The 112,731-nt window shown below is 64.6% G+C and carries 105 protein-coding genes and 1 tRNA gene (1 of these 106 running past the window's edge); 47 read left to right on the top strand and 59 right to left on the bottom strand.

What is annotated here, in order from left to right:
* Window positions 1–23: 23 nt before the first annotated feature.
* Window positions 24–443, bottom strand: a complete 420-nt coding sequence (locus I6F21_RS09870; RefSeq protein ID WP_225183100.1) for a PaaI family thioesterase — start codon at window positions 441–443, stop codon at window positions 24–26.
* Between the two features lie 421 nt (window positions 444–864).
* Here I6F21_RS09870 and I6F21_RS09865 point away from each other — a divergent pair, with 421 nt between their 5' ends.
* From I6F21_RS09865 to I6F21_RS09850, 4 genes are all read left to right on the top strand, one after another.
* Entirely contained in the window at window positions 865–1,881 is a 1,017-nt protein-coding gene (locus I6F21_RS09865; protein ID WP_225183099.1) for a TRAP transporter substrate-binding protein, read from the top strand.
* Between the two features lie 197 nt (window positions 1,882–2,078).
* Window positions 2,079–2,588: a TRAP transporter small permease gene (locus tag I6F21_RS09860; protein WP_225183098.1), complete on the top strand. Its 510-nt coding sequence runs from the start codon at window positions 2,079–2,081 to the stop codon at window positions 2,586–2,588.
* Between the two features lie 2 nt (window positions 2,589–2,590).
* Window positions 2,591–3,910, top strand: coding sequence for a TRAP transporter permease (locus I6F21_RS09855; protein ID WP_225183097.1), 1,320 nt, complete (start codon window positions 2,591–2,593; stop codon window positions 3,908–3,910).
* A 245-nt stretch (window positions 3,911–4,155) separates the two neighbouring features.
* Window positions 4,156–4,617 carry a DUF3237 domain-containing protein gene (locus I6F21_RS09850; protein ID WP_225183096.1) on the top strand — a complete coding sequence of 154 codons (462 nt, stop codon included), beginning with the start codon at window positions 4,156–4,158 and terminating at the stop codon, window positions 4,615–4,617.
* 83 nt (window positions 4,618–4,700) lie between these two features.
* On the opposite strand, the gene I6F21_RS09845 is transcribed toward I6F21_RS09850, so the two are convergent.
* The 3 genes from I6F21_RS09845 to I6F21_RS09835 all read right to left on the bottom strand — a co-directional run bounded on the left by I6F21_RS09845 (window position 4,701) and on the right by I6F21_RS09835 (window position 6,050).
* A complete protein-coding gene (locus I6F21_RS09845; protein ID WP_025033895.1) occupies window positions 4,701–4,907 on the bottom strand; it encodes a hypothetical protein in 207 nt (68 codons plus the stop codon).
* 119 nt (window positions 4,908–5,026) lie between these two features.
* Window positions 5,027–5,302, bottom strand: coding sequence for a YiaA/YiaB family inner membrane protein (locus tag I6F21_RS09840; protein ID WP_035997898.1), 276 nt, complete (start codon window positions 5,300–5,302; stop codon window positions 5,027–5,029).
* A 52-nt stretch (window positions 5,303–5,354) separates the two neighbouring features.
* Entirely contained in the window at window positions 5,355–6,050 is a 696-nt protein-coding gene (locus I6F21_RS09835) for a PspA/IM30 family protein (protein ID WP_035997892.1), read from the bottom strand.
* Window positions 6,051–6,154: 104 nt separating this feature from the next.
* On the opposite strand from I6F21_RS09835, the gene I6F21_RS09830 reads away from it, so the two are divergent.
* The 4 genes from I6F21_RS09830 to I6F21_RS09815 all read left to right on the top strand — a co-directional run bounded on the left by I6F21_RS09830 (window position 6,155) and on the right by I6F21_RS09815 (window position 11,452).
* On the top strand, window positions 6,155–6,784 hold the full coding sequence (locus I6F21_RS09830; RefSeq protein WP_109142402.1) for a TetR/AcrR family transcriptional regulator: 630 nt from the start codon (window positions 6,155–6,157) through the stop codon (window positions 6,782–6,784).
* A 69-nt stretch (window positions 6,785–6,853) separates the two neighbouring features.
* Window positions 6,854–8,308, top strand: a complete 1,455-nt coding sequence (hydA, locus tag I6F21_RS09825; RefSeq protein ID WP_035997890.1) for a dihydropyrimidinase — start codon at window positions 6,854–6,856, stop codon at window positions 8,306–8,308.
* Between the two features lie 120 nt (window positions 8,309–8,428).
* Window positions 8,429–9,700, top strand: coding sequence for a DUF892 family protein (locus I6F21_RS09820; protein WP_035997886.1), 1,272 nt, complete (start codon window positions 8,429–8,431; stop codon window positions 9,698–9,700).
* Between the two features lie 129 nt (window positions 9,701–9,829).
* Window positions 9,830–11,452: an ABC transporter substrate-binding protein gene (locus I6F21_RS09815; RefSeq protein ID WP_225183095.1), complete on the top strand. Its 1,623-nt coding sequence runs from the start codon at window positions 9,830–9,832 to the stop codon at window positions 11,450–11,452.
* Here the strand turns inward: I6F21_RS09815 and I6F21_RS09810 are convergent.
* Window positions 11,449–12,792, bottom strand: a complete 1,344-nt coding sequence (locus tag I6F21_RS09810) for a glycoside hydrolase family 3 N-terminal domain-containing protein (protein WP_035997880.1) — start codon at window positions 12,790–12,792, stop codon at window positions 11,449–11,451. The genes I6F21_RS09815 and I6F21_RS09810 overlap by 4 nt on opposite strands.
* Window positions 12,793–12,980: 188 nt before the next feature.
* Between I6F21_RS09810 and I6F21_RS09805 the strand changes: the two genes are divergently transcribed.
* Genes I6F21_RS09805 through I6F21_RS09795 form a run of 3 tightly spaced genes read left to right on the top strand, consistent with a single transcriptional unit; the run spans window position 12,981 to window position 16,787 of the window.
* Window positions 12,981–14,480 (top strand): DUF4173 domain-containing protein, encoded by a 1,500-nt coding sequence (locus I6F21_RS09805; RefSeq protein WP_225183094.1) that lies wholly within the window; start codon window positions 12,981–12,983, stop codon window positions 14,478–14,480.
* A 19-nt stretch (window positions 14,481–14,499) separates the two neighbouring features.
* Window positions 14,500–15,204 (top strand): response regulator transcription factor, encoded by a 705-nt coding sequence (locus I6F21_RS09800; RefSeq protein ID WP_225111644.1) that lies wholly within the window; start codon window positions 14,500–14,502, stop codon window positions 15,202–15,204.
* Window positions 15,201–16,787, top strand: a complete 1,587-nt coding sequence (locus tag I6F21_RS09795) for an ATP-binding protein (protein WP_225111643.1) — start codon at window positions 15,201–15,203, stop codon at window positions 16,785–16,787. The genes I6F21_RS09800 and I6F21_RS09795 overlap by 4 nt, the downstream gene beginning before the upstream one ends.
* On the opposite strand, the gene I6F21_RS09790 is transcribed toward I6F21_RS09795, so the two are convergent.
* Complete coding sequence (locus tag I6F21_RS09790) at window positions 16,784–16,924, bottom strand: hypothetical protein (RefSeq protein ID WP_167361649.1); 141 nt, start codon at window positions 16,922–16,924, stop codon at window positions 16,784–16,786. The genes I6F21_RS09795 and I6F21_RS09790 overlap by 4 nt on opposite strands.
* A gap of 79 nt (window positions 16,925–17,003) precedes the next feature.
* On the opposite strand from I6F21_RS09790, the gene I6F21_RS09785 reads away from it, so the two are divergent.
* The 3 genes from I6F21_RS09785 to I6F21_RS09775 all read left to right on the top strand — a co-directional run bounded on the left by I6F21_RS09785 (window position 17,004) and on the right by I6F21_RS09775 (window position 20,092).
* On the top strand, window positions 17,004–17,573 hold the full coding sequence (locus tag I6F21_RS09785; protein ID WP_225183093.1) for an alpha-ketoglutarate-dependent dioxygenase AlkB: 570 nt from the start codon (window positions 17,004–17,006) through the stop codon (window positions 17,571–17,573).
* Between the two features lie 228 nt (window positions 17,574–17,801).
* A complete protein-coding gene (locus tag I6F21_RS09780; RefSeq protein ID WP_225183092.1) occupies window positions 17,802–18,731 on the top strand; it encodes an alpha/beta hydrolase in 930 nt (309 codons plus the stop codon).
* A 134-nt stretch (window positions 18,732–18,865) separates the two neighbouring features.
* Window positions 18,866–20,092 (top strand): ABC transporter substrate-binding protein, encoded by a 1,227-nt coding sequence (locus I6F21_RS09775; RefSeq protein WP_225183091.1) that lies wholly within the window; start codon window positions 18,866–18,868, stop codon window positions 20,090–20,092.
* A 17-nt stretch (window positions 20,093–20,109) separates the two neighbouring features.
* Here I6F21_RS09775 and I6F21_RS09770 read toward each other — a convergent pair whose 3' ends face one another.
* Window positions 20,110–21,672: an adenylate/guanylate cyclase domain-containing protein gene (locus I6F21_RS09770; RefSeq protein ID WP_035997835.1), complete on the bottom strand. Its 1,563-nt coding sequence runs from the start codon at window positions 21,670–21,672 to the stop codon at window positions 20,110–20,112.
* Window positions 21,673–21,864: 192 nt separating this feature from the next.
* On the opposite strand from I6F21_RS09770, the gene I6F21_RS09765 reads away from it, so the two are divergent.
* From I6F21_RS09765 to I6F21_RS09755, 3 genes are all read left to right on the top strand, one after another.
* Window positions 21,865–22,956 (top strand): enolase C-terminal domain-like protein, encoded by a 1,092-nt coding sequence (locus I6F21_RS09765; RefSeq protein WP_036021436.1) that lies wholly within the window; start codon window positions 21,865–21,867, stop codon window positions 22,954–22,956.
* A gap of 80 nt (window positions 22,957–23,036) precedes the next feature.
* Window positions 23,037–23,513: an NUDIX hydrolase gene (locus tag I6F21_RS09760; protein WP_035997832.1), complete on the top strand. Its 477-nt coding sequence runs from the start codon at window positions 23,037–23,039 to the stop codon at window positions 23,511–23,513.
* A gap of 71 nt (window positions 23,514–23,584) precedes the next feature.
* A complete protein-coding gene (locus I6F21_RS09755; RefSeq protein ID WP_225126461.1) occupies window positions 23,585–24,577 on the top strand; it encodes a glyoxalase superfamily protein in 993 nt (330 codons plus the stop codon).
* An 11-nt stretch (window positions 24,578–24,588) separates the two neighbouring features.
* On the opposite strand, the gene I6F21_RS09750 is transcribed toward I6F21_RS09755, so the two are convergent.
* The 4 genes from I6F21_RS09750 to I6F21_RS09735 all read right to left on the bottom strand — a co-directional run bounded on the left by I6F21_RS09750 (window position 24,589) and on the right by I6F21_RS09735 (window position 26,036).
* Entirely contained in the window at window positions 24,589–24,831 is a 243-nt protein-coding gene (locus I6F21_RS09750; protein WP_035997826.1) for a hypothetical protein, read from the bottom strand.
* A gap of 8 nt (window positions 24,832–24,839) precedes the next feature.
* Window positions 24,840–25,313 (bottom strand): L-2-amino-thiazoline-4-carboxylic acid hydrolase, encoded by a 474-nt coding sequence (locus I6F21_RS09745; RefSeq protein ID WP_225126464.1) that lies wholly within the window; start codon window positions 25,311–25,313, stop codon window positions 24,840–24,842.
* A 214-nt stretch (window positions 25,314–25,527) separates the two neighbouring features.
* Window positions 25,528–25,602: transfer RNA gene (locus I6F21_RS09740), tRNA-Val, on the bottom strand.
* A gap of 74 nt (window positions 25,603–25,676) precedes the next feature.
* Complete coding sequence (locus tag I6F21_RS09735; protein ID WP_007597092.1) at window positions 25,677–26,036, bottom strand: response regulator; 360 nt, start codon at window positions 26,034–26,036, stop codon at window positions 25,677–25,679.
* 333 nt (window positions 26,037–26,369) lie between these two features.
* On the opposite strand from I6F21_RS09735, the gene I6F21_RS09730 reads away from it, so the two are divergent.
* A complete protein-coding gene (locus I6F21_RS09730) occupies window positions 26,370–27,260 on the top strand; it encodes an N-formylglutamate amidohydrolase (RefSeq protein WP_036021434.1) in 891 nt (296 codons plus the stop codon).
* A 523-nt stretch (window positions 27,261–27,783) separates the two neighbouring features.
* Window positions 27,784–28,566 (top strand): histidinol-phosphatase, encoded by a 783-nt coding sequence (gene hisN, locus I6F21_RS09725; protein ID WP_036021430.1) that lies wholly within the window; start codon window positions 27,784–27,786, stop codon window positions 28,564–28,566.
* 252 nt (window positions 28,567–28,818) lie between these two features.
* On the opposite strand, the gene I6F21_RS09720 is transcribed toward hisN, so the two are convergent.
* On the bottom strand, window positions 28,819–29,709 hold the full coding sequence (locus I6F21_RS09720) for a LysR substrate-binding domain-containing protein (protein WP_225126466.1): 891 nt from the start codon (window positions 29,707–29,709) through the stop codon (window positions 28,819–28,821).
* Between the two features lie 99 nt (window positions 29,710–29,808).
* Here I6F21_RS09720 and I6F21_RS09715 point away from each other — a divergent pair, with 99 nt between their 5' ends.
* The gene (locus I6F21_RS09715) at window positions 29,809–30,561 is read left to right on the top strand and encodes a sulfite exporter TauE/SafE family protein (protein ID WP_225134581.1); all 753 of its coding nucleotides are present in this window, start codon (window positions 29,809–29,811) and stop codon (window positions 30,559–30,561) included.
* 5 nt (window positions 30,562–30,566) lie between these two features.
* Here the strand turns inward: I6F21_RS09715 and I6F21_RS09710 are convergent, their stop codons facing one another.
* Window positions 30,567–30,977, bottom strand: coding sequence for a GFA family protein (locus I6F21_RS09710; RefSeq protein ID WP_036021404.1), 411 nt, complete (start codon window positions 30,975–30,977; stop codon window positions 30,567–30,569).
* 54 nt (window positions 30,978–31,031) lie between these two features.
* Entirely contained in the window at window positions 31,032–31,664 is a 633-nt protein-coding gene (locus tag I6F21_RS09705) for a LysE family translocator (RefSeq protein ID WP_225140993.1), read from the bottom strand.
* 221 nt (window positions 31,665–31,885) lie between these two features.
* Between I6F21_RS09705 and I6F21_RS09700 the strand changes: the two genes are divergently transcribed.
* Together I6F21_RS09700 and I6F21_RS09695 are read left to right on the top strand one after the other, a co-directional pair.
* Window positions 31,886–33,682 carry a tetratricopeptide repeat protein gene (locus I6F21_RS09700; protein ID WP_225183090.1) on the top strand — a complete coding sequence of 599 codons (1,797 nt, stop codon included), beginning with the start codon at window positions 31,886–31,888 and terminating at the stop codon, window positions 33,680–33,682.
* Between the two features lie 185 nt (window positions 33,683–33,867).
* Complete coding sequence (locus I6F21_RS09695) at window positions 33,868–36,633, top strand: di-heme-cytochrome C peroxidase (RefSeq protein WP_225183089.1); 2,766 nt, start codon at window positions 33,868–33,870, stop codon at window positions 36,631–36,633.
* Between the two features lie 160 nt (window positions 36,634–36,793).
* On the opposite strand, the gene I6F21_RS09690 is transcribed toward I6F21_RS09695, so the two are convergent.
* Entirely contained in the window at window positions 36,794–37,741 is a 948-nt protein-coding gene (locus I6F21_RS09690; RefSeq protein ID WP_057028207.1) for an alpha/beta hydrolase, read from the bottom strand.
* A gap of 216 nt (window positions 37,742–37,957) precedes the next feature.
* Between I6F21_RS09690 and I6F21_RS09685 the strand changes: the two genes are divergently transcribed.
* On the top strand, window positions 37,958–38,422 hold the full coding sequence (locus tag I6F21_RS09685; protein ID WP_035997846.1) for an Hsp20 family protein: 465 nt from the start codon (window positions 37,958–37,960) through the stop codon (window positions 38,420–38,422).
* A 157-nt stretch (window positions 38,423–38,579) separates the two neighbouring features.
* On the top strand, window positions 38,580–39,350 hold the full coding sequence (locus I6F21_RS09680) for an alpha/beta hydrolase (protein WP_036036655.1): 771 nt from the start codon (window positions 38,580–38,582) through the stop codon (window positions 39,348–39,350).
* Between the two features lie 266 nt (window positions 39,351–39,616).
* On the opposite strand, the gene I6F21_RS09675 is transcribed toward I6F21_RS09680, so the two are convergent.
* Both I6F21_RS09675 and I6F21_RS09670 read right to left on the bottom strand, forming a co-directional pair.
* A complete protein-coding gene (locus I6F21_RS09675; RefSeq protein ID WP_225183088.1) occupies window positions 39,617–40,012 on the bottom strand; it encodes a hypothetical protein in 396 nt (131 codons plus the stop codon).
* A 5-nt stretch (window positions 40,013–40,017) separates the two neighbouring features.
* Window positions 40,018–40,263, bottom strand: a complete 246-nt coding sequence (locus I6F21_RS09670; RefSeq protein ID WP_225183087.1) for a DUF2188 domain-containing protein — start codon at window positions 40,261–40,263, stop codon at window positions 40,018–40,020.
* A 181-nt stretch (window positions 40,264–40,444) separates the two neighbouring features.
* Here I6F21_RS09670 and I6F21_RS09665 point away from each other — a divergent pair, with 181 nt between their 5' ends.
* Both I6F21_RS09665 and I6F21_RS09660 read left to right on the top strand, forming a co-directional pair.
* A complete protein-coding gene (locus I6F21_RS09665) occupies window positions 40,445–41,638 on the top strand; it encodes an ATP-binding protein (RefSeq protein ID WP_225183086.1) in 1,194 nt (397 codons plus the stop codon).
* Window positions 41,631–44,141 carry a S8 family peptidase gene (locus I6F21_RS09660; RefSeq protein ID WP_225183085.1) on the top strand — a complete coding sequence of 837 codons (2,511 nt, stop codon included), beginning with the start codon at window positions 41,631–41,633 and terminating at the stop codon, window positions 44,139–44,141. The genes I6F21_RS09665 and I6F21_RS09660 overlap by 8 nt, the downstream gene beginning before the upstream one ends.
* A 119-nt stretch (window positions 44,142–44,260) precedes the next feature.
* Here the strand turns inward: I6F21_RS09660 and I6F21_RS09655 are convergent, their stop codons facing one another.
* Window positions 44,261–44,992 carry a hypothetical protein gene (locus I6F21_RS09655; protein WP_225183084.1) on the bottom strand — a complete coding sequence of 244 codons (732 nt, stop codon included), beginning with the start codon at window positions 44,990–44,992 and terminating at the stop codon, window positions 44,261–44,263.
* On the opposite strand from I6F21_RS09655, the gene I6F21_RS09650 reads away from it, so the two are divergent.
* The 3 genes from I6F21_RS09650 (at window position 44,991) to I6F21_RS09640 (ending at window position 51,827) form a co-directional block, all read left to right on the top strand.
* A complete protein-coding gene (locus I6F21_RS09650; protein WP_225183083.1) occupies window positions 44,991–45,167 on the top strand; it encodes a hypothetical protein in 177 nt (58 codons plus the stop codon). The two genes, I6F21_RS09655 and I6F21_RS09650, sit on opposite strands and share 2 nt — an antisense overlap.
* Window positions 45,168–45,483: 316 nt before the next feature.
* Window positions 45,484–50,229 (top strand): glutamate synthase large subunit, encoded by a 4,746-nt coding sequence (gltB, locus tag I6F21_RS09645; RefSeq protein WP_225183082.1) that lies wholly within the window; start codon window positions 45,484–45,486, stop codon window positions 50,227–50,229.
* Window positions 50,230–50,375: 146 nt separating this feature from the next.
* Window positions 50,376–51,827 carry a glutamate synthase subunit beta gene (locus I6F21_RS09640; RefSeq protein ID WP_225183081.1) on the top strand — a complete coding sequence of 484 codons (1,452 nt, stop codon included), beginning with the start codon at window positions 50,376–50,378 and terminating at the stop codon, window positions 51,825–51,827.
* Between the two features lie 183 nt (window positions 51,828–52,010).
* On the opposite strand, the gene I6F21_RS09635 is transcribed toward I6F21_RS09640, so the two are convergent.
* Window positions 52,011–53,753, bottom strand: coding sequence for an outer membrane beta-barrel protein (locus I6F21_RS09635; RefSeq protein WP_225183080.1), 1,743 nt, complete (start codon window positions 53,751–53,753; stop codon window positions 52,011–52,013).
* A 191-nt stretch (window positions 53,754–53,944) separates the two neighbouring features.
* On the opposite strand from I6F21_RS09635, the gene I6F21_RS09630 reads away from it, so the two are divergent.
* Complete coding sequence (locus I6F21_RS09630; RefSeq protein ID WP_225152941.1) at window positions 53,945–54,952, top strand: KpsF/GutQ family sugar-phosphate isomerase; 1,008 nt, start codon at window positions 53,945–53,947, stop codon at window positions 54,950–54,952.
* A 158-nt stretch (window positions 54,953–55,110) separates the two neighbouring features.
* On the opposite strand, the gene I6F21_RS09625 is transcribed toward I6F21_RS09630, so the two are convergent.
* Window positions 55,111–55,668: a carboxymuconolactone decarboxylase family protein gene (locus I6F21_RS09625; RefSeq protein ID WP_109142385.1), complete on the bottom strand. Its 558-nt coding sequence runs from the start codon at window positions 55,666–55,668 to the stop codon at window positions 55,111–55,113.
* 71 nt (window positions 55,669–55,739) lie between these two features.
* On the opposite strand from I6F21_RS09625, the gene I6F21_RS09620 reads away from it, so the two are divergent.
* A complete protein-coding gene (locus I6F21_RS09620) occupies window positions 55,740–56,066 on the top strand; it encodes a helix-turn-helix domain-containing protein (RefSeq protein ID WP_035997791.1) in 327 nt (108 codons plus the stop codon).
* 181 nt (window positions 56,067–56,247) lie between these two features.
* Here I6F21_RS09620 and I6F21_RS09615 read toward each other — a convergent pair whose 3' ends face one another.
* From I6F21_RS09615 to hemH, 4 genes are all read right to left on the bottom strand, one after another.
* Entirely contained in the window at window positions 56,248–56,691 is a 444-nt protein-coding gene (locus I6F21_RS09615; RefSeq protein WP_225111630.1) for an NfeD family protein, read from the bottom strand.
* A 25-nt stretch (window positions 56,692–56,716) separates the two neighbouring features.
* A complete protein-coding gene (locus I6F21_RS09610; protein ID WP_036021375.1) occupies window positions 56,717–57,706 on the bottom strand; it encodes an SPFH domain-containing protein in 990 nt (329 codons plus the stop codon).
* A gap of 341 nt (window positions 57,707–58,047) precedes the next feature.
* Window positions 58,048–59,025, bottom strand: coding sequence for an ABC transporter substrate-binding protein (locus I6F21_RS09605; protein WP_225183079.1), 978 nt, complete (start codon window positions 59,023–59,025; stop codon window positions 58,048–58,050).
* 10 nt (window positions 59,026–59,035) lie between these two features.
* On the bottom strand, window positions 59,036–60,073 hold the full coding sequence (hemH, locus tag I6F21_RS09600) for a ferrochelatase (protein WP_225126486.1): 1,038 nt from the start codon (window positions 60,071–60,073) through the stop codon (window positions 59,036–59,038).
* 84 nt (window positions 60,074–60,157) lie between these two features.
* Here hemH and I6F21_RS09595 point away from each other — a divergent pair, with 84 nt between their 5' ends.
* Complete coding sequence (locus I6F21_RS09595; RefSeq protein WP_225183078.1) at window positions 60,158–60,556, top strand: MAPEG family protein; 399 nt, start codon at window positions 60,158–60,160, stop codon at window positions 60,554–60,556.
* A gap of 6 nt (window positions 60,557–60,562) precedes the next feature.
* Here I6F21_RS09595 and I6F21_RS09590 read toward each other — a convergent pair whose 3' ends face one another.
* From I6F21_RS09590 to I6F21_RS09575, 4 genes are all read right to left on the bottom strand, one after another.
* Window positions 60,563–61,000, bottom strand: coding sequence for a thioesterase family protein (locus tag I6F21_RS09590; RefSeq protein WP_109142383.1), 438 nt, complete (start codon window positions 60,998–61,000; stop codon window positions 60,563–60,565).
* Between the two features lie 170 nt (window positions 61,001–61,170).
* On the bottom strand, window positions 61,171–62,286 hold the full coding sequence (locus I6F21_RS09585) for a nickel/cobalt transporter (protein ID WP_225183077.1): 1,116 nt from the start codon (window positions 62,284–62,286) through the stop codon (window positions 61,171–61,173).
* Complete coding sequence (locus tag I6F21_RS09580; protein WP_035997730.1) at window positions 62,283–62,921, bottom strand: DUF1007 family protein; 639 nt, start codon at window positions 62,919–62,921, stop codon at window positions 62,283–62,285. Before I6F21_RS09580 ends, I6F21_RS09585 begins: the two co-directional genes overlap by 4 nt.
* Window positions 62,921–65,002, bottom strand: a complete 2,082-nt coding sequence (locus I6F21_RS09575; protein WP_225183076.1) for a M3 family metallopeptidase — start codon at window positions 65,000–65,002, stop codon at window positions 62,921–62,923. The genes I6F21_RS09580 and I6F21_RS09575 overlap by 1 nt, the downstream gene beginning before the upstream one ends.
* A 136-nt stretch (window positions 65,003–65,138) precedes the next feature.
* Here I6F21_RS09575 and I6F21_RS09570 point away from each other — a divergent pair, with 136 nt between their 5' ends.
* The 5 genes from I6F21_RS09570 (at window position 65,139) to I6F21_RS09550 (ending at window position 69,970) form a co-directional block, all read left to right on the top strand.
* The gene (locus tag I6F21_RS09570) at window positions 65,139–65,393 is read left to right on the top strand and encodes a hypothetical protein (protein ID WP_035997726.1); all 255 of its coding nucleotides are present in this window, start codon (window positions 65,139–65,141) and stop codon (window positions 65,391–65,393) included.
* Window positions 65,394–66,066: 673 nt separating this feature from the next.
* Window positions 66,067–67,209, top strand: coding sequence for a type III PLP-dependent enzyme (locus I6F21_RS09565; protein WP_035997723.1), 1,143 nt, complete (start codon window positions 66,067–66,069; stop codon window positions 67,207–67,209).
* Window positions 67,210–67,343: 134 nt separating this feature from the next.
* On the top strand, window positions 67,344–67,931 hold the full coding sequence (locus tag I6F21_RS09560; RefSeq protein ID WP_035997718.1) for an N-acetyltransferase: 588 nt from the start codon (window positions 67,344–67,346) through the stop codon (window positions 67,929–67,931).
* A 147-nt stretch (window positions 67,932–68,078) separates the two neighbouring features.
* The gene (locus I6F21_RS09555) at window positions 68,079–68,468 is read left to right on the top strand and encodes a RidA family protein (RefSeq protein ID WP_035997765.1); all 390 of its coding nucleotides are present in this window, start codon (window positions 68,079–68,081) and stop codon (window positions 68,466–68,468) included.
* Between the two features lie 59 nt (window positions 68,469–68,527).
* A complete protein-coding gene (locus tag I6F21_RS09550) occupies window positions 68,528–69,970 on the top strand; it encodes a homospermidine synthase (protein ID WP_035997714.1) in 1,443 nt (480 codons plus the stop codon).
* Between the two features lie 151 nt (window positions 69,971–70,121).
* Here I6F21_RS09550 and I6F21_RS09545 read toward each other — a convergent pair whose 3' ends face one another.
* From I6F21_RS09545 to I6F21_RS09495, 11 genes are all read right to left on the bottom strand, one after another.
* Window positions 70,122–70,460, bottom strand: a complete 339-nt coding sequence (locus tag I6F21_RS09545) for a hypothetical protein (RefSeq protein ID WP_192893073.1) — start codon at window positions 70,458–70,460, stop codon at window positions 70,122–70,124.
* A 101-nt stretch (window positions 70,461–70,561) separates the two neighbouring features.
* A complete protein-coding gene (locus I6F21_RS09540; protein ID WP_036021362.1) occupies window positions 70,562–71,278 on the bottom strand; it encodes an MgtC/SapB family protein in 717 nt (238 codons plus the stop codon).
* A gap of 30 nt (window positions 71,279–71,308) precedes the next feature.
* Window positions 71,309–72,328, bottom strand: a complete 1,020-nt coding sequence (locus I6F21_RS09535) for a WD40 repeat domain-containing protein (protein WP_225126490.1) — start codon at window positions 72,326–72,328, stop codon at window positions 71,309–71,311.
* Window positions 72,328–73,395, bottom strand: a complete 1,068-nt coding sequence (locus I6F21_RS09530; protein WP_225183075.1) for a GTP-binding protein — start codon at window positions 73,393–73,395, stop codon at window positions 72,328–72,330. Before I6F21_RS09530 ends, I6F21_RS09535 begins: the two co-directional genes overlap by 1 nt.
* A gap of 56 nt (window positions 73,396–73,451) precedes the next feature.
* Window positions 73,452–74,315 carry a metal ABC transporter substrate-binding protein gene (locus tag I6F21_RS09525; RefSeq protein WP_035997758.1) on the bottom strand — a complete coding sequence of 288 codons (864 nt, stop codon included), beginning with the start codon at window positions 74,313–74,315 and terminating at the stop codon, window positions 73,452–73,454.
* Between the two features lie 2 nt (window positions 74,316–74,317).
* Window positions 74,318–75,187 (bottom strand): metal ABC transporter permease, encoded by an 870-nt coding sequence (locus I6F21_RS09520; protein WP_035997704.1) that lies wholly within the window; start codon window positions 75,185–75,187, stop codon window positions 74,318–74,320.
* 6 nt (window positions 75,188–75,193) lie between these two features.
* Entirely contained in the window at window positions 75,194–75,949 is a 756-nt protein-coding gene (locus I6F21_RS09515) for an ABC transporter ATP-binding protein (RefSeq protein WP_225183074.1), read from the bottom strand.
* Window positions 75,950–75,951: 2 nt separating this feature from the next.
* Window positions 75,952–76,194, bottom strand: a complete 243-nt coding sequence (locus tag I6F21_RS09510) for a hypothetical protein (protein ID WP_035997699.1) — start codon at window positions 76,192–76,194, stop codon at window positions 75,952–75,954.
* Between the two features lie 56 nt (window positions 76,195–76,250).
* A complete protein-coding gene (locus I6F21_RS09505; protein WP_035997695.1) occupies window positions 76,251–76,751 on the bottom strand; it encodes a hypothetical protein in 501 nt (166 codons plus the stop codon).
* Window positions 76,748–77,359 (bottom strand): permease, encoded by a 612-nt coding sequence (locus I6F21_RS09500; protein WP_225183073.1) that lies wholly within the window; start codon window positions 77,357–77,359, stop codon window positions 76,748–76,750. Before I6F21_RS09500 ends, I6F21_RS09505 begins: the two co-directional genes overlap by 4 nt.
* Before the next feature lie 257 nt (window positions 77,360–77,616).
* Window positions 77,617–78,213: a superoxide dismutase gene (locus I6F21_RS09495; protein ID WP_027573470.1), complete on the bottom strand. Its 597-nt coding sequence runs from the start codon at window positions 78,211–78,213 to the stop codon at window positions 77,617–77,619.
* Between the two features lie 237 nt (window positions 78,214–78,450).
* On the opposite strand from I6F21_RS09495, the gene I6F21_RS09490 reads away from it, so the two are divergent.
* From I6F21_RS09490 to I6F21_RS09480, 3 genes are all read left to right on the top strand, one after another.
* A complete protein-coding gene (locus I6F21_RS09490) occupies window positions 78,451–78,978 on the top strand; it encodes a GNAT family N-acetyltransferase (RefSeq protein ID WP_225183072.1) in 528 nt (175 codons plus the stop codon).
* An 82-nt stretch (window positions 78,979–79,060) separates the two neighbouring features.
* Entirely contained in the window at window positions 79,061–80,446 is a 1,386-nt protein-coding gene (locus I6F21_RS09485) for an MATE family efflux transporter (protein ID WP_035997689.1), read from the top strand.
* Between the two features lie 109 nt (window positions 80,447–80,555).
* Window positions 80,556–80,990, top strand: a complete 435-nt coding sequence (locus tag I6F21_RS09480) for a DUF2147 domain-containing protein (protein WP_035997687.1) — start codon at window positions 80,556–80,558, stop codon at window positions 80,988–80,990.
* Here the strand turns inward: I6F21_RS09480 and I6F21_RS09475 are convergent.
* Complete coding sequence (locus I6F21_RS09475; RefSeq protein WP_225183071.1) at window positions 80,987–82,138, bottom strand: DUF3095 domain-containing protein; 1,152 nt, start codon at window positions 82,136–82,138, stop codon at window positions 80,987–80,989. The two genes, I6F21_RS09480 and I6F21_RS09475, sit on opposite strands and share 4 nt — an antisense overlap.
* 216 nt (window positions 82,139–82,354) lie before the next feature.
* On the opposite strand from I6F21_RS09475, the gene I6F21_RS09470 reads away from it, so the two are divergent.
* Window positions 82,355–82,738 (top strand): hypothetical protein, encoded by a 384-nt coding sequence (locus tag I6F21_RS09470; RefSeq protein WP_225183137.1) that lies wholly within the window; start codon window positions 82,355–82,357, stop codon window positions 82,736–82,738.
* A 4-nt stretch (window positions 82,739–82,742) separates the two neighbouring features.
* Here I6F21_RS09470 and I6F21_RS09465 read toward each other — a convergent pair whose 3' ends face one another.
* From I6F21_RS09465 to I6F21_RS09420, 10 genes are all read right to left on the bottom strand, one after another.
* Window positions 82,743–82,952: a hypothetical protein gene (locus tag I6F21_RS09465; RefSeq protein ID WP_225183070.1), complete on the bottom strand. Its 210-nt coding sequence runs from the start codon at window positions 82,950–82,952 to the stop codon at window positions 82,743–82,745.
* Window positions 82,953–83,078: 126 nt separating this feature from the next.
* On the bottom strand, window positions 83,079–83,801 hold the full coding sequence (locus I6F21_RS09460; RefSeq protein WP_036036570.1) for an SDR family NAD(P)-dependent oxidoreductase: 723 nt from the start codon (window positions 83,799–83,801) through the stop codon (window positions 83,079–83,081).
* Window positions 83,794–85,176 carry a fatty acid--CoA ligase family protein gene (locus tag I6F21_RS09455; protein ID WP_036036568.1) on the bottom strand — a complete coding sequence of 461 codons (1,383 nt, stop codon included), beginning with the start codon at window positions 85,174–85,176 and terminating at the stop codon, window positions 83,794–83,796. The genes I6F21_RS09460 and I6F21_RS09455 overlap by 8 nt, the downstream gene beginning before the upstream one ends.
* The gene (locus tag I6F21_RS09450; protein WP_015688794.1) at window positions 85,163–85,408 is read right to left on the bottom strand and encodes an acyl carrier protein; all 246 of its coding nucleotides are present in this window, start codon (window positions 85,406–85,408) and stop codon (window positions 85,163–85,165) included. The genes I6F21_RS09455 and I6F21_RS09450 overlap by 14 nt, the downstream gene beginning before the upstream one ends.
* A gap of 143 nt (window positions 85,409–85,551) precedes the next feature.
* Entirely contained in the window at window positions 85,552–87,357 is a 1,806-nt protein-coding gene (locus tag I6F21_RS09445; protein WP_036021317.1) for a long-chain-acyl-CoA synthetase, read from the bottom strand.
* Window positions 87,358–87,568: 211 nt separating this feature from the next.
* Window positions 87,569–87,847, bottom strand: a complete 279-nt coding sequence (locus I6F21_RS09440) for a DUF3551 domain-containing protein (RefSeq protein ID WP_035997672.1) — start codon at window positions 87,845–87,847, stop codon at window positions 87,569–87,571.
* Window positions 87,848–88,015: 168 nt separating this feature from the next.
* Entirely contained in the window at window positions 88,016–89,893 is a 1,878-nt protein-coding gene (htpG, locus tag I6F21_RS09435) for a molecular chaperone HtpG (protein WP_225183069.1), read from the bottom strand.
* A 108-nt stretch (window positions 89,894–90,001) separates the two neighbouring features.
* Window positions 90,002–90,424 carry a hypothetical protein gene (locus tag I6F21_RS09430; protein ID WP_225183068.1) on the bottom strand — a complete coding sequence of 141 codons (423 nt, stop codon included), beginning with the start codon at window positions 90,422–90,424 and terminating at the stop codon, window positions 90,002–90,004.
* Window positions 90,425–90,672: 248 nt separating this feature from the next.
* Window positions 90,673–91,287 (bottom strand): nuclear transport factor 2 family protein, encoded by a 615-nt coding sequence (locus I6F21_RS09425; protein ID WP_225183067.1) that lies wholly within the window; start codon window positions 91,285–91,287, stop codon window positions 90,673–90,675.
* A gap of 156 nt (window positions 91,288–91,443) precedes the next feature.
* Entirely contained in the window at window positions 91,444–92,250 is an 807-nt protein-coding gene (locus I6F21_RS09420; RefSeq protein WP_035997648.1) for a response regulator, read from the bottom strand.
* A gap of 231 nt (window positions 92,251–92,481) precedes the next feature.
* On the opposite strand from I6F21_RS09420, the gene I6F21_RS09415 reads away from it, so the two are divergent.
* Both I6F21_RS09415 and I6F21_RS09410 read left to right on the top strand, forming a co-directional pair.
* Complete coding sequence (locus tag I6F21_RS09415; RefSeq protein ID WP_025032292.1) at window positions 92,482–92,715, top strand: NepR family anti-sigma factor; 234 nt, start codon at window positions 92,482–92,484, stop codon at window positions 92,713–92,715.
* Window positions 92,715–93,263, top strand: coding sequence for a sigma-70 family RNA polymerase sigma factor (locus I6F21_RS09410; protein ID WP_018316216.1), 549 nt, complete (start codon window positions 92,715–92,717; stop codon window positions 93,261–93,263). Before I6F21_RS09415 ends, I6F21_RS09410 begins: the two co-directional genes overlap by 1 nt.
* An 87-nt stretch (window positions 93,264–93,350) precedes the next feature.
* On the opposite strand, the gene I6F21_RS09405 is transcribed toward I6F21_RS09410, so the two are convergent.
* The 3 genes from I6F21_RS09405 to I6F21_RS09395 all read right to left on the bottom strand — a co-directional run bounded on the left by I6F21_RS09405 (window position 93,351) and on the right by I6F21_RS09395 (window position 101,713).
* Complete coding sequence (locus tag I6F21_RS09405; protein ID WP_035997645.1) at window positions 93,351–94,049, bottom strand: nitroreductase; 699 nt, start codon at window positions 94,047–94,049, stop codon at window positions 93,351–93,353.
* Window positions 94,050–94,185: 136 nt separating this feature from the next.
* Entirely contained in the window at window positions 94,186–96,417 is a 2,232-nt protein-coding gene (locus I6F21_RS09400; protein WP_225183066.1) for an adenylate/guanylate cyclase domain-containing protein, read from the bottom strand.
* Between the two features lie 79 nt (window positions 96,418–96,496).
* Window positions 96,497–101,713: a VCBS domain-containing protein gene (locus tag I6F21_RS09395; RefSeq protein ID WP_225183065.1), complete on the bottom strand. Its 5,217-nt coding sequence runs from the start codon at window positions 101,711–101,713 to the stop codon at window positions 96,497–96,499.
* A gap of 728 nt (window positions 101,714–102,441) precedes the next feature.
* Between I6F21_RS09395 and I6F21_RS09390 the strand changes: the two genes are divergently transcribed.
* Both I6F21_RS09390 and I6F21_RS09385 read left to right on the top strand, forming a co-directional pair.
* Window positions 102,442–103,173 carry a transglutaminase-like cysteine peptidase gene (locus I6F21_RS09390; RefSeq protein ID WP_225183064.1) on the top strand — a complete coding sequence of 244 codons (732 nt, stop codon included), beginning with the start codon at window positions 102,442–102,444 and terminating at the stop codon, window positions 103,171–103,173.
* Window positions 103,174–103,350: 177 nt separating this feature from the next.
* Window positions 103,351–104,466, top strand: a complete 1,116-nt coding sequence (locus tag I6F21_RS09385; RefSeq protein ID WP_035997615.1) for a lysozyme inhibitor LprI family protein — start codon at window positions 103,351–103,353, stop codon at window positions 104,464–104,466.
* A gap of 188 nt (window positions 104,467–104,654) precedes the next feature.
* Here I6F21_RS09385 and I6F21_RS09380 read toward each other — a convergent pair whose 3' ends face one another.
* From I6F21_RS09380 to I6F21_RS09355, 6 genes are all read right to left on the bottom strand, one after another.
* Window positions 104,655–105,854, bottom strand: a complete 1,200-nt coding sequence (locus I6F21_RS09380; RefSeq protein ID WP_035997612.1) for an ABC transporter substrate-binding protein — start codon at window positions 105,852–105,854, stop codon at window positions 104,655–104,657.
* A gap of 81 nt (window positions 105,855–105,935) precedes the next feature.
* Window positions 105,936–107,774 carry an AMP-dependent synthetase/ligase gene (locus tag I6F21_RS09375; RefSeq protein WP_225183063.1) on the bottom strand — a complete coding sequence of 613 codons (1,839 nt, stop codon included), beginning with the start codon at window positions 107,772–107,774 and terminating at the stop codon, window positions 105,936–105,938.
* A 95-nt stretch (window positions 107,775–107,869) separates the two neighbouring features.
* Window positions 107,870–108,658 (bottom strand): ABC transporter ATP-binding protein, encoded by a 789-nt coding sequence (locus I6F21_RS09370; RefSeq protein ID WP_057028237.1) that lies wholly within the window; start codon window positions 108,656–108,658, stop codon window positions 107,870–107,872.
* A gap of 3 nt (window positions 108,659–108,661) precedes the next feature.
* Window positions 108,662–109,420: an ABC transporter ATP-binding protein gene (locus I6F21_RS09365; RefSeq protein ID WP_035997604.1), complete on the bottom strand. Its 759-nt coding sequence runs from the start codon at window positions 109,418–109,420 to the stop codon at window positions 108,662–108,664.
* Window positions 109,417–110,568 (bottom strand): branched-chain amino acid ABC transporter permease, encoded by a 1,152-nt coding sequence (locus I6F21_RS09360; RefSeq protein WP_035997601.1) that lies wholly within the window; start codon window positions 110,566–110,568, stop codon window positions 109,417–109,419. The genes I6F21_RS09365 and I6F21_RS09360 overlap by 4 nt, the downstream gene beginning before the upstream one ends.
* A 5-nt stretch (window positions 110,569–110,573) precedes the next feature.
* The gene (locus tag I6F21_RS09355) at window positions 110,574–111,449 is read right to left on the bottom strand and encodes a branched-chain amino acid ABC transporter permease (protein WP_035997599.1); all 876 of its coding nucleotides are present in this window, start codon (window positions 111,447–111,449) and stop codon (window positions 110,574–110,576) included.
* A gap of 274 nt (window positions 111,450–111,723) precedes the next feature.
* Here I6F21_RS09355 and I6F21_RS09350 point away from each other — a divergent pair, with 274 nt between their 5' ends.
* Together I6F21_RS09350 and I6F21_RS09345 are read left to right on the top strand one after the other, a co-directional pair.
* Window positions 111,724–112,473 (top strand): ABC transporter ATP-binding protein, encoded by a 750-nt coding sequence (locus tag I6F21_RS09350; RefSeq protein WP_225183062.1) that lies wholly within the window; start codon window positions 111,724–111,726, stop codon window positions 112,471–112,473.
* Window positions 112,470–112,731 carry the beginning of a permease gene (locus I6F21_RS09345; RefSeq protein WP_225183061.1) on the top strand. The gene runs 1,268 nt beyond the window's last position, so only the first 262 of its 1,530 coding nucleotides appear in the window; it begins with the start codon at window positions 112,470–112,472; the stop codon falls past the right edge of the window. The genes I6F21_RS09350 and I6F21_RS09345 overlap by 4 nt, the downstream gene beginning before the upstream one ends.

Genomic DNA, 112,731 nt, shown 5'->3' with positions numbered 1-112,731 from the left:
CATCGCGGCCCACCTCACGAGCCTCACCCCTTCTTCGGCACCACCCGGAACGTGCCGCTGGCCCGCGCGATCACGGCGTCGTCCGCCTTCACCAGGCACTGCGCGAAGCAGATCGTGTTCCCGGTCTTGATCGCCTCGCCCTCGACCGCGAGCCATTGGCCGATCTCGGCGGCGCCGACATAGTCGACCGACAGAGAGATGGTGACGAACGACGTTGTCCAGCCCGTCGCCTGGGCGCAGCTGTAGCCCATGGCGGCGTCAGCGAGCGACGCGATCAGCCCGCCATGGATCAGTCCGCGGGCGTTGGTGTGCGGGGTCGCCAGGCGCAGTCCGACGGTGACGCCCGTGTCGGTCTTCTTCGAATAGAGCGGCTCCCAGGGATCGGTCAGCGGCGCTTTGCGGAAATGCGGCTCATAGCCGGCCGGGATGTCGGTGAGGGTCATGGCGGTCTCGCTTCATTGATTTGACGACATTGGAAGCGAATGACGCGACGAATGCATCACCTACAAAGCTTTAAACGGAATTTGTGCAGACGTTTGAAACGAGCCCCCGCCGTCGCCGCAACGGGCCGGCCCGACGATTGCGACCTTTGTCCGCAATACATGCTCCTTCCGACCCTGTTAGGCTTTGGTCGCAGCCTGCTTGTGGCCAAGGCTCGCAGGCGATAATTATACCATATAACGTTTGCGCAAAGGGAGAGCGGTGGTCGCCCGAGCAGCGACAAATCCATGCAACATGGCTGACGTAGATGGCGCGACACGGCGCGCCTCAGTTCCGGCTTGAACGCGCCGGCGAATTAGATAACATGTTAATTAACGAGACCGGGCCAACGAAGCCCGCCGTCGCAAAAGGGAGAGACGCGTGATGAGGAAAGCCTGTCTGGCCTTGCTGCTGGCAGCAAGCGTGAGCCCCGCGTTCGCGCAGGACAAGACATTTGAACTGAAGGTCTCGCACTGGGTGCCGGCCTCGCATCCGCTGCAGAAATCGCTGGAAGACTGGGTGGCCGCGGTGAACAAGGATTCCGGCGGCACCATTACCGGCAAGGTGTTTCCGGCCCAGCAGCTCGGCAAGGCCTTCGACCATTACGACATGGCGCGCGACGGCATCGCCGACGTCACCTATGTCAATCCCGGCTACCAGCCCGGCCGCTTCCCGATCATCGGCGCCGGAGAATTGCCGTTCCTGATCTCGGAAGCCAAGGGCGGCTCGATGGGGCTCGACGCCTGGTATCGCAAATATGCCGAGAAGGAGATGAAGGACGTCAAATACTGCCTCGCCTTCGTCCACTCGCCCTCCTCGTTCCATTCCCGCACCAAGAAGATCGTCAACCCTGAGGACGTCAAGGGCCTGAAGATCCGCCCCGCCCACGCCACCATGGCGAACTTCGTCACCTCGCTCGGGGGCACCAACGTGCAGTCCTCGGCGCCGGAGGTGCGCGACATCATCGAGCGCGGCGTTGCCGACGGCGTCACCTTCCCATGGGGCTCCCTGGTGCTGTTCGGCATCGACAAGGTGACCAAGTACGACATGGAGGCGCCGCTCTACACCACGACCTTCGTGTTCGTGATCAACAAGGACAAGTACAACGCGATGTCCGACAAGCAGAAGGCCGCGATCGACAAGAACTGCACGGTCGAGGCGGCGGGCGCGGTCGGCGAGCATTGGGGCAAGTTCGAGGACGCCGGCATCGCCAAGGTGAAGGCGGAATCCAGCCATGAGGTCTACAAGCTGACGCCCGAGCAGATCGCGGCCTGGAAGAAGGCCGCCGAGCCGCTGGTCAAGACCTGGGGCGACGGCGCCAAGAAGGCCGGTGCCGATCCCGATGCGGCGCTCGCCGAGCTCAAGGCCTCGCTGAAGAAGTACAACGCGCTGGCGGAGTGACGCCCAGCAGCGGCCGCGCGGTCACTGCACCTCTCCCGCTTGCGGGAGAGGTCGCGCTGAAGGCGCGGGTGAGGGCTCTCTCCTCTTGGGGGTTCTCGCCCAGCGGAAGCACCCTCTCCCCAACCCTCCCCCGCAAGCGGGGGAGGGAGCAGCCCCGTCGCGGGACACCACGGACTTGTCGGAAGGACCCTTTCCCCATGAAGCGCTCCTGGATGGATCGCGTGATCGACTCGATCGAATGGATCGCGGCCGGCTTCGTCGGCATCGTTGCGCTCGACATCTTCCTGTCGGTGCTCTTGCGCAACACGCTGAACTATTCGATTCCCGACAGCTTCGACATCGGCCGCATGCTGCTCGGCATCCTCATCTTCTGGGGCATCGCGGCAACCTCCTATCGCGGCACCCACATCACGGTCGACCTGGTCTGGGGCAATGTCGGGCCGCGCCATCAGCGCTGGATCGACGTGTTCGCGACCCTGGTGCTGCTGTTCGTCGTCACCGTCCAGACCTGGACGCTGTTCGACAAGGTCCGGCTGACCTACAACGACAACGTCCAGACCTACGACCTGCACATGCCGACCTGGCCATTCTTCCTCGTCGCGTGGATCGGCGACGTCTGCGCCGTGCTGTTGATCGCGATTCGCACGTACCGGCTAATCTTCCATCCCGAAGACATGCATGAACCCAAGATCAAGGTGACGGAGTGACCATGAGTACCGACGCCGTCGCCGTCATCGGCTTCGTCTCCCTGTTCGCCCTGATGCTGCTGCGCGTGCCGGTCGGCATGGCCATGGGCCTCGTCGGCGTGTGCGGCTTCAGCTATCTCGTGGGCTCGACACCGGCTCTGAAGATGGTCGGTCAGGTCACGATGCGGACCGTGACGGACTACACCTTCGGCGTCATCCCGATGTTCCTGCTGATGGGCTCCTTCGTCAGCAATTCCGGCATGAGCCGCGAGCTGTTCCGCGCCGCCAACGGTTTCGTCGGACATTTGCGCGGCGGACTCGGCATTGCCACCGTCGGCGCCTGCGGCGGCTTTGCTGCGATCTGCGGCTCCTCGGTCGCGACCGCCGCGACCTTCTCCGCCGTCGCCTATCCCGAGATGCGGCGCTTCGGCTATCCGCAATCCTTCGCCACCGGCGTGATTGCGGCCGGCGGCACGCTGGGGGCGATGCTGCCGCCCTCCACCGTCCTCGCGGTCTACGGCATCATCACAGAGCAGGACATCGGCAAGCTGTTCATCGCCGGCATCATCCCGGGCCTGCTCGCGATGACCATGTACATGATCACGATCTTCCTGATCGGCTATTTCCGCCCCGACTTCCTGCCCAAGGGCAAGGTGACGCCGTGGCGCGAGCGCTTTGCCGGGTTGAAGGAGATCTGGGCGCCGGTGCTGCTGTTCATCTTCGTCATCGGCGGCCTCTACGGCCTGCCCTTCCTGCCGCGCTTCACGCCGACCGAGGCCGGCGGCGTTGGCGCGACCGGCGCCTTCATCATCGGCGTGCTGACCGGCCGGCTCGACCGCGAGAAGGTGCTGGCCTCGCTGCTGCAGGCGACGCGCACCGCAGCTGCGGTGTTCACCGTGCTGATCGGCGCCTTGATCTTCGGCTATTTCCTCACGGTGACGCAGACGCCGCAGAAGGTGACGGAATTCCTCACCGGGCTCGGCCTCGGCCCCTACGGCGTGCTGGCGCTGATCATGGTGATGTATCTCGTGCTCGGCTGCCTGATGGACGCCATGGCGATGATCATCCTGACCGTGCCGATCATCTTCCCGGTGATCATGCATCTCGGCTTCGACCCGATCTGGTTCGGCATCATCATCGTGATGACCGTCGAGCTCGGCCTGATCCATCCGCCGGTCGGCATGAACGTCTTCGTCATCAAGAGCGTGGTGAAGGACGTCTCGTTCTCCACGATCTTCAGGGGCGTGATCCCGTTCGTGGCAACGGACCTGGTGCGGCTGGTGATCCTGATCGCCTTCCCGCTGCTGGCGACCTGGCTGCCCACCCGGATGATGGCGCATTAGCGGATCGAAGATCGTCACTTACCCTCCCCTGGAGGGGTCCGGGACGAGCGTAGCTCGCCCGTGGGTCGGCTCACATGGAGCGCAGCGAGATGTGAGACGGGGTGGGGTGACGGTCTCTCCACCTTCAACAGTGTTCGTGTGGAGAGATCACCCCACCCCGCTCGCGCTCCGCGCGATCGACCCTCCCCCTCCAGGGGAGGGTAAGACACGGTATCGTTCGTCATAGTCAATTAAGAGGTGAAGCGATGGCCACACCGACCCTCGAAACCAAATACGTCTTCACCATCACCGCGCGGATCGGCGACGTCGTGACCGCGGGCGAGACCGGGATCGGCGTCCGCCGCATCATTCCGATCATCGGCGGCGAGGTGACGGGCGCGGTCAGCGGAAAGGTGCTCCCCTTCGGCGCCGATTTCCAGACCATCCGGCCCAACGAGTTGATCGATCTCGAAGCGAAATACGCCTTCGAGACCGACGACGGTGCGACCGTCTACGTCGAGAACAAGGGTATGCGCTTCGGCCCGGTCGAGCTGTTGCACAAGCTCAAGCGCGGCGAGCCGGTCGATCCGAAGCTGATCTATTTCCGCACCGTGCCGAAGTTCGAGACCGGGCACGAGACATACCGCTGGCTGATGGAGCACATCTTCGTGGCGTCAGCGGCGCGCCATGCGGATCGCGTCGTGATCGACGTGCATCAGGTGATGTGAGGGAGAGGCCGTAGGGCCCTCACCCGGATCGCGGCAGACGATGCTGCGCATCGCCGAAGCGACCCGGGTAGAGGCGAAGACGCCTACAACGTCTCTTGCTTATGCCCGCAGTTCTTGCAGGCGAACTTGACGCGGGTCTGGCCCTTCTCCGCCTGCACCCGGTTCGGCGCTCCGCACTTGCCGCAGACAGCCTCGATGCGGGTCGTGCCCTGCTTGACCACGATGGTCTTCTTTTCCATCGATTCGCGGATCAGGCGCTCGGCCTCCTCGCGCAGGGATTGTTTCGACAAAGCTCGTCTCCGCCTCTGGAAAGCGCGAGAGCCATATCGCACCTGCACGCGAAGCACAATGCACCCTGCCTGCCGCGCGCGCCCCTGTCGCCCCAGAGCGCGCGCTGCGACCGTTCGCCTTACGCCGCCTTGGAGACCTCCATCAGCAGCCGCTCGGCCTTGGCATCCTCGATGCGGTTCACGAGGCGGCTGCTCTCATGATTGTCGCGCACGGTCTTGGTCAGGGTGACGCAGGTCTGGATCATCATCACGATGCCCATGGTGAGATAACCCTTCATCCAGAGGTCGATCGGCAGGAAGAAGATGCCGATGGCGACGAGGAAGGCGGAAGCTGCGAAGGACGCGTAGGTGAAGCTCACCCAGGCGCCGCTGTGGGGCTGGCCATTCTGGTTCATGATGGTCTCCTGTCGATTGGAATGATGATGGTGTTCGGGTTGGAACTTGAGATCAGGCCGCCGGCATGCGCCTGGACTTCAAGCGCGCCAGCACGTCGTCTGCGGTCGTCTTGAGCCGCGGGCCGAAGCCCTGCTCGGCGAGTCGTTCGGCGGTGGCGAGCGGGCCGGTGGCCGCGTCGAGCTCGACCAGGGCATCGTCGGCCGCTTGAGCCTCCATCTGCCGCTCGCGCAGACGCCTCAGCGTCCCCTCCGCCTCCGGCAATGTCGATTCATAGGGGCGCGCGGCCTCGATGCCGCTGCGGCGAAGCGAGCGCACCGCTTCCGAGGCGCGGGCGATCCGGCGACCGCGATCGAGCTCGGTGATGCGGGCCTGCGCGTTGGCGACGTGGCGCTTCAGCCTGATGATCTCGGTCGCGAACAGCGCGCGCGCCGTCATGGCCGCATCGCGATCGGCCTCCAGCGCCGCAATGGCTTCGGCGGCCTCCTTGGCGAGATCCTCGCGGCCGCCATCCAGCGCCGCAACGGCACGGGTCTCGAGATCGGCGATACGCGCATTCGTGGCCTCGAGCTTGCGGCCTTCCTGCTGGTCCTGCGCGATTGCCAGCGCCAGCGTGCGCTTGCTGCGCTCGACGGCTGCGGCTGCATCGCGCATCTGCTGATCCAGGATCAGAAGGGCGGTGCGATCTTCCAGTTCCTCGCCCGCAGCGGCGACGCTGCCGCGGAAGAGGGTCACGACGGTCTTGAACATTGGTTGCTCCCTGTCTATGAGCGCTGCTCACAGATGGTTTGTAGCAGGAACCTTGAACATCGTTCAATATTATTTTGAGCGACGCTCAAGAATTTGGTTTAAGAATGACTAAGGCCCTGGAACGGCGAGAGAAATTGCGTGCGGCCCTGATCCAGGCGGCCGAACAGATGATCGCCGAGCGGGGGCTGGCGGGTCTCAAGACCCGCGATTTGGCCCGCGAGATCGGCTGCGCCAATGGCGCGGTCTACAATCTCGTGGCTGATGTCGACGAACTGATCCTGCGGGTCGGCTCGCGCACGCTGCTCCGGCTCGACGAGACGCTGACTCTCGCAACAAATGCCGGCGAGCCATCGCCACGGGAATCCCTGGTCCGCATCGCCCTCGCCTATTGCGATTTCGCCGCCGAAAACCTCCAGCTCTGGCGCGCGCTGTTCGAGCACCGGATGGAGACGGGCAAGCTGGTGCCGGATTGGTCCGTGCACGACCAGATGCAGCTGTTCCGTCATATCTACCAGCCGCTGGCCGCACTGTTTCCTGGGCGCAGCCCGGAGGAACTCGGCATCACCGCACGCAGCCTGTTCTCGGCCGTGCATGGCATGGTGGCGCTCGGGCTGGAGCAGAAGCTGGTGGCCGTGCCGCTGCCGGCGCTGCGCAAGGAGATCACGGGCCTCGTGCGCGCGATGATCGACGGGCTGATCGCGCACGACGTGAAAGGAGCGGCGGCGGCTGACTAAAATTTCACCTGTCGCATCGCCAGTCGCGCGCTTAGCCTTCGAGCCGTCCCTCACCTCTCGGAGCACCTCATGCCCCTCCTCATCCGCGGCGGCACCGTCGTCAATCACGATCATTCGCGCCGCGCGGACGTGCTGATCGACGGCGAGACCATCGTCGCGATCGGCGCCTCGCTCGATGCCCCGACAGGTAGCGAGATCATCGATGCAGGCGGCGCCTACGTCATTCCGGGCGGGATCGATCCGCACACCCATCTCGAAATGCCGTTCATGGGCACCGTCACCGCCGACGACTTCGAATCCGGAACCAAGGCGGCGCTGAGCGGCGGCACCACCATGGTGGTGGATTTCTGCCTGCCCGATCCCGGCCAATCCATGCTCGCGGCGTATCAGGAGTGGCGGCACAAATCCGAGAAGGCGGCCAGCGACTACGGCTTCCACATGGCGGTGACGTCGTGGTCGAAGCAGATTCATGACGAGATGGAGATCGTGGTCAGGACCTACGGCATCAACACCTTCAAGCATTTCATGGCCTACAAGGGCGCGCTGATGGTGAACGACGACGAGCTCTACAACTCGTTCGCGCGTTGCGCCCATCTCGGCGCCATGCCTGTCGTCCATGCCGAGAACGGCGACGTCGTCGCCCTGATGCAGGACGCGCTGATTGCGCGCGGCGTCACCGGCCCGGAAGGCCACGCCTATTCACGGCCGCCGGAGGTCGAGGGCGAAGCCACCAACCGCGCCATCATGATCGCGGACATGACGGGCACGCCGGTCTATATCGTCCACACCAGCTGCCGCGAGGCGCATGAGGCCATCGCTCGCGCGCGGGCCAGTGGAAAGCGGGTCTATGGCGAACCGCTGATCCAGCATCTGCTGCTCGATGCCGGCGAATACCGGAACAAGGACTGGGACCATTCCGCACAGCGCGTGATGTCGCCGCCGTTCCGCGACAAACAGCATCAGGACAGCCTCTGGGCCGGCCTGCAAGCCGGCTCGCTCCAGGTGGTTGCGACCGATCATTGCGCCTTCACCACCGAGCAGAAGCGGTTCGGGCGCGGCGATTTCAGGAAGATCCCGAACGGCACCGGCGGCCTCGAAGATCGCCTGGCGCTGCTCTGGACCGCGGGCGTCGCCACGGGGCGGCTGACCAAAGAGGAATTCGTCGCGGTGACCTCGGCGAACATCGCCCGCATCCTCAACATCTATCCGCGCAAGGGCGCGGTCGCCGTCGGCTCGGATGCCGATATCGTGGTGTGGGATCCCAAGGCGAGCAAGACCATCAGCGCCAAGCGGCAGATGAGCCGGATCGATTACAACGTGTTCGAGGGTTTTGCCTGCACCGGCGGTGCGGCCGCGACGCTGTCTCGCGGCCGTATCGTCTGGAAGGATGGCGACCTGCGCGCCGAGGCCGGCGATGGACAATACGTCGAACGTCCCGCCTTCTCGCCGGTGCATGTGGCAAATTCGACCTGGAAGGAACTGACGGCTCCGCGCGCCGTCGCGCGCAGTGCGGTGACGCCGTAAGCCATCGCGCTCCCTGGCAGAGGTCCGGGGCAACGACAGCCTCGATCCTGGAGAGACTTAGGAACGAACGGCTGGAGGCCTCGTTGTCGCGTAGTTTCTCTCCAGCACGCGAGTCTCCCCATGTATCACCACGTCAAGAAGCTGATGTTCACCGTGCGCGTCGACGAACCCGATCCGCGCTTCGGCAATATGCTCCTCGAGCAGTTCGGCGGCGCCAACGGCGAACTTGCGGCTGCGATGCAATATTCGATTCAGGGACTGAATTGCGAGGATCCCGACCGCAAGGACCTCTTGATGGATATCGGCACCGAAGAGCTCAGCCATCTCGAGGTCGTCGGTTGCCTCGCCCGGATGCATCTTGCGCCCTCGCGGAACGACCGCCAGGCGGCGGAGGCCGATCCGCTGATCGCGATTGCCGGCGGAGGCGGCGTCAATCTGTTCAACTCGCAAGGCAATCCCTGGACCGCCGATTATCTCAAGATCACGGGCGAGCTCGACGTCGATCTCCGCAGCAACATCGCGGCAGAAGCGCGTGCCAAGATCGTCTACGAGCGCCTGATCAATTTTTGCGACGATGCCGGCAGCAAGGACGCGCTGCAATTCCTGATGACGCGCGAGATCACGCATATGAAGGCGTTCGCGCGCGCGCTCGAGAGCCTGTCGAAGCCGGCCTTCAGCATCGGCCGGATTGCCCCGACGCCCGGCCTCGTCAACCAGTACTTCAACGATTCCACCGGTAGCGGCGACCACGGCGAAATCGATACCCGCGGTCCCTGGAACGAGGGCGAGGACTGGGTGTTCACAGAATCGCCTGCGCTGCAATCCTCCGATCCCGGCGCTGCCCCGTCGATCGTCGCGGAGAGCTCACCGCCTGTCGACGAGGCGGGCCTGACCGATCTGCTGCTGCATGAGCTGCGTGACATCCTCCATGCCGAGAAGCAGCTGACCAAGGCGCTCCCGAAGATGGCGCAGGCCGCCCGCTTCGATCAGTTGCGCGAGCTGTTCGAGCAGCATCTGGCCGAGACCGAAAATCAGGTCGAGCGCATCAACGAGTGCTTCGAGCTGCTCGGCGAGAACGCCCGCGCCAAGCCTTGCAAGGGCATGATGGGCCTGATCGAGGAAGGCCAGGAGGTCATGAAGGAAAGCCAAGAGAAGGAGGACGCTGCCGCCGACCTCGCGCTGATCTCCGCGGCGCAACGCGTCGAGCATTACGAGATGTCCGGCTATACCACCGCGCGCAACCTCGCGCAGCAGCTGCGCCACAGCGCCATCGTCGGCCTGCTCTCCAAATCCCTCGCCGAGGAAGAGAACGCCGATCTCCTGCTCAACCAGGTCGCGCGATCGCTGATGTCGGTGGCGAAGATGCCCGCCGCGCTGGAGCAGGCCGAGTAGACCTAAGCCGACGCGCAACGCCTATCAATCCAAGCCGCCTCGCGTCTTCGTGGGGCGGCTTGGCACTTCCTCGCTGTGGCATACACCTTGCCTCTCGATGCCGGACAATTTCCGGAACGGGAGGCACCCTTGAGCATTTCACCCCTCGATTTGAACCGCCGCAGCGTCGTGCTGGGCGGCCTCGGTGTCGCCGGTACGGCGGCCTTTGCTCCGCGCCTCGCTCGGGCGCAGGGGCGCAGCGAGACACTGCTGGTGGTGCAGGAGCTCGGGCCGAACTCGCTGGACATGCAGGGCGTCGGCTCCAACCAGACCGTGAACGGCCTGTCCTGGAATTGCTACGACCGCCTGCTCACCTACGCCTCCAAGACACTGCCGGACGGCACGTTGTCGTATGACCGCGAGAAGCTCGCGCCCGAGCTCGCCGAGAGCTGGGAGGTCGCCGCCGACGGCATGTCCTGCACCTTCAAGCTTCGCAAGGACGCAAAATTCCACGACGGCACGCCTGTGACCGCCAAGGACGTCAAATGGTCGTTTGACCGCGCCGTGAAGGTCGGCGGCTTTCCGACCTTCCAGATGTCGGCGGGATCGCTGGAAAAGCCGGAGCAGTTCGTGGTGGTCGACGACCACACTTTCCGTATCGACTATGTCCGCAAGGACAAGATGCTGCTGTTCAACGTGGCCGTCGTCGTGCCCTTCATCATCAATTCCGAGCTCGCCAGGAAGAACGCGACGCCGGAAGATCCGTGGGCGCTGGCCTGGCTGAAGAACAACGAGGCCGGCGGCGGCGCCTACAAGATCGAGAGCTGGAAGCCGGGCAGCGAGACCGTGCTGACGCGCTTCGACGACTGGAAGAGCGGGCCGCTGCCGAAGGTCAAGCGCGTGATCGCCCGCGACGTTCCCTCCGCCGGCACGCGGCGTGCCATGCTGGAGCGGGGCGATGCGGATATTTCCAGCGGCTTTGCCCCGCGCGATTTCGAGCAGATCATCAAGGAGGGCAAGGTCAAGGTCTCGGGCGTGCCGATCCCGAACGCGCTGTGGTACGTCGCGCTGAACACCGCCAAGCCGCCGTTCGACAATGTCAAGCTGCGCCAGGCCATCGCCTGGGCCATGCCGTACGAGCAGATTCAGACCAGCGCCTTCTTCGGCCGCGCCGTTCCCATGTATGGCGGCACCGCCGAAGTCTCAAAGCCGGTGTGGCCGCAACCGTTTCCTTACGTCACCGATCTCGACAAGGCCAAGGCTCTGCTGAAGGAAGCGGGCTTCGAAGCCGGCCTGGAGACGACGCTGTCGCTGGACACAGGCACCGCCACCGTCGGCGAGCCGACCGCGATCCTGATCCAGGAGAATCTCGCCAAGATCGGCATCAAGGCGGCAATCGAAAAGATTCCCGGCGCGAACTGGCGCACGACGCTGAACAAGAAGGAGCTGCCGCTCGCGCTCAACCGCTTCAGCGGCTGGCTCGATTATCCCGAATATTACTTCTACTGGAATTTCCACGGCAACAACTCGATCTTCAACATCTCCTCATACAAGAACAAGGAGATGGACGCCCTGATCGACAAGGCGCGCTTCACCACCGATGCCGCCGAATACGACAGGACGGTGAAGGATTTCATCGCGCTCTGTATGCGCGACGTCCCCGTGGTTCCGCTCAACCAGCCGATCCACGACGTTGCCATGCAAAAGGGCATCTCCGGCTACGAGTTCTGGTTTCACCGTGAACCGGACTACCGCCAGTTCGCGAAGGGCTAGTTCTGCCGGGCGACGCTGATGGCGCGTGAGGCAGCTCGTGCCTGCATGGTCGAAAAGCCGCGCTCCAGGCGCGCGCTGCTCGCATGCAGCATCGCCGCGTCGAGCCTGCCCTGTCGCGATCCTTCCAGGGCGCAGGCAAAGACACGGTAGAACTGCGCGCCGTCATAGGCGACCAGCAGCAGATCGACGCCGGCATTGATCGCCTCGACCACGGCCTTGCAGACGTCGTTCTGGTAGATTGCGCCCATGATGAGATCGTCGGTCATCACCACGCCCTGGTAACCCCACGTCCCACGAATGATCCCGTCGACGACGCGCTTCGAATGCGAGGCGGCGCGATCGGGATCGACGTCTGTGAGCGTGACGTGGCCGACCATGAGGGCGCTGCGCGAATGCGACAGCACCTCGCGGAACGGGAGCCAGTCGGTTGCTTCCAGCTCCTTCACCGGCGTGTCGAGATTGGCGCTGAAATGATGCGTGTCGGCGCGCACGCGGCCGATGCCGGGAAAATGCTTGAGCGTGGCGCCAACGCCCGTCTCTTCCAGCCCGCGCACATAGGCGCTCGCGATGGTGCTGACGACGGTGGGATCGCTCGCAATCGCGCGCTGGCCGATTAGCGTGTGGAAATCGAGACGGTTGCGCCGCGCCGGCGGCTTGAGGTCGAGCACCGGCGCAAGATTGAGGTTGACGCCGACGTGGGCGAGCTCGCGACCGTGGATGCGGCCGAACTCCTCGGCCTTGGCCTGCTGTTCATCGGAAGCCAGTCCCGTGAGCGTCGCCAGCGCCGGCACTTTCGTCAGCGGCGGCGCAAGATGCCCGACGATTCCGCCCTCCTGATCGGCGGCGACGATCAGCGGCGGCAGGCCGGCTGCGCGCCTGAGATCCTGCAGCGCCGCGATCTCGGCCCGCAGCGTCTCGATGGCACGGCCGCGGATGTTGTGCCGGGTGACATAGACGCCGCCGATCAGGCCCTGCCTGGCGAGACGCGCGACCTCGGGAAAGGAGGAATAGCCGACCATGAAGTGCGGCCCGAGCTGCCGCGCTTCGGCGGCGCCGGCGCCGAGAACGTCATGCTTGCGCAGCTCGAACTTCAGATGCGCGGCGGACATCAAGACAGGCGGCACGCACCAGAGCACGACGAGCGCCTTGCCGGCGAAGGTGCGCCAGTGACCGCTGCGCAACAAAAGAGCGACGATTGCGATGCTTGCGACGACAAGGGAGATGTTTCCGGCGCCACGCAGCACGAGCAGATAGGGATCGTTCTTGTTCGCGGCGACAAATGCAGCGAGCGGCGCGGCGAGCCAGAGCAGGGCGAGACCGATGCGGTTGAGCAATTGCATGATGCACCAGGTGCGATGGGCGATGAATGTTTCGCACCTAGCAAAGCGAATCGCGCTGCGCGAGAGGCAAAAGCGCGCCTGCACGAAAACTGCAAGAAACTCCTGAAGCCGTGCAGACGATGATCCCGCCGTCTGCACAAGTGCCGTTCAGAATTCGTGATGCCACCATTCACGGAGACTTTCTGGACATGACGAGCCTGGCTTCGACGACGGATATCCAACCGATCAGGCCTTCTGCACTGTCGGCCAAGCTCGCAATGGCGCTGCTGCTGGCCGGGCTCGCCGACTGGCTGTTCTACGGTCAGCGGATCGGGCTGTCGCTGGCGCTGTTTGCGATCGCGACCGCCTGCGTTTCGTTGCTGTTCAATCACGCGGCCCTGGACTGGCGGCGCGCGATGATCAGCGGGGCCATCGTCGCCGCCGGCCTCGCGCCGGCCGTGGAGGAGCTCAACACGCTGTCCTTCCTGATCCTCGTCGCGTCGCTGACGATTGCGCTGTTGCTTGCGACCAATCCTGATACGACCGGGGTCACCGACCGCGCCCGCGCGCTGTGCAATTTCCTCCTGGTCGGTCCCTTCAGGCTCTTCCTCGAGGCGCCCCAGATGTTCAACATGTCGGCGTTCACCCGCGGCATCGCGCTCTGGCTGATGCCCGCTGCGCTCAGCACCGTCTTCATCGCATTGTTCGCCGCCGCCAATCCGGTGATCGAGCAATGGGTGTCCCTGCTCAATCCCAAGGTCATCTTCAACCATGTCAATATGTGGCGCGTCCTGTTCTGGACCTTGATGCTGGCTCTGGTTTGGCCGTTCATCCATGTGCGCTGGCGGCGCAGTGCGATCGTCGCCGCGGCCGTGGCCGAGGGCCCCGTGTCACCGCAGCCGCCCCTGGTCTCGGCGGAATTTCTCGGCGCCTCCACCATCCTGCGCTCGCTGATCCTGTTCAACCTGCTGTTCGCGGCACAGTCCATTCTCGACGGCATCTATCTCTGGGGCCACGCGGCGCTGCCCGACAACATGACCTATGCGGCCTACGCCCATCGCGGCGCCTATCCGCTGATCGCGACCGCCCTGCTCGCCGCTGCCTTCGTGCTGGTGGCGATGCGCCCGGGCGGACCGGCCGAGAAATCGAAGGTGGTCCGGCCGCTGGTCTATCTCTGGGTCGGGCAGAACGTGCTGCTGGTCGTCTCCTCCATCCGCCGGCTCGATCTCTATGTCGACATCTACATGCTGACCTATTGGCGGATTGCAGCGTTCGTCTGGATGGGACTGGTAGCGCTCGGCCTGATCCTGATCGTCGCGCGCATCGTGCTCGACAGGTCCAATCAATGGCTGATCGGCGCCAATCTCGCCGCATTGGCGATCGTGCTCTATGGCTGCTCGCTCGTGAACTTCGACGCCTTCATCGCCGACTACAATGTCGTCCACAGCCGGGAAGTTTCGGGAAAAGGCGTGCAGATCGACATCGACTATCTCCTGACGCTCGGGCCGCAGGCGGTGCCAGCCATCGACAAGGCGATCGCGCTACGGCCCGCCGTCAAAGAGGGCTGCCTTGTGTCGCGCCGCGACCGCCTTGTAGAACAGCAGCGTCAGGACCTGGCCTGGCGAAGCTGGGGCTTTCGCAACTGGCGACTCCAGCGCAGGCTGGACGCCGAGGCGAAAGCTCAGGCCGGCAGCCAGCCGGCGAGTTGACGAGGACACGGAGAGTTTCTTGGCGCATCGCATTCTCATCGTCGACGACGAAGGCCACATCCGCGAGGTCATCCGCGTCGCCCTGAAGAAGGCCGGCATGGACGTGATCGAGGCCCGCGACGGCAAGGAGGCGCTTCTCCGCTTTGCCGCCGACAGGCCCGATCTCATCGTGCTGGACATCGGCATGCCCGAGTTCGACGGCCTCGACGTCTGCCGCGAGATTCGCAAAGTCTCCGACGTGCCGATCCTGTTCCTGTCGGCGCGCGACGAGGAGATCGACCGTATCCTGGGCCTCGAGATCGGCGGCGACGACTACGTCACGAAGCCGTTCAGCCCGCGCGAGCTGGTGGCGCGGGTCAATGTCATCCTGCGCCGCCTCAGCCCGCGCAACGGCGAGGCCAAGGCCGGGCCCACCGCGCTGACGCAAGGCGGGCTGCTGATCGATCCCGAACAGCATGTCGCGTCCTTTGCCGGCACGCCGCTGAAGCTGACCGCGATCGAGTTCGGCATCCTGCGCGCGTTCCTGTCCCGGCCGACATCGGTGTTCAACCGCGAGCAGTTGATGCGCGCAGCCTATCAGCTCAACATCCAGGTCTCCGACCGCACCATCGACAGCCATATCCGCAACATCCGCGCCAAGCTCGCGGCGCTTGCTTGCGACAACGTGATCGAGACCATCCACGGCGTCGGCTTCAAGCTCGGCCGCTGCGAGAAAGAGACATGAGCGCCGCGCCCGACAAATGGCGGCCGTCGCTCACCCTCGTGATCTTCACGGTGCTGGCGACGGTCGGCATATTGCCGCTGGTCGGCCTGTTCTTCTTCCGTCTCTACGACAACCAGCTGATCCGCCAGACCCAGGCCGAGCTGATCGCACAGAGCCGCGTGCTGGCGACGATCTATGCGCAGGAGGTGACGGCCCGGCTCGACAGCGGCCTCGTGCTCGGCGCCGAGGTGCCGCCGGGCGTGCTGCCCGATCCCGGCGACCAGGTCACACCGATCCGCCCCGCGCTCGACCTCACCGCGAACGACCTGTTGCGGCGGCGGCCCGACGCATTGCCCGCGCCCGGGCAGGCGCAAGCAGCCTATGTCGAGATCGGGGCCAGGCTGACGCCGATCATCCGCGAGACCCAGAAGGTGACATTGGCCGGCTTTCGCATCCTCGATCCGCAAGGCGTGGTGATTGCCGGGCGGCAGGAGGTCGGGCAGTCGCTCGCCCATATCGAGGAGGTCGCGGACGCCCTGCACGGGCAATACCGCGCGACTTTACGCAACCGCGTGCCGGACAAGCCGCCGCCGCCGATCTATTCCTTCAGCCGCGGCCTCGGCGTGCACGTGTTTTCGGCGATGCCCGTCATCGTCAACAACCGCGTCGCCGGCGTGATCTACACGACGCGCACGCCGAGCAACATTTTCGACCATCTCTATCAGGAGCGGGCCAAGTTCGTGCTGGCCGGCCTTGCCGTCATCCTCGGCACCATCGCGATCGGCCTCGTGTTCTCACGCACCATCACGCTGCCGATGCGCGAGCTGATCGACCGCGCCGCCCGAATCGGCCGCGGCGACCGGGAGGCGTTCCAGCCGCTGAAGCATTACGGCACGCGCGAGTTCGCCCAGCTCTCGCACAGCTTTCTCGGCATGGCCGAGCAGCTGGCGCGGCGCTCCGACTATATCGCGACCTTTTCGGCCCATCTCACCCACGAGCTGAAATCGCCGCTGACCTCGATCAAGGGCGCGGCCGAGCTGCTGCAGGATTCGGTTCAGGGCAAGGCCGAGGGCCTGACGCCGGCCGAGCAGAACACCTTCATCGCCAACATCCTGTCGGATACCCAGCGGCTGGAGGCGATGGCGCAGCGGCTGCGGGAGCTCGCCCGCGCCGAGAGCCTGCCGCAGAACGAGCGCACCGAGCTGGCACCCGTGATCGCCGATCTCAGAAGCCGGTTTCCGGCAAGCGCGATCGAGGCCAGCGGCAGCCTCGACCGGGCGATCGGAATGTCCTCGGAGAAGGCGCTGATCGTGCTGTCGCACATCGCCGACAATGCGGTGCGGCACAAGGCCGGCACGATCAGGCTGGAGGCGGTCGACGCACGGACGACCGTGCTTGTGACGGTCAGCAATGACGGCGAGCCGATCTCGGCGCCGAACCGCGACAGGATCTTCGATGCGTTCTTCACCACCCGCCGCGACCAGGGCGGCACCGGGATGGGGCTGGCGATCGCGCGCGCGGTGATGGCGAGCCATGGCGGCTCGATCAGGCTTAAGCCGACCGACGAGGGCGCAGCCTTCGAGCTCCAGTTTCCGGTTGCCTAGATCGCAAAGACCCAGACGGCGACGATGGTGCCGATGGTGGCGAGACCGGCGATGGTCCAGCCGGCGGCGTATTCCAACTCAGGATGACCGGTCGCCCGCATGATCTCAACCGGATCGGCGGTATGCTTCTCTGCCATGACAGCCTCGCACGTTTCTTCCCGCGTCATAGATAAGTCGCATCAGCCGCCAACAGGTTCCATCACGGAAATGCGAGGCATGACGCAGCTAGGTTTGTTCGCCGACCCGCAGAAAGGCCCGGCCGGACTTCGCTACACGGACGATTTTATCGATCATGCCGCCGAGCAGGATCTGATCGGCCGCATCGCAGCATTGCCGCTCCAGCGCTTTCAGTTCGGCGCGTTCGAGGGCAACCGCCGGGTGGCGTCGTTCGGCTATCGCTACGACTACACGCTGCAGCGTCTGGCCGAGGCCGATCCGATCCCGGACTGGGTGCGACCGGTCGCGCGCCAGGCCGAGGCCTGGGCGGCGCTGCCGGAGGGCACCGTCCGGCAGGTGCTGTGCACCGAATACGAGGTCGGTGTCGGCATCGGCTGGCATCGCGACAAGCCGCATTTCGACAAGGTCCTCGGCCTGTCACTGGGCTCGCCGTGCAACTTCCGCTTCCGCCGCCGCAAGGGCGAGACCTGGGAGCGCCACACGCTCACCGCCCTGCCGCGCTCGCTCTACATGATGGATGGCGAGGCGCGGTCGCAATGGGAGCACAGCATCCCGCCGGTCGCGGCGCGGCGCTACTCCATCACCTTCCGGACGATGAAGCGGGCCTGACGGACCAGGCCAAAACAAAAGGTGCGAAAACAACCCCATGCACAGTAGAAAGCCGTTTCAGGCGCGAGCCTCGGCGGCGCTGGACAACGGCCTGACGGATCGGGATAAACGGCGGCTGCGCATCCAAGGTGCCGCGAATTCGCCTCAAGGCCGGCTGACTAATGAGATGAATCGAAAAGACGAGCCAGATCAGCGAGCCAGTATGAGCCCCGCAAGGCCGCCACACCCATGAAGAATTATCTGACATTTTTCCTGTTTCTGGCCATGACCGCGGCCTCCGCGCACGCACCCGTGCCGGGCCGGCTCCCGCCGCCCTCGGGTCTCGTGCAGGCGGGCCTCACCGATTCCGACACCACCGCAGGCGGCACCGCACGGCTATGCGAGCAGGTCACCTTCTCGCGCGGCCTGCGCTATGGCGAGAGCGAGGCCAATGTGCTCGATGTCGCGACCAGCGCAACCAAGGCCGACACGCCGCGGCCGGTGCTGCTGTTCGTGACGGGAGATACCTTCACCGGCGACCGCGGAGCGCCGGAGCTGTCGCGCCAGATCCAGGACCAGGCGATGTGCTTTGCCGCGCGCAACGGCATGATCGGGGTCCGCGTCGATTATCGCCTGGCGCCCGCGGCGACCTGGCCGGCCGGCGCGGCCGATGTGGCCGCGGCGCTGTCCTGGGTTCATGGCAATATCGACCTCTTCAACGGCGATGCCCGCGAGATCGTCGCGGTCGGCTACGGCGCCGGCGCCTTCCACGTCGCGACCATGCTGGCGCATCCCGAGCTGCAGACCGCCGGCGCCGACGTCGCGGGCGTGGTGCTGGTGTCCGGAATCTACCGCGTCGGCAAGGACGCGAGCGACAGCGAGAAGGCCTATCTCGGCGGTGACGCCACCCAGTACGACAAGCGCTCGGTATTCCCCGGCATCCTCAATGTCGACGTGCCGATCGTGCTGGCCTGGGCCGCGGATGATTCCGCCGGCCTCGTGGCGCAAGGCGAGACGCTGAAGAAGACGCTGTGCGGCGCCGGCCATTGCCCGCGCAGCACGCTGCTGCGCAGCCGCGACGGCATCGCGAACGCCTTCGGCCTCGATGGTTCCGGCGACAGCCTCGCGGAGCCGACGCTGCTGCTGGTGCGTCAGCTGGAAGCGCGAGGGTTGCCGTAACGCGTTGCGGCAGCACGCCTGCCGCTTTCATCGAAGCGCGACAGCCACACGATTGCCAAACGCTTGACCTAGATCAAGCGGCCTTGGTGGGGATTGAGCCGACCTCGTTGGGGGCCAACCACAAGGCATCGAACATGCGCGTCATCGGCAGGATGCTGTTCGTTTCCGTGATTGCCATCGCATCGCTGGGCGCGATGTCGCGGCAGCAGCACTCGGATCAACCCGCAAGCGATGAGGAAATCCGCATCGGCAATGTTATGCCGTATTCGGGGCCGCTCTCGGAATTCGGCGCGATCGGCCAGGCGGAAGCGGCCTATTTCGACATGGTCAACGCGCGCGGCGGCATCAATGGCCGCAAGATCCGCTTCATCACCCGCGACGACAATTCCGATCCGGCGACCGCGCTCGAGCTGACGCGCAAGCTGGTCGAGAAGGACGGCGTGCACCTGATGTTCGGTTCGTTCGGCACGCCCGGTAATCTCGTCACGCGCTCGTACCTGAACGAGAAGAAGATCCCGCAACTGTTCGTCGCCTCCGGCGACGAGGAGCTGAGCCAGCCGAGCGCGTTTCCCTGGACCATGGGCTGGCAGCCGTCGTTCCGGTCGGAAGGGCGCATCTACGCCAACTACATCCAGGCCTCTTACCCGAGGAAGAAGATCGTCGTGCTCTGGCAGAACGACCAGTTCGGGCGCATGCTCTACAAGGGCATCCAGGAGGGACTCGGCGATCTCAACCGTCACGTCCTGGTCGACATCGCCTTCGACCTTGCCGACGAGCATCTCGACGGGCACGTCTCGATCCTCAAGCGCGCCGGCGCCGACATCTTCGTCTTCCTCGGCGTGCCCTCGACCGCATCCAAGGTGATCAAGCTGGCAGCGTCCCTGAATTGGCGTCCCGTCTTCATCGTCAACGATGCCTCCGCCTCGATCGCCAACGCGATGGCGCCCGCGGGGCTGGAAAACTCTGCCGGCGTGATTTCGGCGGCCTTTTTGAAGGATCCGAGCGATCCCGCCTGGAAGGACGATCCCGGCATGAAGGACTGGTTCGCCTTCATGGACAAATACCATCGGGTCGAAAGCACCAACAACAGTGCGGCCGTCTATGGCTACGCCGCGGCCGAGGCGCTGACGCAGGTGCTGAAGCAATGCGGCGACGATTTTTCACGCGACAACATCATGCGCCAGGCGGCCTCGCTCAGGGACTATCAGCCTTCGGTCGCATTGCCCAACATCAGGATGAACACCTCGCCCAACCGCTACCTGCCGATCAGGCAGATGCGGCTGGTGCAGTTCGACGGGCGGTCGTGGCAGCCATTTGGGGATGTGATCGAGACGGCGTTCACGGAAGGGGCGGCAAGGTGAGGTCACTTACCCTCCCCTCACGCCGGCTTGAGCGAGGCCAGCGCGTTCTCCAGCAGCGAGCGGACGCGTGCGGCGTCGCCTGATTTCACCACGGCGGGATCGAGATAGAGCTCGAGGCCCGGTGCGCGTTCGGTGATGATGCCGCTGTTCTCCGCAGCTTTGTCGCTCAGTGCATCCACCGAATAGGGGATCACCTCGCGGCTGATGCCCTTCATCGTGATCGCCGGCAGCGCATGCGCGCGGACGATGTCGCTGACGAGGGCGAAGGTCTCGTAGCTCAAGACGATGCCGCCGGGCTCAGCGATCGATTGCAGGCGCGCGGCGAGGTTCGCCTCCGCACCGATGATGGTGTAGTCCATGCGGTCGGCGCTCCCGAAATTGCCGACATTGCAATAGCCCGAGTTGATGCCCATGCGCGAGCGGAACGGCTGCTCGATGCCGGACGCCCGCCATTTCGCATTGAGCTCGGCAAGGCGCTGCTGCATGCGCCAGGCCATCTGCAGACAGGCCTGTGCATCGGCGCGATCGCCCTTGGTCTCGGGGTCGCCGAAGAAGATCAGCATGGCATCGCCAATGAACTTGTCGATGGTGCCGCCATATTCGTGGGCGATCGCCGACATTTCCGTGAAATATTCGTTGAGGAGCTGGGTCAGCTGCTCCGGCTGCAGCCGCTCGGCGGTGGCGGTGAAGTTCTGGATGTCGGAGAAGAAGATGGTGAGCTTCTTGCGCTCGGTATGGATGGTGACGTCCTTCTGGCCCGAGAAGATGCTCTTGTAGACCTGCGGAGGGATGTAGCGCGAGATCTTCATCGACAGCGAGGCCAGGAAGTCGTTGGCGGATTCGAGCTCCTTGTTCATGTTCTTGATGCGGCGCGCCTGACGTCGCTGCAATGACAGGAACGCCAGTCCGCTCCCGGCGGCGATCACGAAATAGGCCAGCAGGAACTTGAACGAGAAAATGTTGGCGGCGATCGGCTGGGCGATGATCACCTCCTGGATGCCGCGGACGTCGCCGACCTTCCAGTCCTTCTTCGGGCTTTCGGGGTGGCTGTTGTGGCAGCTGACGCAAGCCGGCCCCATCGTGACGGGCGCAACCAGGCGGACCTTGTCGTTGAACAGCGAGGTTTCGGTCTCCACGATCTTCTGCTCGGGATCCCGGCGCAGCGCATCGAGCGCGTCCTTCTCGAACTTGTCGAGCTGGTGCGGAGCGCGGTTCTGGAACGGGAAGTCCGAGACGAAGCGATAGGTGATGTTCTCCTGCTGGGCGCCGATCACCCGGCCGAGCTCCAGCGACAGCGTCGCGGGGATCGGGATCGCGCCGGGCACCGATTCGTAATTGTGCACGACCTTGGTGCTGCCGTTGGGGTTGGCGAGCACGCGCCCGACCACGTTGGAGGCGTAGTAGCTGCGCACGCTCGTGATCACCGAGTTGAGATCGATCGCCTGCCGGCGCAGCGCCGTCTTGCTGAGCTCGGTCAGGTCCAGCCACACCGCGACCGGCAGGGCGAGCAGGAGGAAGACGATCACGGCGCCGGTGAGAATGCCACTCTTGCGCTGTTGTTCGGAGATCTCTTGTTTCACCCTGTGGCTCCGTTCTGTGCGATTTTGTCGCAAATCCTTCCGGAATCCGAGACAATGCATGCGGCGGCACAGAGCCAAGAATTGCCGGCCGGCGCAACCCCATTTTATGGTGGTCGCAGCAAGCGCCTTTTCGTTTGATCACGGATGCTTAAGATCGGCGCCGACCTGCATCCGCTCCGCCGGGAGAGAGCCATGACCGAGACCGTCCGCATCAAGCGCTTCCAGGCACGTCCCGTGATCGTGCCGATGAACCTGCCGCTCCAGACCGCGACCGGGGCGGTCGCCAAGGCACCGCTGGTGCTGATCGACTGCGAGACCGACCACGGCGCGGTGGGTCATTCCTATCTGTTCTCGCTCACGCCCTCGGCCTTGAAGCCGCTGGCGGCGATGGTCACGGAAATGTCGGACCTCGTCGCCGGCGACGAGCTGCTGCCGTTCGAGATCGAGCGCAAGCTGAGCCAGCGCTTCACGCTGCTGGGCCTCGCCGGCCTGCAGCGGCTGGCGCAATCCGGCATCGACATGGCGGCATGGGACGCGCTGGCGCGCTCGCGCGGCCTGCCGCTCGCCCGCCTGCTCGGCGGCACGCCGAAGCCAGTGCGCGCCTACAACTCGAAGGGGCTCGGCATCATGCCGGCAGGCGCCGCGGTGGAGGAAGCCCACAAGCTGCTGGCCGAGGGGTTTCACGCCGCAAAGATCCGCGTCGGCCGACGCGATGCGCGGGAGGATCTCGCCGTCGTGCGCGCGGTGCGCAAGGCCGTCGGCGACGAGGTCACGCTGATGTGCGACTACAACCAGGCGCTGACGGTCACCGAAGCGATCCGCCGCGGTGAGATGCTCGACGACGAGGGCCTCAGCTGGATCGAGGAGCCGATCCGCCACGACGATCATGCCGGTTGCGCCCGCATTGCCGACGCGCTGCAGACGCCGGTCCAGATCGGCGAGAATTTTGACAGCGCGTTTTCCATGCAAGCCGCGCTCTCGGCAGAGGCCTGCGACTACGTGATGCCTGATGTCCAGCGCATTGGCGGCGTCACCGGCTGGCTCCGCGCCGCTTCGCTTGCCCATGCTGCCGGCATCGAGATGTCGTCGCACCTGTTCTCTGAAGTCAGCGCGCATCTGCTCTGCGTGACGCCGACCGCGCATTGGCTGGAATATGTCGACTGGGCCGACGCGGTGCTGGCAACGCGGCTGCAGATCAAGGACGGCTTTGCGCTGCCGAGCGAGGAGCCGGGCAACGGGATCGCGTGGGACGAAGCGGCGGTGAAGAAGTATCTGGTGGAGTGACGGGTCTCTCATCTCGCCATCGCAAGCACACGATCTCGTCCCTCGTTGCGAAAGCATGCGACACGGATTAACGATCCGCCATGACCACTTGGCGCCCACATCCCGGTATCCGCGTCGTCGCTATCGGCCTGCATTGGCGCGGCGGGCGGCTGCTGGCGGCCGAGGTGCGCGACGATGCGGGGCGGATCAAGGGGGTGCGCCCGCTCGGCGGCGAGATCGAGTTCGGCGAGAGCTGGCGCGCGGCCTTGGTGCGGGAATTCAACGAAGAGCTCGGCATCGACGTCGGCATCGTGGGTGAGCCCTTGATGCTGGAGAACATCTTTGTGCACGAGGGATCGACCGGGCACGAGGTGATGTACATCGCGGAGGTCGCGTTTCCGGATGGCGCATTCGCCGGCCGGGAGCGCATCGACTTCCGCGAGGACAATGGAGAGCAGATCGTCGCGCGGTGGTTCGACCTTGCCGATCTCGACCTGGACGGCGGGCCGAAGCTCTATCCGACCGGACTGAAGGACTTGCTGCTGCAGCCTGCGCGTCGTGCATCAACGGAAGAGTGATGCGTGATCCATGTCGAGACGCCGACGACGTCAGTTGACAAGCATGGCGCTCTCAAGCAAATTTCGAAAGGTTGATACCGCCGGCCGCTTGCGCCCTTCGGGGTATGGTGAAGTGTATCGGACCGCCGCCCGCTTCCTTTGCTCACGCGAACGGGTCAGTAACGCAAGCCCTGACATTCTCCGTTCATGTTGCAAAGGAACAGAGTATGCGCGATTTCCGCGACGCCAAAGCCATGGCGCAGACGCTCCGAGAATCCCTCAACGCCCGATCGGTCTCCCTCACCGTCAGCGAGAGCCTCGAGCTCGTCGCGAGGTTATTCGGGCTGGCCGATTGGAATGTCCTGGCGGCCCGAATCCGTTCTGCGGAGCAGGCCGGCTCGGGCCGCAGCAACGAGGAAAGCACCAAGACCGATGCTGCGGATCAGCTCCGCTCGAGAGCCAAAGAAACTCAGTTGCCGCAGGCGGTGCTGGATCGTTATGCCGGAACATACCAATTCCATAGCGCCGTCTTCACCGTGACGCGTGAACAGGATCATCTGTCCGGACGGCTGAGCGGTCAAAGCTCGGCGCAATATTACGCGGTGGGCGAAACGGAATTCGCCGCGCGGGAGATCGATGTCGAGCTACGGTTTACCCTCGGGCCGGATGGGGTGCCTACCGCCGTGATCCTGCGCCAGCACGGCAACGATCACACCATGCCACGCATCGACACGAGCACGGCGCAAGAGCTCCAACGCGCGATCGAGTCTCGTATGAGCAGCCGGTCCGCCAATCCCGGGACCGCGGCCGCGCTTCGCCGTCTGATCGAGAGCGTCGCATCGGGCCAGCCCAATTACGGCGAGATGAGCGCCGACTTGGCCGAGGCGACACGCAAGCAATTGCCGCGCCTGCAGCCGGGCCTTGCCGAAATGGGTCCGATCACCTCGATCGAATTCCTCGGTGTGAACGCACAAGGACAGGACGTCTATTCCGTCTGGCATCAGGGTGGCGCAGCCTCGCACTGGCACATCGCGCTCGGCAACGACGGCACGATCATCTCGGCCTTCGTCACGCCGGGACCATGAGCTCGGTCAGGCTACCACACCTCCGCGCCGGGAATTTTCTTCCGCACCGCCATCCGCTGGATCCAGATGCAGCGGCGGACGGACCTGCTGGAGCGGCCGACGGCGGAGATCCCCTCGCCGGCCTGAAGCAGCGGCGCCACGTTCTGGCGCAAGCTGCGGCAGCGCTGGAGCTCGGCTTGCCAGTCGACGATCGCGGCGTCGGCGCGCGGCGCCATCAGCGCCAGCATCGCCATGGCGAGACAGATCGTCCGCATCGCTCCTCTCACTGTGATCCGCCTCCATCCCGGCGGTAGCGGAAATCGCAATGAGAGGCGCCCTGCATGATGGTCTGCGTGCGCGTGAGCCTGACGTCGGGACCGAACCCCTCCGCGGTCGCAAAGTCCGCGGTGCAGATCAGCAGGAAGCCGAGTTCGGGCTCGCCCAGGGCCTTGTAGAACTCGGCATAGGCGCAGCGCGTCACGTCGAACGCGAAGGCGTCCGCCGTCTGTTCGATCACGTCATAGGCGAGCGCATCGTCGCGGGCATAGGTGCGGAAGGCCGACGACACGGCCTTGCCGAGATTGCTCTCGTTCTTGGTTTTCCAGAATGCCTCGCCGAAGCCGCGATAGAGATCGCCGAGCGCCTTGCGCACCAGCGCATTGGCGCGCGCCTCGCCGAGCTCGGCCTGCAACGTCTTGATCAGCGGCACCAGCACCTGCGCCTGGATCTTCGCTTGCTCGATGACGGACACGGTCATGGGCGGCCTCGTGTCGGAGATGTCATTGTAGCCCGGATAGAGTGCAGGGTCATCCGGGACAGCGGCCGGGAAACTGCGGCCGGATTGCGCGTCGCTGCAACGGGCTAGAAGCTTTCGAGCAAGCCGCACCAGTCCGTCTTCGCTCTTCGAGCTGCGCCGGACACGCTTCGCCGCAATCTTCCAGGCTGTGCCACGCGAAGCCGAAGGCGAAGCGTGGTGGGCACGACAGGGATCGAACCTGTGACCCCTACCATGTCAAGGTAGTGCTCTCCCGCTGAGCTACGTGCCCTAAAGTCCACTTGTGTCGGGTGGGGTCCGTATAACGGCTCAGGGGAGCCGGCGCAAGGACGGAAGGGGGCCGATTCAGGCCGCCAGCATCTTGTTCACTTCGCTGACCAATTCGCGCAGATGCACCGGCTTGGACAGCACCTTGGCGTTCTTGGGGGCGTCCGAATCCGAGTTCAGGGCGACCGCGGCAAAGCCAGTGATGAACATGATCTTGATGTCGGGGTCGAGTTCCGAGGCTCGGCGGGCGAGCTCGATGCCGTCCATTTCCGGCATGACGATGTCGGTCAACAGCATCTCGAACGGCTCTTCCCGCAGCCGCTGATAGGCGGCCATGCCGTTGTCGTGGGACGAGACCTGAAAACCGGCGTTTTCCAGCGCCTTGACCAGGAAACGGCGCATGTCGTTGTCGTCTTCGGCGAGCAGGATCTTTGGCATGGCAGGAAACGTCGAATCCCCAGAGGATATCAGCAGAGGTCACTAAGCCCGACAGAGGGTAAATTTGGGGTGAAAATCTTAACCCTGCGCCGGCCCCGCTGCCGGCTCTTTGTGGACCGGAACGAGGTCCAGATCAATCGAGCCGGACCGGCGCGTCCCCATCCCGATGCCTGCACGGTTAAGACGTGTTCCAAGGGGCCATGACATCTTTTCGCTTGGCAGAATGGTTGCGATTCCGGACAATGACGACACATAAGAGCCGCGAGATCGGCCGAATCATTGGACCCGGAGCTTGTCCGGATCGTGCGGCACGAAGGGACGAAGCCTGAGAAGATGACCCGCTTTGACGGCGACATGTCGCCAGCCTTCGAGATCTTCGAGCCTGCCGAATGGCGCGCGCCCGTCATCTTCAACTCGCCGCATTCCGGCTCGACCTATCCTGAAGAATTCCTGGCGGCGTCGCGGATCGACCTGCCCACGCTGCGACGGTCGGAAGATTCGTTCATGGATGAGCTGATCGGCCATCTGAGCGCGCGCGGCTTTCCGACGGTGCGGGTCAACTTTCCCCGCTCCTATGTCGACGTCAACCGCGAGCCCTATGAGCTCGACCCGCGCATGTTCACCGGCCGGCTGCCGAGCTTCGCCAACACGCGCTCGATGCGGGTCGCCGGCGGCCTCGGCACCATTCCGCGCGTGGTGGGGGACGGCCAGGAGATCTATCGCGACCGCCTCCTGGTCGACGATGCGCTGGGACGGATCGAGACGCTGTACAAGCCCTATCATCGCGCGCTGCGCCGGCTGATCAACAAGGTGCACCAGATGTTCGGCACGGTGGTGCTGGTCGACTGCCACTCGATGCCGTCGGTCGGCGTCAGCAGGGACGAGCCGCGCCGGCCCGACGTCGTGATCGGCGATCGCTACGGCACCAGCTGCACGCCGCTCTTGCCCGATCGCGTCGAGGAGACCATGAGCGGGCTCGGCTATTCGATCGGCCGCAACAAGCCCTATGCCGGCGGCTTCATCACTGAGCATTACGGCAATCCCGCGAGCGGCCTGCACGCCGTGCAACTCGAGCTCAACCGCGCGATCTACATGGACGAGCGGCGGCGCGAGCGCAGCGCTCGCTTTGCGCAAGTGGCCTCCGACTTCGGCGTTCTCGCCGACGTGCTGGCGACCACGATTCCGTTCGCCGATCTCGGCCCGTTCCAGGCCGCGGCGGAATAGGACGCAGCTTCTTCTCTGAAACGACGAGGCCTTGCGCGCGACTGCGTTTTCGCTTCGCAAGCTTGCGCGCCCCAAATGAAAACGGCGGGGCTCAGAAAAAAGGGCCGCTCGCGAATGACGCAAGCGGCCCAAGTCTAGGGAGGAAACGCCCAAGGAGGGCAGCGGTAACGCGAGGCGCTACCGCACCGCAACAATATGCGACCGCGCCGCACAAAGTGCAAGGGCTTTTGCGCGGTTTCCCATGCAAATCGCACATGGCTCAGTTGCTTCTATGGAAACCCAGATTCAGTTTCTTTGATAAGGGAATTCAATGGGTTGATAGTCATTTGTATACGAACAACGCAAGGTCGGAACTAAGATTTCAACTCCATGATCGATATTTGGCCAGCAGATGACTGGAATGGGGCAGCCCGCCCCGGCATCCAAAATACCAGGGAGCAACATCAAGACAGCGCTGCACGCGGCAGTCGAATTGAGCTAGGCAGGAGGCAAGCTCTCCAACTTCGCTTCGAGGATTTCGCCTGTGACGGTGATCGACTTCTCCGCCTTCATCGGTCGGCTCGCCACCGCCTCCGGCGAAACCATCCTGCCGTTCTTCCGCACCTCGCTGTCGATCGACGACAAGAGCAAGACCAAGGATTTCGACCCGGTGACGGAGGCCGACCGCGCCGCGGAGGCGGTGATGCGGCGGCTGATCAAGGCCAACTTCCCCCAGCACGGCATCGTCGGCGAGGAATTCGGCAACGAGCGCGAGGACGCCGACTATGTCTGGGTGCTCGACCCCATCGACGGCACCAAATCCTTCATCGGCGGCTTTCCGATCTGGGGCACGCTGATCGCGCTGTTGCATAAGGGCACGCCGGTGTTCGGCATGATGCACCAGCCCTTCATCGGCGAGCGCTTTTCCGGCGACAACGGTTCGGCCAATTATAAAGGGCCGTCGGGCGAGCGCCGGCTCCAGGTCCGCCGCTGCGCTTCGCTGTCGGAGGCCACGACCTACACCACCAGCCCGCTGCTGATGAACGAGAGCGACCGCGCCATTTTCGGCCACATCGAGAAGAGCGCGCGGCTGTCGCGCTATGGCGGCGACTGCTACTCCTATTGCATGCTTGCCGCGGGCCACGTCGACCTCGTGGTCGAGACCGAGCTGAAGCCCTATGACATCGCGGCACTGATTCCGATCGTGACCGGCGCCGGCGGCGTCGTCACCACCTGGGAAGGCAAGCCGGCCCAAGGCGGCGGCCGCATCATCGCCGCCGGCGACGCACGGGTGCACGAGGCAGCGTTGAAGCTTTTGAACCAGTAGCGCGCGGGCGGATGGCTTGCATCACCGACGCGGGAGCGGAGATGGCGAGGTAGGTGTCTTACCCTCCCCTGGAGGGCAGGGCTATCGCATATGAGATGCCGCTATGGCAGCGTCATGGCCGGGCTTGTCCCGGCCATCCACGCCTTTCCACGCGGCACAAAGAACGTGGATGCCCGGGACAAGCCCGGGCATACGACCTCTGCAAAATTCAATTGCGATTGTCCTGACCCTCCAGGGGAGGGTAACAGCTCCTCACACCGCCTCGGCTCGCAAATGCTCCACCAGCAGCTTGGCCGGCTTTGGTAGCGCCTTGAAGCTGCGCGCGCAGATCACGAGGCGGCGGTTGGCGAAGGCATCGCGCAGGCGGACCATGGCGAGCGGCATGGTCCTGGCACAGCGGCGGGCGGCGGCTTCGGGCACCAGCGCCACGCCGACATCGGCCGCGACCATCTGGCAGATCGCGTCGAAGTCGCGCAGGCGCGCGCGGAAATGCGGCCGCATGCCGAGCCGCGCAGCGTGCTTCGAGATGTGCATCTGAAGCGCGGTGGCGCTGGTGAGGCCGACGAAGTCGCAAGCCTCCGCCTCCTGAAAGTCGATCTGGCGGCGGCCGGCGAACGGGCCGCGTTTCGACGTCACCAGCGTCAGGCGATCCTCGCTGAAGGGAAAGCGCTCGATATGCTCGGGCAGCGCGTGCTCGGCGGCGAAGCCGAGATCGGCGGCGCCTGCGGTGATCGCCGCCGCGATATCGGTGCTCTCGCGCTCCTCGATGTCGACGGCGACGTCGCGATGCTGGCGCAGGAAGCCGGCGAGCGCCTTCGGCAGATGCTCAGACAGGCCCGACGTGTTGGCGAGGAAATGCACGCTGGCGCGCACGCCGCTGGCAAAGCCGGCGAGATCGCCGCGCATGGCGTCGATCTGATGGATCACGAGCCTGGCATGATCGAGCAGGCTCTCGCCGGCCGCGGTCAACTCGACGCCGCGGCGCCCGCGCTTGAGCAGCGCGACGCCGAGCGCATCCTCGAGCCCCTTGATACGCGCGCTGGCCGAGGCGAGGGCGAGATGTGAGCGCTCCGCGCCGCGGGTGATGCTTCGCTGGTCGGCGACCGCGATGAAGAGCTGGAGATCGACCAGGTCGAAGCGCATGCGATGTCTCCCTGAGCTCCCTGAGCCTTCGTTGAGGCCGAAGGCTCTCTCCGTAACCTCCAGATTGTGCGCCGGCGCGGCTTCGGTCAATGTGCAGACATGATCGACCCGCTGCTCATCCTCATCGCCGCCGTGTTCCTCCTCGCCGGATTCGTCAAGGGCGTGGTCGGGCTCGGCCTGCCGACGGTGTCGATGGGCCTGCTCGCCGTGAGCATGGCGCCGAGCCGCGCCATCGCCATCGTCATCGTTCCCGCCATCGTCACCAACATTTGGCAGACCTTCGTCGGCCCGTATTTGCGCGACATCCTGCGGCGGCTGTGGCCGCTGATGATCGGCACCGTGGTCGGCTGCTGGCTCAACGCCGGCGCGCTGACCGGGCCGCATGCGCGCTACGGCACGATCGTGCTGGGCGCCCTGCTCGTCGTCTACGCTGTGATCGGCCTGAACAAGTTCGAGTTCCACGTCGCGCCGGAGAACGAGAAATGGGTCGGCGGCGTGGTCGGCGTCATCACCGGCGTGATCTCGGCCTCCACAGGCGTGCAGGTGATCCCGTCGATGCCGTTCATGCAGGCGATCGGCATGGAAAAGGACGAGCTGGTGCAGGCGCTCGGGGTGTTTTTCACCACCGCAACACTGGCGCTCGCCTTCAATTTGACTGCGGTCGGATTGCTCACGCCCGCCAATGTCGTGCCGGGCGCCTTGGGCCTCGCCATGGCCTTTGCCGGCATGTTCATCGGCCAATCGGTGCGGGCGCGGATGCCGGCGGAGGCGTTTCGCCGCTGGTTCCTGATCGCGATGATCCTGCTCGGCCTTTACCTCGCCGGCAGCGCGCTGGCGAAAGAATTCGCTTAAGCGCCTTACGATTTCGGCCCGTAGCCCGGCACCCATTTTTCGTGCTGGGGCAGGTCGTCCTGGATTGTCCACCACGACGCGCGCGACGAGGTGAAAACGTGGAGGCGAGGCCGGACTTCCGGGTCGTCATCGAGCAGGCCAGCGGGAATGCTGACGGTCGGGAGATAGCTCGCCTTGCCCGGCGTCGGGCAGCCGCAGGTCCTGCAACGATAGCGGATACTGCCCGGCGAGGATTCGTAAGATGCCGTCATGTCCTCGCCCGCCACGAAGCGAAACTTGTCGGCATCGACATGCGCGTAGGTGGCGAAGGCCGCGCCGCTCAGCTTGCGGCAATTGACGCAATGGCAGTGCGTCAGCGCGCGCACCTTCTCGATCTCGAACCGCACGGTGCCACACAGACAGCTTCCACGGATCATCGAAACCTCCCGAGCGCAGCCTCGATCGGACCGCTTCTCATTCACTAGAAGGAGCTACCGTGTCTCCAGCATGGCGACGCGGATGCCGAGATAGATGAAGAGGCCGCCGAGCGCGCGGTTGACCCAGGCGATCGCGCCCTCGGACTGCCGCAGCCGGTAGGCGGCTCTGGCGGCGAACGCCGCCAGCACCAGGCACCACAGCGTCCCCGTAAAGATGAAGATCAGGCCGAGCGTCAGGAAGGCGAGCGGCTTGTGCGGGGCATCGGCTGCGACGAATTGCGGCAGAAAGGCGAGGAAGAACAGCGCGACCTTGGGATTGAGCGCGTTGGTGAAGACACCCTGGAGGAAGACCCGCTGCAATGAGCTCCGCACCGGCTCGTCCAGGTCTGAAGCCAGCGTCGGGCGCGACCACAGCATCTGAAGACCGGTCACGACGAGATAGGCCGCGCCGACCAGCTTCAGGATCGAAAAGGCCGTGGACGAGGCCATCAGCAGAGCCGAAAGCCCGATCGCCGCGCCCGCGACATGGACGAAGCAGCCGCAACTGATGCCCAGGGCGGCAGCGGCGCCGCCCCGCCAGCCCATCTGCATGCTGCGGCCGATCACATAGACCGAATCCGGCCCCGGCGTGATGTTGAGCACCACGCCCGAGAGGATGAAAAGCCCGATCTCGTGAATGCCCAGCATGAAGGTCCTCCGCTGCCGTCCTGGCGGTCCTGGTTCCGCTTAGTCGGTTCGCCCGTTCCCGTCCACCGCCGGGATTGCGCAGGATTTACCTCGAATTTGCAATGCGGATCATGCTTCCGCTGCGGCGCATCTGCTCTATAAAGGCGGGGTTCTTGAAATGCGGGATTCGCGGCAACCGCCACGCTGTGGCCGGTCATCTGGTCCCTTGGAGCTTTGAGGATATGGAAAGACGTCTGGCCGCCATCGTCTGCGCCGATGTCGCCGGCTATTCGCGCATGATGGGCAGCGACGAGGCCGGCACCCATGCCGCCTTCAAGGCCCATCGCGCCGCGATCCATCCCATCATCCTCAATCACGGCGGCCGCGTCGTGAAGAACACCGGCGACGGCTTCCTGCTGGAATTCGCCTCGATCGTCGGCGCCGCCGAGGCGGCGATCGCGATGCAGACGCTGATGGCAGAACGCAACCGCCACCTGCCGGCCGACCGCGCCATGCAGTTCCGGCTCGGCATCCACATGGGCGACGTCATCGCCGACGAGGACGAAGTCTTCGGCGACGATGTCAACATCGCCGTCCGCCTGGAATCGGTGGCGAGCCCCGGCGGCTTCGCGATCTCGGCCAAGGCCTACCGGGAGGCGAGCAAGCATCTCACCGTGCCGCTGACCGATGCCGGCAACCATCGCTTCAAGAACATCAAGGATGCGATCGGGGTCTTTACCTGGACGCCCGAGGGCGCGCCGGCGCTTGCCCCCGAGCTCCGTGAGGCCTCGGCGCTGTCGCAGCAGTACCGCACGGCCATCGTCGGCGTGCTGCCCTTTGCCAATCTCAGCGACGCCCAGGACGAATATTTCTCCGACGGCCTCACCGAGGACCTGATCCACGCGCTGTCGCTGCAATCCTTCTATCGGGTGCTGAGCCGCAACTCGACCTTCGCCTTCAAGGGCAAGAACGTGGGCACCCGGCTGATCGCGCGCGAGATCGACGCCACCTATCTGATCCAGGGCTCGGTGCGGCGCGCCGGCGCCAAGATCCGCGTCACCGCCGAGCTGATCGCGCCGGAGACCGGCGAGCAGCTCTGGACCGGCCGCTACGACCGCGACATCGGCGATTTGTTCGCGATGCAGGACGAGATCACCACCAATTTGTCCGCCGCCATCGCCACAGAGATCGTCCGTGCCGAGGCCTCGGCGCCGGCGCGGCTCTCGACCGACGTCACCGCCTGGGACCGCTTCCTCAAGGGGCTGTCGCATTACTATCGGCAAACCAAGGAAGATCTGGCCGTCGCGGTCGACCTATTCCGCGAGGCCATCGGGCTCGATCCCAAGCTGTCGATCGCGCATGCCTATCTCGCCACGATCCAGATCCAGAGCATTCAGTTCGGCTGGGTCAAGGGCACGCGCGAGATGTGGGCCGAGGCGATGAGCCTCGCCGAAACCAGCGTCCGGCTCGATCCGCGCTCCTCTTTCGCGTTCTCGATCCTGACCTGGGCGCACGCATTGGAGGGTCATCACGAGGCGGCAATGGACGCCGCCAAGCGCGCGGTCGCGCTCAACCCTTACGACAATGGCGCGCGCGGCGTGCTCGGCATCTGCCATTTCATGATCGGCGAGCACCGCGAGGCGATCGAGCTGTTCTCGATGGCCGCGCAACGCGACAACAGCGACCCGCGCTACCAATGGTCGGCGCTGAACGCGTTCAGTCACTATCTTCTGCGCCAATATGACGCGACGCTGTCGTGGGCCCGCGAGCAGCTCTACATCAACCCGAATCACATGCAGGCCCTGGCGATCCGCGCCGCGGCGTTGGCGCAGCTCGGGCGAAGCGACGAGGCCAGCGAAGCTGCCCGCGTGCTGATGGCAAATTATCCAACGCTGAATGTCGACAGGCACTTGCGCAACTTCCACTGGAAGCGGCCCGAGGACATCGCCCATTATCGCGAGGGGCTGCTGAAGGCCGGCGTGCCGCTCGGCAAGCTGACGCTGGTCCAGAGCGACGTCAAACGGGCCGCCGAATCCTGAACGAAGGGGGCCGCAGGCCCGACGTGGTTCCGGTGCGACCGCCTGCTCGTTGTTGACGCGACAGTGAAATGGGCCACACTCGTCACACGCTGAAGTAGTATATCGTGCTGTCGGTTTGTTAGGACTTTCCGCGCTCTAACAGCGCGCCTGCTTTTTCAAGATTCGCTGCTTTCAGGATTTGGGCCATGCATCACCCCGCTTCGAAGCCGCCCCTCGATCCCTCGATTCCAGTCTCGCCGAACAATCCCTGCCCGTTCCTGCGCGGCCTCGTCGGCGAAGGCTTCGTCGAGGGCGGCACCGTCCCGCTCAACACGCTGTCGCAGACCATCGCCAATGCGACCGGTGAGACGGGGCTGAAGAAGGTCTCGGCCCGCATCCAGGTCCGCGGCGTCGCGATGATCGCCAACGGCGTCAAGCACATCCTGAAGAGCATCTTTTCGGGCGCGGAGCTCGACGCGCTGCGCGGCGGCCCGCTGGACAAGCGCGGCGCCGGCTCGCGCATCCTCGGCGTCGACGGCAAGATCGACGAGGACGAGATCGCGCGGCTCGCGAGCTTCGGCCGGAACTACACCGACCCGAACACCGGCAGCAGCGAGCCCGGCCTCAACGCCGCGGAAATCAAGACCTTCATGCGTGACAACCTCGAGCGCGCCGGCAGCGCCGCTCGCTGGTACTACCCGCTGCTGATGAAGTTCGAATGGCCCATCCTTTTGAAGATCATCGGCAAGGGCAAGCAGGGCGAAGAGCGCTATCTCAGCGTGGCCGACGTGCGCACGCTGTTCGAACAGCGCCAATTCCCCGACCGCATCAATCAGCGGATCGTATCGCAGCCGCTGCTGTCGTCCTGCCAGCTCCGCTTTCGCTGGGCGGTCGCGCTCACGGCGTTCGTCATCGGCCTCGGCCTCGTCGCCCTGGTCGCGGTGGCCGAATTCCCCAACCAGGTTCGTGCCATGCTGCCGCAGAAGGGCGTGCTGGTGAATCTCCTGCCGCCGCCCCTGCCGGCGATGCCCGAAACCAAGGCTGCCTATTGGCTCGAGCAAAACTGGTCGCTCAAGGACCGACATTGGTTCCACCACGCCAGCCAGGGCACCGCGACGTTCCCGGTGCCCTATGAGTGGTTCGTGGCGCTGGAGCAGCCGCAGCTCCACCTGTTCTCCAAACCGGGCCTGATCAAGGACAGCGCCTATCTCGAACGCTTCGGCTTCATCCCGAGCCCGCAGACGATCCAGACCGACACGGCGACGCTGCGCCGCTTCGGCTACGCCAATGTCTACGAGACCACGCAAGCGTCGGACTGGTCGACGCGCTGGACGCCGGCGGAGAACGTTGACGGCCTGCCGGTCGGCTTCGCGCGCATGACCGGCGTGGTCGATCCCGCGACGAGCCGCCGCGAGGACGACATGATCGGACTGACCTGCGCCGCCTGTCATACCGGCCAGATCCATTACCAGGGCATCGACGTCCGTTTCGACGGCGGCCCGGCGATGACCGACCTGAAGAAGCTCGAGCTCGCGACCGGCCTGTCGATCGCCTACACGCTGTACGTCCCGTTCCGCTTCCAGCGTTTCGCCGATCGCGTGCTCGGCCCCGACGCCAGCAAGGCGGACCGCGCCGCGCTCAAGCAGAAGCTGAGCACGATCGGCAGCTTCCTGATCGACTGGGCCAAGACTTACGAGAAGACGATCGAAGGCAAGACGACCTGGGACGGCAAGCAGCAGCAGGACACCGAGGAAGGGTTCGGCCGGCTCGATGCCCTCAACCGCATCGGCAACCAGGTGTTTTCGCAGGACCTCGCAATGAGCGGGGTCAAGGGATTCGAGAAGAACCTGCACGCCCAGGACGCGCCGGTCAGCTATCCCGCGATCTGGACGGTGCCCTGGTTCAAATTCGCCCAGTACGACGCCTCGATCGAGCAGCCGCTGATCCGCAACGCCGGCGAAGCCCTCGGCGTGACGGCGCTGCTCAATTTGTCCGATGCCTATCCGCAGGACAGGCTGTGGCGCTCCTCGGTGAACATCAGGACGCTCGGCTGGATCGAGGACATGCTGAGAGGCCCCGATCCATTCAAGGCGGCTGATGGTCCGAAGTTCGGCGGTCTGCTCGCACCGAAATGGCCCTCGCACATCCTCGGCGATGCCTGGAAGCTGAAGCCCGATCGGGTCGAACGCGGCCGCGCCATCTACGCGGAGATGTGCTCCGGATGCCATCTGCCTGACATCAACACCCCGGCCTTCTGGTCGTCGAAGCGCTGGGAGCCGAGCGGCGACAGCAAGGTGCTGAATGCGGTGACGATCCCGCTCGACGAGATCAAGACCGATCCCGAGCAGTCCCTCGTTCTCAGCAAGCGGACCGTCGACGTGCCCGGCTTTCTGAAAGTCAACACGGCTGACCTGCAGACGTGGTGGCAGTGCGAGATCCCGACCGCGAGCAAATCGCCCAACGAGATGGTCTATGCACTCGGGCTCATGACGGTGGTCGATCTCGTCGCCCGCAAATGGATGGACGACGAGAAGATCCCGGAGGCCGAACGGGCGCAAATGTGGAATATGGCGCGCAAGAACTGTCTCAATCCGGCGCCTGACCCGCGCTATCGCGCCCGGCCCTTGAACGGCATCTGGGCCACTGCGCCTTACCTGCACAACGGCTCGGTGCCTTCGCTGTACTGGTTGCTGAAGCCGCAGAACGAGCGTCCGCAAAAATTCTGCATGGGCCGCCGCGACTACGACCCCGACACCGTCGGTTTCGCAGTCACCGCCAACGAGCGCTGCAAGACCGGTGAAACGGAGTTCTCCGCGAGCGGCTCCGACGGCAAGCCGATCCAGGGCAACAGCGTGCTCGGCCATTCCTTCGAGCGCAAGGACGGCGAGCCGAAGCGCCCCGGCGTCATCGGCCGCATGTTCAAGGATGACGCCGAACGCTACGACCTGATCGAGTATCTGAAGACGCTGTAAAGAATCTTGCTTCGTCATTGCGAGCGCAGCGAAGCAATCCAGGCTGTCAGCGCGGAGATAGCTGGATTGCTTCGTCGCAAGAGCTCCTCGCAATGACGGAGAATGAGGACGCTCCTCGACTCCGATTCTCACCGTCCTCGTGGAGGCTCCCGATCTCTTCTCACTTGAACAGCGGCGTGCCCGGCACGAAGGCGTCGAAGGCGGCCCAGAACTGGGTGCGGTAGCGGTCCTGCTCCTGGAGGATCTCGTGCTTGGCACCGGCGATCACGAGATGGGAGCCGGCGCGCAAATGATAGGCGAATTCCTCGATCGCCGCGGTCGAGACCACGGTATCGTTGGAGGCCGCCAGCATCAGGATCGGCTGGCGGATCTGGGAGGGGTAGTTCACGCGCTTGAAGGTGTGCATCGCGCGGAAGGCGGTATCGGCCCAGGCGACCGTCGGCGAGGCTAGGCCAAGCGTCGGGTCTTCCTCCAGGATCGCGGCGTTGCGCGCATAGCGGACGGGATCGCTGGTCAAGGGATTGTTGATGAAGGGTTCGAGCCCGGTGAGGCGGTCGCTGCCGCCGGGGACGTAGCGGCCGCCCTGCCCGAGCAGGCGCATCGTCTTGAGCAGCGCACGCACGGGGAGCGAGGTGGTGCGCCCGGGCAGGTCGATCATCGGCGCAGACAGCACCATGCGGTCGAACCAGCGCTTGCCGGCATGCGCCACCCGCAGCAGCACCGTGCCGCCCATGGAATGGGCGAGCGCGAAGAAGGGTGGCGGGCAATCCGGCAGCACCACCTGCTGCACGAAGGTCTCGACGTCGATCTCGAAATCGGCGAAGTCGCGCACATAGCCCTTGCGCGGATCGCGCAGGCGGCGCGACGAATGGCCCTGCCCGCGCCAGTCGATCATCGCCACCGCAAAGCCGCGGTCGCGCAGATCGCGCACGGTCTCGAAATATTTCTCGATCTGCTCGCTGCGCCCGGTGAAGACGCAGACCGTACCCTTGCGGTTCGCCGGCGGCGCCCAGCGCGCAAAGCGCAGCTCGACGCCATCAGGGGTCTTGATGGTGCCGCTGACGACGTTTTCGGGGACCGGATTGGCGGGAATCGAGACCAGCGTCATTGGGCGTGCTTGGGCGGGAAGTGCTGCAAATCAAGGGGCCAAAGCGCCGAAAAGGCGCCTGTCCCGCCCTCTTGAACGCCGTCTCGTTCCACCCATATCACCTTCGTGCAGGCCGCTACCAGTGTTTCGGAACCGGAACATCAGGCTGCACACAGACTAAAGCCCGGCCCGATTGGCGGGCGGGTTACCAACAGTCGCTCAATGGAGGACTTGACCATGCGTAGCTACGATCTCACTCCGTTCTATCGTTCCACCGTCGGCTTCGACCGTCTCTTCAACCTGCTCGACCAGGCCAGCTCGGACGGCAGCCCCGGTTATCCCCCCTACAACATCGAGCGCACGGGCGAGAATGCCTACCGCATCACCGTTGCGGTTTCGGGCTTTGCCAAGGATGAGCTCTCCATCGTCGCGAAGGAAAACACGCTGACGATCAAGGGCGAGAAGGTCGCGAACGAGAACTCGAAATCCGAAGTGCTCTACCGCGGCATCGCCGCGCGTGCCTTCGAGCGCGCCTTCCAGCTTGCCGACTTCGTGCAGGTGAAGGACGCCTCGCTCGAGAACGGGCTGCTTCATGTCGACCTCGTCCGCGAGATTCCCGAGGCCAAGAAGCCGCGCCAGATCGCGATCAACGCCGGCGCCAAGGCGCAGGTGATCGAGAACTCCGCCGCGCAGGCCGCCTGAGCCAGGCGACCAAACCCAGCAACGTCCAGGTTGCGAAAAACGCCCCGGTGCCCCGGGGCGTTTTTTTCGTTGCAATGCATCACAGAGCAGTGATGGCGTAACACCGTCGCATCGCTCTCCGTCCTTTGGGCATCGAACCAAAAACACGGAGAAGATCATGTCACTCTGGCGCAGCCTTTTCGTCGCCGCGAGCCTTTTGGCCGCTCCCCTCAACCTCGCTCATGCCCAGACACCGCAGACGGTCAAGGCGAAGAACGTCGTGCTGGTGCACGGCGCCTGGGCCGACGGCTCGAGCTGGTCGGAGGTGATCCCGATCCTGCAGGCTGCAGGCCTGCATGTGACCGCCGTGCAGAATCCGCTGTCCTCGCTCAGCGACTCCGTCGAGGCGACCAAGCGGGCGCTGGCCGAGCAGGACGGGCCGACGGTGCTGGTCGCGCATTCCTGGGGCGGCACCGTGATCAGCCAGGTCGGCACCGACCCGAAGGTCACCGGCCTCGTCTACGTCGCCGCACGCGCGCCCGATGCGAACGAGGATTTCGTGGCGCTGTCGAAGCAGTTTCCGGCCGGGCCGGCGCGCGCCGGCATCGTCGAGCGCGACGGCTACACCAAGCTCTCGGAAGAGGCCTTCCTGAAGTACTTCGCCAACGGCGTGAAGCCGGAGCAGGCCAAGGAGCTCTACGCCGTGCAATGGCCGACGGCGGCCTCGATCTTCGCCGGCCGCACCACGGAGGCGGCCTGGCGCTCCAAGCCGAGCTGGTACGCGGTGTCGAAGAACGACTACACCATCAACCCCGATTTCGAGCGCTTCCTCGCCAAGCGCATGAACGCCACCACGATCGAGCTCGATGCCGGCCACCTCTCGCTGGTGTCGCATCCGAAGGAGGTGGCGAATCTGATCCTGGACGCCGCGGGATATCCACGGAGCTGAGGCGTGGCTAAAGTGTTGAAGCGCCCGATTTCGTCGGGCGTTTCTGTTTTTTGCTAGGGCCTGGGCTGCCCCATCGGGCGGCTGGTCGCCTGATGTCCGCTTAATGCCCGCGGCGGAGAAATAGCGATCTATCGACATCGATAAAGGGCCGAACATGTCACCACGTATGGGAAGCGCACAGCGACGGCGGCGGCCGACCCTCGATCACCGGCTCCTACATGTCTAAACCCCGGTCGAGTACCGCTACAGACCGGACCACGCCCCATCTAGCGGTCGATCAACACCGGCAATTCGCTGTAGCCCACGGCGACAGACGCATAGAAGCGATGACAGCCGTTGTGGAGCGCATATTTGTAGCGCCCACCGCTCGTCCGCCGCAGTTCGCAGGGCGGCAAGAAACCGTGCGGTGATCGCAGGCCCATCAACACGGGGACGAGCTTGCATTTGCGAAACAGCGGCGTGCCGGGATCGCGGCGCAGGGGTTCGATGTCCAGCAGCTGCACCAACTCCACATGGCTGCGGTCGATGTATGCCTCGCCTCGGACGAGACCCTGATAGGGATAGTATTCCCCGATACGCTGGTGGGACGCCATTTCGGCGAACTCCCACCAGGCATCCGGGATTTCAAAGGTGCCGTCCTGCCGTGGCAGCTGGAACAGCATGCGCCCTAGCCCTTCGAAGAGCGAGGGTCGGCACTGCGCGGAAACGTACGCTCTTCCTGGAAGGCGCCGTCCATTTTCTTGATCTTCACCGAGCCGCCGTTTGGGCCGAGCGCGGCCGAAAGGCTGCCGCCGGCGGTCGCATCCGCCTTGCGTTCGAAGGATTCGACCAAGCGACGAGAGTTATCGTGACGCAGTTCCCATTGATCGCGACGCTCATTGTGGCTGAGCGTGAACTTCGGAAGGCTGCCCATTCATTTTCTCCATGAGTTTAAGACTTTGTTATCCCTCGATACACATCGGGGAGCTGCCCGTTGCAACAAGGTCGATGTATTCTGCAACAAATAGGCATAAATTGCAATATCTAGCTTGCATTATGCAACTTATTGCCCTATACTGCAACTTCAACTGCTTATAATGAAACGGGAATTCCGCATGCAGCACTTCGCCCTCATCCAATCTCTCTGCCGGGTGGCGATGTCGAACCCCAACCCTGCGCTGACCAAACAGGTCGAGCGCCTCCGCAACGCGATGCAGGAGGCTGGTGAGACCAAGGAAGCCGCTGCCTTATCGGCCATCCTGACCAGCGCCGAACGCGCGGAGGATATGACGCCAAGCAAGTTGACCCGGTCCCTTGTCATGACCGGCGGCGAGACGCTGACCCGCAACACCGTGATCCCGGTCGACCGCGAAACGTCGACTCCGCTCGCTCAAGTCATTTTCCAGCAGCAGATTTCAGAGGGCGCCCCCATTTTCAGCGGCGACGTCAGTGGCGCGATCAAATCGCTCCTTGAGGAGTGGTCTCATCTCGAGGCCTTCGACGCCGCCGGCATCAAGCCCAGCAAGACGTGCCTCATCTACGGCGCGCCGGGCACCGGCAAAACGCGCCTTGCCATGTGGATGGCTAAGCAGCTCGATCTTCCTGTGGTGGTCGCAAGGCTAGATAGCTTGGTGTCTTCGTTCCTAGGAACCTCGTCGCGCAACATCGGCACCCTCTTCAATTTTGTAAACCGCTTCCGCTGTGTGTTGCTGCTCGATGAGTTCGATGCGCTGGCCAAGCTCCGCGACGATCCGCAGGAGGTCGGCGAGATCAAGCGCATCGTCAACGCGCTGCTGCAAAATCTCGACGCTCGGGAGCCCCTCGGGTTCACGATCGGCATCACCAACCATCCCCAGTTGCTAGACCCCGCGGTCTGGCGACGCTTCGAGGTCCAGCTGCAGATCCCCAATCCCGACACGCAGCTGAGGCTCGATATGGCCCGTCTTTTTATGATGCCGACCGAAGCGCCGGAATCACACCTGAAACTGTTTGCCTGGTTTACCGAAGGCGCCACCGGCGCCGAGCTCGAGGCCGTGGTTCGCAGCTATAAGAAGCTGAGAGCGGTGAGGGGCGATAAACCCTATGAGCTGCTCGACCTGTTCAGACAGTTCGCAACGCTCAACAGCGGCCGCCTCAACGCGGAACGCCGGCATCTGCTTCAAGATCCGGCCGACCTGCTCGAAGCGCTGCATCGCGACACCGAACTCTCCTTCTCCCAGGCGGAACTGGGCGAGATCCTCAACAAAGACAAATCCACGATCAGCCGCATGCTGAATTCACGCAGTAGGTCGGTGAGAAGCCATGGCTAGTCCTGTTCAGATCGTTCTCAACCCTGACAATTTCTCCGAAGACCGCGATAGGCCGGGCGGTGGTGGTCCCAAGACGGATTTCTTTCTCGACGACGACATTGGATTCGTGGCGCATCGAAAGAATGTCTTGAAGCAGCTGGCGGACGTCACGGCCGGCTTGCAGCGTCAGGCGCCAGCGTTCGGTCCGGTCGGCTTCGTGAAGGTGATCCTCCGCCGGAAGGCCTGGGCGAAAAGCCATCGTCCGCTGCACGCCCTGTTTTCCGAGCGCCGCACGCGCCTTGTCGGCAACCTAGACCTGGGCGAACTCATCGTGGAAGCGACCCCGCAGGCCCTGGCCGAAATTGCAGCGGAAGTGGCGAGGGCCGAGGATCATACCCAGCGGCGCTTTAATGAGCACACCAAGAAGATGGAGGCGGTGCCGACGCCGCGCCGCAGTGAAACGGGCGCGATCGAAAGCGTTGAACTTTATGGCGCAGGGGACCGCCGCCAATTCGACCTCGACCAGGCGGTCTTGTGGCTGTCCAACCCGAAGACCGGCGGCCAATATGAGGTCGAGCTTTTCGAAATCCCGCCCGTGCCGGCGAACTACGATATTGCCGGCTTCCGTCGCCAGCTATTTGAATCGTTTACCGCCGGCCTGCAGCATCTCGGCACTGGCCTTGATGTCCACGCTCTGCCCCGCCGCGTCGGCAGCGAGCAGCCGACCTATGCGGTTCGCCTGGAGCAGTCGGCACAGCCGCCGATTGTACGTATGCTGCCGTCGGCCGGCGAACGTGGCCGTGAGATCGCGCCGTTCGATCCAAACCGCGAACGCCACGCCCGCCTGATCAAGTTTCTGGAATCTCATCCTCTGGTGAAGAAGATCGAATTGCCGGGCGTCGTCGTCCGTAGCGAGGGCGTTGTCCGCACCCGCCCGCAAACCGCGACCATTCAGCAGCGAGATCGTGCGAAAGCTTGGCCCCGCGTTGGTGTGATCGACGGCGGCATCAGCGATGCGGCTCTCGGCGATTGGCTGGTCGGCCGCTGGGACCCGCTTGCTGCGCAGGACATGGACCTCGGTCATGGAACATTCATCGGCGGCATCCTTGTCGCCGGGAGCGCTTTGAATGGACCGCAAACAAGCACTGACGCCGACGGCGTTGAGCTTTATGATATCGCAGTGTACCCGAATTCCGACAACGCGTTCGCAACCTATTATCGCGACTTGACCGGCTTCCTTGATGAAGTCGAGAATGCCATTGCCGAAGCTAAGGCGCAACACGGCGTGCGGGTCTTCAATTTCAGCATGAACGTCCAGGTGCTGGTGTCGGCCGGTCACTACAGCAAGGTCGCATCCCGGCTCGACCATATCGCGGACACGCACGATGTTCTGATTTTCATCTCGGCCGGAAACCTCAACGCCAATGCGGGACGGCCGGAATGGCCTGCTACCCCAGATATGGCCCTGCAGGTGATGGCGGCCTCGCAAAACGATGGGATTCAGGTACCCGCGGAGAGCGCGCGCAACGTTTCGGTTGGCGCTTTGAATCCTGCGGGGCTTGGCGCGCATAGCGTCGACCATGCCCCTGCGCGATACTCCCGCCGCGGCCCCGGCCTGCGGGCATTGGTCAAGCCGGACTTCGCCTTCACCGGCGGCTCGGGTACGCCGATGCAGCCTCTCGGACACGGGCTCTATTCGGTTGCGCCAAACGGCTCTCTCGCAGACGGGTGCGGCACAAGCTACGCAACGCCCTTCATCGCCAAACAGGCGGCGATCCTTGATTCGGAGATTGAAGGTGACGTTTCGCGGGAAACCCTCATTGCGCTGCTGACGCACCATGCACAGACGCCGCTGCCGCTGAGCGACAAGACGTTGAATGTCATTGCCCGCCAGCTGTGTGGTCACGGCATGACAGCGCCGGCCGCAAGCGTGCTGGAAGGCGGGGACCATCAGATTACGCTGGTGTTCGCGAGTCGCCTAGAGAAGGACCGCCAGATGAATTTCCGCTTCTCCTGGCCTTCATGCCTGGTCGGCCCCGGCAATGCTTGCCGCGGCTCCGCCCGACTAACGCTGGTGTCGAGTCCTCCGCTCGACCAGCGCTTCGGAGCCGAGTTCACGCGAATCAATGTGGAGGCAGCACTTCAGCAGGAACAGATCTCGCGGAGCGGCGAGGTCAGCTGGAAGGGGCAGTTGAAGCCACTCTATCTGCCGCCCAGCGGGATCGACCATCCTTATGAAGCCGAACGGGTCGAACACGGCATGAAGTGGAGCCCCGTGAAGACCAGCGGCGCTACCATGCCAAAGGGCCGCGGCGCCTCGACCAACTGGCGCTTGGTGGTAAGCTATCTATCGCGCACCGACAATAGCGAGATGCCAGACGAGGGCGTACCGTTCACGGCGATATTGACGATTTCGGATCCGAAGATGGAGCAACCTGTATTCCAGGTGATGCGCCAGCAACTGCTGCAGAACGTTCAGATCGCTGATATCCGCACTGCGGCGCGCGTCGTGTCCCGTATCTAATCATTTGCACAAGGAAAGGCCGGCCGCCGTCCGCTCTAGGGCACAAAAGGCGATGCTCTGGCCAACTCGAAGCTTTCAGCTCGGCCGTTAGGAGCCGACGTTGCTTTGTAGTACACGCCCTAGTCCAGCCCCTGCGCGGCCGGCATGTCCTGCGTCGGCAGGATGGTCGGCGCAGGCTTGGCCTGACCCACCGTCGGCGCAGGGACCTCGGCCGGCTTCGCCTGCACCACGGCGGCTTGCTGCGCTGCCTGGGCCTGCGGCATCGCCGGCTCGGCCGGCTTCGCGGCGACCGGCGTCTCGGCGCGCCGCGGGGCGGGCTTCGGCAGCGGCACGGCGCGGCTCGCCACATGCGGGATCGACGCCGGCGGGCGCGGCGGGCCGCTGCGGATCACGGTCGGCGGCGGCAGCGCGGTTTGCGGCCCATACGGCGCGACCGCGCGTTCGTCATAGGACGGCGCCATGCCATAGGCGTCAGTGGCGGGCATGAAGCGGATGATCCGCCCGTCGCGGGCGTCGATCACCAGCCGGCCATCATCGCCGCTTCTGTCGATCACCGCGATGGTGTAGACGCTGCCGCGCAGGCGCGGAATGCCGAGCGGCGAGAAGCCGTTTTCGCGCAGCACGGCATATACCTCGGTCGGCGGCAACAGGGCCGGCGCCGGGCCGCGCTCCTCGTAGTGGCCGTAACCGTAACGCGGCGGGGCGGCCTCCGGCGGCGCGTAGGGCCCGTCGAAATCCGAGACGGCGATGACGGCGCCTCGGGCGATCCCGCTCGCGGGAACCTGGGCCTGCCCCGCACTGGCACCCAGGGCCACCACGGCGGCGGCCACACATCCTGTGAAAAACTTCATGATCGAGACGCTCCTGTCAGGCCTTGCGGCGGCCGCCCTCTTTCGCTTCTCGCGGCGTGGCGCGCCTTCCGAAGGGTTGATCCGAAGCTTCATTTGGGATTTCGGCGCCGGCGGGGCCGGATCAGGGCGTGTTTGCCTCAAAACCGGGGCTGCGCAACTTTTGGAAAGCGATTGATTGACTTCTGCGGAATCGGGACTTCCGCGCGCTTGTGTGCTAGACAAAAATTTGGCAAGGTGATGGTTAGGACAGGAAGACTGTCTCAATTTTGCTTGCGGTTCCGGCATAGGGATTGCAGCGAGAACTGGTGCTCTCGAGCGCCGGCAAGGTACCAGGCAAAGCCGTTCTCGGGGACGAAGAACGCCTAGGCCTGAATTTAAGAAAATGCGGCTCGCAGAGGACGAGCGGTGGCCCAGGAGCGGGTGCCGCGGGACGCCCAAGGTGCGCCGAAGATGGCGGTGAGGCAGCTTGCCGCATGGAGAGGACAGGAACAATGAACGGGTCGCAATTCGAGCGCGCAAGCATCGTGGCAGAAGAGCTGTCGGCGACGGTCGCCTCGAAAACGACCGATCCGATCACCTCATCGATTCAAGAGCACAATTCGCGCCCCGAAGCCGAAGGCCTGTATGATCCGAGCCTGGAGAAGGATTCTTGCGGCGTCGGCTTCATCGCCAACATCAAGGGCAAGAAGTCGCACGAGATCGTCTCGGACGCGCTGAGCATCCTCTGCAACCTCGAGCATCGCGGCGCCGTCGGCGCCGACCCGCGCGCGGGTGACGGCGCCGGCATTCTGGTGCAGATCCCGCACGCCTTCTTCAGCCGTAAGGCCTCCGAACTCGGCTTCAAGTTGCCGGCGCCCGGCGAATACGCCATCGGCGCGTTGTTCATGCCGCGCGACACCGCCTGGCGCAACGTGATCAAGAGCATCGTCGCCGACCAGATCAAGGAAGAGGGTCTGACCCTGCTCGGCTGGCGCGACGTGCCGACCGACAATTCCTCGCTCGGCGTCACCGTGAAGCCGACCGAGCCCGCCTGCATGCAGGTGTTCATCGGCCGCAACGGCACCGCCAAGACCGAGGACGAGTTCGAGCGCCGGCTCTACATCCTGCGCAAGTCGATCTCGCAGGCGATCTACCAGCGCCGCGACCGCGGCCTTGCCGGCTATTACCCGTGCTCGATGTCCTGCCGCACCGTGATCTACAAGGGCATGTTCCTCGCCGACCAGCTCGGCAAGTACTATCCCGATCTGCACGAGGCTGACTTCGAGAGCGCGCTCGCGCTCGTGCACCAGCGCTTCTCGACCAACACCTTCCCGGCCTGGTCGCTGGCGCATCCCTACCGCATGATCGCGCATAACGGCGAGATCAACACGCTGCGCGGCAACGTCAACTGGATGGCGGCACGCCAGGCTTCGGTCAGCTCCGAGCTCTACGGCAAGGACATCAACCGGCTCTGGCCGATCTCCTATGAGGGACAGTCGGACACCGCCTGCTTCGACAACGCGCTCGAATTCCTGGTGCAGGGCGGCTACTCGCTGCCGCACGCCGTCATGATGATGATCCCGGAGGCGTGGGCCGGCAATCCCTTGATGGATGAGAAGCGCCGCGCCTTCTACGAATATCATGCCGCGCTGATGGAGCCGTGGGACGGCCCCGCCGCGATCGCCTTCACCGACGGCCGCCAGATCGGCGCCACGCTCGACCGCAACGGCCTCCGGCCCGCGCGCTATCTCGTCACCAAGGACGACCGCATCGTCATGGCCTCCGAGATGGGTGTGCTGACGATCCCCGAGGACCAGATCATCACCAAGTGGCGGCTGCAGCCGGGCAAGATGCTGCTGGTCGACCTCGAGCAAGGCCGCCTGATCCCGGACGACGAGATCAAGGCTTCGCTCGCCGCCAGCCATCCCTACAAGGAGTGGCTGGAGCGGACCCAGATCGTGCTCGAAGACCTGCCGAAGGTGCCGACCACGGGCGTGCGCTCGAACCTGTCGCTGCTCGACCGTCAGCAGGCGTTCGGCTACAGCCAGGAAGACATCACCATCCTGATGACGCCGATGGCGGCCACGGGCGAGGAAGCCGCGGGCTCGATGGGCAACGACACGCCGATCTCGGCGCTGTCGGACAAGGCCAAGCCGCTGTTCACCTACTTCAAGCAGAACTTCGCGCAGGTCACCAACCCGCCGATCGACCCGATCCGCGAAGAGCTGGTGATGAGCCTCGTCTCTATCATCGGGCCGCGGCCGAACCTGTTCGACCTGCAGGGCATGGCCACGACCAAGCGCCTCGAAGTGCGCCAGCCGATCCTGACCGACGCGGACCTGGAAAAGATCCGCTCGATCTCGGAGGTGGCCGAGTCGCACTTCAAGTCGCGCACGCTGGACACCACCTTCCACGCCGGTCTCGGCGCGGCGGGCATGGACCAGGTGCTGGACGAGCTCTGCGCACGCGCCGAAAGCGCAGTGCGCGAGGGCGTCAACATCATCATCCTGTCCGACCGCATGGTCGGCACCGACCGCGTGCCGATCCCATCGCTGCTGGCCTGCGCCGCCGTGCATCATCACCTGATCCGCACCGGCCTGCGCACCTCGGTCGGCCTCGTCGTCGAATCCGGCGAGCCGCGCGAAGTGCATCACTTCGCCTGCCTTGCCGGCTACGGCGCCGAAGCGATCAATCCGTACCTCGCGTTCGAGACCATCACCGCGATGAAGGACCGCCTGCCCGGCTCGCTCGACGACTATGAGATCGTCAAGCGCTACATCAAGTCGATCGGCAAGGGCCTGCTCAAGGTGATGTCCAAGATGGGCATCTCGACCTATCAGTCCTATTGCGGCGCGCAGATCTTCGACGCGGTCGGCCTCAAGGCCGACTTCGTCGCCAAGTTCTTCGCCGGCACGCACACCCGCGTCGAGGGCGTCGGCCTTGGGGAGATCGCGGAAGAAGCCGTGCGCCGCCATGCCGACGCGTTCGGCGAGGCGCAGGTCTACAAGACCGCGCTCGATGTCGGCGGCGAATATGCCTATCGCAGCCGCGGCGAGGACCATGCGTGGACCGCGGAGTCTGTGTCGCTGCTGCAGCACGCCGCGCGCGGCAATTCGCAGGAGCGCTACCGCGCCTTCGCCAAGATCCTCAACGAGCAGTCGGAGCGCCTGTTGACGCTGCGCGGCCTGTTCCGGATCAAGAGCGCGGAGGAGGAAAAGCGCAAGCCTGTGCCGCTCGACCAGGTCGAGCCGGCCAAGGACATCGTCAAGCGCTTCGCCACCGGTGCGATGAGCTTCGGCTCGATCTCGCGCGAGGCGCACACCACGCTCGCGATCGCCATGAACCGGATCGGCGGCAAGTCGAACACCGGCGAAGGCGGCGAGGAAGCCGACCGCTTCAAGCCGATGCCGAACGGCGATTCCATGCGTTCGGCGATCAAGCAGGTCGCCTCGGGCCGCTTCGGCGTCACCACGGAGTATCTCGTCAACTCCGACATGATGCAGATCAAGATGGCGCAGGGTGCCAAGCCCGGCGAAGGTGGCCAGCTGCCCGGCCACAAGGTCGACGCGACCATCGCAAGAGTCCGGCACTCGACGCCGGGCGTCGGCCTGATCTCGCCGCCGCCGCACCACGACATCTACTCGATCGAGGACCTGGCGCAGCTCATCTACGACCTCAAGAACGTCAACCCGACGGGCGACGTCTCGGTCAAGCTCGTCTCGGAGATCGGCGTCGGCACTGTGGCCGCAGGCGTTGCCAAGGCGCGTGCCGACCATGTCACCATCGCGGGCTTCGAGGGCGGCACGGGTGCTTCGCCGCTGACCTCGATCAAGCATGCGGGATCGCCGTGGGAAATCGGGCTCGCCGAAACCCACCAGACCCTGGTGCGCGAGCGGCTGCGCAGCCGCATCGTGGTCCAGGTCGACGGCGGCTTCCGCACCGGCCGTGACGTCGTGATCGGCGCGCTGCTGGGCGCCGACGAGTTCGGCTTCGCCACCGCGCCGCTGATTGCGGCCGGCTGCATCATGATGCGCAAGTGCCATCTCAACACCTGCCCGGTCGGCGTCGCGACCCAGGACCCTGTCCTGCGCAAGCGCTTCACCGGCCAGCCCGAGCACGTGATCAACTACTTCTTCTTCGTCGCCGAGGAAGTCCGCGAGATCATGGCTTCGCTCGGCTTCCGCACCTTCAACGAGATGGTCGGCCAGGTGCAGCTGCTCGACCAGACCAAGCTGGTCGCGCATTGGAAGGCCAAGGGGCTCGACTTCTCCAAGCTCTTCGTCAAGCAGAAGGAAGAGAAGGGCCAGAAGATCTATCACTCCGAGCGCCAGAACCATCATCTGGAGGCGGTGCTCGACCGCACGCTGATCGAGAAGGCGCAGGCAGCGCTCGATCGCGGCGCGCCGGTGAAGATCGAGGCCGCCATCAACAGCACCAACCGCTCCGCAGGCGCGATGCTGTCCGGCGCGGTGGCCAAGATCTACGGCCATGCCGGCCTGCCGCACGACACCATCCATGTCAGCCTCAAGGGCACCGCGGGCCAGGCCTTCGGCGCCTGGCTCGCCCACGGCGTCACCTTCGAGCTCGAAGGTGAAGGTAACGACTATGTCGGCAAGGGCCTCTCGGGCGGCAAGATCATCGTCAAGCCGCCGAGGAACTCGGCCATCGTGCCGGAAGAGAGCATCATCGTCGGCAACACCGTGATGTACGGCGCGATCGAGGGCGAGTGCTACTTCCGTGGCATCGCCGGCGAGCGTTTTGCCGTGCGTAACTCGGGCGCGGTCGCCGTGGTCGAGGGCGCGGGCGATCATTGCTGCGAATACATGACCGGCGGCATCGTGGTCGTGCTCGGCAAGACCGGGCGCAACTTCGCGGCCGGCATGTCCGGCGGTATCGCCTACGTGCTCGACGAGGCCGGCGACTTCGATAAGCTGTGCAACCTCAGCATGGTCGAGCTCGAGCCGGTGCTGTCGGAGGAGCTGATCAACGCCGGCACCTATCACCATGCCGGCGACCTCGAGGCGCATGGCCGGGTCGACGTGTTCAGGAACCTGCTCGCCTCCGACGTCGAGCGGCTGCACGTCCTGATCTCGCGCCACGCCAAAGCCACCGGCTCCAAGCGCGCCGCCGACATCCTTGCCAATTGGAAGGACTGGCTGCCCAAATTCCGCAAGGTGATGCCGGTCGAGTACCGGCGCGCGCTGCGCGAGATGGCGGCCAACGCGGACGCCGAGCCGAAAATCGCGATCGGGGCGTAAGGCATTACACCTCGTCATTGCGAGCGAAGCGAAGCAATCCAGAATCTCTCCGCGGAAAAAAGACTGGATTGCTTCGTCGCTTCGCTCCTCGCAATGACGGTGAGGAAACAACAAGACGAATTTAAGCGGCAGGGACTTCGGGTTTAATGGGCAAGATCACGGGTTTTCTGGAAATCGAACGGCACGACCGCAAGTACACCCCGGTCGCCGAGCGCGTGAAGCATTACAAGGAATTCGTCGTTCCGCTCTCCGAGAAGGAGGTGCGCGACCAGGCCGCGCGCTGCATGAATTGCGGCATTCCCTATTGCCACGGCACCGGCTCGGTCGCGCCGGGCACGCCGGGCTGTCCGGTCAACAACCAGATTCCCGACTGGAACGACCTCGTCTACCAGGGCAATTGGGAAGAAGCCTCGCGCAACCTGCATTCGACCAACAATTTCCCGGAGTTCACGGGGCGCATTTGCCCGGCGCCGTGCGAAGCGTCCTGCACGCTCAACATCGACGACAACCCCGTCACCATCAAGACCATCGAATGCGCGATCGTCGATCGCGCCTGGGACAATGGCTGGCTCCAGCCGGAAGTCGCGACTGTGAAGACCGGCAAGAAAGTCGCGGTGATCGGCTCGGGTCCGGCCGGCATGGCCTGTGCGCAGCAGCTGGCGCGCGCCGGCCACGACGTCCACCTCTACGAGAAGTACGCCAAGGCCGGCGGCCTGCTGCGCTACGGCATCCCCGACTTCAAGATGGAGAAAGGCGTCATTGACCGCCGCGTGGCGCAGATGGAAGCTGAAGGCGTCACCTTCCACTACAACAGCCATGTCGGCGCTGAGGGCAACGTCGATCCGCGCGAGATGCTCAACGAGTACGACGCCGTGGCGCTGACCGGCGGTGCGGAAGCCCCGCGCGACCTGCCGATCCCCGGCCGCGAGCTCGCCGGCATCCACTACGCCATGGACTTCCTGCCGCAGCAGAACCGCCGCGTCTCCGAGGAGCCGCTCGGCGGCGTCCAGGAAATCCTGGCCGGCGGCAAACATGTCGTCGTCATCGGCGGCGGCGACACCGGTTCGGACTGCATCGGTACCTCGCTGCGCCAGGGCGCGCTGTCGGTGACCCAACTCGAGATCATGCCCGCTCCCCCTGAGCGCGAGAACAAGGGCCTGACCTGGCCGAACTGGCCGCTGAAGATGCGGACCTCCTCGAGCCAGGCCGAAGGCGCGGTGCGCGAATACGCCGTGCTGACCCAGAAGTTCTCGGGCGAGAACGGCCAGGTCAAGAAGCTGCACTGCGTCCGCGTCGACGACAAGTTCAAGCCGATTGCCGGCACCGAGTTCGAGCTCGATGCCGAGCTGGTCCTGCTCGCGATGGGCTTCGTCCATCCCGTGCACGAGGGCCTGCTCAAGCTGCTCGCGGTCGAGCTCGACCCGCGCGGCAACGTCAAGGCCAACACGCTGGACTACCTGACCTCGCGCCCCAACGTGTTCACCGCCGGCGACATGCGGCGTGGGCAATCGCTCGTCGTGTGGGCGATCCGCGAGGGCCGGCTGTGCGCGCGGTCGATCGATACGTTCCTTATGGGGAAGACGGATTTGCCGCGCTGAGATGTCATTCCGGGGCGCGCGAAGCGCGAGCTATGGTGCGCAATTGCGCACCTGAGAATCCATTCATCACCAACCCAGACGCCCGATGGATTCCGGGCTCGCGCCAAGTGGCGCGCCCCGGAATGACAATTGGAGAGAGCCGCGCCTTTCGGCTTCGTCTCGTGCGACGCGCTAACAAGCGCCTCAATTCTGCAGCCGCACCCCGAGCAGCACCACCGTGCCCTGCGAGCTCGAGCCCGGCTGGCTCGAATTCAGGATGTCGTGGCGCAGCGTGCCCTTGACCCAGATGTTGCGGTTGAGCTTGTAGATCAAATTGCTTTCGAACGAGTAGGTCTTGTCGTTGCGGTTCTGGCCCTGGTAGTCGAGCGTGCCGTAGGTGAACTTGCCGACCGCGGTGAGCCAGCGGCGGAAGTCGTGGTCGACTTGGGCGGAGTAAGTGCGCACCAGGACGCCGGATGAGCCGGGGACCGTGGTCTCCGATATCTGCGTGTCGGTGAAGAACTTCACCGTGGTGAGGCCGCTGGCGCTCCAGATCAGCGAGCCCGTGGTCAGAAACCCTGCGAGCTGGCTGAGGCGCGGATCGGTGTAGCTGCGCGCGGAATAGCCGACCGAGATCTCGCCGGTGAGGATGCGCGAGAACTCGAAGGACGAGCCGACCTTGGCATAGCCGCCATTGGAATCGCGGAAATAGCCGTTGCGGTCGGAAGCCTGGTCGTGGACGCGGGTATCGCCCTGGATCTCGACGAAGGGTTTTAGGCCGGGCTTGAGGTCGTAGGAGAAGCGGCCGACGCCGCCATATTGGTTGAAGTTGCGGTCGTCGTTGCTGAAGGTCGAGCCGTCGGTGAGCTTGGAATCGGTGTAGGCGGTGCGATCGATGGTGGCGCCGGCCGCGACCTGGAAGCGGTTGAAGGTCTGGTCGAAGCCGAGCGTCGTGCCATAGGCGGCGTAGACCGGATATCTCTGCAGGCCGGCCTGCACATTGGGGCTGCCGGGATTGTCGGTGGCGAGCCGCAGGCGCAGCTGCGAGGTCAGCTTGAAATCGCGGGTGACGTCGAGCCGGCCGTCGACATGGCCGTTGAAGTCGGGACGATTGGCCTCGACCGGCGACGGCGAGGCCAAGCCGTTGATCGTCGCCGGCATGTCGTTGGTGTAGCCCGAGAACGAGCCGCGCAGATCGGCGACCAGTGCGTGGCGCTCCCAATCCGACACCACGAGCAGATCGGGCGCGATGACATAGGCGGGCGAACCGACCGGTCTGTTGAGGCGCGTCGGATTGCTGTCGTAGCCGGCGGAGAGTTCGAGCCCGCCCTTGATCAGGAAGCTGCCGGCGTAATCGCCGACCGCGCCGAACGGATCGTCATCGGCCTTGAGACGGCGGCGCAGCGGCTGGCCGGGCACGTTGCCCGCCATCGCCGCCGGCACCGGGACCTTGTGCGCGGTCTCGGAGGGCGGTGGCGCGATGCGCGGCGGGCCCAGCGTCGTGGCCGGCGTTGCCGGCGGCGGCGGTGAGCCGGGACCGGCGGCGCGCTTCGGCTTCGGCTGGCCCGGATAGAGCTTGGGCTGCTGGCGCTTGCGGTTGAGCGAGTCGTAGCCGGAGCCGCTCGCGCCGGTGGCGGCCGGCAGGCCGTAGGTCGGGACCTGACCGACACGCGAGCTCGCCGGCGCCTGCTGGCGCTGGCGCGGGTCGGCGTTGGGATCAGGCAGTTTCGGCAAGGCGTCGGAGGGCGCCTGGGGTACGCCGGCGGTGCGGCGGGTCGGCAGCGTCTCAGGCGAGGCGAAGGCGCCGCGGTTGGGATTGAACAGGTCGGGCGTGAGCCCCTGGGCCGCCACCGGGCCGCTTGCGAGGGTGGTCAGCGCGAGGCACGGCAAAGAGGCGCGCAGGAAATGCGCGACCTTGCTCCGGCCCCTGCCTGGAGACGACCCCACGATGGAATTACCCCAACGAAATCAAACACTTTCTCGATCATCCCCGCCGGCTGGCGAGAACCATCGTTAATGGAGTTAAAACAATTATGGTTAATGACCGGTTGAGGGCGTCCGGCCGCGCGTCGCCTCGCTGATCGGGGCGTGCTAAGCAGGCGCCAATGGGCGAACGCCCCTCCTCCCTGGACCCGACCATGCCGAGCTCGAAACCGCTGATGACCCAATCATCCGGCTCCATTCCCGATAGCGTCGAATCCGCGCTCCGCACCCTGGAGACGGAGAGCGGCGGCATCAACGCGCTCGCCGCCGCGCTGCGCGGCCCGCTGGGCGAGCCGTTCGCCAAGGCGGTCGAGCTGATCCGCAATGCCAAGGGCCGCGTCATCGTCACCGGGCTCGGCAAGTCAGGCCATATGGGCCGCAAGATCGCCGCGACGCTGGCCTCGACCGGCACGCCTTCCTTCTTCGTGCACGCCGCCGAAGCCGGTCATGGCGACCTCGGCATGATCACGCCCGACGACGTCATCCTGGCGCTGTCCTGGTCCGGCGAGCAGCCGGAGATGAAGAACCTCGTGAACTATTCGGCGCGCTTTGCGATCCCCATGATCGCGGTGACCTCGAGCGCGTCGTCCTCGCTCGGCCAGGCCGCCGACCTCGTGATCGAGCTGCCCAAGGCGCGCGAGGCCTGCCCGCACAATCTGGCGCCGACCACCTCGACGCTGATGCAGGCCGCGATCGGCGACGCGCTCGCGATCGCGCTGCTGGAGGGACGCGGCTTCACCGCGCTGGAGTTCGCGCATTTCCACCCCGGCGGCAAGCTGGGCGCGATGCTGAAATTCGTCCGCGACTACATGCGCACGGGCGCTGAGATTCCGCTCAAGCCGCTCGGCACCGAGATGTCGGAAGCCGTGGTCGAGATGTCGGCGAAGGGGCTCGGCTGCGTCTGCATCGTCAACGATGCGGGCGAGGCCGTCGGCATCATCACCGACGGCGATCTGCGCCGCCACATGCGGCCCGATCTGCTGACGGTGACCGTCGACGAGATCATGACGAAGCAACCCAAGACCGTGCCGCCCTCGATGCTCGCGACCGAGATGATCGAGGTGCTGAACACCCGCAAGATCACCTCGCTGCTGGTGACGGAAGCGGGCAAGGTGGTCGGGATCGTGCACCTGCACGATCTGCTGCGCGCGGGCGTGGCGTAGGGCGCCCAGCCCGCTTCACCCGTCATTCCGGGGCGCGCCACTTGGCGCGAACCCGGAATCCATTTCACCCCGAGGTCGCTGCCCGATGGATTCCGGGCTCGCGCTTCGCGCGCCCCGGAATGACGGTGAGGATGAGACGCTCCTCGCAATGACGGCCGCTAGAGCGGCGCCGGAAACCGCGCCGCGTTCTCCTCCAGCGGCAAGCGCAGCCCGTTCGCCAGATACGACACCGTGCGATAGAAGCCGCACAGCAGCATGATCTCCAGGATCTGCGCCTCGTCGTAATGCGTCGACAGCGCGGCGAACTCCTCGTCCGCGAGTGTCGCGCGATGATGCAGCGCGTCGACGGCTGCGATCAGCGCCTGCTCGGCCGGCGACCAAAGGGCCGAATTCGTATCACCCAGCACCGTCGCACGCACCTCCTCCGCGGTGAGCTTCGCCGGCCCGGCGAAGATCGCGACATGCACGCCCCATTCGTATTCGCATCCGTTCAGCGCACAGGTGCGGTCGATGACGATCTCACGCTGGCGCAGCGAGAGCGGCCCCGGATCAAGCAGCCCGCCCGCGCGAAACTTGTCCCAGGCGCGGTCATGGCCCGCCATCACCCGGAACAGCACCAGCGGCGGCGCACCGCGCATGATGCGGTCGAACTGCGCCTGGATGTCCAGGGGATAAGGCGGCGAGAGCGGGGCGATGCGCGGTGAGGCCTGGGACATGAGCGATTTCCGTTGCTACATTTACCGTAGCACTACGCTACATTATCCGTAGCATGACGCAAGAGGTGACCATGGCGAAACGGGCGACAACAGCAGAACGCCGCGTCCGCGGCTCGCGCACCGGACGGCCGATCATGGCTTTGCTCGACCTGCTCGGCCGGCGCTGGGCCTTGCGGATCTTGTGGGAGTTGCGCGGAGAGCCCCTCACCTCGCGCGCCCTGCGCAGCGCCTGCGACGAGGCCTCGCCCACGGTGCTGCAGGCCCGGCTGACCGAGCTGCGCGAGGCGGGCTTCGTGGAGCTGGGCGACGGCGGAGGTTACGGACTGACACCGCTGGGCCGGGAATTGTGCGAGACCTTCATGCCACTGCACAGGTTTGCGGAGCGATGGAGAAGGTGAGCATCACTCGTTGCCACGCGCTGGTGTTCCTTCTCCCCTTGCGGGAGAAGGTGGCGCGAAGCGCCGGATGAGGGGTCTCTCTCCACGAACTCAGCTTAGCTATCGCGGAGAGACACCCCTCACCCGTCTCGCCGCTTTGCGGCGAGCCACCCTCTCCCGCAAGGGGAGAGGGGAAAAGTCCTCACGCCGCGGCGACCGTCAGGTTGGCGCCGTCGACCTGTACCACCTTCACCCGCGTGCCGGCCGGCGTATCGGGCCCAGCCACGCGCCATACCGTGTCGCCGATCCGCACGGTGCCGGTGCCGTCGATGATCGGCTTCTCCAGCGTGAACTCGCGGCCGAGCAGGGCTTCGCTGCGCTTGTTGAGGAACGGACTGGCGCTGGCGTCCGGCTTCGGCTTGGCCAGACGGCGCCAGACCGGCACGGCGGCGGCGGCGAAGATCGCGAACATCACGAGCTGGATCTGCCAGGAGATCGCAGCCGCGAACGAGATCAGGCCGACCAGCAGCGCAGCGAGCCCAAGCCAGAACAGGAAGATGCCGGGCGCCAGCACCTCCAGGGCCATCAGGATGAAGCCGAGGATCAGCCAGTTCCAGTTGCCGAGCGATACGAACATGTCGGTCATGACACGACCTCTGTGAATAGTCCCGTTACTGCTGCGGCACGGACGGCGGTGTCGGGCCCGACGACGGTACCGAGCCGCCGCGGCGGGCCGCGGCCACCGCGCTCTCCCCGAACGTGGCCTTCGCAATTTCGCCGATGCCGGCGAGCGAGCCCAGCATGCTCATCGCTTCGACCGGAAGCATGATGACCTTCTGGTTCGGCGAGTCGGCCAGTTGCCCGAATGCCTTGATATATTTATCGGCGATAAAATAGTTTAGCGCAGCGACATCGCCCTTGGCGATGGCCTCGCTGACCATTTGCGTGGCCTTGGCCTCGGCTTCCGCCGACCGCTCGCGCGCCTCGGCATCGCGGAAGGCGGCCTCGCGGCGGCCTTCCGCCTGGAGGATCTGGCCCTGCTTGGCGCCCTCGGCGCGCAGGATCTCGGACTGGCGTTGGCCTTCGGCCGCGAGAATGTCGGCGCGCTTGACCCGCTCGGCCTTCATCTGCCGCCCCATGGCTTCGACCAGGTCGGCGGGCGGCACGATGTCCTTGATCTCGATGCGGTTGACCTTGACGCCCCAGGGCGAGACCGCGGCGTCGACCACACGGAGCAGGCGCTCGTTGATTTCGTCGCGGTGCGACAGCACCTGGTCGAGGTCCATCGAGCCCATCACCGAGCGGATGTTGGTCATGGTGAGCACCGTAATCCCCTGGTTCAGGTTGGCGACCTCGTAGCTCGCCTTGGCGGCATCGAACACCTGATAAAAGGCGACGCCGTCCACCGTCACGGTGGCGTTGTCCTTGGTGATCACCTCCTGCTCGGGAATGTCGATCACCTGCTCCATCATGTTGATCTTGCGCCCGACGCGATCGAAATAGGGCACGATCAAATTGAGCCCGGGGCTCAGCGTCTGGGTGTATTTGCCGAACCGCTCGATGGTCCAGTCATAGCCCTGCGGCACCGTCTTCACGCCGGCGACCAGCGTGACGATGACGAGCAAAACCAGAACAATCGCGAAAATGTCGAAGCCGCTCATATCTCCTCCAAGCCGGGACAAGACGTCAGGAAAAAGCCCTTTCCGGCGCTGTCATTGGTCGGGATCACGATCCTACCGGTTCAGCGGTCGCAATTCACGTCGGTATCGGAGCAATTCCACACAAGACGCACAGCAAGAGAACGGTCGCGATATGTATTTGCGACAGGCTCTTGAAAGCGCGCGCGCAGGCCTAAAGCGCGATGCGATCAGGATGAATCGTCATCGCACTTTAGGTTATTGTTTGAGCATGATCTTTTCGGAAAACCGCTTCACACTTTTCCGGATCATGCTCTAGCAGCGGAAATTAGCGAATTCGGGCGAGGCGTCCGTCACGGACGGGTTCATTCGATCACGTCATTCGCAATTGCAAGCAGGCCCGGGGAAAGCGTGATGCCGAGCGCTCTCGCCGCCTTCAGGTTGATCACCAGCTCGAACTTGGTGGGATTCTGCACCGGCAGGTCGGCCGGCCGTGCGCCCTTCAGGATCCGATCGATATAGTCCGCGGCGCGGCGAAGCTGCTCGACGCTGTCGGTGCTGTAGGACATCAGCCCACCCTCATCGACGAACGTCCGGCTCCAGAATACCGCGGGTACACGCGCCTGTGCGATCGCCGAGAGCAGTTGCGCGCGGTTGGCCATGGTGAAGAAGTCCGGCAGGACCAGGATGGCGCCGTCTTGCCTGGAAGCCAGCGCCCCGATCGAGACGGCGTCATGGACGGGCGCGGGCTCGACCGTCAGGCGCAGCGTCCGTGCGGCGTCCTCGATGGCGCGCAACATCAGTGGCGCGAACGGCGCGGTGGCGGGATTGAAGACGACCGCAGCGCGGGACACCTTCGGCGTGACCTGCGTCAGCATCTCCAGCCATTTGCCGGCGAGCGGACCGTCGTAATCGGTAAAGCCGGTGAGGTTGCCGCCGGGATGCGCGAGGTTTTCGACAAAGCCCTGGCTGACGGGATCGGTGACGACGGCGAACACGATCGGGATCGTCGTGGTGCGCCGGCGCAGCTCTTCGACCGAGGGTGTGCCGACCGCAAGCAGGATGTCAGGCTTGAGCGCGATCAGCTCGTCGGCGAGCTGCGCGATGCGGGCGCGCTCGCCGCCGCCGTTGCGCCAATCGATCTTGAGATTGTCGCGCTCCTTCCAGCCTTGGCCGGCGAGCGCTTCGACCAGGGCGATGCTGCGCGTCTGGCCGATCGCATCATCAGCAGCCGTGACCGAGAGCACGCCGAGCCGCCGTGTCGCGTTCGGCTGCTGCGCCAGGGCCGGGGCCGGCAGCGCCGCGAGCATCCCAAGAAGCGCCAGGCACCGGCGGCGGTTCATGGGATGCCCATCAGATCCAGCCCTGGAGCTCGCGCAGCACCAGGGTGCGGATCACGTTCATGCCCGGTCCGCTGTCGTTGAGGCAGGGGATCGCGGAAAACTGCTCGCCGCCATTGTGCTTGAAGATCTCCGCGTTCTCCTGCGCGATCTCCTCCAGCGTCTCCAGGCAGTCGGCGGAAAAGCCCGGCGTCACCACTGCGATGCGGCGCACGCCCTCTTTGGCAAGCCGCTCCATGGTCTTGTCGGTATAGGGCTGCAGCCACTCGTCGTTGCCGAAGCGCGACTGGAAGGTCAGCAGCAGCTTGGTCTCGTCCATGCCGAGCCGGCGGCGCAGCGCCTCGGTCGTCGCGATGCAGTGCTGCTGATAGGGATCGCCCTTGTCGACATAGGCTTTCGGCATGCCGTGGAAGGATGCCACGATCAGCTCCGGCTTGAAGGACAGCGTCGCCAGATGGCCCTCGATCGAGGCGGCGAGCGCCTCGATATAGGCTTTGTCGTCATAGTAGGGCGGCGTCACCCGCAGAGTCGGCTGGTTCCGCAGCTGCGCGAGCACGCGGAAGACTTCGTCGCAGACGGTCGCCGAGGTCGAGGCCGAATATTGCGGATAGAGCGGCACGGCCAGGATACGCTCGCAGCCCTTCGCGATCAGCGCGTCGATGCCCGACTTGATCGACGGATTGCCGTAGCGCATCGCCCAATCCACGACGACGTTGTCGCGGTCCGACAAGGCGGCCGCGAGCTTGTCGCTTTGCGAGCGCGTGATGGTTTTCAGCGGCGACTCGTTCCGCTCATTGTTCCAGATCTTCTGGTAGTCGAGCGCCTTGGTGCGCGGACGGCTGCGCAGAATGATCCCGTTCAGCACCAGTTTCCAGATCAGGCCCTGGTCCTCGATGACGCGGGCGTCGCTGAGGAACTCCTTGAGGTAGACCCGCACGCCCGGAGCATCGGCCGTATCGGGCGTTCCGAGATTGATCAGGAGCACGCCGACGCGCGGTAGGGCGGATCGGGTGGCCGGTTTCGCGGTCTCGAGGGGGAGGACGCTGTTCATGACTGGTTGGGTCGCGCGTTGGTCCGAACTTGTCAAGATGAGCCGGGGTTCGCTAGGGTCGCACCCAAGCGGGGGGGAGGCAGGATGACACTCGCGGAATGGTGCGTCTTCGGGGCGCTGCTGCTCTATCTGTCGACGATCGTCACGGTCAAAGGGATCAGGTTTCGCCGCTTCGACAATTCCCGGCCGCGCGACCCCGCCTTCTATGAGGACGCCCTGTCGCAACGCGCGCTCGGCGCGCACCAGAACGGCATCGAGACGTTTCCGTTCTTTGCGTTCGCGGTGCTGCTCGCCGAATACAGGGAAGCGCCGCAGCGGCTGATCGACGAGCTCGCGGCGCTGTTCCTGATCGTGCGGATTGCCTATGTGCTGACGTATCTCGGCAACCGCCCGACGCTGCGCTCGATCCTCTGGAGCATCGGCTTTGCGATCAATCTCGGCATCTTCTTCATGCCGGCATTGAAGCGGTTTCTGCCGGTGTGAGCGGCTTCACGCCGAAAGATGGCGTTCTCGCGTCGCGATCAGTGCCCGCATTGATGCCGGGATCGTGACCGGACGATGGGTCTTCTGGTCGGTGTAGACCCAGACGATCTCGCCGGTCACCAGCGCATCCGTGCCACCCTTCACGAAAATCGCGAGCTCGAACACGAGACTTGAATTGCCGATCCGCGCCACGCGCGCGCCAACGTCGAGCTCCCAGTCGAACCTAACAGGCGCCTTGTACTCGATCAGCGATTTGACGACGTGGAAATCGATGCCGCTCGCCTTTGCATCCGCATATTGGTCGAAGCCGAGCGCGCGGAAATATTCGGTGATGGTGGTGTCGAAATAGGTCAAATAATGCGCGTTGAAGACGACGCCCTGGCCGTCGATCTCGGAATAGCGCACCCGGAACGGGTGGAAGAACCAGAAGTTTTCGCGCGACATGGACCCCCCGACCGAGATATTTCAGGCTCGTCATTGCGAGGAGCCCTTGCGACGAAGCAATCCAGAATCCCTCCGCGGAAAGATTCTGGATTGCTTCGCTGCGCTCGCAATGACGGAGCAAGGCGCTCGACCGTCTTGCCCGATTAGCGCCGCGAAGCGCAGATGCGCCCTTAAAAGCACGTGGTCCGTTCGGCGGCGATGTAGCCGAACAGGAGGCCGACGCCGAACAGCAGGACCAGACTCGCGGCGCCGAACTCGATGCCGCGCATAAACAGCGCGCCACCGCCGTCGCGTCCGGCGCTGAGGCGGGCGGCGATGTCCTTGGCGGAGACGGCGACGACAGCAATGGCCGCCACCGTGATCGCGGTGCCCAACCCCATCAGGAATGTCGCGGCCATCCCTGCCCAGAACAGGCCCTGCGCCAGCGCGAACACCAGGACCAGGATTGCGCCCGAGCAGGGGCGGATGCCGACGGTCAGGATCGCAGCGAAGCCGCGCCGCCAGCCGCCGGGGCCGGCGAGTTCGCTTGGCGTGGGTCCGTGGGAATGGCCGCAATGCTCGTCGTGGACGTGGTCGTGCCCGTGGTGATGGTGAGCGTGGCCGTGGCCATGGTGTTGATCATGGCCGTGATCGTGGTGATGATGATCATGCGCATCATGATGGTGGTGATCATGGTCGTGCGGCACGCCCGCCATCGCCGGCACCGGCTGGATGGCCTGAAATGCGCGGATGAAGGTGCGACCCTTGACCCAGACCAGGCGCAGGCCGAACAGCGCGATCAGGGCGTAGCTCGCAATCTCGATCGCGCCTTCCGCCTTGCACATCGTCTTGGCCGTCGCATTCAGCAGCCAGGCCGAGATGCCGACGATGAGGATCGCGACCAGCGACTGCATCAGGGCCGAGGCAAAGGACAGCGCGATGCCGCGCCGCGCAGTCTCGCGGTTGGCGACCACATAGGAGGCGATCACCGCCTTGCCGTGGCCGGGACCGGCGGCGTGGAAGATGCCATAGGCGAACGAGATGAAGAGCAGCGTCCACACCGCCGAGCCATCGGACTTCGCGGCGCGGATGGTTGCCGACATCTGCCGATAGAATTCCGACTGCTTGGCCAGGAGCCAGCCGATGAGGCCGCTCGCTTCAGGCTCGGCCGCCTGCGCTGGTCGCGGCGCACCGAACGGGTTTTGCGCGAGAAGATCATGAAGCGCGGCATCAGTCACGGCCACGACCAGCAGCACAGCGGCAGTGGCGAGCAGCCCGCGCGCAAGCGGAGAGAGTTGCGGCTTCAAGGGCAATCCACCGTGATCTTGTTGGCGAACATCATGCCGAAATTCGAGTTCTCACCGTTCAGGAAGGTCTGCTCGTTCAGCTTCTGCGCGCTCGCGGTGCCGTCGTTCGGCCGCTCCAGCTTCATCTGGCACCCCGCGGGCGCACCGACCAGCTTAACCGGACTGTCCTTGGCCATCTGGAAGTCGATGAAGAAGGAGCGGTCGAACACTTCGAGCACCAGCTGCCTGGGCTTGACCGGATTCTTCAGCGGCAAGGTGAAGTGCAGGGTCAGCACCGTGTCCTTGTAGTCGAGGAAATAGTCGACCGGCTCCTGGAACCGCTCCTTCTTCCCGTCGGCCTTGGCGAAGGTGAAGTAGGCGTATTCCTTCAAGGACTCGACATTGGTCTGCGCCAGGGGCTTGAGCTCCTCGCTCGTATAGGCGCCCTTGGTCTTGCTCTCGAGCCCCTGCACCGCATAGGCCGAGAACATGTCGTCGAAGGTCCAGGCATGGCGCACGCCGGTGATGCTGCCGTCGGCGGCATAGAGCAATTCGCTGGTGGCGGTGATCCAGACATGCGGATGTGCATTCGCTGCCCCGGCCGCGAGCGACATCGCGGCGGCGAGCAGGCATCCGAACAGGGCGCGCATGTTCATCAGGCCGCCCTGGCGTCTTCGAGCAGGCCGCGGCGGCGGAGCAGCGCATCCGGCTCCGGCGGGCGGCCGCGGAACGCCTCGTAGGCGGCTTCCGGATCGACCGATCCGCCCGACGAATAGATGTCGTCGTGCAGGCGCTTGGCCACGGCGGGATCGAAGATGTCGCCGGCCTCCTCGAACGCGCCGAAGGCGTCGGCGTCCATCACCTCCGACCACATGTAGCTGTAATAGCCGGCGGCGTAATGGTCGCCGGTGAAGATGTGGCCGAATTGCGTCGGCCGGTGACGCAGCGCGATCTCCTCGGGCATGCCGATCTTCTCCAGCTCGCGTCGCTCGAAGGCGCGGACATCCTGCGCGGCGGCGGCCGGCTGGGTGTGGAATTCCAGGTCGACCAGCGCCGAGGAGACGAACTCGACCGTGGCAAAGCCCTGGTTGAATTTTCGCGCGGCGAGGAAGCGTTGCAGCAGGTCGTCCGGCAGCGGCTCGCCGGTCTGGTAGTGGCGGGCGAACTTCTGCAGCACCTCGGGCCGCTCCTGCCAGTGCTCGTAGAGCTGCGACGGCAGCTCGACGAAGTCGGTGAACACGGAGGTACCCGACAGCGAGGGATAGGTCACGTTGGAGAGCATGCCGTGCAGGCCGTGGCCGAACTCGTGGAACAGGGTGCGGGCATCGTCGGGCGACAGCAGCGACGGCTCGCCGCCGGCGCCCTTGGCGAAATTGCAGATGTTGAGAACCAGCGGCGCGACGTCGCCGTCGAGCTTCTGCTGGTCGCGCAGCGAGGTCATCCAGGCGCCGGAGCGCTTGGACGGCCGGGCGAAGTAGTCGCCATAGAACAGCGCCTTGTGCTTGCCGCCCCTGTCCTTCATCTCCCAGACCCGGACGTCGGGGTGCCAGACCGGAACGTCCCTGCGCTCCTCGAAGGTGACGCCGAACAGGCGCGTGGCGCAGTCGAAGGCGGCGGCGATCATGTTGTCGAGACCGAGATACGGCTTGATCGCGGAATCGTCGAAATTGGCGCGCTGCAGACGCAGCTTCTCGGCGTAGAAGCGCCAGTCCCAGGGGGCGAGCTTGAAATTGCCGCCCTCCTCCGCGATCAGCGCCTGCATCTCGTCACGGTCGGCAAGCGCGCGGGCGCGGGCAGGCTTCCAGACCCGCTCCAACAGGCCGCGCACCGCGTCTGGCGTCTTGGCCATGGAATCCTCGAGCCGGTAGGCGGCGTAGGTCGGATAGCCCAGGAGCCCGGCGCTCTCCTCGCGCAGCTTCAGGATCTCGACAATGGTCGCATTGTTGTCATTGGCGTTGCCGTTGTCGCCGCGCGCGATGAAGGCCTTGTAGACCTTCTCGCGGAGGTCACGCCGGGCGGAGCTCTTCAGGAACGTTTCGACCGAGGAGCGCGACAGCGTGACGATGGCCTTGCCTGCCATGCCGCGCTCTTCCGCCGCAGCCTTGGCGCTGGCGACGAAGCTCTCCGGCAGGCCCTGGCGGTCGGACTCCCCGAGCTCCAGGAACCAGTCCTGCTCGTCGCCGAGCAGATGGTGGCTGAAGCCGGTGCCGAGCTGGGCCAGCCGCTCGTTGATCTCGGCCATCCGCGTCTTGGCCTCCTCGGAGAGGCCGGCGCCGGAGCGGTGGAAGCGGGTGTAGGTGCGCTCCAGCAGACGGAGCTGCTCGGGCGTGAGACCGAGACCCGCGCGGTTCTCGTGCAGATGGGCGATGCGGCCGAACAGCACGGCGTTCATCATGATCGGATTCCAGTGCCGCGCCATCCGCAAGGAGACCTCCTTGTCGATCTCCAGGATGGCCGGGTTGGAATGCGCCGAGACGAGGTCGTAGAAGACCGCCGCGACCTTGCTCAGGAGCTTGCCCGAGCGCTCCAGCGCCGTGATGGTGTTGGCGAAGTCGGGCGCCGCGGGATCGTTGGTGATCGCCGCGATCTCGGCGGCGTGGTCGGCGAAGGCCTGCTCGAAGGCCGGCAGGAAATGCTCCGGCTTGATCTCGTCGAAGGGCGGGGTCGCGAACGGCGTCACCCAGGCCTTCAGCAGCGGATTGGTCTCGGCGTCCGTAGTTTGGCGGGTTTCTGACATCGCAAGTCCCGGATTTCGTGGCTCGATTGTTGCGGCCAGCTATAGCACGCGTGGGGCTTTTTTGGGCCGTTTGCCCTTGCCCCCGGCCGCCTTTTCGGGGAGATTGCGGCCCTCGAAGCCAGGATCCCCTGAAGCCATGAACGCGCCTTCCTCATCGTCCCGCCAGATCGTCTGGTCCAGCGTCATCACCGTCATCAGCGCCGCCATCCTGATCGGCGCGGAGGTGTTCGGCGCGGCGTTTGCCGGCGGCTGGGCGCTCGCGATCCTGTTCGGGCTCGGCGACCAAGGCGCCCATATCCTGCAGGCCGTGCTGTTCGCACTCGGCGTGCTCGTGATGACCGCCTTCATCCGCGGCGCTCAGCGCATCGAGCCCTTCACCAAGCGCGGCTGACGCGTCTCGCGCGTGGGCAGCACGCGCTGCGCGGCGAAAACTTAACGCGCGTTCATCTTCCGCGTCGCTCGCGCAACAGTGCGCAAGCAGATGTTAGGCAATCCTGTCCGCAGCCTAAAAAAATTCTTGCGAACCAGAGTCAAAACGCTTATGTGCGGACTTGCCCAATTTCGCACGTGCCTGTGGTCGTGTGTCAGTCGGTAGGTATCCGGACAAGAGGCCGGACAGCCGCCAAGGGGTGAAGAAGCCGAGGGGCTCTTCGGAAGTGCGGAAGTCGAGACTGAAACGTCGAGCGACCGAAGCAAACCCGGAGCGCCCAGCATCTCTCTCAAAGAGATGCCATGTCGAAGGTGACTTCGCTCTTTGCAACCGTGACTGGCAGCCGGAGGCGAACCGGCGCACCCCGCTCTCAACGGGGGACGCGACTTAAAGCAACGACGGATCGGGCTTTTTTGGTCTCTACCGGCAGTCCAACGCCGGCGCGGGCTACTGAAAAGGCTTGTCCTTCATTGCCAGGTGAGCGGGCGGGAAACTCTCCCAACCAATCCACGGCAGCACAGTCTGGTTTGAGTTTTTTGGCCCCAGCGCGCCTCCATCGCGCGATGCGGCCGAAGCACTCTCATCAGACGTCACGTTGATACGGCTCCCGTCGCTGGGACCGTTGGAGAGTGCCATGACCGAACGTATCCAGGAATTCCTGCGCAACCGCCGCAACGAAGGCCTCGACACCGAGCCGTGCCTCGTCGTCGACCTCGAGGTCGTGCGCGACAATTACCAGAGCTTCGCCAAGGCGCTGCCCGACAGCCGCGTGTTCTATGCCGTCAAGGCGAACCCGGCGCCGGAAGTGCTGGCCTTGCTGGCGTCCATGGGCTCCTGCTTCGACACCGCCACGGTCGCCGAGATCGAGATGGCGCTGGCTGCGGGTGCGACGCCCGACCGCATCTCCTTCGGCAACACGATCAAGAAGGAGCGCGACATCGCTCGCGCCTTCGCGCTCGGCATTCGCCTGTTCGCGGTCGATTGCGCCGCCGAGGTCGAGAAGATCGCCCGCGCCGCTCCCGGTGCGAAGGTGTTCTGCCGCATCCTCTATGACTGCGCCGGCGCCGAGTGGCCGCTGTCGCGCAAGTTCGGCTGCGACCCGGAGATGGCGGTCGAGGTGCTCGACCTCGCCAAGCGCCTGGGCCTGGAGCCGTGCGGCATCTCCTTCCATGTCGGCTCGCAACAGCGCAAGGTGAAGGCGTGGGACCGTGCACTGGCGATGGCCTCGCAGGTGTTCCGCGACTGCGCCGAACGCGGCATCAACCTGTCCATGGTCAACATGGGCGGCGGCTTCCCGACCAAGTACCTGAAGGACGTGCCGCCGGTCGTCACCTACGGCCGCTCGATCTTCCGCGCGCTGCGCAAGCACTTCGGCAACCAGATCCCGGAGACCATCATCGAGCCGGGCCGCGGCATGGTGGGCAACGCCGGCATCATCGAATCCGAGGTCGTGCTCATCTCGAAGAAGAGCGATGAGGACGAGGTGCGCTGGGTGTACCTGGACATCGGCAAGTTCGGCGGTCTCGCCGAGACCATGGACGAGTCGATCCGCTACGCCATCCGCACCCGTCACGACGGCGCGGACATGACCCCGTGCGTGCTCGCAGGTCCGACCTGCGACAGCGCCGATGTGCTGTACGAGAAGACCCCGTATCCGCTTCCGGTGACGCTCGAGATCGGCGACAAGGTGCTGATCGAAGGCACCGGGGCTTATACGTCGACCTACTCGTCGGTGGCGTTCAACGGCATTCCGCCGCTGCGGACGTACCACATCTGATCCGCCTCTCTTTTCCAGAGGCCTGACGAACCCGGGAGCCGGTCCGCCGGCTCCTCATCCAACATCTCGATTTCTGACGACGTCTTGGACAGGCGTGCTGTGCGCACGCCGGTTCAAGCGGGGACTGACGTGCCATGACTGCTCCTCGGAAGCCGCAAGTTGCCCTCACCTCGAAAGCCGCTCCGTTCGTGATCCGTGCGGAACGTGCTGGAGACGTCGCGACGCGTGAAGCGCTGCTCGATGCCTGCTTTGGCGAGAACCGCCATGGCCGCACCTGCCAGCGCCTGCGCGACGGACGCGCGCCCGCCGCAGGCCTTGCCCTGTCGGCGATGCGCGAGGGCAAGCTCGTGGGAACCGTGCGGCTGTGGCATGTCAGCGCCGGAGGCAGGCCCGCTCTGGTCCTCGGACCGCTGGCGGTCGACCCTGCCTGCCGCGAGCTCGGGATCGGCGCCGCGCTGATGCAACAAGCGCTGGCTGCCGCCCGGGCGCGCGGGCATGGCGCCGTGATCCTGCTCGGCGATGCCCCCTATTACGCCCGCTTCGGCTTCACAGCCGAGAAGACCGCCGAGCTGTCGCTGCCCGGCCCGTTCGAGCGCAACCGCCTGCTGGCGATCGAGTTCACTGATGGCGCGCTTGATGGCGCCGCCGGGATGATCGTCCCGACCGGCGCGGCCCTGCCCAAACGGAGGTCGGTTCGCGCGCCTGAGGCGCACGCGGCCTGAGGGATCGCTCGTGTAGCGACGACCGCAGCCGCATTGAGCGGCAACGCCCTGCCGCGCCTGCGCGAGGCCCGTTCCTTTGGGGTTGCGCAGGCGCCGGAAACGCCCTTTAACCCCGCGAAACACCCCCTTCAGTCGAGGCCCATGACCATGTCCCGTCGCCTGATCTCCACCGGCTCCCCGCTCGAGAAGTCCGTCGGCTACAGCCGTGCCGTGATCGACGGCGAGTTCGCCTTCGTCGCGGGAACGACCGGCTATGACTACACCACGATGACGATGCCATCAGATGTCACGAGCCAGTCACGCAACTGCTTCAAGACCATCGCCGCCGCCCTGCAGGAGGGCGGATTCGAGATGGCCGATATCGTCCGTGCGACCTATTACGTGACCGACGCCAGCTATATCGATGCCCACTTCGCCGTCTGCGGCGAGGTCCTCGGCGACATCAGGCCGGCGGCGACCTTGCTGGTCGTCTCTGGTCTGGCGAGGCCCGAGATGAAGGTCGAGATCGAAGTCACCGCCAAGCGCCGCAGCATCTGACAAGCGCCGCAGCGCCTGATCCATCCCTCACTGCCAGCACGTTCCGGAGAACCCATCCCATGAGCCCTCCCTCGCAGATCTACGCGAAGATCACCGGCCCCATCGTCATGGTCGGCTTCGGCTCCATCGGCAAAGGCACGCTGCCCCTGATCGAGCGGCATCTCGACTACGACAAGTCGCGCATCACCGTGCTCGATCCCAAGGACGAGGGCCGCAAGGCGCTTTGCGAGAAGCACAATGTCCGCTTCATCCAGAAAGGGCTGACCAAGGACAATTACCGCGAGGTGCTGACCCCGCTGCTCACCGAGGGCGGCGGCCAGGGGTTCTGCGTCAATCTGTCGGTCGATACCGGCTCGACCGACATCATGGAGCTCTGCAACGAGCTCGGCGCGCTCTACATCGACACCGTCAACGAGCCCTGGCTTGGCTTCTATTTCGATTCCTCGAAGGGTCCGGAAGCGCGCTCCAATTACGCGCTACGCGAAACGACGCTGGCCGCCAAGAAGGCGCGCCCCGCCGGCTCGACCACAGCCATCTCCTGCTGCGGCGCCAATCCCGGCATGGTCTCCTTCTTCGTCAAGCAGGCGCTGCTCAATGTCGCGGCCGATCTGAAGCTCAATGCGCCCAGGCCGAAGACCAAGGGCGAATGGGCGGATTTGATGCGGCAGGCCGGCATCAAGGGCATCCACATCGCCGAGCGCGACACCCAGCGTTCGAAGAAGCCGAAGGAGCCGGACGTCTTCGTCAACACCTGGTCGGTGGAAGGCTTCCTGTCGGAAGGCATGCAGCCATCCGAGCTCGGCTGGGGCACCCACGAGAAATGGATGCCCGAGAATGCGCACACCCATGAAGCCGGCTGCGGCGCTGCCATCTATCTGATGCAGCCCGGCGCCAACACGCGCGTGCGCACCTGGTGCCCGACCCGCGGCGCCCAGTATGGCTTCCTCGTCACCCACAACGAGTCGATCTCGATCGCCGATTACTTCACCGTGCGCGATGCGTCGGGCAAGGCGATTTACCGGCCGACCTGCCACTATGCCTACCATCCGGCCGACGATGCCGTGCTGTCGCTGCATGAAATGTTCGGCCGCGCCGGGAAGATGCAGGAAAAGCACCACATCCTCGACGAGAACGAGATCGTCGACGGCATCGACGAGCTCGGCGTGCTGCTGTTCGGCCATGACAAGAACGCCTATTGGTTCGGCTCGCAGCTCTCCATCGAAGAGACCCGCGAGCTCGCGCCCTACCAGAACGCCACCGGCCTGCAGGTGACCTCCGCCGTGCTCGGCGGCATGGTCTGGGCGCTGGAGAACCCGAACGAAGGCATCGTCGAGGCCGACGAGATGGATTTCGAGCGCCTGCTCGAAATTCAGCTGCCCTATCTCGGCCCGGTGAAGGGCTTTTATACCGACTGGACGCCGCTGACGGATCGTCCGGGACTGTTCCCGGAAGATATCGACACCAGCGATCCCTGGCAGTTCCGGAATATTCTGGTGCGGTGAGGCGGGCTCTCTCCGCCCGTCATTCCGGGGCGCGCCAATTGGCGCGAGCCCGGAATCCATCGGGCGGCAGACTCTGCAGGTAAATGGATTCTCCGGTGCGCAATTGCGCACCGTAGTTCGCGCTTCGCGCGCCCCGGAATGACCGGAAAAACTACTTCTTCTCCATCGGCGGCGCGATCTTCTCGGCCGGGGCCGGCGGCAGCGCCGGTTTGGCCGCACCAGCCGCGCCCTGAGTCTGCGGATCCGGCCGTGCCGGCTCGGGGGCCGGCGTGGTCGGGCGATCACCGCCGGGCTTCGCCTCCGCGGGCACCTTGCTCTGTTCGTCGGACGGGGTGCCCTGGAGCGGGGGCGTCGCCTGCGCCAGCTGCATGCGGCTTTCGGCGCGGATTTGCGCCAGGGACATCACCGACACCGCAACGCCTGCTGCGAACAGCGCACCGGCGATTGTCAGGTTGAGCTTCAGTCTACGTTTGTCATCTCGGCCGGGCATGTCGATCACCGCCTTTGTTCGCGGAATCAACGAAACTGGGGCGCGCCGGTTCCGGAACCTGAAAACGCGCGGAACCCACCCGCACGCGCCAAAACGCCGCGCTACTCCGTCGTGCTGACTTCCCATGTTGCATGCCGGACGCCTGGCAGATGCTGCAGATCGGTCGCGACCGCGTTCAGCTCGTTCGGGTCGACCGCGGTCGCAACCAGCTTGGCGGCGATCTCCAGAATGCCCTCGCTGATCTCGGCGACTTCGATATCGGCCACGGCATATTTCGCCGCTTCGAGCTTGTCGACGAGGCGGTCACGCATGTCGGGCAAGGCGTCGGCCGCAACTGCGAGCTTGAAATAGTAGGTCGCCTCCAGCGCCTTCTCGTTCAGCGGGATGCGGTTGATGGCGTTGACCAGCGGGCGCAGCATGGTGTTGCCGGCGATGACGAACACGGTCAGCGCGGCCGCCTGTGCGATCATGTCGGCGCCCGCACAGGAGCCGACCGCGGCCGAGGCCCACAGCGTCGCCGCGGTGTTGAGCCCGCGCACATCCATGCCCTGCTTCATGATGACGCCGGCTCCCAGGAAGCCGATGCCGGAGACGACATAGGCGATCACCCGGACCGCGCCGTCGGCGCCATCCAGCTGCATGGCGAGATCGACGAAGGCGGCAGCGCCCACCGCGACCAGCACGTTGGTGCGCAGCCCCGCGGTGCGCTGACGGTATTGCCGTTCGGCGCCGATCAGCGTGCCCAGCACGAAGGCCGTGATCAGGCTGACCAGGGTGTCGCCAAAGTCGGCAAGCTGGAAGGTCGTCAGAAATCGCATGGTTCCCTATACGGCGGGAACCATGACAGATTAAAGCTCGAGCAGACCGCCGTCCCCATTTTCGTCGGCAAAGGCCAGCAGCGTGCCTTTGGCGTTCCAGGCGATCGCGGCCACCGGCGGCGTGCCATTGCGGCGGACCAGGATCTCCGCACCATCCTCCAGACGGACCATCAGCACGGTGCCATCGCTGTAACCGGCGGCGAGGATGTCGTTCTTGGGATGACAGGCGACCGCGGAGACGCGCGCCTGCAGCGGCGCGAGCATCGCGGGCTCCTTGCCCATCGGACCGTCCTTGCTGCCGAACGGCCAGATGATCACGGTGTCGGCGCCCGAGGTCGCCAGCCCCTTGCCGCCGGCGCTCCACGACATCGAGCGGACGCGGCCGGGATAGCCGGTCATGCGCATGTGCCTGTTGTCGGCGAGCCGCCAGCCGTGCAGCGCCGGCTCGTGCATCGCGGTGACCAGGAATTTGTTGTCGGGGCTGAAGGTGACCGCGTGATGCGAACCGGCCCAGGGCAGGAATTCGGCCGATCCCGCCATGTTCGGAAACCACAGCGTCACGCCGTTGTAATGCGCGATTGCGAGCCGCAGGCCCTTCGGCGCGAAGGCAAGGCCGCCGACGGTCGAGGGCACGTCGATCGACTTCTCCTCGGCCTTGCCGCTCTTGACGGTCGCGGTCTTGCCGGCCGACCAGGCGAACGCGCCGTCGGCGTGCAGCGCCACCGCGTCGATCCAGCGCCGCTTGGGATCGGTGGCGAGCAGCGTCACCTCGCCCTTGGCGTCGAGCGAGACGACCTTGCCGTCGTCGCCGCCCATGACGAGGCGCTTGCCGTCGGAGGCGGTCGAGAGAATCCCGCCGCTATGCACGGCAACCGTGGTGATCTCGCAATTGGCATCGACGAATGCGACGTTCTCCTCGCCGCCGACGAAGGCGGCGCGATCCTTCAGGAAATGCACCGAGGTCACGGCCATGCCGAGCGCAATCGGCTGGACGCGGTCGGTGACGGAAACGATCGAAGCGGACTCGGGCGCTGGCGTAAACTCTTTCATCACGAGACGATGCAGCTCTCGAAACCCTTGCGGATCGCCTCTTCGGGCAATTCGCGGCCGATGAAGACGAGGCGGCTCTCGCGCGGCTCGCCCTCCTTCCACTTCCGCTGGTGGTTGCCCTCCAGCATCATGTGGACGCCCTGGAAGACGTAGCGATCGTCGTCGTCGTGGAAGGCGAGGATGCCCTTGGAGCGCAGGATCTTGCCGCCCTCGACCTGCACCAGGTTCTGCAGCCAGGGCATGAACACGTTGGGATCTAGCGGCTTGTCGGTCTTGAGCGAGAGCGATTGCATCTCCTCGTCGTGATAGTGCTTCAGGCCGTGGCCGTGATCATGGTGATGGTGATCGTGGCCGTGATGGTGGTGATGATCATGATCGTGGTGATGATCATGATCGTGGTCATGATCGTCGGCCTCCAGGAAGTCAGGCTCGATGTCGAGGATGCGGTCGAGATCGAACGCGCCGCGGTCGAGCACGTCGGCCAGCGCCACCGCGCAGCGCTCGGTGCGATGCAGCTTCGCATAGGGATTGATGCCGCGAATGCGGGCCTCGACCTCGGCGAGCTCGCCCTTGTTGACGAGGTCGGTCTTGTTCAGAACGATGACGTCGGCAAAGGCGATCTGGTTCTTGGCCTCTGGTGCATCCTTCAAACGGTCGGACAGCCATTTGGCGTCGGCGACCGTCACGACCGCATCGAGCCGGGCGTTCTTCTGCACGTCCTCATCGACGAAGAAGGTCTGCGCGACGGGGGCGGGATCGGCAAGACCGGTGGTCTCGACGATGATGGCGTCGAACTTGCCCTTGCGCTTCATCAGGCCGTCCATGATGCGGACGAGGTCGCCTCGTACGGTGCAGCAGATGCAGCCGTTGTTCATCTCGAACACTTCCTCATCGGCGCCGATGATGAGGTCGTTGTCGATCCCGATCTCGCCGAATTCGTTGACGATGACGGCGTATTTCTTGCCGTGGTTCTCCGACAGGATGCGGTTGAGCAGCGTGGTCTTGCCGGCGCCGAGATAGCCGGTCAGCACGGTCACGGGAATCTTCTGGGAGGTCGCGTCAGACATAACAACTCCGGACTTCAAGGCTTTTTCGCGCGACGCGAGGCGGGGTGGCCCCTGCCCTAATGGTCAAGCGCGCTGGTCAGGGCCTTTATATTGTGCCTGACCATGTCAATGTAAGTGGGTGCAGGGCCCTTTTCGCCGGTCAAACCGTCCGAAACCAGGGTGCCACCGACCTTGGCGCCGGTCTCGGCGGCGATCCGCCGGATCAGGCGATCGTCGCTGATATTTTCAAGGAACACGGCCGGGATTTTCTGGGCCTTGATCTGGCCGATGATGGCGGCGATATCTCGCGCGCTCGGCTCGCTCTCCGTGGAGACGCCCCGGGGGGCGATGAACCGGATACCGTATTCGCTGGAGAAATAGCCGAAGGCGTCATGGGTGGAGATCACCTTGCGCCGCTCCGGCGGGATTTTTGCGACAGCGTCGCGGACCTCGCGGTCGAGGGCTTCGAGCTTTTCCAGATAGGCCTTGGCCTGGGCGCGGAAGAACTCCGCATCGTCAGGAGCGGCCGTGGCGAGCGCGCTCGCAATGTCGGTGACGTAGATCTTGGCGTTCAGGATGGACTGCCAGGCGTGGGGATCAGCGGCCGAGCCCAGCTTCAGCGGCGCGATGCCGGCGCTTGCGGTGATCACCTTGGCCTTGCTCCCTGCGGATTGCACGAGGCGCGGCAGCCAGCCCTCCAGCCCGAGCCCGTTGACGATGACGAGCTTCGCCGCCGCGACCCGCTTGGCATCGCTAGGGGCCGGCGTATAGACGTGGACGTCGCTGTCGGGCCCGACCAGCGTCGTCAGGTTGATGCGGTCGCCACCGACATTGCGGACGAAATCGCCGAGGATCGAGAAACTCGCGACGACGTTGAGCCGCTCCGCGGCCTCAAGCGGCGAGGCGATCAGCAACAGCGCACAAACCAGGATGAGCCGCATCGTCATGCTTCCAGATGCCGGCCGGGAAACAGCTGCCGGACGATGCCGCCGACGCGGCCGAACAGGACGGAGACGATGTAGAGCACCGTCGCTACCAGAATGATCGCGGGACCCGAGGGCACGCGGGTCTGGAATGAGAGCACGAGGCCGGCATAGCCGGAGACCCCGGCAGCAATGACGGCGATGCAGATCATCGCGGTGAGATCGCGCGACCAGAACCTTGCGATGCCCGCAGGCAGGATCATCAGCCCCACCGCCAGCAGCGTGCCCAGCGCCTGAAAGCCGTTGACGAGGTTGATGACGACCAGCGCGAGGAAGGCGAGATGGGCGGGGCCACCGGCGCGGCTCACGGTGCGCAGGAACAGGGGATCGACGCTCTCGATCACCAGCGGGCGGTAGATCACCGCGAGCACCAGCAGCGTCACCGTGGCGTTGAAGGCGACCACCAACAGCGTCTGATCGTCCATTGCGAGGATGTTGCCGAACAGCACGTGCAGGAGATCGATGTTGGTGCCCTTGATCGAGACGATGGTGACGCCGAGCGCAAGCGAAGCGAGATAGAAGGTCGCGAGCGAGGCGTCCTCCTTCAGCCCGGTCGAGCGTGCGACCACGCCAGCGAGGATCGCGACGGCAAAGCCGGCGACCAGGCCGCCGGCCGTCATCGCGAACAGATTGAGGCCGGAGAGCAGGAAACCAACCGCCGCGCCAGGCAGGATCGCGTGCGCCATGGCGTCGCCGACGAGGCTCATCCGCCGCAGCATCAGGAACACGCCGATCGGCGCCCCCGCCAGCGCCAACGCGATCACCGCGGCGAGCGCGCGCCGCATGAACTCGAATTCGGTGAACGGACCGATCAGCGCGTCATAGAGCATCGGATATCAGGCCGCCCGCGAGCTGATATCATCGGCCGCGCAGGCCGCCGCGCTGTCGTCGAAGGCCTCGCACATTCGCATCGCGACCAGCAGATTTTCCGGCGTCAGCACCTCCGCCGTCGGGCCCCACGCGACCGGGCCGCGCGCCAGCACCAGCGTTTCGGCGAAGTGGTTGCGCACCGTCTCCATGTCGTGCAGCGCGGCGAGCACGGTACGGCCCTCGCCGTGCCAGCGCTTCACCAGCGCGAGCAGATCGGCGGTGGTCTTGCTGTCGATGGCGTTGAAGGGTTCGTCGAGCACGATCAGGCTGGCATCCTGGAGCAGCACACGGGCGAACAGCACGCGCTGCATCTGACCGCCGGAGAGCGTGCCGATCGGGCGGTTCTCAAAACCGCTGAGGCCAACTGCTCCGATTGCCCGGAGAATCTTGTCGCGCGCGGCCTTGCCGATGCCGCCGAACAGGCCTGTGCCACGCCACAGCCCGGTGCCGATGAAATCGAACACCGAGATCGGGAAGCTGCGGTCGATCTCCGCGCTCTGCGGCAGATAGGCGATGTCGCGGGCGTCGAGCCCGCCGAGATGGATCGTCCCGTCGAGCGGCTTGAGGATGCCGACGATGCCGCGCAACAGCGTCGATTTACCGGCGCCATTCGGGCCGATCACGGCGACCAGCGCGCCCGGCGCGACCTCGCCGCTGAGATGATGCACGGCGGGGTGCCGGTCATAGCCGAGCGTGACGTTGTGAAAGTGCAGCGCTGCCATCGTCACCTCATCGCCAGCAAGACGATGCCCCACAGCACAGCACAGACCGCGAGCGCGGCCGCGAGACGGCCCGCCATGGTCATGCGCAGGATCGACCAAGGCGCGGTCTGGGCCGGATGCGGCGAGGTCGCATCGTGGACATGGGCGTGGGCGTGATCGTGCCCGTGCGAATGTCCATGGCCGTGACCATGGGAATGGCCATGAGCATGGTCGTGCTGGTGGGCGTGGGACGCGGCGGGAGCCATTTGCGGACGTTATATTATAACATTACGCCTGTCCACGGCGGGACTGACATCGCGGCTCAGGGCTTGCCGATCACCATGGCGATGGCGGCTGCCACGAATGGGAACGGCACCGAGACGGCGCAGCGGAACCAGACGAAACGGGCGGGCATGAACGGGATCTCCCACAAGATCACCCGCTGGAAGGCGAACAGCGCCCAGGCGACGACATAGGCAACCACCTGCGGCACCCCGCCCCCCGACTTCAACGCCACGGTGCCGATGGAGAAGCCGACCACGGGACCGCCGGGCGTGGCGGCGCCGGCGACCACGGCGGTGGCAACCCCGAGCCAGCCGCTATCAGGGCCGAGCCAGCCGGTGATCACCTCCTGCGGGATGATGGCCGCGATGTAGCCGGAGCCGATCACGCCAAGCGCGATCCGCGGCACGATGTTGACGAAGTCCATCGTGCCCTCGCGCAGCGAGGCCACGAACACCGGACGCCCACGACGAAAGGCGATCAGCCCGACGCCCAGCACCGAGCTCCACAGCAGGATGTCGATCAGAAGCGCTGCGCTCAACTCTCGTCGTCCTTCGCGAGCGGCTTCGGATAGAGCCTGACATAGACGAAGCGGCCGAGGGCGCCGGCGAGCACCGGCAGCGGCAGCGAGATCACGATCCGCCACAGCGTGAAATCGGTGCCCATGATCGGGATTTCCCAGGCGACCGCCCGGCCATAGCCGATCAGCGTCCAGCTCACGACCAAGGCGATGGTGGCGCCGAAATCGGCGCCGACCGCGAGCAGCGCGCTCGCCACCGGGTAGGCGGTGAAGGGACCGCCGGGCAGAATCGCGCCGAACGCGGTGCCGATCAAAAGGCCCATCAGGCCGGATTTCGGCCCGAGCGAGCGCGAGACCTTCTCGTGCGGCAAGATCTCCGAGATGAAGGCCCCGAGCAGGCAGCCGGCGAGCACCCGCGGCAGGATGCCCGAAAACAAGGAGAGATCGTGGGTAAGGATGTCCAGAACGCCGTCGGTGCCGTCCCGCCGCCAGACCAGTGCTGCACTCACCGCCACCAGAGCTGCGATGATGACGGTCGACCAGCCGATCGGCTTGCGGACCCGGCCCGGCCGCGGCTCGGATTCCGCGTCGCCGCCAGGCACCGGATTGTTCGGGGAAGGTTCTGACAACGGGCTGGGTCGCTCGAGGGTGATGCCCGTTCTGATTAAGGGCGGTGTTCCCCCGATGCAAACGGTGTGACGACAGACCCATGCGCGCGCCACGCAGGGCAATTCCGCACAGCAAAAAGGCGGTCGCGCCTGCGACCGCCTTTGTTTCTGTCATTCCGGGGCGGCGCGTCAGCGCCGAACCCGGAACCCATCGGGCGTCACCCGAGCAGACAAATGGATTCCGGGCTCGCGCTTCCCGCGCCCCGGAATGACACCTGTCACGCCTTCTCGAACAGGGACTCCACGTATTCCCAGTTCACGAGGTTCTCGACGAACGCCTTGAGATAGTCGGGACGGCGATTGCGATAGTCGATGTAGTAAGAGTGCTCCCAGACGTCGCAGCCGAGGATCGGTGTGGCGCCGTGCACCAGCGGATTCTCGCCGTTCGGGGTCTTGGAGATCTCGAGCTTGCCATTCTTGACCTGGAGCCAGCACCAGCCGGAGCCGAACTGGCCGACGCCGGCCGCCTGGAAGTCGGTCTTGAACTTCTCGAAGCCGCCGAGGTCCTCGTTGATCTTCTTCTCGAGCTTGCCCGGCAGCTTGGTGCCGCCGCCATTGGGCTTCATCCAGCTCCAGAAGTGGATGTGGTTGTAGTGCTGGCCGGCGTTGTTGAACACCGCGGGGTTCTTGCCGAACGAGCCCTTGACGATCTCTTCAAGGGACTTGCCTTCCCATTCGGTCCCCTTGAGCGCGTTGTTGCCGTTGGTGACGTAGGCCTGATGATGCTTGTCGTGGTGATATTCCAGCGTCTCCTTCGACATGTACTGGCCAAGGGCGTCATAGGCGTAAGGAAGTGGGGGCAGCGTAAAGGTCATGGCTTCTTGTCCGCAACTGGTGGGGAACGAGTTCTAACGGTCACCCCTTATAGAAGGTTCCGCCGCCATTAAATACCTCAGAATTTGCGAAAACTTGGCGCGTCCTGCCTGAATGCACAAATTCGTCGCAACCGGCCGTGTCGATCAGGCCTGCGGTTCGCTGTAAAATATCATTGCCTTTGAGGCGCTTAAGACAGAACAAACGCGCCACGAAGCGGAGCTGTGGAGGACGACGCCATGAGCATCGAGATCGACATATTGAACGGCGACGCCTCGTGGCCGAGGGCCGAGCCGCTACTTCAGGCGGTCTGGGCACCGCAGTTGGTCGCAGGCAAGCACTGGGCTCATGTCAAATGGGCCAATGCCGATCTCCGCGTGCTGGTCGAGACGCCCGAGGATGGTCTCGTGTGCCATGTCGGCATCTACTTCCGCACCATCACCTGGAATGGACAGAAGGTTCATATCGGCGGCATCGGCGGCGTCTCGACGCGCGAGGACCAGCGCGGCCGTGGCTATGCGACCGTGGCGATCGACGCGGCGGTGCATACCATGCGCGCCAACGAGGCGGTTCGGTTCGCCCTACTGGTCTGCGAGCCGCACAATTTCGCGTTCTACGAGGCCCGGAGCTGGCTGCCGTTCAAAGGCGAGGTCTATTGCGAACAGCCGGAAGGGCGGATTCGGTTCACCTACATGGCGCCCTATGTCTTCCACATCGTGCGCGCGCCGACGCTGGGCACCATCGACCTATGCGGCCTGCCGTGGTGAGCCCTGCGTGAGCCAGGGCTGCGCCGGCCGGCTCATTCTCTTATAATATGTCGGTCATCATTTAATTTTCCGCCCGGTGAACATGACGATCGACGCCCCCGCAGATGCCGTCCCGCCGGTTGCGCCGGTCGCCTCCCCCATCGCGAGCCTCCTGACCGCGCCGATCCTGCCGACGCTGCTGCGGCTCGCGATCCCCAACATGATCGCGATGGTCGGCAGCACGCTCGTCGCAGTGGCTGAGACCTCCTATATCGGCCGGCTCGGCACCATCCCGCTCGCCGCGATCGCGCTGGTGTTTCCGTTCGCGATGCTGACGCAGATGATGAGCGCGGGCGCGATGGGCGGCGGCGTCTCGTCCGCAATCAGCCGCGCCCTCGGCGCAGGGGATCGCGACCGCGCCGCGACGCTGGCGCTGCATGCCGCCATCATCGGCCTTTGCGGCGGGCTGTTCTTTACGGTGATGATGCTCGCCTTCGGCCGCTCCTTCTTCGCGCTGCTCGGCGGACGCGAGCGCGTGCTCGAGGAGGCCAGCGGCTATTCGCAGGTGCTGTTCTCCGGCGCGGTCGCGATCTGGCTCGTCAACACGCTGGCCTCGGTGATCCGCGGTACCGGCGACATGCGCCTGCCTTCAATGATTCTGATCGGCGCGAGCGCGCTGCAGATCGTGCTCGGCGGCACGCTGGGGCTCGGCCTGTTCGGAGTGCCGCAATTCGGCATGCCGGGCGTGGCGAGCGGGCAGCTGATCGCGTTCAGCTGCGCGGCGATCTTCTTCATCTGGTATCTGTTGTCGGGGCGCAGCCGGCTGCCGCTGGATGTCCGCGCCTTTCATTTCGAGCGCGCGATGTTCCTGGACATTCTCAAAGTCGGCGCGGTGGCCTGCCTGTCGCCGCTGCAGACCGTGCTCACCATTCTGATCTTCACGAAGATCCTCGCGACCTTCGGCACCGAGATGCTGGCCGGCTACGGCATCGGCTCGCGGCTGGAATTTCTGCTGATCCCGATCACCTTCGCCTTCGGCATCGCCTCGGTGCCGATGGTCGGCATGGCGATCGGCGCCGGGCATGTGAAGCGCGCGCGGCGTGTCGCCTGGACCGCGGCTGCCGCCTCGGGACTCACGGTGGGGCTGATCGGTCTCGTCGTTGCGCTCGCGCCGTCACTGTGGGTCGGGCTCTTCACCCGCGATCCCGGCGTCACCGCCGCAGCGCACAGCTATTTCCACTGGGCCGGTCCGGCCTTCGTGTTCTTCGGCATGGGCGTGTCGCTTTACTTCTCTTCGCAAGGCGCCGCACGCGTCGGCGGGCCCGTGCTCGCCTCGACGGCACGGCTTCTGATCGTCGCGATCGGCGGCATCGGACTGATGACCGCGCAGGCTCCGGCCTGGACCCTCTTCGCGCTGGTCGGGGGCGCCATGGTCGTGTTCGGGCTTTCGACCGCCGCCTCGGTCGCATTCGCGCGCTGGGGCAAATGATCGCAGGCAAATAAGCGCCGGCAGATAAGCTCAGAGATGTGATTCCTTCGGGCGTTGCGCGCGCTCGATTTGCTGCTATGGAGTCGCCTCCATTCCAGGGCTCCTCTCCATGACATTCAGATTCGTCGCTCTCACCGTCATTCTGGCTGCGCTGATCGGTGCGCCTTCCGCCTATGCGCAGAGCGCCGACGGGACCTGGCTCACGCAGGCGGGCGATGCACGCGTCAAGATCAGCAAATGCGGCGGCGGCATCTGCGGCCACATCGTCTGGCTGCGCGAGCCCATGGACAGCGCGACCGGTCAGCCCGCCACCGACAGCAAGAATCCCAATCCCGCGCTCGCCAGGCGCCCGATGATCGGCCTGCCATTGTTCAGCGGCATGGAGCCGACGGGACCGAACAAATGGTCGGGCCAGATCTACAATGCGGACGACGGCAGCACCTATGCGAGCAACATCAGCCTGACTGGCGCGGACGCGCTGCGGGTCGAAGGCTGCGTCGGCGCGCTCTGCGGCGGTGAGACCTGGACGCGCGCGGGGCGCTAACCCGCTGCCATCATCGCCTTCAACGCCGTCGCCGCCGAGGCATAGCCGCCGCGCGCGCCGTCGATGAAATGGACGTGATCGCTGCGCAGCGCCGACGGCGCGAAGCAGGTCATCATCGCAGCGTCCTGCTGGTAGAGGCCGTAGCGCACGATGCCCTCGCGCGCGGCGGCTTTGAGACGATCGTTCAAGGCGCGCTCGAGCTGCGGCGTGCAGTCCAGAATCATGCGCAGGCCGTCGTCGTATTTACGGAAGTCCGAGTTCTCGACCACTTGGCGCTTGTAGAGGCTGGGCACGAAACCGCCGATCTTGATGTCGAAGCGCATGATGAAATAAGCGAACAGCGTATAGGCCAGTACGCTGGCTCTGCGCGCGAGCAGCGGCCCCCCGCGCCTGGTTCGGGCCTCGAATTCCACGCCCTGCGGCGGCCATTTCAACGGGGGCCCCTGCGGCGGCACCGGCCGGCCACCCTCCGGGCTGCGCTCGACGAGATGAATGATGTCCTCGATCACTTTGCGGAAGGCCTGCGGATCGACGCCGCGCGCCGGCATCACCAGCACCGACAGGATCAGGCCGCGCGCCGCCGGCATCACCTCGAAACGACACGACAGGCCGGAGAGGTCCGGCTGCGTGCCGCCAGGCGCCTCCTCGACGGCAAACTCGCCGCGCTTCATCGCGGCGTCGGCCCAGGCGAGCCCGCCGCCCGAAAACATCGCATAGGACAGGTTGGCCGACGGCCCGAACCGGGCGACGCGCACATCGAGGCCGTGTGTGCGAATGACGCTGACCGGCACCAAGGCGACGCGCAGGGTCAGATCGAGATCTTCGCGCACCCAGGTCGCGGTCGCAGCCAGCGCCTGGCGGGCAAGCTCGACGTCGTCTGGCGCCACCGCGAAGCTGGCGCCGTCGCCGCCGAACACGAAGGGAAATTCCCGCCCCTGCAGCGCGTTGGTCACCGCCGCGATCACGGCGGCACCCGCCATGTTCACGGCCTTGTAGCGCTGCGCCGCGATCGCCTTGGTCGAATCGACGATATCGGCAACACCGATGCTCCAGTCGTCCGGCAGCGGCGCATAAAGCGCAGGATCCATCAGGCTGGTGAAGCCTCGGAAGACGGGAATGCCGCCATAGAAGGACTCGCCTGAGCTCATCGGGATTGCCGGACTGTTGGGAATGCGAAGCAAGATACGTGGCAGGATCGATCCGGGTTCGCTGGCTCGCGCCCCGTTTCGATCATTGGCCGAAAGCGGCCCGGACAACAAGATGCGGCCGCCTTGCAATGCCCCGGCGGGATCATTGATCGGCATCAAACGGCCATCCGGGGAGAGCGGCTATCGTCGGTCGGCTCCAAGGGGTTGCATGGGAAAATCGAGGTGTCCGACTTCAGCAGCAAGGACTCCACCTGTCCGGTCCGCCGGCGCACGGGTGTCGACCCGATCAGCGCGGTGAAGATGCCGGAAAGATTGACGGAGGCGGTCGATGCCTGGGCTGAAGCTCACCGCCTGACCCGCTCGGATGCGATCTGCAAGCTGATCGAGCTGGGGCTGAAGTTGGCACTCCCCGTCTCCGCGCCCGCGCACCCGGTCGTATCGGACGCGACCAAGATCGAAGAGATCGCAGTGCATGAGATCGAGTTACTGCTCGATCCGGCATTGCCGCCAGACGAGCGCGAGCGCCGCATTCGCCGCCTCACCGAAGGGCCGCCGGAATTTTCACACGAACGATTCGACCTGCCGAAGCAGCGGCCGTGAGCGGCTAGTGCAGCTTCTCGTCCTGACGCTTGCGCAGCTGGGATGCAGGGACGTCGTGGCAGCCGATCAAACGCACGAATTGTTGCGGATACATCTCGTGGCCGTGAGCGCCGGAATTCTGATGCGACATCGGCGGGCAGCGAACTTCATCCGACTTCACACGCACCGGCTCTTTCAGGGCCCGGCTTGAAGCGGTCATGTCTGAAGTGGCCATCGACTGCTCCCCTTCGTTTAGGGCAGATCGATTGACGTAAACCAATCGATTGCGGGGCATCTTACGACCAAATCCGGCTGGCTGTCATTGCGCACGATCAACGCAATTGTGGCAGCCGGGTTCCGTCTACGCCGTGTTCCCGGCATCGATGGTGAACACGGTGCCGGTGACGTTGCGGCCGCCTTCGCCCAAAAGGTATTCCACCATGCGCGCGACGTCATCCGTCTCCGGCAGCCGGCGCAGCGCGCTGCGGCCCGCAATGCGCTTGCGGCCTTCCTCAGACAGATTGTGGGTGAGCTCGGTGTCGATGAAGCCCGGCGCGATCGCGTTCACGGTGATGCCGAGCTTGCCGACCTCACGGGCCAGCGAGCGGGTGAAGCCGGTCGCGGCGGCCTTGGTCGCGCCGTAGACGGAGAGGCCGTTATAGCCTGTCGTCGCGATGATCGAGGAGATGTTGATGATGCGCCCAGTGCCGTCGGCCATCATCTGGCGCGCCACATATTTGGTGAGGATGATCGGCGACAGCACGTTGAGCTGCACCAGTGCCTCGATCTCGGAATTGTGCATGGTGGCCAGCAGGCCTTCGGTGCCGAGACCGGCATTGTTGACGAGGCCGTAGATCGGGCCGAATTCGTCGCGCACGAGCTTTGCGAAGGCCGGGATTGCATCGATCACGGCAAGATCGCAGGCACGGAAATGCAGGCGCCCGTCGGCGGCCGCGATGGCCGCCTTGAGCTCGTCGCTCTCGCGTCGCGCCGCCGCGATGACGTTGAAGCCGGCAGCAACCAGGCGCTTGCCGATCGCAAGCCCGATGCCGCGGCTGCCGCCGGTGACGAGAACGTTATGCATCGGTGCGCGCCAGTTTTCCGGCCGGGGTGACGTCGAGCGCCTCGACGAAGCGGAGCACCGCCGGCACTTTGTGGGATGCGAGCTGGGCGCGGCACAGATCCAGGATCTGGTCGCGGATCTCTTTCGCGCGCGCCGGATCGGTGCCCTCGGTGAGGATCACGTCCGCGACGACGATGCCGCCGGTGATCGGGCTCTTGCGCGACTTCGCGCGCGACATCCGCACATCCGGATGGCGGTTGATCACCGCCTCGATCTCCTCGGGGTGGACCTTCAGCCCGCCGATATTGATGATGCCGCCGCGCCGGCCGACGAAATAATAGCGGTTGCCGCGCAGCTCGACGATGTCGCCGCTGTCGACAAAGCCGTCGTCGTCGGTGAGCGCGGAGGCGTTGCGGCCGATATAGGCATGAGCCGTGCGCGTCGAGCGGATGCGCAGCGAGCCGTCGACGACTTTCATCTCGACGCCGTTGCGGTTGCCGAGATAGTCGGCCGGAAAGCCTTCCAGCCCGTCATTGACGGCGAACCCGACGCCGGCCTCGGTCGAGGCATAGGCATGGCCGACGGACGCATGGGGGAATGCCGCCTTCAGGCCGTCGAGCACGGCTTGGTCGGCGATCTCGCCGGAGAGACGGACGTAAGCCGGGGCGAACTGGGCGGCCGAGCCGCTCATCAGGAGCTTGCGCCAATGCGAAGGCGTGCCGGAGATATGCGAGACACCGCGCGCCTTCAGCCGCGCGACGTGATCGGCGAGCGCCTCATGGGGATCGGACAGCACCAACGAACCGCCGGAGAGGATGGCACGGAGAAAGATTTGCAGGCCGCCATAGCGGCGGATGTCGTAGAACGTTGCCCAGACCGGTGCAGGTCCGCGCGATGGGCCTTCGGCGACGATCGCGCCGGTCAGCGCTTCCAGCGTATGGCCGGCGATCTTTGGCACCCCCGAGGTGCCCGAGGTGAGCATCAGCCATTCGGTGCCGCGCGCGGTCTTGGCCGGCGCGGCGGCTTGCGGCGGCAATTGCGCGGTGACGACCAGCGGCACGCCGGACGCCGCCCAGAGTTCGGGCTCGTCGGTGACGACGGCATCGATCCCGGCATCCGCGATCAAGGCGTCGAGATGCGCCGGGTTGAGGTCCGGCGGACACAACAGCATGCGGCGGGCGATGCCGTCGAGCTCGATCATGGCAAGGCCGGACCGGAGCTGGTCCGACAGCTTGAGCAGCACGGCACGGCCAGAGAGCTCGTGCAGCCGCCCGCCCAGAACAGTGTGCGACAGGATGCCCGTCAGCGATACGACATCATGCGCATCGGAGATGGTGCGGCCTTTCAGCTCCGCGCCCAGATGGTCGCGAAGTGCAAAGATCTCACGCGGGGACATTTTCGTAGGCCCGCACGAAATCGCCCACCGTGGCGGGGAACGCTGCGTCCTCGGAAATGGTGAAGGGATCGACGCCGGTCTCGTCCTCGAGGCGGGCGACCAGGATGGCGAAGGCGAGCGAGTCGAAGCCCGTCTCATGCAGGGACAGATCGTCCGAGAGGGCGGGAAGCGTGACGTGCTGCTCCTTGGCGATCTGCTGAATCGCTTCAATGACCTTTGACCTTACCGACATGGCTGGCTCGCTTTGTTATCGATCTCGTTGTTGCGGCGGCTCTTGCTGACCGCCTCCCCATCGCGGTCTGTTTACCCGACAGAAGTAAATGGCTTCTTGGACAATTCAGATAAAATTGGACCTATCTCTCGATTTTGGTTGCCCTACAGCCTGATCGTACCGCCCGAGATGGCCGCATATGTCTCCGCGTCCAGCGCGACGTAGACGCCGGATATCGGGTCGAGCATGAACAGCGGATCGGCGACCGCGGCCGGGTCAAATCCCTCGCGGGCGAGCTCGCCCTTCTTCTGCTTGAAGGTCTCGGTGGCGTCGAGCTCGCGCGAGATACGAATGAAGAGCGGGCGGGCGTAGACCGGCAGGCGTTGCGCGAGATGGGCGGGCAGCGCGCTGATGTCAAAGCCCTCGTTCACGACGATCGCGCTCATCCCGGCCCGGCCGTCGGCGCCGGGAATGCTGACGCCATAGGTGGCGGCATCGACGACGCCAATGAAATCGCGCACGGCATCGTTCACCTCGGAGGTCGCGACATTCTCGCCCTTCCAGCGGAACGTGTCGCCGATACGGTCGACGAAATGGAAAAATCCCTTGTCGTCCATCCGCATCAGATCGCCGGTGCGGAACCAGGCATCGCCCTTGACGAAGACGTCACGCAAGACTTTTTTCTCGGTCTCACCGGCATCGGTGTAGCCCTCGAAGCGCCCACCGCCCTCGTCCGCGGTGCCGATGCGGCCGATGGCTTCGCCGGCCTCGCCGCGGCTGCAGGCGATGCAGAAGCCCTCTTCATTGCGCAGCGGCGCGCCGCTATCGGGGTCAAGCTTGACGAGCCTGGCAGGAAAGCGGTGCGCGAGCAGCGCCGGGACGCGGCCGATCGCACCCGGCTGGCCCTCGACGTTGAACAGCGAGAAATTGCCTTCGGTCGCGGCGTAGAATTCGAGGATGCGCGGAATGGCGAAGCGCGCCTGGAAATCCTCCCAGATATCGCCGCGCAGCCCGTTGCCGCAGGCGAGCCGCAGGCGATGCCGATTCTCGTATTCCGAGGGTGCGGCCTTGAGCAGGTAACGGCAGAGCTCGCCGATATATTGAAACAGCGTGCAGTCGTGCCGGACGATGTCGGACCAGAAATGCGAGGCCGAGAATTTCTCGGCGATCACTACCGAACCGCCGGCGGCCAGAATGCTGCACGGCGCGACGATGCCGCCGACCGAATGGAACAGCGGCAGACAATCGTAGAGCCGATCCTGCGGCGTCGCGCCGGTGAGGCCAGCGAACCAAAACCCCCAATTCAGGATGCGGCGGTGGCTGATGCTGGCCGCTTTCGGCAGGCCGGTGGTGCCGGAGGTGTAGATCAGCAGCGCACGGTCGTCGATGGTGACCTCGCCATGCTCCTCCGGCGATAGCGGGCCGTCGTCGAGAACGGCAAGCGCGACGTCGATCGCACGTTCGCTGCGGCTATCGCCATGCGTCCAGACTTTTGCCGCCGTCTTCAGATGAGGTGCCGCGCTGTCCAGCATCCCCGCTAGCTCATGCGCAACGATGACATGCATCGGCTTCGCGACATCAAGGCAGTGCGCGAGCGATTGCCCGACGAGCTTGGTGTTGATCAGTGCGACCACGCCGCCGACGCGGCTGATGCCGAGCCAGGCCGCGATATAATCGATGCCGTTCGGCATGATCAGCGCAACGGTATCGCCCTTGGACAGGCCGAGCGAGCGCGCCCAGCGGGCGTAGCGATTGATCCTCTTCGAGAGGCCTTCGTAATCGAGGCTTGCCTCGTCCGCCACCAGAGCAACGCGGTTAGGCTGGCGCTGCGCCCAATCGTCGACGACGTCGGCGAACAGGCGGCCCGGCAGCGTTTCGATCCGCGCGGTGAGCTCGATCGCCCTCAACCAGATCTTGGAAGCCGACGGTGCGCGCGCGGCTTTCGGCTTCTCGATGACGCCGGTGGTCATATTGTTTACTCTTTCGGGCGGTCTGCGGTTTCCGGCAGTTTAGCCCGCGCGCCCTGACCCAGGCGTTAAGAGACAAGGTAAAACCCGGTTAGGGCGCGATTAACTGTCGGCAGCGCGCAGCCAAGGTCGCACCCGCCGACAGCGCGCCGACGGGTGTGACCAGGTCGAAAGAGCGATGAATGCAGAATTCCCGGCCTTGGTCCCGTTCGCCTCAGTGCACCTTCTTGGGACGCCGGCGCGGCGGCGGCGATTCGTTGAAGGCGTAATAGGGATTGAGGTCGCAGGTCGCGGCAAGGCCCGACGCCGTGGCGCGGCACTGCTCCAACGAGGTGAACGAGCAGTCGAAATAGTCACTGCCTCCGCCACCAGGGCCGCCACCGACGTAGCGGTGCATGCAGACGGGATAGGCCGGATCGTATCGCTGCGCGCTGGCATCCGCTGCGCCCAGCAGCGTGAAGACCGCGGTAAGAGTGAGGAATGACAAGCGCATGGGAAATCCTCGAACTGGTGACGTCGCTTCATATGACACAACATCTCGCCGTCCGCGACTGTTCCTGAGACCTGATGACGTCAAGGTGAGTGAGACGCGCAGCGCCAGAGGCGTTGCGCGATGAGCGATCTGACAACCTGGCGGTCCGAATGATGCTGCGAGGCAGCGCTAGCCGCCGAGCCCCTGCAACACCAGCCGGTTCAGCCGTGCCGCGAACGCCGCCGGGTCTTCCGGCAATTCGCCGTCCAGGATCTGCGCCTGCTCGAGCAGAAGCAGGCTGATATCGTCGACGACTGTCGAGCCAGCCTGCGCCTTGGTGACCGCGGTGACCAGCGGATGGCGCAAATTGATCTCGAGGATCGGCTTGGTCTTCATGCCGCGGTTCTGCTGCGACAAGATGCGCTCGAGCTCGCGGCTCGGACCCTGGCTGTCGGCGACGAGGCAGGAGGCCGAGCTGGTCAGGCGCGTCGAGACCTTGACGTCGCTGACGCGCTCGCCCAGCGCGGCCTTGATCACCGCGATGGTGGCTGCTTCGTCCGCAGCCGGCTCGTCCTTCTTCGCCTCGTCCTTATCGTCGATACGCGGAATCAAATCGAGATTGAGATCGCCCTGGCTCAGCGACTTCAGCGGCTTGCCTTCGAAATCCGAGGGCATCGAGGTCCAGAACGCGTCGACGGGATCCGACAGCAGCAGCACCTCGATGCCGCGCGCGGTCGCAGCTTCCAGCCGCGGATTGGACTTCAGCCGCTCAATGCTGTCGCCGACGAGATAATAGATCTCGGTCTGGTTCGGTTTGAAATCGGCGATGACCTGCTTCAGCGACCGCTTCTCGCCCGACGTGGTGGTGAAGCGCGACAGTGCGAGCAGCTTTTCGCGCCGCTCGAAATCCTCGTAGATGCCTTCCTTCAGCACCGCGCCGAAGGCGTCCCAGATCTTGGCAAAATTCTCGGGGTCCTTGTCGGCAAGGCTTTCGAGCTCGGACACCACACGCGTCGCCACCGCCTTGCGGATCTGCGCCAGCTGCGGATTGTTCTGGAGCATCTCGCGCGAAATGTTGAGCGGAAGATCCTCGCTGTCGACCACGCCGCGGATGAAGCGCAGGTACCCCGGCAAGAGGTCGGCATCGTCGGTGATGAAGACGCGCCGGACGTAGAGCTTCACGCAGCCCTTGCGGTTCGGCTCGAACAGGTCGAACGGCTTGGTCGAGGGCGCGAACAGCAGCACGGCGTAGGAGTAACGTCCTTCCGCGCGGTAGTGCAGCGTCATCGCGGGATCGTCGAAGGCAGAGGCGATCTGCTGATAGGCCTTCTTGTAATCGTCAGCCGTGAGCTCGGATTTGGAGCGCTGCCACAACGCGCTCGCCGAATTGATCTGTCGCGGCTCGCCGTCTTCGGGCACGAGCTCGATCGGAAACAGGATGTTGTCGGAATAGGCGGTGACGATACGCTCGATCTCGTAGGTCTCGAGATATTTCTTGGAATCGTCCTTCAGGTGCAGGACGATCTCGGTGCCGCGCGTCAGGCGCGCCGCTTCCTCGTCGCTGGCACGGGCGATCTCGAAGCCGGAGCCGCCGGAGGACGTCCAGGTCCACACATCGCTCTCGCCGGCGCGGCGGCTGATCACGACGATCTTCTCGGCGACCATGAAGGCGGAATAGAAACCGACGCCGAACTGGCCGATCAGGCCGAGCCCATCCTTGGCCTCTTTCAATTTGGATACGAACGCCTTGGTGCCGGAGCGGGCGATGGTGCCGAGATGGTCGATCAGCTCCTGCCGCTCCATGCCGATGCCGTTGTCGGCGATCGTGAGCGTCTTGGCCGTCTTGTTCGGGATGATGCGGATCTTGAGTGCGTCGCCTTCGCCCAGCAGGGCGGGACTGGCGATGGCCTCGTAGCGCAGCTTGTCGCAGGCATCGGAGGCGTTGGAAATGAGCTCGCGGAGAAAGATGTCGGTTTCCGAATAGACGGAGTGCACCATCAGGTGCAGCAGTTCGGAAACTTCGGCCTGGAAAGGCTGCGTATGCACAGCCGTATCTGACGTCGTCATGCGCTTACCCGGTCAAACAAAAGGGAGGGAACCCGGATATAGCGCGAGGCAATGGCGGATCAAGAGGACGTGAAGTCTGGGTCCGCCACCCCCCTCGCGGAGAGGGGGTCAGGTCACGCAGCGGCCGGGCTGGAGCAGCCTTGCGACCTCGGTCAGGGAGCTGACCATCGGCTCACAGGCGATCGTCGGCTTGTTGCGAGGCTTCTTCTGGTTCTGGAGCAGCACCGGCGTCTTGGCATTGCCGGTCTCGATCACGGCGGGGACCCGCAGCAGCACCGACGTATCGGCGAGGTCGTTCAGCCGCATCGAGACGGTACGGGTGGGAACGGCTGCCGGCTTGATCTCGGCGAGCCGGTCTGTCTTGGCGACGCGGTTGACGTTATGGCCCACCGCGGCTGTGGAGCTATGGCTGGGGATGTCGGCGACCGCCTGCCAGCGGTCCGCAAGATCGTGGCCGGAGGCCAGTTGCACGGCACCGAGGGTGGCGACGACCGCAATTGCGCTCAAAAAAACCTTTTTAATCTGTGACATGGCTGCCGATCCCTCGCCCCATGGCGGGCACGGGAACAACGCCGCCGCAGGATCGGGGGTTCTCGACAGCTACGATCACTTAACCGTGTGCGAAAAAAGCAGCAGACGGCAAAATATTTCGCGCGCCGTGGAACGACTTTCGCGCACAGGAGTCGTCTCAACAGCCGGCTATTCCCCCCTGCCCCATAAGCCGGCGACGTAGGGCGCGACTGTGGTGATGCCAGTCGCGCCTTACTTTTATCTGGGGCCTACTTCGCCTTTCCTGCCAGCCACTCCCGGCCCTCGCCATAGAGCTTCTCGACCTCGGGGCCGATCAGGCCCGGCATGTCGCGCTTCACCTTGTAGCCGATCAGCTCCTGCATGTAGGCGAGGTGGCGGTAGCCCTCGGGGAGTGCAGCCAGCGCATCCTGGTCGAGCCGAAGCGTCGCGGCGGGATCGACCGGGTCGATGCGGTCCTTCTCGTAGATGGGCTGGCGGCGGACGATGCCCCATTTGCCGATACCTGATGGGTCGTCCCGCTTCTCCAGGAAATCGTAGAAGCGTCCGGTGCAGACGACGTCGCAGAGCACGTCGTGCACGAGGCCGCGCTGCGAGATGGACATCTTGGTCTGCGCGATCGCTCGCGCACCCGCAAGATCGATGCTGGTGCCGCCGAGGAAATGCAGGATGCGCACGCCCCTGGCAAAACCCTCCTGGCTGACCCGCATGAAATCCCGGGCCGGCCCCTGAAACCAGGTCGCGGACATCCAGCCTTCTTCGTGCCAAACCGTGGCAAAGCGCTCCCAGTCGCCGGCATCGCGCCACACCGCCCAGTTCTCGACGAGATCGCGGATGGCGAGACGATCGAGGAGTTGCTGGTCCATGGGCACGTCTCCGATTGGCGTGGTCGCACGCGCAGCTGCTACATGAGCTATGGGCGGCGAATTCAGCGCCCGTCAAGCGGGCCGGCGGCATGAAAAAAAATCCGGCGTGCCTTGGGCACGCCGGACTTCGCTATTGGGACGGCCGCAGGCGCCTTGTTACGCCGCAGGCGCTTTGGGCGTGCGATTGCGCGAGTTGCGCTGGAAGAACAGGGCCTGGCTCGCCACCGCCGATACCATCGCGGGCTGGAACGGCTTTGAGATCAGAAACGCCGGCTCGGGACGCTCGCCGGTGAGGAAGCGCTCCGGATAGGCCGTGATGAACACCACCGGCACCTCGAAGGTGCGCAGGAGCTCGTTGACGGCGTCCAGGCCCGACGAGCCGTCGGCAAGCTGGATATCGGCAAGGATCAGGCCGGGCCGCTTGTTCTTGGCCAGCGCCACCGCATCGGCATGGGTGCGCGCGACGCCGACGACGTTGTGGCCGAGATTCTTCACCAGGCTCTCGAGGTCCATGGCGATGAAGGTCTCGTCCTCGATGATCAGCACGTCGGTGGCGATCTCGGCGGCCATCTCACGTCCGGCTGCGTCTGCAAGACGGCGCGTCTCGGCAACATCGGTGCCGAGAATGAAGGCGACTTCCTCTTCCGAAAAGCCCTCGAGCGAGAGCAGCAGGAAGGCTTGGCGGGGCAGCGGGGTGATGTTCGACAGCCGCCGTTCCGGCGGCATCGGCAAGGTCGTCACCTCGGCATCGTCGTTGATCGAGACTGAATTCCAGATCTGGGTGAAGAGCCGGAACAGGCCGGCCCGGGGCCCATGGTTCTCGTCGAGCACCGACGGATCGCCCAGCATGGCTTCCAACATGGCGGCGACATAGGCGTCACCGGAGGCCTGGCTGCCTGTCAGAGCCCGCGCGTACCTGCGCAACAACGGCAAGTGTTCAGCAACTACCTGTGAACGGGACATCCCCACTCCATTCGTCTTTGGGCCAACCTTGAGGTCCAATCCTGAGGTCAGGCATCACGCGGGGGGCCCAGGTTCCCCTGCTGGGCTGTCTACGCCTCACGACAACAAAAGTTCCGCCAAGCTGGGAACTTTTTGGCGCAGCTGGAATTGTGCCTATCCAGGGAACGGCTCCCGGTTGAGAAAACTTCTCGATTTTACAGTCACTTAACTCGGGGAAACGTGGAACAGGTCATGAAAGATCTCAAGTCTCAAGCCAGCAGAAGCACGACCCCCGGCAAGGGAGGCCTGACTCCGGAGATTCAATCCCGGATCGGGCACCAGTTGCGCGCCATGTACGACGATGTCGTGCGACAGGGGGTTCCGGATCGGTTCGCAGAACTGATCAAGAAGCTTGATGCGCCGGGAGCGTCACCCCACGTAGAAAATGAGGGCGGATCCAACGACAACAACAATGGGAGGGATTAATGCCTCTCACGGACTCCCTGCGTAACGACATCTTGGCGGCCGTGCCTAGTCTGCGCGCCTTCGCCATCTCGCTCAGCGGCAATGCGGACCGGGCCGACGATTTGGTCCAGGAGACGCTGCTGCGTGCGCTCGCCAACATCGACTCGTTCCAGCCCGGCTCCAACCTGCCGGCCTGGCTATTCACGATCCTGCGCAATTTGTTCCGGTCGGACTATCGCAAGCGGCGGCGCGAGGTCGAAGATGCCGAGGGCAATTACGCCAAGACGCTGAAGACCCAGCCCTCGCAGAATGCGCACCTCGAATTCGAGGAGTTTCGCACCGCGCTCGACAAGCTTCCGCAGGATCAGCGTGAAGCCTTGATCCTGGTCGGCGCGTCCGGCTTCTCCTATGAGGACGCGGCCTCGATCTGCGGCTGCGCAGTCGGCACCATCAAGAGCCGCGTGAACCGCGCCCGCTCGAAGCTCGCCGCGCTGCTCTATGTCGACGGCGCCGAGGATTTTGGGCCTGACGAGACTGTGCGGGCCGTGATCGGCGGCAGCGGCGGCTGACCGCCGCCGTCAATCGCACCGGAACGAGACGAAGACGGCCGCTTCCACGGCTGTCTTCGCGCGCGATGCGTCCGGCTCACGTCGCGATCACACATCCACGAAGGTTGCGGTCTCGGCCACGCTCGCCCGCGAGGTGCGGTAGCTGTTGACCTTGTGCGCATGGTCCGCATAGCCGAACGAGATGCCGCAGACGACGCGGCGGTCATCGGGCAGATCGAAGTGGCGGCGGATCAGGCCGGAATGCCGCGCCAGCGCGGCCTGCGGAATGGTGCCGAGCCCGAGCGCCTGCGCCGCCAGCACGAAGTTGGAGACATAGGCGCCGCAATCGATCGCACCGTAGATGCCGAGCGGCTCGTTGGTGTGGATGATGGCGACATGCGGTGCGCCGAAGAAATTGTAGTTCTCCAGCGCCTGCTTGGCATAGGCCGCCTTGTCGCCGCGGGCGATGCCGAGCGTGTTGTAGAGCTGGAAGCCGCTCTCGCGGCGGCGATCGAGATAGACCCCGACATATTCGCGCGGTGGCGTGAAGTCGTAGTCATCGCCGAGGCCCTTCGAGGCCTCCGCGTAGATCGCCTTGCGAAAGCGCTCCTTGGCCTCGCCGCTGGCGATGATGACCTGCCAGGGCTGGCTGTTGCACCAGGACGCCGTGCGCTGCGCGGTCGCCAGCACATGCTCGATGGTGGCGCGATCGACCTCCTTGGGGAGAAATGCGCGAACGGAGTAGCGCTCGTTGAGGAGCTCTTCGAGCACCCCGATGCGGTCGTTCTGTCTCACTTGTGCGTCCATCACTCAGCTCGCCCTTTTTTCTTTTGGTTGGGCAGAGGCGCCAAGCGCCGTCCCACCACCATACTTACCTCGACGCACCTGCATATGGTAGGCATGCAATGTTTTGCCCACCCTGCACGAGCGGTGACCGTGACGACTACTTGGTCAGCAGGGCATAGGCGCCGGTCCAGCCCTCCGGCGGCGGATCGATCTGGAAATCCTTGATCCGCGCCTCGTAAAGCCTGAACAGCTTCTCCAGCGTGTCGGCGTCCTCGCTCTTGCGGCCGCGCTCGATGGCATCCAGGGCGCCCTGCCAGTCGCGGCTGCGGTAGCAGCCGAGCATCTCGATGGTGATGTTGCGCAGGCGCTGGAACGCGGCCGAATGCATCACGTCCTCGCGGCCGGCGATGGCGTAGATCACTTCCGGCTCGGTCTTGCCCTTGACCATGATGAAGTCGAGCTCGAGGATCGCGAATTTCTCCTTGGCAGCGAGTGCCGTGCGCGAGCCCACGATGATCGGAAATCCGTATGCCTTCGACTGGCCCTCGAGGCGCGAGGCCAGGTTCACGCTGTCGCCGAGCACCGAATAGTTCTTCTTCAGGTCGGACCCCATGTTGCCGACCACGCCGATGCCGGTGTTGAGACCGATGCCGACATTGAGCGGGATATAGACGTGGCCGCCGTCGGCGGCCTCCTGCTCGCGCTCCTTGTTGACCTCGTCGATCTGCTCGAGCATCTGGATCGCGGCTTCGCAGGCGTTGATCTCGTGCTCGGCGTCGTCGAGCGGCGCGTTCCAGAACGCCATGATGGCGTCGCCCATGTACTTGTCGATATAGCCCTTTCGGTCGATGATGACGTCGGTCAGCGGCGTCAGGAAGCGGTTCATCAGCTCGATCAGCCCCTGCGGATCGTGCTTGTAGCTCTCGGAGATCGTGGTGAAGCCGCGCACGTCGGAGAACATGATCGTCATCTCGCGTTCCTCGCCGCCGAGCACGAGCTTTTCCGGCGACTGCGCCAGCTGCTCGACCAGCACAGGCGACATGTATTGCGCGAATTGCCCGCGGATCTGCACGCGCTGACGCTGCTCGCGCACGAAGCTCGCAAAGATCAGCGTCAGGTAGACTGCGGTCGTCGACAGCAGCGGATAGGTGAAGTCGATGAGATAGCGGTGCTGCGTGTAGGAGAACCAGGACACGCCGATCAGGATGGCCGCGAAGGCCGCGCCCACCAGCACGAGGCGGACGGGGCCGAGATTCGGCGTGAAGATGATGACGAGCAGGCCGATGATCAGCGCCGCGATCAGCTCGACGCCCAGGGCATAGTTCGGCTGCGAGATCACCGCGCGGCTCAGCACGCCCTCCAGCACCTGGGCATGGATCTCGACACCCGGCATGGCCCGGGACACCGGCGTGGTCTTGATGTCGTTCAAGCCGCCCGCGGAAGTGCCGACCAGCACCAGCTTGCCGGCAAACCTCGTGGGCGGCACCGCATTGTCGAGCACGTCGACCGCGGAGACGTAGATCGAAGGATCCCGGCGGGCATAGTGCACCCAGAGCTGACCGTTCTTGTCGGTCGGAACCTCCAAACCCTTGAGGCGGATCGACTTGATGCCCGTCTTATCGGTACGGACCAGCAGGGTCGGCGTGCCCGTGACGACGCGCAGGATCTCGAGGCTGAGCGAGGGCATGATGTTGCCCTGGGCGCGCATGATCATCGGCACGCGGCGGATCAATCCGTCACGCTCGGTCCGGATCGAGAACAGGCCGCGGCCGGCCGCGGCCCTCTCGATGACCGGCACGTTGCGGAGCAAGCCGGGGAATTCGAACAGGAAACGCTCGGCCCCGTCCTCCCCCACCGTTGCAACCCCCGTGAACGGCAGCGACTTGTCGAGCTCGGACAAGACCTCCGGAAGCCCGGTCTCGCCCAGCACGACGTGCGAGCGCTTGATCGCGTCGGCGAGGATCTGATCGTTGCTCGGCAGCTCACGCAGCTTGGCGCGGGTCGCGTCGTCGAGATAGCGCATCTGGCTCGCGACCTGCTCCGGGTTGAGCCGGTCGGCTTCGGAGAAGACCATGTCGAAGCCGATCGCCACCGCGCCGTTGTTGGTGAGGTTCTGGACCATGTCGGCGATGCGCGTGCGCGGCCACGGCCACTGTCCGAGTCTGGTGAGGCTCTTGTCGTCGATATCGACGATGACGACCGGCCGCGCCGCCTTCTCGCGCGGATCGATCAATTGAAACATGTCGAAGGTGCGCAGCCGCAATTCCTGGATCGGCGGCGGATCCCACAGGCGCGCGCCCGCGAACAAGACCAGCAGCGCAAGGCAGATCAGTCGCGCAAGGCCGAACTTCTGCGCAAACCACCGCCGCAGGATTTTGAGACGTTTCATGGTGGTGGAATATCACGCTTTCGTGGCAAACGGCAGCACGGATCGGATGAGCAGACGCCCGCGGCCGATCTCGCCGCGATCAGGCATGGAGTATGTCGCTCGCCTGAAGACTGCTGACGCACTTCAGGAGAACCGTGTTTGCCGCGTCGATCGTGATCAGGGTGTCCGCCGTCCCCGACGCGGACACATGTTGATCCATCCACGCCTCGATGTCGCTGATCGTCCCCAAGGCCGTCAGGTCGATCTTGTCCGTACCCGAGGTGAAGTTTAGGATCGTGTCCTGGTTCGAATTGGCCGCGAACTTGAACTGGTCCTGATAACCGGTCCCGAACAGCACGTCCTTGCCGGTCGTGCTGGCGAGCGTCACCGGACCTTGTTCGCTCAAATTGAAGATCAGGTTGACCGTATCGGTCGCGCCATGACCGTCGGTGACGGCAATAGCCACTTTGTCCGTGGCAGCCGTGCTTTGGCCGGGCTCGGTGTATGCCAGCCCCTGGAGTGCTGAATTGACGCTGTCCAAGGTATCGGACATCGGTGCAGGCTCCACATAAGTGCCCGAGTCCGCCACCGCGGTGAGTGCAAAGGTTTCATCGAGAGCAGCGTCGGCGTCGGTGACCGTGATGCCCTGAACGAAGACCAGGACGCCTTCCTGCGATACGCTGATCTGGTTGACGTCGATCACCGGTGCGACGTTCTCGTCGTCCGCGCCGGTCACGTCCACCGTGAGCATTGCCGTGCCGGTCGCACCATGCGCATCTTTAGTCTGGACGGTGAATATATCGGTATAGGCCCCATCCGAAAGGGCGTTGATAGACGCTGCGTTGGGAACGTAGCTGTAGCTGCCGTTGGAATTGACCGTCAGCGAGCCGTAGAGTCCCGCGACCGTCGTGGCCGCCTGGTGATCTGAATTGAGGACGGCATAGGTCAGCGTCGCCGTCTCACCGCTGTCGGCGTCGGTCCCCGCCAGTTGCCCGGTGAGATTGGAGAAGCTGTCGTCGTCAGCGGTGTCCGTGAGCGGGCCGATGTGGAGATCGGACAGCGTCGGTGCGTCGTTCGTGCCGGTGATGTTGATGGTCACGACCGCGCTAGTTCCAAAGCCCTGAGCATCCGACGGAACGATGGTGTATTGCAGCGATAGCGTCTGACCGGCGGCGAGGAAGTCGAAGGCCTGGCCGGCCGAGTTGAATTGCCAGGTAAACTGGGCGTGGGTCGCCGTGCCGTTGAGAATGTCGCCGGACGGCACGGTCAGATAGTTCAGGAGATCGGCATGCGACAGCCCGCCGACGCTGCCCGTTTGCAACACGTTGTCGAGCTTAACCTGCACCGCATCGACCGATACCGTGACGTGATCGGTCGCGTCGACGTCGGAGACCGCCAGCACGCCATGCGAGAGCTGGCCGCCATTGGTCTCCGTCAGATCGGCAAATGCGCCGCCCGGCCCGGAGGTCCCGCTGGCCCAATCCGCATCACCTTCAATGGCGAGGCTCTTGGTTGGGTTGACCGTGTTGGAGGCCGTGCTCCCGCTGCCGTCGCCAAGCGTATAATAGGCGGCCAGATTGGCCTCGTTGCCGGTGAGCGCGGTGAAGTCGTACGACTGGATTTGCGCCTGCGTGAGTGCGGTGGTCCAGACGCTGACATCGGCGATCGAGCCGGTGAAGCCTTGCGTACCGAAGCCCGGAGCGTACCTGCCGCTCGCCGCTCCGATCATCATGTAGGACGGCTCCTGAGCGCCAGCGATCGCGTTGACGCCGCCACTGTGGGAATAGACGGCGTTGCCATCGACATAAAGCGTGAAGATGCCGTCGTCACGCGTCAAGGCGAGGTTATGCCATTGCCCCGCAGTAAGCGCGAAGCCGGTATCCTGGATCTCGACGCCGCCCTCGAGAATCGCGATCTCCAGCTTGCCGCTGATGACAGTGCCCATGAGGCCGAAACCGGTGGTCGAGGTATTGCCATTGTAGAACAAGACCTGGCTGGCGGAGGCAGCGTCTCCGTTCCAGTTCACCCAGCCGTCCAGCGTCACGTCGTCGGTGGCGACGGTCGGTACGTCGCCGACCGCGATGGTCGCACCGTCGAAGTTCATGTAGTCGGACGTCACATAGGAGACGGTCGGCGCATCGTTGGTGCCGGTGATGGTGACAGTGACGTCTTGCGTGACAGTCGCGTTGTGATTGTCCTTGAAGGTGACGGTGTAGACCTGAGTTATGGTCTGCCCTTCCGCCAGCGACTGCAGCACGGGATCGTTGTTGTCGAGCGTGAAGTGCCAGTCGAGCGTCGCGCCGGTGCTGGTGTCGGCGTTGGATTCGGACACCGCGCCGATGGAGAAGGTGCCGATATTCGTGCTGTCGTCCTCGAATCCCGGCAGAGCCGAACTGACGGACGATGACTTGAACTGCACCTGCGCCGTATGGGTGTCGATCAGGTCAACGTCCTGGATCGCCAGCGTACCGCTGGTCGTCAGCGAGGCGCCGTCATCCTCGGTAACCGCACCCGTTGCCGCCTCGGGATCGCTCGTGATCGTCGGCGCGTCGTTGGCGCCGTTGATCGTGACAGTGACGTCCTGGGAGACCTGCGCACCGTGATCGTCAGTAAAGGTGACGGTGTAGACCTGGGTGATGGTCTGGCCATGCGCCAGCGATTGCAGCACCGCATTGTCGTTGTCGAGGCTGAAGTGCCAGCCCAGCGTCGCGCTGTTGTCGGTATCGGTGTTGAACTCCGCGACCTCGCAATCGATCGTGAAGGTGCCGAGCGGCGCATTACCATCGAAGCCCGGCAGATGCGCGTTCGACGTCGCCGACTTGAATGCGGCCTGCGCGGTGTGGGTGTCGATCAGATCGAGATCCTGAATCGCGAGCGTGCCCTCGATCGACAGCGTCGCGCAGGCATCCTCGGTGACGCTGCCCTTTGCAGCGTCTGCATCACTCGTGATGGTCGGCGTGTCATTGGTGCCGGTGATGGTGACCGTGACGTCCCGGGTGACGGTGCCACCGTGATGGTCGTCGACGGTCACGGTGTAGACTTGGGTGATGGTCTGGCCTTCGGCCAGCGACTGCAGCACCGGATCGTTGTCGTTGAGCGTGAAGGTCCAACCCACTGATCCGCGCGTGCTGACACCCGGACTCTCGCTCACCGCGGTCAGCGCGAAGGTCCCGATATGCGAGGTGCCGCTGCCGAAGCCGGGCAGATGCGCGTTCGACGTCGTCGACTTCAGGACGTAACTGGCAGTGTGCGTATCCGTGAGATCGGGGTCGTTGAAGGCGACGGTGCCGTTCGCCGTCAGGGTTGCCGCCGTATCCTCTGTCACTTCTCCGGTGGGCGTCGTCGAGTCCTCGACGATCGTCGGCACGTCGTTGGTGCCCTCGACATTGACGTCCGCACCGTCGATGGACACGGTGATCGGCGTGCTGACGACGCCGCCGTGCCCGTCATCGACCTGCACCACGTAGTTGAGGATCAGCTTCTCGTCCTCGGCCAGGAAGTCGAAGAGATGGTCGGGAACGCTGTAGGTCCAGGTGGCCGTGCCGTTGTTGCTGTTTCCGGCACCCTGAACCACGGTCAGCGGCACTTTGACGGCAGCGATCGCCGCGAGTTGCTCCGGCGTCAGGGACGCAGTGATATCGTTGCCTTCGGCATCGAGATATTTGAACGGCTCGACGGACGAGAGCGCCGCGCTCACGATCGGCCGGTCCGTCAGATCGACGTCGGTGAAGGTGACCGTGCCCGTGATGATGTCCAGCGCCTCGTTGCCGGTCCCGACCTGTTCGACGACGGTGCCGCCTGACGTCGCAACGGTAGGCTTGTCGTTCGTTCCCGTGATCGTGATGGTGATCGGGATGAACCTGGACTCGGGGTTCACCGTGAAATTGGTGTCGACGCGGACCATGTAGGTCAGCGTCAGGGTTTCGCCGGCCGCGAGGAAGTCGAAAACGTGGTCGGGGATCGTGTAGGTCCAGACCGCCGAGCCGTTGTTGTTGTTGGCGGGGTCGGGGACGACGCTGATCTGGATCTGCGTCGCCGCGATGCCCTGCTTCTGGAGCTCCGAGAGGGAGCCGGTGACGTCGTTCTGGCCCGCAGTTTTGTAGACGTAGTTCGGCGCCTCGGCGAGGCTGATGCTCACCGTCGGCCGGTCGCCGAGGTTCTGATCGACGAACCTGATCACGCCGGAAATCGTGTCGGCGCGCGTGTCGCCGGTCGTGTCCGCACGCTCCGTCAACGCGAACGCCGTCTTCACGTTGCCGCTCGCGTCGAAGCTCTGCGCGATCGGCTGGCCGGGAATGCGTACGATGAGCGGCGTGGAGGTGGTGGGCGTCTCCGATCCCTGCGGATTGAGATTGACGAATGTTGCGGTGGCGCTAGGGCCGGACGACGATTTGAGCAACACCTCATAGCCGAACGGCGTGATCGTATCGGTGTAGTTCGTGGTCAGCTTGGTGTTGGTGTTGTTGTCGGTGAACTTCAGCGTGAACACGTCCGTGATCAGCTTCTGCACCTCCGGCGACATCAGTGCATTGGTGATCGAGACGTTGCCGCCGCTGATCTGGATCATCTGGCCGGCCTGGTTGACCGTCGCGATCGGCAGCAGCGTGACCTTGTCGAACAGGATGTAGGAGCCGGTCGTGCCGTTCGGCTCGACCAGCACCTGGAAGCTCGCCTGCGGCTGCGGATCGCCGCCGCCGGCGGGAACGACGAAGTTGATCTGGGTCAGCACCGCCGTGCCGCGGATGCCCATGGTGGCGACCGGCGTGTCGACCTTCATGTCGCCGCGCTTGGCGGTTTCGCCGGCGACGAAGGTGATGGTGCCCGCGACGAGGCTGAGCAGCGAGGAATTGTTCGACCCGTTGGGGTCGTAGACCATCTCGTTCAGCACCATCCGCGCGTTGGAGGACAGGCCGAACACGGTGCCGTCAATGAAGGTGATGCCGAGCGTCGAGTCGGCCCCGGTCGAGACCACGTCGCCCTTCTCGACGTTGTCGCCATTGTTCAGGATGACCGAGACGCCGTTGCGGATCGCGGTCGCGCTTCCCACGAGCTTGGTGACGTGACCGATGACCTGGCCCGCACCGGCACCGGGCGCGGCCTGGGCAACCTGGACATGGCCGGTGAGGGCGTTGACGACGTCGCCGCTGAGGTGGGCGCCGTCGGGCGAAGCGAGCGCGGCGCGCTTGTCGCCCCTGAAATAATCGTGAACGACGAACTCATGACCGTCGTGGGACAGCACAAGGTCGAGCCCGGCACGCTTGAACTCGCCGTTGAAGATCAGATTGGGGTCGGGAACGACGAACGCGCCGTCGGGCACGTGACCGTTCGCCTTTGCGGTAAAAGAATCGATATTTGCCCCGACGGGCGAGCGGGAACCCTGGCCGTCCAAAGAAATCGCGCCGTCAAATTGGCCAGCGTAATTCAACCGGGCACCGTATAAAGGGTTAAAATTTAAGTAAGTATCGACCGCCTAAGCTTGCATAGCATTAGCAAGTCCTTAGCGATACCATCTATTGCTTGTGTGATTTCGCATCACTTGGCCCCGGGAGGCCCCACGGCGTGCCGCCGCGACAGAGGAGTGAAAGTAATTCCTCAAATATTCGTATGTCGAATTCAGCCTGTTTCCACGCATTTCCAGTCATCCAAAGTAACCTGCTGTATAGTTACGAAGCAGATACTTTCATCATCTTTCCTTCGCGAGCTCCCGCAGCATCCTGCGGCAAATACGGAGTTAAATCTGTGACCTATCTAACAGAACCCCATGAAATGGGGGTTGTTAGCCATAGGATCCGGATTCGGCACTGCCACAACCTGTGTCTGCAATTGGCTCCATTTCGCGGCAACGCGACACCTCCTAGCCGGCGAATCGTAAAATTTTACGCAATTTCGGTAGGCCCATTTCAGCCTGTCGCCCGGTTTTGGAACCCCTGCCGGGCGCGTTAAGCAGAACAAAACGGCCCGTCTCGCACTATCTCCGCGAAAGCAACAAAGCCCGGCACGTCGAGATCGAGGGGGATCTCGTGAAGCCTGGGAAGGGGATGTCAGATGGAGACCGCTGCTCGCTCGCGCGCCTGGCGCGCAATCCTCGTCATGTGCGGCTTGATCCTGCTCGGATCGGCCGCCGAGCTTCGCGCCGGCACGCTGCTGTCGCCCGGCGCCGGCGCCCTCGTGCGCAAATCCGCCGAACCGTTCGGCGTGTTCGCCTTCGCCATCTCGTCCGGTAGCCTGCAGCAGAGATGGTCCGTGCTGAAGGACAAGCTCGACGACGACATGGTGCAGCTCGCGCTGTGCGACGGCGACCGGGACAATTGCGCTTCACCGGCAGCGCTCGAGCTGCTCGCCATAGTCGACCACGCCCGCGCCCGCGACGGTCGCGCGCGGCTCGGCGAGGTCAACCGCGCCATCAATCTCGCCATCCATGCCGCCAATGATGGCACCGACGACGTCTGGAGCTCGCCGCTTTCGACCTTCGCGCGCGGGACCGGCGATTGCGAGGACTATGCCATCGCCAAGCTGGCCGCGTTGCGGCTGGCGGGAATTGCCTCTGAGGACCTCCGCATCGTTGTGGTGCGAGACGTCAGGGCCGGCGAGGCGCACGCAATTGCCGCGGCAAAGCTCGACGGGCAATGGCTGATGCTGGACAATCGCCGCATGGCGATGGTCAAGGATGACGCGACGCGGAGCTATCAGCCACTGTTCGTGCTCCACCAGTCGGCCGTGCTGAAATATGTCGACGAGCCGGTGCAGGTCTCGATGGCGGCCGCCGAGGCACGTTGATTGTTCGTAGCTGGATAGAGCGCAGCAAAATCCGGGACTCTTACCACTCGCACCGGCCCCGGATTAAGCTTGCGCTCCATCCGGGCTACAGACCTTCCACTGCTCGTCCCCACAAACCCATTTCACCGCGCAAGACCAGACGCTAGCATGGCGCCTTCCGTGCGGGGGCGACTTGGAATGCGATTCATCGTGCTGTCTGTGCTTGCGCTGCTGGCATTGCCGGCGGTGCCCGCGTCCGCGCAATCCGACCGCGCGATCGCCGACAGGCTGCCGCTGTTTGCCAGGAACAACTGCCAGCCGATTCGCGACCCCGGCAACCAATTGTTCTGCGGTGATGCCGCGCTTGCCGCCGCCGCCGAGAAGCTGAGCATCGCGATCGAGGAGCGGCTCGCCCGCCTGCCGGATCGCCTGCCCGCTATCGAGGAGAATGCGATCTGGGTCCGCCAACGCAACCTCAGCTGCGGCATCGTCGGCCAGACCGCGATCCGCCCCGACCAATTCGAGACGGTCAAGGCGTGCCTGCTCAAGGTCACCGAGGAGCGCGCCGCGATCGTTCGCGATCCGGATTTCGACTGCCTTGCGGCCAACACTGCTGCGGGCGCGGTGATCTGCGCAGACCCCTCGCTGACGCTTGCCGAAACCGAGCTCAACGGCCAGGTGCTCGGCCTGATCGGCAAATTGGACCCGACTGCGGCACGCTTTGCCTTCGCCGAATATGGACGGTGGACGCGCGAGCGCGACCGCAAATGCAATCTGGTCGGCAAGGAGAACGTGCCGCTGCAGGAGCTGGAATCCGCGGAGGACTGTCTCGCCGACCATTTGAAGCGCAAGACAGATGAAATCCGCGCCGCGAAGGGCGATCCCAAAAAAGTGTTCGGCCGGCAGGTCGCGGCCCGCATTCCCGACGCCGACGCCGTCGATTTCTGCGCCGCGCGGATTCATGCGGCCAATTCCTGCGGCAACTTCCTGCGCATCAACCGCGTCTATGCGCTCGACAGCCAGGTGACCGACCAGGAGGCACAGGTCACGGGCGAAATCGAAATGGCCGTGCTCGCTCCCTTCACCGTGTGCAGCAGGATCGCCTCCATCTGCACCGGCACCTGCTGGGACGCCACGACGGGTCGGCCGCAGCAGGGAGCCGGCAACAAGACGCGCCCAGCAGACGTCTTCAACGTCACGCGCCGGCTGAGGGTCCAGCGAACCTTCGCCTTCGTCAAAGCCGCCGACGGCTGGCGCTGCCGGGAAGACGAGCTCGCCCCGGTGAATTCGGGCACCGCGGGCGGAGGATCGTAGGGTTCTCTCTTCCTTCTCCCCTTGTGGGAGAAGGTCGCGCGCGCAAGCGCCCCGGATGAGGGGTTCTCTCCGCACACAAGACCGTGCGTGAAGGATAGAGACCCCTCACCCGGCTCGCCGCTTCGCGGCGATCCACCCTCTCCCACAAGGGGAGAGGGTGCACTGAGCTCGACGCAAGAGAGCCCGCATCAGAACATCAGATTGTCCTTCACCAGCACCCAGCGGCCGCCCTTGACCTGCTGCACCTGGGTGATGGTGTTGGCGAGGTGGTCGGTCTTGGAGAACTTGGTGGGCGGCGAGTTGAAGATGTCGAGGAATTTCTCGCCCGACTCGAGCGCATCGAGCATCTTCTGCCCGGTGAGATCCTTGCCGGCCTTGTTGGCGTAGAACGCAAACGTCATCATGGCATTGTAGCCGATGATGGCTTGCGTGTTGGCGTCGGCGTTGAACATCTTCTTGTAGTTGACGAGCCAATCCTTCACCTTGCCCTTGGCGGTGTCCTCATAAGGAATCTCGAAGCCGCTGGCAGCATAGAGACCCTCGACGGCGTCCTTGCCCAGCGCAGGAACCTCCATCACGTTCGTGGGGGTGGCCCCGAGGAAGGTGACGTCCCAGCCGAGCTTCTTGGCTTCGGTCATCGCCCCGATGGTCTCGCGCAGCACGGTGCCGAGCACGACGAGGTCGCAGCCATCTGACTTCATCTTGGCGATCTGCGCGCTGAAATCGGAGGCGCCGCGCTTGTAGCTCGTGATCGAGGCCGGCTGCGCCTTCATGGCAGTGAGCTGCTGATTGAAGCCATCGAGCACGTTCTTACCGTACTCGTCGTCCTGATGCATGATGCAGGGCTTCTTGAAGCCCTTCCACTCGATCATGTATTTCACCGCAGCCCGCGTGCTCTCGACATAAGGCAGCAAATTGTTGAACTTCAGACGCTCCTGCGGCTTGGCCGGATCGAACTTGAAGGTGAATTCGGCCGCCGTCAGCGGGAACAGCTGCAGGACACCGGCATCGAACAGGATGTCTTGCGCGGCGAGCACCGTCGGTGATCCCATCGGCCCCACCATCGCGAAGATCTTGTCGCGCTCGATCAGCTTTTGCGACGCCAGCACGGCCTTCTTCGGATCGTAGCCGCTGTCCTCGACGACCAGCCGGATCTTGCGGCCGTGAATTCCGCCGGCCGCATTGATCTCCTCGGCCGCCATCTTCATGCCGTTCGCGACCGGAACGCCCCACCCCTTGATCGGGCCTGACAGGTCCTGGTGAGTGCCGATGACGATCTCGGTTGCCGAGATGCCCTCGTTCGTGACCTTGGTTTGCGCTGCGGCCGGCAGACAGGTGAGCACCACGGCACCCACAGCAAGGCCGAATGCGCTGAACGATTTCGACATTGACGTCTCCTCTCCTAAAGGCCCGTATTGCACGAAGGGCGGGGCCACAGCTCCTTCGCTTTCTCGAAATGGACCGACTCGTCACGCCACCGCACGCTCGCGATACATCGCCTCGATCTCGGCGGCGTAGCGCTTGTTCACGAAGCCGCGCTTCAGCTTCATGGTCGGCGTCAGCTCCTCGTCCTCGGGCGTGAGCTGGCGCTCGATCAGGTAGAACCTCTTGATGGTCTCGACGCGGGCAAAATTGCCGTTGACATGCTCGATCTCGCGCCCGATCAGGTCCTGGATCTCCCTCGCCCGGCACAGGCTGGCATAATTGGTGAAGGGGATGTCGTGATCCTGGGCGAACTTCTCAACATTCTCCTGGTCGATCATCACGAGGCAGGTGAGATAGGGCCGCTTGTCGCCGATCACGACCGCGTCGGAGATGTAGGGCGAGAACTTGAGCTGGTTCTCGATCTCGGACGGCGTGATGTTCTTGCCGCCCGAGGTGATGATGATGTCCTTCATCCGGTCGGTGATGCGAACGAAGCCCTCATTGTCGATGGTGCCGACGTCGCCGGTGTGCAGCCAGCCGCGGGAATCGATCGTCTCTGCGGTCTTCTCCGGCTGGTTCAGATAGCCCATGAACAGGAAGTCGCCCTTGATCAGGATCTCGCCGGCGGGCGACAGCGCGACCTCGCCCCAGGGCACCGCGGTGCCGACCGATCCGAGCTTGATCTTGTCCGCGGGCATCATGGTTGCGACCCCGCAATTCTCGGTCTGACCGTAGACCTCGTGCATGTCGATGCCGAGCGCCAGATACCAGCGGATCAGCTCCGGTGCGATCGGGGCTGCGCCGGTGAACGCGATGCGGCAGCGGTCGAGCCCGATCATGCGGCGGATGTTGCGGAACGCGACCAGGTAGGCGATGCGGTTGGCGATGCGCAGCGACAGCGGCGGCGCCCTGCCCTCGAGCCGGCAATCGACCATGCGGTAGCCGATGCCGATGGCACGGCGATAGACCCATTGCTGCAGCGGCGTTGCATCCTTCAGCGCGATGGTGATGGCGGAATAGAATTTTTCCCAGACGCGCGGCACCGCCAGAAAGGCGGTCGGCTGCACCTCGCGCAGATTGTCAGGCACGGTTTCCGGGCTCTCGGCAAAATTCATCACCGAGCCGAGCGCGACCGAGATGTAATAGCCGCCGATACGCTCTGCGACGTGGCAGAGCGGCAGGAAGACCAGCCGGTTCTCGTCCTCTCGCGCAGGTATGAAGTCGTTGGCGTGCCGCATCTGGTGGGTGACGCTGCGATTGGCGTGCATCGCGCCTTTCGGCGGGCCGGTCGTGCCGGACGTATAGACGAGGACCGCGAGATCGCCGGCGCTGCGGCTGTCGATCGTCTCCTGCCACAGCGCTTCGCGGCCGACCATGTGGTTGCGGCCGAGCGCGCGAAACTCGTCCAGCGACATCACCATGTCGTCGGAGAAACCGCTGAGGCCCTCCATGTCGAACACGATGATCTTCTGCAAGCTGGGGCATCGCGCGCGGCAGGTGAGAATCTTGTCGAGCTGCTCCTCGTCCTCGGCGAAGATCACCTTCGTGGCGGAGTCGTTGACGAGATACTCGACCTGGGACGAAGAATCGGTCGGGTAGATTCCGCTGGAGACGCCGCCGGCGCACAATATGCCCATGTCGGCATAAACCCATTCGGGCACGGCATTGGCGATGATGGAGGCGACCTCGCCGGGCATGAAGCCGACGGCGCGGAGCGCGTAGGCGATCTCTTTGGAGATCTCCAGCCATTCTCGCCAGCTCGTCGGCTGCCAGATGCCGAACTTCTTCTCGCGGATCGCCGGCCTGTCGCCCCGCGTCTCGGCGGCGCGCAAGAAGCTCTTCGCGATCGTATCAGCGACCGTCAGCACCGCCGGTCGGGCCATGCACCTCTCCTCCTTGTCGCCTTCCCTCCGCTGCCTGCCTTGCCGGCCGGTCTTTGCTCAACGTTGGGCAAGCTCATCTTACTGCCAGCTCGTCCTCACCGCCACGTCTTCTTCTTTTTCCAGCGCCGCTCGCCGCGCGCGCCGGCTTCCTTGGCGCCAAGGTAGAATTCCTGGATGTCCTGGGAATGCATCAAGCGGTCGCAGGTATCGTTCATCACGATACGGCCGATCTCCAGCACATAGCCGTAATGGGCGGTTTCCAGCGCCACCTTGGCGTTCTGCTCGACCAGCAGGATCGACATGCCCTGCTCCTCGTTGACCCGGCGGATGATGGTGAATATCTCCTTCACCAGCAGCGGCGACAGGCCGAGCGAGGGCTCGTCGAGCAAGAGCAGCGTCGGCCGGTTCATCAGCGCGCGCCCGATCGCGAGCATCTGCTGCTCGCCGCCGGAGAGCTGGCCCGCCGGCTGGTTGATGCGCTCCTTCAGGCGCGGGAAATAGCCGTAGACGCGATCCATGTCTTCCGCGACGCCGTCCCGGTCCTTGCGCGGATAGGCACCCATCATCAGGTTCTCGCGCACCGAGAGGAACGGGAACACCTCGCGCCCCTCGGGCACGTGGCTGAGGCCGAGCCGCACGATGCGGTCGGCCTCCATGCGCTGGATCGGCTTGCCCATGAACTCGATCGCGCCCTTCTGCGGATCGAGGATGCCGGAGATGGTCTTCAGCACCGTGGTCTTGCCGGCCCCGTTGGCCCCGAGCAGCGTGACGATGCGCCCGCGCGGCACCTCCAGCGAGATGCCGCGGATCGCCATGATCGGCCCGTAATAGCTCTCGATGTTGGAGAGCTTGAGGATGATATCCTGGGGCGCAGCGGCATCCATCGGTCAGGCTCCCAGATACGCGGCGACGACGTCGGGGTGCTGCTGCACTTCAGCGGGCGAGCCCATCGCCAGCACCCTTCCGTAGTTCAGTGCGATGACGCGATCGGAGACCCGGTTGACCAGCGACATGTCGTGCTCGACCATCAGCACGGTGATACCGAGCTCGGTCCTCATGTCCCGAATCCAGAACGACATGTCGCCGGTCTCCTCCACGTTGAGACCCGAGGACGGCTCGTCCAGCAGGATCAGCTTCGGCTCCGAGCAGAGCGCGCGCGCCAGCTCGATCACCTTGCGCACGCCGTAAGGCAGGCCCGAGATCAGCTTGTCGCGATAGGGTTCGAGGTCGAGGAATTCGATGACCTGCTCGACCCGGCGGCGGTGAACCTTTTCGTTGGCCCGCACGCTCGGCAGGAATAAGAGCTCCTGCCACAGCTGCGTGGTCGAATGGCGGTGGCGGCCGACCAGAAGGTTCGACAGCACGGTCGCGTTCTCGAACAGCTCGATGTTCTGGAAGGTACGGGCGATGCCGAGCTTGGCGATGTCGTAGGGCGGCTGCTCGGTGATGTCCTGGTCCTCGAAGAAGATACGGCCCGAGGTCGGCCGGTAGATCCGCGAGATCAGGTTGAAGATCGAGCTCTTGCCGGCTCCGTTCGGCCCGATGATCGAGAGGATCTCGCCCTTCTCCACCGCGAACGAGACCGCATCGACCGCCTTGAGGCCGCCGAAATGCAGCGACAGGTTCTCGGCGCGGAAATAGCTCATCGATTGCGCTCCGACTTCACGTAGATCTTCTGCCGCTTGAAGGTGGCGCGCTTGTAGAGAGGGAACAGCTGGAAGAAGAGCTTGATCTTGAGCCAGCGGCCGTAGAGCCCGAGCGGCTCGAACAGCACGAACAGCACGATGATGATGCCGTAGATCGCGCCCTTCAGGCCGTTGAGCGAGGCGAAGGCCGCGACCTTCGCCTCGATATTGCCCGCAGTCGCCGCGCCGGCGCCGAATGTCGCGGCAATGCCGGCGATGATGCCGGGCATGTCGTCCTTGAGATAGGTGAGGAACGGGTCGATCATCACGATGAAGATCGCGCCGAGCACGGCGCCGTGCAGGCTGAAGGTGCCGCCGATCAGGATCACGATGATGAACTCGATCGAGAGCTGAAGCGTGAACATCTCCGGCGAGATGAAGGAGAGCTTGTGCGCGAACAGGACGCCGGCAAAGCCGGTGATCGCGGCCGAGATCGCGAACGACTTCACCTTGTAGAGCGCGACATTGACGCCCATGCTGCGCGCCGCCGTCTCGGAATCGCGGATCGCGACGAAGGCGCGGCCCGTCGGCGAACGCAGCAGATTGAGCGTGCCGACGATGGTCAGCACCAGCACGGCAAGGCAGAGGTAATAGAAGGTCGGGCTGTCGCGCGGCACGGCGACGCCGAGCAGCGACAGCGTCTTGACCCGCATGCCCTCGTTACCGTGGGTAACGCTTTCCCACCGCGCCAGGATCTCCTCCACGATCAGGGCAAACGAGATGGTGGCGATGACGAGATAGATGCCGGTGAGGCGCAGCGCCGGAAAGCCGACGATCGCGCCGATGATGCCGGTCAACAGCCCCGCCGCGAGGAAGTAGACGGGGAACGGCACGTTGTACTTCTGCAAGTACGCCGCCGTGTAGGCGCCGATCGCGAGGAACGCCGCGTGCCCAAGCGAGGCCTGGCCGGTGAAGCCGGTCAGAATCAGCAGTGCCACGCCGACGATCGCATAGATGCAGACGAAGACGAGCTGGCTCATCAGATAGCTGGAGAGCACGTGGGGCGCGATCAGCAGCAGCGCGAGCAGGACGCCGTAGGTGACGACGTAGCCCGAATGCGGGAACAGCTTGATGTCGTCCTCGTAGTCGGTCTTGAACAGGAAGCGCATGGCGTTCAGACCTTCTTGCGGACGTGGAGGCCGAACAGGCCCTCGGGCTTCAGCAGCAGCACGGTGAGCAGCACGATGTAAGGCGCGGCGTCCTTCCAGCCCTCGGGCAGGTAAAAGCCGGCCATGCTCTCGATCACGCCGATCAGGACGCCGCCGACCACCGCGCCCGGGATCGAGCCGAAGCCGCCGAGCACGGCGGCGGGAAACGCCTTCAGGCCGAGCACGAGGCCGACATTGGAGTGGATGAAGGTGATCGGCGCCAGCAGCACGCCGGCACAGGTCGCGACCGCAGCGCTGATCGCCCAGACGACCGACACCACGCGCTTGACCGGAATGCCCATGTAATAGGCTGCCAGCATATTTTCGGAGCTGGCGCGCATCGCGGTACCGAGCGTGGTCTTGTTGAAGAACAGCCAGAGCAGCGTGCACAGGATCATCGTCGCCGCGATCACCGAGAGCTTGTCGTAGGCGAGCACCAGCGAGCCCATGCGCAGCACGCCCTGGCTGAAAGGCGTCTCGATCTTCAGGTCGTCGGTGCCCCAGATCATGCCGGCGACCGAACGCAGGAAATAGCCGAGACCGATTGTGACCATGATGATGGAGAATTGCGGATAGCCGAGGATCGGCCGCACCACCACGCGCTCGGCCAGCATGCCGAACAGCGCCATGGCGGCGACCGCACCGGCGAAGCCGATCCAGTAGTTCAGGCCCATCATGCCGATGAAGGTGAAGGCGAAGAAACCGCCCAGCATCATCAGATCGCCCTGGGCGAAATTGACGACTTCGGTGGCCTTGTAGACGAGCACGAAGCCGAGCGCGATCAGGCCGTAGACGCAGCCGAGCGCAACACCGCTGACCAGCTGCTGAACGAAATCCAGCATTGACGCGCGTCCTCCCCGATGCAACCGGCGATCTTCGAGGCCGCCTTGCCGCATCTTGTGTCCAGTCGCTACGCAGTCGTTTCGCCGCGTTAGCGCCATTTGTCCGGAATCAATTCAGCCTGAACGCCCGCGCGCTGTCAACAAACGGTGACTTGTCGAGATACCTTGTCTTTAGTCCAATCCGGTTGGCGGAATTTGCGGCAGTGCGATTCACGGTGCCGAAACATCTTCGGGTCATGGTCGCGGGCGATGCAAACCGGATGGTGTGGCCATCATGAAGCCGGACAACTCGGCCCTGGAAGTCCGAGGGTTAACGAAGCGTTTTGACCGTCTGGCGGTCGACAGCCTCGATCTCACCATTCACGCCGGCGAATTCTACGCGCTGGTCGGCCCCAATGGCGCCGGCAAGACCACCACTTTACGCATGGTTGCGGGCCTGCTCAGGCCCGATGCCGGCGCCGTCTCGATCTTCGGCATCGATGCGCTCCAAGACCCCGTCGCCGCCAAGCAGGTGATGGCCTGGGTCTCCGACGAGCCCATGATCTACGACAAGCTCACCCCGCTCGAATATCTCGAATTCGTCGCCGACCTCTGGGGCATCGCGCCGTCGATCTCGCAACCGGCCGCCGAGGAACTGCTCGATTCGCTCGGCCTCGAGGCGCACCGCCACGAGCGCTGCGAGGGCTTTTCCAAGGGCATGCGCCAGAAGGTCGCTCTCGCAGGGGCGCTGGTGCACGATCCCCGCCTCATCATCCTCGATGAACCCTTGACGGGGCTCGATGCGGTCTCCGCCCGCCATGTGAAGGGCCTGCTCAGCGCGCGTGTCCGCGCCGGCTGCACCGTCATCATGACCACGCATATCCTCGAGGTCGCCGAGCGCATGGCCGACCGCATCGGCGTGATCGCCTCCGGCCGCCTGGTCGCGGAAGGCACGCTCACCGAGCTGCGCCAGCAGAACGGCCATGCCGACACCAGCCTGGAAGACCTCTTCATCGCGCTGGTGACGCTTCAGGAAGCGGCATGAGCTCGGCCACCGCGCTGTCCTGGTTTGCCCGCCACGAGCTGCGGCTCGCCTGGCGCGAATGGCTGGCCATGATGACGGGCGGGCGGCGCAAACGGGCGCGCGCGGCAATGATCGGCCTCTTGTGCTTCGCCGCGCTGCTCCACCTGCCGGCCTGGGCGGTGATCGGCCGTTTCGCCGACCTGCAGCTGCCGCTCGACAAATCCTCTCTGATCGTGATTTCGGCGACGATCTTTCTCGCCTGGACCTTGATGCTGTCGC

The organism is Bradyrhizobium sp. NBAIM03, from assembly GCF_020194055.1.
Classification (GTDB): domain Bacteria; phylum Pseudomonadota; class Alphaproteobacteria; order Rhizobiales; family Xanthobacteraceae; genus Bradyrhizobium; species Bradyrhizobium yuanmingense.
This window is presented reverse-complemented; position numbering and strand designations above follow the sequence as displayed.

Excerpts from the sequence above, each read along its gene's own strand:
- I6F21_RS09870 (WP_225183100.1), bottom strand. The coding sequence starts at position 443 with ATGACCCTCACCGACATCCCGGCCGGCTATGAGCCGCATTTCCGCAAA.
- I6F21_RS09865 (WP_225183099.1), top strand. The coding sequence starts at position 865 with ATGAGGAAAGCCTGTCTGGCCTTGCTGCTGGCAGCAAGCGTGAGCCCC.
- I6F21_RS09860 (WP_225183098.1), top strand. The coding sequence starts at position 2,079 with ATGAAGCGCTCCTGGATGGATCGCGTGATCGACTCGATCGAATGGATC.
- I6F21_RS09855 (WP_225183097.1), top strand. The coding sequence starts at position 2,591 with ATGAGTACCGACGCCGTCGCCGTCATCGGCTTCGTCTCCCTGTTCGCC.
- I6F21_RS09850 (WP_225183096.1), top strand. The coding sequence starts at position 4,156 with ATGGCCACACCGACCCTCGAAACCAAATACGTCTTCACCATCACCGCG.
- I6F21_RS09840 (WP_035997898.1), bottom strand. The coding sequence starts at position 5,302 with ATGAACCAGAATGGCCAGCCCCACAGCGGCGCCTGGGTGAGCTTCACC.
- I6F21_RS09835 (WP_035997892.1), bottom strand. The coding sequence starts at position 6,050 with ATGTTCAAGACCGTCGTGACCCTCTTCCGCGGCAGCGTCGCCGCTGCG.
- I6F21_RS09830 (WP_109142402.1), top strand. The coding sequence starts at position 6,155 with ATGACTAAGGCCCTGGAACGGCGAGAGAAATTGCGTGCGGCCCTGATC.
- hydA (WP_035997890.1), top strand. The coding sequence starts at position 6,854 with ATGCCCCTCCTCATCCGCGGCGGCACCGTCGTCAATCACGATCATTCG.
- I6F21_RS09820 (WP_035997886.1), top strand. The coding sequence starts at position 8,429 with ATGTATCACCACGTCAAGAAGCTGATGTTCACCGTGCGCGTCGACGAA.
- I6F21_RS09810 (WP_035997880.1), bottom strand. The coding sequence starts at position 12,792 with ATGCAATTGCTCAACCGCATCGGTCTCGCCCTGCTCTGGCTCGCCGCG.
- I6F21_RS09805 (WP_225183094.1), top strand. The coding sequence starts at position 12,981 with ATGACGAGCCTGGCTTCGACGACGGATATCCAACCGATCAGGCCTTCT.
- I6F21_RS09795 (WP_225111643.1), top strand. The coding sequence starts at position 15,201 with ATGAGCGCCGCGCCCGACAAATGGCGGCCGTCGCTCACCCTCGTGATC.
- I6F21_RS09790 (WP_167361649.1), bottom strand. The coding sequence starts at position 16,924 with ATGGCAGAGAAGCATACCGCCGATCCGGTTGAGATCATGCGGGCGACC.
- I6F21_RS09785 (WP_225183093.1), top strand. The coding sequence starts at position 17,004 with ATGACGCAGCTAGGTTTGTTCGCCGACCCGCAGAAAGGCCCGGCCGGA.
- I6F21_RS09780 (WP_225183092.1), top strand. The coding sequence starts at position 17,802 with ATGAAGAATTATCTGACATTTTTCCTGTTTCTGGCCATGACCGCGGCC.
- I6F21_RS09775 (WP_225183091.1), top strand. The coding sequence starts at position 18,866 with ATGCGCGTCATCGGCAGGATGCTGTTCGTTTCCGTGATTGCCATCGCA.
- I6F21_RS09765 (WP_036021436.1), top strand. The coding sequence starts at position 21,865 with ATGACCGAGACCGTCCGCATCAAGCGCTTCCAGGCACGTCCCGTGATC.
- I6F21_RS09760 (WP_035997832.1), top strand. The coding sequence starts at position 23,037 with ATGACCACTTGGCGCCCACATCCCGGTATCCGCGTCGTCGCTATCGGC.
- I6F21_RS09750 (WP_035997826.1), bottom strand. The coding sequence starts at position 24,831 with ATGCGGACGATCTGTCTCGCCATGGCGATGCTGGCGCTGATGGCGCCG.
- I6F21_RS09745 (WP_225126464.1), bottom strand. The coding sequence starts at position 25,313 with ATGACCGTGTCCGTCATCGAGCAAGCGAAGATCCAGGCGCAGGTGCTG.
- I6F21_RS09735 (WP_007597092.1), bottom strand. The coding sequence starts at position 26,036 with ATGCCAAAGATCCTGCTCGCCGAAGACGACAACGACATGCGCCGTTTC.
- I6F21_RS09730 (WP_036021434.1), top strand. The coding sequence starts at position 26,370 with ATGACCCGCTTTGACGGCGACATGTCGCCAGCCTTCGAGATCTTCGAG.
- I6F21_RS09720 (WP_225126466.1), bottom strand. The coding sequence starts at position 29,709 with ATGCGCTTCGACCTGGTCGATCTCCAGCTCTTCATCGCGGTCGCCGAC.
- I6F21_RS09715 (WP_225134581.1), top strand. The coding sequence starts at position 29,809 with ATGATCGACCCGCTGCTCATCCTCATCGCCGCCGTGTTCCTCCTCGCC.
- I6F21_RS09710 (WP_036021404.1), bottom strand. The coding sequence starts at position 30,977 with ATGATCCGTGGAAGCTGTCTGTGTGGCACCGTGCGGTTCGAGATCGAG.
- I6F21_RS09705 (WP_225140993.1), bottom strand. The coding sequence starts at position 31,664 with ATGCTGGGCATTCACGAGATCGGGCTTTTCATCCTCTCGGGCGTGGTG.
- I6F21_RS09700 (WP_225183090.1), top strand. The coding sequence starts at position 31,886 with ATGGAAAGACGTCTGGCCGCCATCGTCTGCGCCGATGTCGCCGGCTAT.
- I6F21_RS09695 (WP_225183089.1), top strand. The coding sequence starts at position 33,868 with ATGCATCACCCCGCTTCGAAGCCGCCCCTCGATCCCTCGATTCCAGTC.
- I6F21_RS09690 (WP_057028207.1), bottom strand. The coding sequence starts at position 37,741 with ATGACGCTGGTCTCGATTCCCGCCAATCCGGTCCCCGAAAACGTCGTC.
- I6F21_RS09685 (WP_035997846.1), top strand. The coding sequence starts at position 37,958 with ATGCGTAGCTACGATCTCACTCCGTTCTATCGTTCCACCGTCGGCTTC.
- I6F21_RS09680 (WP_036036655.1), top strand. The coding sequence starts at position 38,580 with ATGTCACTCTGGCGCAGCCTTTTCGTCGCCGCGAGCCTTTTGGCCGCT.
- I6F21_RS09675 (WP_225183088.1), bottom strand. The coding sequence starts at position 40,012 with ATGCTGTTCCAGCTGCCACGGCAGGACGGCACCTTTGAAATCCCGGAT.
- I6F21_RS09670 (WP_225183087.1), bottom strand. The coding sequence starts at position 40,263 with ATGGGCAGCCTTCCGAAGTTCACGCTCAGCCACAATGAGCGTCGCGAT.
- I6F21_RS09665 (WP_225183086.1), top strand. The coding sequence starts at position 40,445 with ATGCAGCACTTCGCCCTCATCCAATCTCTCTGCCGGGTGGCGATGTCG.
- I6F21_RS09660 (WP_225183085.1), top strand. The coding sequence starts at position 41,631 with ATGGCTAGTCCTGTTCAGATCGTTCTCAACCCTGACAATTTCTCCGAA.
- I6F21_RS09650 (WP_225183083.1), top strand. The coding sequence starts at position 44,991 with ATGATCGAGACGCTCCTGTCAGGCCTTGCGGCGGCCGCCCTCTTTCGC.
- I6F21_RS09655 (WP_225183084.1), bottom strand. The coding sequence starts at position 44,992 with ATGAAGTTTTTCACAGGATGTGTGGCCGCCGCCGTGGTGGCCCTGGGT.
- gltB (WP_225183082.1), top strand. The coding sequence starts at position 45,484 with ATGAACGGGTCGCAATTCGAGCGCGCAAGCATCGTGGCAGAAGAGCTG.
- I6F21_RS09640 (WP_225183081.1), top strand. The coding sequence starts at position 50,376 with ATGGGCAAGATCACGGGTTTTCTGGAAATCGAACGGCACGACCGCAAG.
- I6F21_RS09630 (WP_225152941.1), top strand. The coding sequence starts at position 53,945 with ATGCCGAGCTCGAAACCGCTGATGACCCAATCATCCGGCTCCATTCCC.
- I6F21_RS09625 (WP_109142385.1), bottom strand. The coding sequence starts at position 55,668 with ATGTCCCAGGCCTCACCGCGCATCGCCCCGCTCTCGCCGCCTTATCCC.
- I6F21_RS09620 (WP_035997791.1), top strand. The coding sequence starts at position 55,740 with ATGGCGAAACGGGCGACAACAGCAGAACGCCGCGTCCGCGGCTCGCGC.
- I6F21_RS09615 (WP_225111630.1), bottom strand. The coding sequence starts at position 56,691 with ATGACCGACATGTTCGTATCGCTCGGCAACTGGAACTGGCTGATCCTC.
- I6F21_RS09610 (WP_036021375.1), bottom strand. The coding sequence starts at position 57,706 with ATGAGCGGCTTCGACATTTTCGCGATTGTTCTGGTTTTGCTCGTCATC.
- I6F21_RS09605 (WP_225183079.1), bottom strand. The coding sequence starts at position 59,025 with ATGAACCGCCGCCGGTGCCTGGCGCTTCTTGGGATGCTCGCGGCGCTG.
- hemH (WP_225126486.1), bottom strand. The coding sequence starts at position 60,073 with ATGAACAGCGTCCTCCCCCTCGAGACCGCGAAACCGGCCACCCGATCC.
- I6F21_RS09595 (WP_225183078.1), top strand. The coding sequence starts at position 60,158 with ATGACACTCGCGGAATGGTGCGTCTTCGGGGCGCTGCTGCTCTATCTG.
- I6F21_RS09590 (WP_109142383.1), bottom strand. The coding sequence starts at position 61,000 with ATGTCGCGCGAAAACTTCTGGTTCTTCCACCCGTTCCGGGTGCGCTAT.
- I6F21_RS09580 (WP_035997730.1), bottom strand. The coding sequence starts at position 62,921 with ATGAACATGCGCGCCCTGTTCGGATGCCTGCTCGCCGCCGCGATGTCG.
- I6F21_RS09575 (WP_225183076.1), bottom strand. The coding sequence starts at position 65,002 with ATGTCAGAAACCCGCCAAACTACGGACGCCGAGACCAATCCGCTGCTG.
- I6F21_RS09570 (WP_035997726.1), top strand. The coding sequence starts at position 65,139 with ATGAACGCGCCTTCCTCATCGTCCCGCCAGATCGTCTGGTCCAGCGTC.
- I6F21_RS09565 (WP_035997723.1), top strand. The coding sequence starts at position 66,067 with ATGACCGAACGTATCCAGGAATTCCTGCGCAACCGCCGCAACGAAGGC.
- I6F21_RS09560 (WP_035997718.1), top strand. The coding sequence starts at position 67,344 with ATGACTGCTCCTCGGAAGCCGCAAGTTGCCCTCACCTCGAAAGCCGCT.
- I6F21_RS09555 (WP_035997765.1), top strand. The coding sequence starts at position 68,079 with ATGTCCCGTCGCCTGATCTCCACCGGCTCCCCGCTCGAGAAGTCCGTC.
- I6F21_RS09550 (WP_035997714.1), top strand. The coding sequence starts at position 68,528 with ATGAGCCCTCCCTCGCAGATCTACGCGAAGATCACCGGCCCCATCGTC.
- I6F21_RS09545 (WP_192893073.1), bottom strand. The coding sequence starts at position 70,460 with ATGCCCGGCCGAGATGACAAACGTAGACTGAAGCTCAACCTGACAATC.
- I6F21_RS09540 (WP_036021362.1), bottom strand. The coding sequence starts at position 71,278 with ATGCGATTTCTGACGACCTTCCAGCTTGCCGACTTTGGCGACACCCTG.
- I6F21_RS09535 (WP_225126490.1), bottom strand. The coding sequence starts at position 72,328 with ATGAAAGAGTTTACGCCAGCGCCCGAGTCCGCTTCGATCGTTTCCGTC.
- I6F21_RS09530 (WP_225183075.1), bottom strand. The coding sequence starts at position 73,395 with ATGTCTGACGCGACCTCCCAGAAGATTCCCGTGACCGTGCTGACCGGC.
- I6F21_RS09525 (WP_035997758.1), bottom strand. The coding sequence starts at position 74,315 with ATGCGGCTCATCCTGGTTTGTGCGCTGTTGCTGATCGCCTCGCCGCTT.
- I6F21_RS09520 (WP_035997704.1), bottom strand. The coding sequence starts at position 75,187 with ATGCTCTATGACGCGCTGATCGGTCCGTTCACCGAATTCGAGTTCATG.
- I6F21_RS09515 (WP_225183074.1), bottom strand. The coding sequence starts at position 75,949 with ATGGCAGCGCTGCACTTTCACAACGTCACGCTCGGCTATGACCGGCAC.
- I6F21_RS09510 (WP_035997699.1), bottom strand. The coding sequence starts at position 76,194 with ATGGCTCCCGCCGCGTCCCACGCCCACCAGCACGACCATGCTCATGGC.
- I6F21_RS09495 (WP_027573470.1), bottom strand. The coding sequence starts at position 78,213 with ATGACCTTTACGCTGCCCCCACTTCCTTACGCCTATGACGCCCTTGGC.
- I6F21_RS09490 (WP_225183072.1), top strand. The coding sequence starts at position 78,451 with ATGAGCATCGAGATCGACATATTGAACGGCGACGCCTCGTGGCCGAGG.
- I6F21_RS09485 (WP_035997689.1), top strand. The coding sequence starts at position 79,061 with ATGACGATCGACGCCCCCGCAGATGCCGTCCCGCCGGTTGCGCCGGTC.
- I6F21_RS09480 (WP_035997687.1), top strand. The coding sequence starts at position 80,556 with ATGACATTCAGATTCGTCGCTCTCACCGTCATTCTGGCTGCGCTGATC.
- I6F21_RS09475 (WP_225183071.1), bottom strand. The coding sequence starts at position 82,138 with ATGAGCTCAGGCGAGTCCTTCTATGGCGGCATTCCCGTCTTCCGAGGC.
- I6F21_RS09465 (WP_225183070.1), bottom strand. The coding sequence starts at position 82,952 with ATGGCCACTTCAGACATGACCGCTTCAAGCCGGGCCCTGAAAGAGCCG.
- I6F21_RS09460 (WP_036036570.1), bottom strand. The coding sequence starts at position 83,801 with ATGCATAACGTTCTCGTCACCGGCGGCAGCCGCGGCATCGGGCTTGCG.
- I6F21_RS09455 (WP_036036568.1), bottom strand. The coding sequence starts at position 85,176 with ATGTCCCCGCGTGAGATCTTTGCACTTCGCGACCATCTGGGCGCGGAG.
- I6F21_RS09450 (WP_015688794.1), bottom strand. The coding sequence starts at position 85,408 with ATGTCGGTAAGGTCAAAGGTCATTGAAGCGATTCAGCAGATCGCCAAG.
- I6F21_RS09445 (WP_036021317.1), bottom strand. The coding sequence starts at position 87,357 with ATGACCACCGGCGTCATCGAGAAGCCGAAAGCCGCGCGCGCACCGTCG.
- I6F21_RS09440 (WP_035997672.1), bottom strand. The coding sequence starts at position 87,847 with ATGCGCTTGTCATTCCTCACTCTTACCGCGGTCTTCACGCTGCTGGGC.
- htpG (WP_225183069.1), bottom strand. The coding sequence starts at position 89,893 with ATGACGACGTCAGATACGGCTGTGCATACGCAGCCTTTCCAGGCCGAA.
- I6F21_RS09430 (WP_225183068.1), bottom strand. The coding sequence starts at position 90,424 with ATGTCACAGATTAAAAAGGTTTTTTTGAGCGCAATTGCGGTCGTCGCC.
- I6F21_RS09425 (WP_225183067.1), bottom strand. The coding sequence starts at position 91,287 with ATGGACCAGCAACTCCTCGATCGTCTCGCCATCCGCGATCTCGTCGAG.
- I6F21_RS09420 (WP_035997648.1), bottom strand. The coding sequence starts at position 92,250 with ATGTCCCGTTCACAGGTAGTTGCTGAACACTTGCCGTTGTTGCGCAGG.
- I6F21_RS09415 (WP_025032292.1), top strand. The coding sequence starts at position 92,482 with ATGAAAGATCTCAAGTCTCAAGCCAGCAGAAGCACGACCCCCGGCAAG.
- I6F21_RS09410 (WP_018316216.1), top strand. The coding sequence starts at position 92,715 with ATGCCTCTCACGGACTCCCTGCGTAACGACATCTTGGCGGCCGTGCCT.
- I6F21_RS09405 (WP_035997645.1), bottom strand. The coding sequence starts at position 94,049 with ATGGACGCACAAGTGAGACAGAACGACCGCATCGGGGTGCTCGAAGAG.
- I6F21_RS09400 (WP_225183066.1), bottom strand. The coding sequence starts at position 96,417 with ATGAAACGTCTCAAAATCCTGCGGCGGTGGTTTGCGCAGAAGTTCGGC.
- I6F21_RS09390 (WP_225183064.1), top strand. The coding sequence starts at position 102,442 with ATGGAGACCGCTGCTCGCTCGCGCGCCTGGCGCGCAATCCTCGTCATG.
- I6F21_RS09385 (WP_035997615.1), top strand. The coding sequence starts at position 103,351 with ATGCGATTCATCGTGCTGTCTGTGCTTGCGCTGCTGGCATTGCCGGCG.
- I6F21_RS09380 (WP_035997612.1), bottom strand. The coding sequence starts at position 105,854 with ATGTCGAAATCGTTCAGCGCATTCGGCCTTGCTGTGGGTGCCGTGGTG.
- I6F21_RS09375 (WP_225183063.1), bottom strand. The coding sequence starts at position 107,774 with ATGGCCCGACCGGCGGTGCTGACGGTCGCTGATACGATCGCGAAGAGC.
- I6F21_RS09370 (WP_057028237.1), bottom strand. The coding sequence starts at position 108,658 with ATGGATGCCGCTGCGCCCCAGGATATCATCCTCAAGCTCTCCAACATC.
- I6F21_RS09365 (WP_035997604.1), bottom strand. The coding sequence starts at position 109,420 with ATGAGCTATTTCCGCGCCGAGAACCTGTCGCTGCATTTCGGCGGCCTC.
- I6F21_RS09360 (WP_035997601.1), bottom strand. The coding sequence starts at position 110,568 with ATGCGCTTCCTGTTCAAGACCGACTACGAGGACGACATCAAGCTGTTC.
- I6F21_RS09355 (WP_035997599.1), bottom strand. The coding sequence starts at position 111,449 with ATGCTGGATTTCGTTCAGCAGCTGGTCAGCGGTGTTGCGCTCGGCTGC.
- I6F21_RS09350 (WP_225183062.1), top strand. The coding sequence starts at position 111,724 with ATGAAGCCGGACAACTCGGCCCTGGAAGTCCGAGGGTTAACGAAGCGT.